Below are 114,894 nucleotides of genomic sequence, written 5' to 3'. Positions count from 1 at the left end.
CTGGAGGATAATCAGGGCGAGGCACAGGTCTTTACGCTCTATCCGCTGCCTCACCCTTCTCCGCTCAATCAGACTTGGTATAGCCGATTCCCTGGTCTGCTCAAGCAGCGACTCGAGCAGTTGGACGTACGTCAACATAATCTGACGCTATAAACACGTGCTATTCCCTGACGTTTAACCATTAACGTTCAGGGGCTACCGTTTAGGACGCGCTTTGATCAAGCGTCATGGGCGGCGCAAGCTCGGTAATCTCGACGATGTCGGTCAGCTTTTGATTCAGTAACGCCTGAGTGTGCGGAGCGCGATAGTGGGCTTCAAGCCCCTCCTTACCTTCCCAGCACTCCCAGAGTAAGAAGTCTCCTGCACACGCCGTATCTTCCAATACCTGAAATTGATAACAGGCGGGCTCGTGTTGCGTCACTGCCTCCAAGTGCATTAGCGCTTCCCGGGTTTCGGGAAGACGTTGAGGATCGGTTGCCCGGATACGCGCGCATAGATAGTAAGCGGCCATGTCGTACTCCTTCTAAGTGGAAGCAGAAGCCTAACAAGTCGCTTTGCGTACCAATAGATCAAGCCTTTCAAACCCGTTTTTCATAACTGGAAAACGTGAAAGCGTCATTCAACCTCAAAGATAACGGGATACTCACCGGCCTCGTTCTGGCAGGTTTCCTGGGCGCGGTATTCAATAAGGCGAAAGCCACCTTCCTGCCACTCCCAGGTACGTTCACCTCCGCAGCCGCCCGCGCCACGATCCTTGTACTGGTCGCTCAGCACGCCGGTGGCGGGGTCAAACGTGGGGTTGAAGAGCAGCTCTGTGCCGGTCCAGCTACCGTTACGCCATTGAGCAAACAATAGCTTGCGTGGTGCGGTGTCCTCGGCCTGATAGATCGCCTCATAGGAAATCTGGTAGGCACCGGCGTTACATGGAGTAAGCCATAGATCACCACCCATCTCTTCGCTCGAGTAGTGCTGTGGTGAAATACCATGTGATTCACCGACCAGAGCGCAGGTATCACTCATTTGCGCAGCCACTTCACTCGGAACCTGGGGATGAGCATCGACATCTGCACTTTTGCCAGTTTGCGCGATGGCAGCCCCTGCCGAGAGACTCATCGTTGCGACAGCCAACCATCCTAGTGAACGTAACATCATTACCATCTCCTTCGTGCGGTTCGCCCCGCTGTAAAAAGCTCAACTTATAAATTTCTTCCTTCATAACCTGCTTTCTAGCGGTCCGCCATCCCCAAGCCACTGCTTGCACTGTCATTTCTCATTTTGAATTTCGATATCAGCCGTTAAAGAAAGGCTTTCTCATTTTAGGTAATAGCGTGTTCTCGGGCTTGCGCTACCATCTCGGTGGCAAGCGCCCCCACCAAGCGCACGGCTTCTTCGATCCTCGGCGTCAAGGTAAAGGCGTAGTTAAGGCGCAGGCACTGGCGAAACTTGCCTGAAGCGGAAAACAGCGAACCTGGCGCCACGTGAACATGGTGCTGGGCCAGTCGCTCGTTAAGGCGTACGCAGTCAACCGCTGCCGGGAGCTCCACCCACAACAGAAAGCTGCCCTGTGGATAGCTGATACCGGCCCCCTCAGGAAAATAGCGCTGTACCCAACTGATCATCAGATCGCGTTGACGCTGATACTGGCGGACCACATAGCGAAGGTGGCGCTCGTAATGGCCTTTGGCGACAAACTCCGCCACAGCCAACTGCGGCAGCGTGGCCGAGGCACCGGTGGAAACATACTTCATGTGCAGCGCCTGATCGCGGTAGCGCCCAGGCGCCATCCACCCCACCCGCAGCCCTGGGCCTACCGTTTTAGAAAAACCGCTGCACAGCAGTACTCGGCCATCGTCGTCGAAAGACTTCACAGTAGGCGGACGTGGCTGAGTAAACGACAAGTCGCCGTAGATATCGTCTTCGATAATCGCCACATCGAAGCGTTGAGCAAGCTGAAACAGTGCCCGCTTGCGTGCTTCGGGCATGGTGTAACCCAACGGATTGTTGAAGGTCGGTGTTACCTGAATGGCGCGGATCGGCCACTGCTCCAGCGCCAGCTCTAGTGCTTCAAGACTGATCCCGGTTTGCGGGTCGGTGGGTATCTCCAGTGCTTTTAAGCCATTGGCTTTGAGAATCTGCATGGTGCCGTAGAAGCTGGGCGAATCGACCGCCACCACATCACCGGGCTGGGTGAGGGTACGCAATGCAATAGAAAGCGCCTCCTGGCAGCCGGTAGTTACCAAGATATCATCGGGATGCAGCAAACAGCCGGAAGCAACCGCAAGCTTGGCCACCTGCTGGCGCAGTTCAGGGCTACCGATTAGCTTGTCGTAATTAAAGCCGTTTAAATCAGTACCACGATGCAGTCCTGCCAGAATTTTCGACAGCGGCCGCAACGTCTCATACTCAAGATTGGGCACACCGCGCCCCAATAGAAGCCGGTTATCGTCGCGCTGAGTCGCCACCAGTTCCAGCACCTGGTCCCACTGAGAAATATCCAGCGGCCGCTGAGCCGGACGAGACACCGACGGCAGTACTGACGGCGCTCGGCTTGGCAGCACGAAGTAACCCGACTTGGGTCGCGACTCGATCAGCGCGACATCCATCAACTGTCGGTAAGCCTCCTGCGCGGTCGATATGCTGACCTCCATCTCCTGGCAAACGGCACGAATGGAGGGCAGGCGATCGCCCTCGCGATAAATACCGTGCTCAATGCGCTCACGCAATACAGTGGCGACTGTCTCATAGCGCGTCATAACGCTTCCTCTATGCAAGCAATACAGTTGGTCGTTTGATGGGCATACAGAGAGATCAATCAGACCATCTGTATCGTTTAAATATATATTCCTATATCTGTATCACAAATAGCGAACTGAGTAACCTAAGTAGGCACTCTACCGGAGGGATCGCCATGCCACGCTTCAGCCTCACTCAGCTTCGCTATCAATTGGGCCACCAACTAAGACAGTACCGCCACTATCGTCGCAGCCGTCGTGATCTAATGACCCTCGATGACAGGTTGCTGAAAGATATCGGCATCAGCCGCGAGCAGGCAAAAAATGAGGGCCGTAAAGCATTTTGGAAACACTCCCCCTCTGAAGGAGGTCCGTATGAAAACCGCTGAATACTATTTACTGGACGTGTTTACCCACCAGCCATTTACCGGCAATCAGTTGGCTGTTTTCCTCAACGCCGATGGGCTTGAAACCAGCACCATGCAGGCGTTGGCTAAGGAATTGAATCTCGCCGAAACGGTATTTTTAGGTGCTGCAAAAGCGCCGCACCACTACCCGATGCGGATATTTACGCCGACTCAAGAACTGCCGTTTGCCGGGCACCCCACCGTGGGTACCGCGCAGCTACTCGCCGAACTCGGCCTGGTTGATAAGCAGCAAACGCTCATTCTGCAACCACCCGTGGGCAAGTTGGCGATAAGCTATGAACAAGAAAGGGCAACGTTTACCACCGCCCAGCCGGTCACATTGACTACTAGAACGCTTGATCACGCCAGCGCAGCGACACTACTCGGCCTCGAGCGCCATCAGGTGATGGGCGACCCGGTGATTGCCTCCTGCGGCCTGCCTTTTCATCTTATTCAGTTGAGCGACCTGGCAGCCCTGCAAAACATACGGATATCCGAAGCCGTGTGGGCAAAAGCCGTGGCATCCAGCAGTGCCGAACAGGTATACCTGTATGTGATTGAGACAACGGATAATGCTGAAACAGTGCTTCGCAGCCGGATGTTCTCAAGAGAGCATGGTTTATGCGAAGACCCGGCTACCGGCAGCGCGGCGGCGGCACTCACCGGCTATTTAGCCGATAAGCAATCCAACGCATTGCATTGTCGGATTCATCAAGGTGTCGAGATGGAGCGGCCAAGCGTGATCTATACCGCCGCCAACGGGCCCATTGCGCCTGGATTGGTGAGGGTGAGTGGCCATGCGGTAATGATGGGAAGGGGCGCACTAACAACACATCAATAGCGTTATGTGTGTTGTTAAACGCCCCTTTTAGCAGCGCTTTTTAGTAGCACTTCTAGCAGCACTTCTAACGACAATAGTGCTCGCTGCTATCAGGCAATCGTTACGTCTTTGGAGAGGTAGACATCCTGAATCGCGTTCAGCAGATCAACGCCTTCCTGCATCGGCTTCTGAAACGCCTTGCGTCCTGAAATCAATCCCATACCACCGGCACGTTTATTGATGACCGCGGTACGCACCGCTTCACCGAGATCGGAGTGGCCTTTGGAACCGCCACCGGAGTTGATTAACCCGGCACGCCCCATAAAGCAGTTGGCGACCTGATAGCGGGCCAGATCAATAGGATGGTCAGTGGTCAGCTCGTTATACACATTATCGTGAGTATGACCAAAACCGACCGCCGTGTAGCCGCCGTTATTCTCAGGCAGCTTCTGTTTGACGATATCCGCCTTGAGGGTGGCGGCCATGTGATTAGCTTGGCTGGTGAGGTCGGCAGACACGTGATAATCGATGCCGTCCTGCTTGAAAGCGGGGTTACGCAGATACGCCCACAATACCGTCACCATGCCTAACTGGTGGGCCCGTTCGAAGGCCTCGCTAATCTCCATGATCTGCCGACGGCTCTCATGGGAGCCAAAGTAAATCGTCGCGCCTACCGCAACGCAGCCCATATCGTGCGCCTGCTCTACTTCGGCAAACATGGTTTGATCGTATATCGCCGGATGGCTCAGCGTTTCGTTGTGATTCAGCTTCAGCATCATCGGAATCTTATGCGCATAGCGACGCGCCACCGACGACAGCACGCCAAGAGTCGAGGCCACGCCGTTACAGCCGCCTTCGAGCGCCAGCTCGACAATATTGGCCGGATCGAAGTAGCGCGGATTAGGTGCAAAAGAAGCGCCCGCCGAGTGCTCAATACCCTGATCTACCGGCAACAGGCTAAGGTAGCCGGTGCCTGCCAAGCGACCATGGTTAAAGAAGTTTTGCATATTACGCAGCACCGCTGGGCTGCGGTCGTTATCGATCATGACCCGGTCGATGAAGTCTGGCCCCGGCAGATGCAGGCTATCGCGGCGAATACCCTGGCATGTGTGGTTTAGCAAACTGTCGGCGTCTTTGCCAAGTAACGCGGCTATATCGGTCATGAAACACTCCTTTGCACTTTATCTGTAAGAAAATGTAAGTGTACGTCAATCACATCTTCTATAAAGCATAGAGGCAAAATATAACCGAAGGAAAGTACCACCCCATGTAACATGGGGAAAAACGAGGGCGATAGAAGCGACACCAGTTTGCTACCTCCGTACTGCTCAGTCGTTGAGCACTACTCACGCCGTGAGCCCAATCCCTCTCAAGATCACTGATGTCACCGACTGCACGGCTTTTTCAAACTGAAGGTCATCCAGGGGCTGATCGTCATTGAGCAGGCAGATTTGGTAGTCGAAGTCGGCGTAATGTTGAGTGGATGCCCAGATCATATAGAGCAGGTAAGAAGGCTCGACGGGGTTGATCTGGCCTGACGCCACCCATTCACGAATTTTCGACTCTTTGAGCTTGGCCCATTCGTAAAGGTTATCGCGCAGGCGCTCCTTGAGAATCGGCGCCCCCTGCATGACTTCGGCGGCCCATACCTTGGAGCCGTGCGCGCGGTTACGCGAGTGGCTCATCTTGGCGCGAATATAGGTGGAGAGCACCACGCGTGGATCATCGTAGAGCTCAAAACAGAGCGCGTCCTGCTTCCACACTTCCAGAAGCTCCAGCAAGACATCCTGATATAGCGTTTTTTTGGTCGAGAAATAATAGTGCACATTGGACTTTGGAAGGTCGGCCAGTTGGGCGATCTCCCCCATGGAGGCGCCAGCATAGCCCTTTTCGGCAAACAGCTGTTCAGCCGCCTGGAGAATCTTTTTGACGTTGGTTTGCCGAATTTCGTCCTGGGTTCTCGCCACGCTATTCTCGTCCCTTCACACCGACCATTAGCCAAAAAAAAGCACCATCGCTTGGCGATGGTGCTGAGAAGATGTCCTAGTTACGCCAGGACGTCAACTTTGATTGGCAGGGAACGAGAACTCGGCCCGCGTGGCTTCACTTGTCGATGGCCAGCGCTGGGAAACGGCTTTGCGGCGGGTATAGAAGCGCACCGAGTCAGGCCCGTAAGCGTGCAGATCGCCAAACAGCGAGCGTTTCCAGCCGCCAAAACTATGGTAGGCAACGGGCACCGGCAACGGCACGTTGACCCCGACCATGCCGACCTCGACACCGTCAGTAAAGCGGCGGGCAGCTTCGCCGTCGCGGGTGAACAGGCAGGTGCCGTTGCCGTACTCGTGGTCATTGATGAGCTGCATGGCATCGTCGAGGCTGCCGACCCGCACCACGCAAAGCACCGGACCAAAAATTTCTTCCTGGTAAATGCGCATCTCGGGGGTAACGTTATCGAACAGACAACCACCCACGAAATACCCCTCTTCATGACCTGCAACGGTCAGCCCACGGCCATCGGCGACCAGCGATGCCCCCGCGTTGACACCGTCTTCGATAAAGCTGAGAACTTTGTCCCGATGCTCGGCTGTCACTAGCGGGCCCATGTCCAGATCCTGTTTAGTGCCGGGCCCCACTTTCAACTGAGCGATTTTCGGCAGCATGGTGTCAACCAAACGATCTGCCGTCTGGTCACCGACACATACGGCTACCGAGATCGCCATGCAGCGTTCGCCACAGCTACCAAATGCCGCCCCCATCAAGGTATTCGCGGCGTTTTCCAGGTCGGCATCCGGCAGCACTACAGCGTGATTCTTGGCCCCACCCAACGCCTGAACGCGCTTGCCCGCCGCAGTCCCCCGGGCATAAATCGCTTCTGCTACAGGCGTTGAGCCAACGAACGAAATGGCTTTAACGGCCTTGGCATCCAACAGCGTTTCCACCGCTTCGCGGCCACCGTGCACCACGTTCATCACGCCGTTAGGCAACCCGGCGTCTTTAAGCAGTTCTGCCACCGCCATGGCTGCCGAGGGGTCTTTTTCGGAGGGTTTGAGGATAAAGGTGTTACCGCAGGCGATCGCCATGGGGTACATCCACAGCGGCACCATGGCAGGAAAATTAAACGGCGTAATGCCCGCGACCACGCCCAGAGGCTGAAAATTGGACCATGCATCAATGCCCGGGCCCACGTTGTGTGAGTACTCACCTTTCAAGAGTTCCGGCACACCGCAGGCGTACTCGACGTTCTCGATGCCACGTTTGAGTTCCCCCATGGCATCTTCCGGGGTTTTACCGTGTTCTTCGCTCACCAGCTGTACCAGGCGATGCGCGTTATCTTCGAGCAGTTGTTTAAAGCGGTACATCACCTGAGCACGTTTGGCGGGTGGCGTATCGCGCCAGGCGGGAAAGGCTGCTTGGGCGGCGGCAATGGCGCTCTCCACGTCGGCGGCATTGGCATTCGCCACCTGTCGGATCACGTTACCTGTGGAGGGATTGGTCACCTCCAGGGTGTGCTGGCTGTCGACTAACTCACCGTTAATCAGGTGGGAAACAATATTCATGATCAGACTCTCTAATGATGTTGTCAGTAGGTTATGCCAACGACGCTTATGCCAATGAATCCAGGGTGCTCGCCACTGCATCGAACAGACGTTCCAGCTCAGCCTCGGTGGTGCCAAAGGGAGGACCAAACTGTAGTGTGTCGCCGCCATAACGCACGTAAAACCCGGCTTCCCAGAGCGCCATGTGGGCATCGCGAGGACGAATCGTCGGATCGCCGTCACGCGGCGTTAACTGAATGGCGCCGGCCAAGCCGTAGTTGCGAATATCGACGATATGCTGGCGACCTTTCAGAGCGTGAAGCTTTTGCTCAAAGGTAGGCGCAATGGCGCTGACCTGGGCCGTGAAGTGTTCACGCTCCATTAAATCAAGCGCGGCGAGCCCGGCAGCACATGCCACGGGATGGGCGCTATAGGTGTAGCCATGGGTGAATTCAACCGCATGCTGTGGGCCACCTGCGTGCATAAAGGTGTCGAAAATTTCGCCGGAGGCGATCACCGCACCCATTGGAATGGCACCGTTGGTGATCTGTTTGGCCACGTTCATGATATCCGGCGTCACGCCAAAGGCCTCCGCACCGGTGGTCGCACCGCTGCGCCCAAAGGCGGTAATCACTTCGTCAAAAATCAACAGAATGTCGTGGGCGGTGCAGATTTCGCGCAGACGGTCTAGATAACCTTTGGGCGGCACGATCACCCCCGCCGAACCGGACATCGGCTCGACAATCACCGCCGCAATGGTGGAAGCATCGTGCAGCGCAATGTGATCCAGCAGCGCATCGGCAAGCTCAGCACCGGTATCGGCTTGGCCTTGGGTATAGACATGGCCAGCCTGTAGGGTATGCGGCAGGTGCGTTACATCCATCAATTGGCCATAGTGCTTACGGTTGCCACCGATTCCCCCCAGGCTGGTGCCGCCGATGTTCACCCCGTGATAGCCCTTGGCGCGACCAATCATGCGGGTCTTTTCGGGTTTACCTTTCAATCGCCAGTAAGCCTTGGCCATTTTGACTGAGGTGTCGGCCGCCTCTGACCCGGAGTTGGTAAAGAACACATGATCCAGGCCGGCAGGCGTGAGGCTGGCAATCTTCTCCGCCAGCTTAAACGCCAGCGGGTGGCCAATCTGAAAACCGGGAGCAAAGTCGAGCGTTCCGAGCTGCGCCGCCACGGCTTTTTGGATTTCGTCACGATTATGCCCCGCACCGCAGGTCCAAAGGCCCGAGAGCGAATCGAACAGTTTGCGGCCCTGATCGTCGATGTAATAGCGCCCTTGTGCCCCGGCAATCACCCGTGGATTGGCGTGAAAGTCACGGTTGGCGCTAAACGGCATCCAGTAGTGCTGGTTAAGGCTAGTGCCTGAGGCACTTTTTTCGTCTTCAGCCACGTGCGCAGCTGATGGTGGAGTTGTCGTGTTGTTTAAACCAAACATGATGTCGCGCTCCATTGCAATTGGGCATTTCCGCAGCATGCGCCAGCGGCCACGTTTGTAAAATCAGACTTTCCTATTGTTCACGTTAGATAATCTATACGTAATACATGGCTGTTTATCTCTACGCTGGCAAGTAGCCACATCATAAAAACAAGCGCTAACCATAAGCAGTAACACCGGGATGCCGCCAGCGTTACCTGTGCTTACTCATAAGGAATGCCCATGAACTCGTTTGCTGAACCGACCATCGACACTGCCGACCTACGTACCGATAGTGATCGCCTTTGGGAATCGCTGATGGAAATGGCCAAGCTCGGCGCCACTGCCAAAGGCGGTGTGAACCGGCAAGCACTCACCGACCTGGATCGCCAGGGGCGGGACCTGTTTATTCAATGGTGTCGTGCCGAAGGCTGTACGATTCGTATCGACAATATGGGCAATATCTTCGCAAGGCGTGAAGGTAGCGATCCTGGTGCAAAAACGGTGATGGCAGGCAGCCATCTGGATAGTCAGCCCACTGGCGGCAAGTATGACGGGTGTGTTGGTGTGCTCTCTGGACTGGAGGTGATTCGCACCCTCAACCAGCACAACATCACCACCCAATCCCCTATCGAAGTGGTGGCCTGGACCAACGAGGAGGGCTGCCGCTTTCCACCTTGCATGATGGGTTCCGGCGTGTTTGCCGGCGAGCTGGAATTTGATGCCATGATGGCGCGCACCGACGCCGAGGGCATCACGGTTAGCGATGCCCTCGATGCTATCCACTACCGCGGCACCGATAGTGTCTCGCCCAATGAGATCAAAGCGTATTTTGAGCCACACATTGAGCAGGGTCCCATTCTGGAAGACACCGACACCACGATTGGTGTGGTGATCGGAGGCTTAGGTCAGAAGTGGTTTGATTTAACCCTGACCGGGCTTGAAGCCCACGCGGGCCCTACCCCGATGCATTTGCGTCGGGACGCCATGATGGGCGCGGCTGAAGTCACCCAAGCGCTTAACCGGATTGCTCATGAGCACCACCCGCATGGGCGTGGCACGGTCGGCTATATGGCGCTCCACCCTGGTTCGCGCAATGTAATCCCTGGTCAGGTAAAGATGACCCTGGATATGCGTCACTGGGAACCAGACGCGCTGGAGACAATGGGGCAGGCAATCAGCGATGCTATTGAGGAGATTTGTCAGCGCCACGGCCTTGAGTACCACTTGGAACCTACGGCTAACTTTGCGCCTGAATACTTCAATAAAGCGTGCGTCGATGCCGTGCGCGAAGGGGCAAAGAAGCTCAACCTATCGCACATGGATATCATCAGTGGGGCGGGCCACGATGCGATGTTTGTTGGGCGTGTTGCCCCCGCTGCCATGATTTTTATTCCCTGTAAGGATGGCATCAGCCACAACGAAATTGAGAGCGCCACCCCTGAGCATGTTCACGCTGGCTGTAATGTCCTGTTCCACGCCATGCTGAATGCTGCGGGCCCGGCAGAATAAGAATAGCAATAGGCAGCGCCGCTACACGTCTCACTGCACTTCCCACTCCTTGGCGGCAAACGCTTGTCGCCAAGGCTTCATTTGGTCGCGGATAAGTATCAGGATAGGAAGGTGTTGCATGCGGCGCAGTTGTTAGAGGGGGTGACGTCGGCTGGTGCCCACACTCTGAGCATCATTGATGACGAAACGCTTATCGGCATTTTAAAGAATACGGTGCGTTCACCGTTGCGATATCACGTACGGAAAGGGAGTTCGATGGCGTTTTTTAAATAGAAGATTGGCAAGCACGGTAAGACAACGTAAAAAAGCGGAAAACAAGGAACAGAATTATACATAAGATACTAACGCCAGCCATAAGCGGCGCCCTGATAAGGACGTCCGGTTGAGGGCCAAAGGCCCGGAACAAACTTAATGGCCTTGTTAAACATCTTCAATTTTGGTCTCTAGAGAAGATCCTATAAACCATACTGGTAATGTTGGGCCGAGCCATATCATTATCACTATAATAGCCTCAGACAAACTACCTGACACAAAGAGCGCACAACCTAATATAAGCTCGCAAAAAATAATAAGAAATGCATTTCCGTGCTCTCTCAAATGCCTGTATGACTCGACAAATTCCTTTCTAGTTTTTTCATCCTTCGCCCTGTCATTAGCTAACTTTTTGTAGAATAAAAATACTCTATCGAATTTTCGGAAAATTGCTGGTACTAACAAAGCAAGCTGGAAAGTGACCACTAACGCATAACCAATGAAAAATACTATTCTCAGATAGTCGCCCCAGTGAATTTTCAAAACAATGCCTACGGAAACTAAAAAAATAATCAAACGCAAACCCCATGCGCCCAGACTCATGTCAGCATTATTTCTAAAGTTAATATGGGCTCGCAAAACGTGCATCACAAGAATCGGCGCGCTAGCTATATAACAGAAAGCGACTCCGAATCCCAAAATAACCCAAAAATGATCACTTTTTAGCTTGAGTAGGCTCGCATCATCGAAATCAAATAAGTTAGATATGACATGGGAGAGCGAAGACTCGGGATGAAAAGCGAGAGCCATAACGACCAAACTTCCCAGCACTGATCCGACAAAGTAACGGATAAAGTAAAACTCCCACCAACGATTCGATTCCATACATCTCTCTTTGTTCTGTGTTTAACGTCCGCAGCATGCGCGGCTTTGGAATGGAGGCGAAGACGCAATGGAGAAGCCGTCGCCGTGCCTGCGATTGTTAGGCATAAATTTTCCAGGCGACTTCGCAGGCCAAATAGTCGGAAATAACAATCCTGATTATTACCCCATTGATATCGTCAATTGCCAGATAGCGATAGTTACTTTCTTGAACTTCGACCCAATCGTTTACCATCACTTGCATTTTCTTTTGGCCATCTGACTCCGACTGCAAAGTTACTTCAACAGCGTACATGCGCTGTATATTTCTGGAGCCAATTTCGCCGAAAAGCTGTTGAATATGTACCGCGTCGAACCCCTCGCGCTGCTCTTCAGGTAGTGTTTCCAGCGCTCCGCACCAATAATGGTCTGGCTCTTGGGTACAGGGTTGACTAAGCTCAAAAGCAGCATGTCCGCGAGCCAGTTTTAACATTACATTTTTTACCCTATCTTCCTCAGGAATAAAAACAGTACGGTTGTGCCAGGTTGTTTTTGCAGATTCAATTCGGGCTCTCAACGCGGGCGATCGTTTCATAGCCCTCGCAACAGATGCTCTTTTGATTTCACCAGGATCTGTAGACCCGGCTAGCGCAGCTTCCAAAAGACACACAAGGTATTGTTCATCCTTGGAGAATCTTTGGTTGCACGTTTTGCACGCACCGACAACCGGTAAGTTCTCTGGGTAAGGAGGATCAAGGAGGATACGTGAAGGAACATGATCACGTGTATCAGCCGCCCCTCCACAATAGATGCAGCCGTTTATCAACCTATCGTCTGCTAAGTTCAGAAGCTGATCCATGTTCAGTGCCTAACGCCAGCCAGCATGCGCGGCTACGGAATGGAGGCGAAGCCGCAATGTAGTAGACGTCTCAGTGCCTGGCCTTGTTAAGTGGCGATGGGCCACTATTTCAGTTTGCTTTTTAAATGATTTAGTAGGTCTTCAGTTTTGACCTTCTCGCCCTTTCGGTACCCCATGATCTTTTTCAGGGTAATCTCGTAGTTCTCGGACTTATGCTCAAGATTGCACTCATCGTAGTACTGGAGGATAAAGTCCCTGATTTCATAACCTTCGCTTCGATTGATGAAAAGACGATCTCGTTTAACTGCCGGAGAGTCCCCGCTAGTGCGCGTCCACGAAAAATTCGTGTGTTCTTTAAGCCATTGAGTTATCTGACTTTCCTTTGACATTTTGCTTCCTCCTTCAATGTTTAATTGCAGCTACGATTAGCCACTTAACGCTTGCAGCATGCGCGCCTACGGAATGGAGCCGTAGGCGCAATGTAGTAGGCGTCGCCGTGCCTGCATTGGTTATATTGATGTTTGGTTCGCATACCGCATCGCAAAGGAAACTAATAGGGCTAAAAAACCGATACCGGCGATGGGGCCTTTCTCTGTGCGAGTAAGGAATGTGGTGAAAATCCGAAAAAGCCCCCCTGCGCCAAAGGGAACCGCCAGCTGTATCAAAACATTCATTAACGTCAAAAACCCGCCCGCGCTAAAAAAGAGAAATACGAGGCCAGAGAAGAACCCTACTTCCGCTGAAAAATGACCAGCGTAAAAACTGCCTAACTTAAGTGAGCCATAACCTAAAAGCAGAAAGATTATCGAAACAAGCACTTTAAATCTGTTTTCGATCAGAAATTGAAAAGCGTCACCTATATCTTTGTCCACATTTCTTTGCACCCCACCAAAATACCGATTAGCACGTTCGTCCAGCCATTGGCGACACCTTTGCGGCATGAAATAGTCCCAGCCCATGAAGGCAGCGGCAAAAACTTGGCAATAAAGGATTTGCATCTCTGTAAAGGGCAACTAATACACCTCATTCAATATAACGCTTTGCTCAACGGCAAATTAGGAGCGCAGCGAGTAATTTATCCGCGTGCAGCAACTTGTTATACCGAAAGCCTACTGAGTGTTGCACGGCGGAAGACACCCGTAAGTGCAAACGTATTCCCAAATGAGCCGACGTTCCAAATACTTAATGTAAGCTGATGTGTACACTTCGCCCATCTCTACAGGGCAAGCGGCTACCCATAGCATAGATGCATCAGTGTCATGAGACATCGTTGCTCTGAAGGTGTTGCCGCCTGAATGTCCAGGCTTCACGTTAAACGCTGACGTGTTGAATTGCCTAAGACGATCCCCGAGTGTTTGGCTGGTTGTTTCACCTATGTAGATAATACTGCCATTGTTAACCCGGAAGTCCTCCGGCTCTTTTTTGCTGCGAGCGATGAAGTAGACTCCAGGCTTCTTTCTCCCAATGACCTCGGCTCTACTCTTCCAATTTACCCATGGCGAAAAGCCAACTTCTCCAAACATTCAGATCTCCGATGGTTCTGTATAACGCCCGCCATAAACGGCGCGAGGTACGAGTGTCCGGCGACCGCAGGGAGCAAACTTAATGGCCTTGTTAGGCAGTTTCTGACTCATCAGTGATTGCAAAGTCAGGCCCTAGCTCTTTGCTTAGCTGCAGTAAAAATTGTTGGCATGCGGCATTGAAGCACTTTTGCTCACTAGCGTCCCAGCGCAATGGGTTTGGCGGATAGCTCCAATCAATACTGGTGTCGTACCATGCGCAAAGGTAGAGAGCATAGCGCCAAGTATTTTCCGGCACCGGAAGAGAACACGACTCTACCGGATAATCCCACCTCTGCTGGGTTACCTCGTTTCCAGCCCAAAGACAGACGTTGCTGCCAGGAGAGAAGAAAAACCTAAGAGAATATTGGTGCATATTGATACTGCCTAACGCCGCGCTCTGCAGCAGGTTTGGAGCGCAGCGGAAAATTTGTCCGGCAGCAGCGCCTTGTTATGCATTTTAGCAATGAAATTAGAAAGTGACGTCATACTGGTTAATATGTTTACCCTTTGCATAGTAATGAATGCTAACTTTACGCTGATCGACATTGAGCTCGTAGTAAACCCCTAAAATATATCGGCATACATGCTCTGGAAAAGTTTTACCATCATAAGACCAAAGGTTGTCATAGCTGTCTCTAGTGAGGCATTTAAGTCGTATTTTGTCTTTGTCTTTTTCTGACTTGGGGTGACTATTACGCTTCATTTCAATAGCAATTAGGTTATCTTGTTCTATGTTCTCCCCTCTGCTGTGAGCGATAAGATCACAAGTTATCGGAATTGGGGTTTCTTTTCCGTTGACGATTGTCTTTAGGCGCCCGCCTTCATTTCGGTTGTACTCTACATCAACGTGATACTTTTCATATGCAGTTCCATCTAAGACTCTGCGCATATGAAGCATCATCGCTCCGCACAGATTGCGCTCCGCTACACCGAGCATGATATTACTCTCTTCACTTTCAAGGAAACGCTTGTTTGTTTCCTTAAATATTTCTGTCATTTCTTCGAGCATATATTCCCTATCTTCAGGCTATCGCATAATAGTGATTATCGTGCCGGCTGCATAACAGTGATTATATGCCCATCCATATAACACAAATAAATGCGCCGGCGCGTTTATCGGTGTTATGCAGCCGCACGCGATCCGTAACTGTCTGATCTATCTAGAGCCGACCACTTTACGGGAAGCCTATCCACTCTTCGTGTACTCGCTCGTTTTGCTCGATTTAATCATACCCTATCCACAAACTTACCTTCGGTCACGCGTAAATTTGATGACAGCCGTCAGTCATAAGCCATAAGTCGTAGCTCTTTGCTCGCCAACTCTTTCGGCTGGCTCAAGCGCCGCCCGCGCCTTGGCGGCAAACTGCTTGCGCGAGGGTTTGAACCCCACGCCCTCAGGCCAGGCAAGCCAAGCATCCGGCACCATGAAGCCGGGTAGTGCGTCGCGTACCCAGGCACCTAGCGTGCGTTCCGATACGGCCTGATTGTGCCAATCGATAAACGCCACTGGTCGCTCGCCCCACTCGCGACTGGGCACTGCGACAACCAATGCCTGAGCAACGCTGGGATGATCGACCAGGCGCTGTTCAATAGCTTCCGGCTGGATATTTTCACCACCGGAAATAAAGGCGTTATCGAGCCGCCCCTCCACTACCAGCGCGCCTTGCGGAGTAAAATGCCCCTTGTCGCGCGTGGCAAACCAGCCTTCGTCGTTGAGGGCCGCATCAACCACGCCCTCATTCAGATAGCCGCTGAACAGGGTGTCACCCCGCACCTGTATCTCTCCGTCGGCCACTCTTACCTCGCGTCCCGGTAGCGGCGCGCCCACAACGCCAGGTGCTGCCGGGATACCGGTGCACACCTGGCTGGCCATCTCGGAGAGCCCATAGCTGACCTTCGGTGTGAGCCCCAGCGAGGTCATCCTGGCCACCAGCGGCGCGGGAATCGCTGCGCCACCCAGCAGCAGTTCGCGCAACTGCGTGCGCTGGGGTGTAAAACCCGCTTGCAACAGCCGCCAAAGCTGGGTGGGCACCAGTGAAAGATGGGTGATCGACTGCTGCTCAAGACGCGCCGCCAATGTAGGCGGCGCATCATCGAGAATCACCCGCCCGCCGGCGAGAAAGACGCGAAACGCGATTGCGTAGCCACCGATATGAAATAACGGCAGCGAAAGCAGCCAGCCACTGTCCTGATCGACGGGGATAAACGACGCCGAGCCACGCGCCGACGCCAGATGATTGCCCACACGATGGAGCACCGCCTTGGGCGTACCGCTGGAGCCGGAGGTAAAGATCGTGTTGCACAGCTGGTTACCATCAAGCACCGACGACGAGCTCACCTCGGCTTCTGAGAGAAAATCGAGAATGACCGGCACAAGCTCCGAGGGATAAGCATGGTCACTCTCCGGCTGGCAGACGCGATCAGCCTGAAGTCGCTTGGCCAGACCCAACTGCTGGGTTACGGGAAACGCGGGATTGAGCGGACAGAAAATCAGCCCTGCGCGTAGGCAAGCCCAGGCGAGCAGCAAGGAATCAAGCGAGCCTTTGGCGGGAACCACTAGCCGATCCCCGGGCACGAACCCTTGCCGCGCCAACTGCTGTGCTAACGACGCTACGCGGCGATCGAGCGTGCGATAATCAAGGCATACAGAGCCAGCCTCTATGGCAATTTTCTCAGGGGTCTCTTTAGCCCAGACGTGTATGGGGCAGGTATCGATCACGCTGAGTGCTCCTGTTGATAGCTATGAGGGTTTTATAACGACGAGGTCCGATAGATACAGCGCAGTGAGTGTGTCATTACTTCGCCCAAGACATGGGTAACACGCGCGGTAAGCCAGTGGCCTGTATCAAGCCCCGGCGGCTCATTGGGCGCCCACTGGCTGGCTAACCGGCCCAGCAGGCCAAGGCCCAGGTCGGATTCAAAGCTCGAGGAAATCACCACGCGCAGGTTGCCTTCGCTTGCTCGCTGAACGAGTGCTTCGCAGGCATTTAGCGAACCGATTAACGTGGGTTTGATGACCAGCGCTTTTAGCTGCGGGTGGCATTGCCACGCGTCTCCGCGGGAAAGCGTTTCATCCAGCGCCACGTTCACCCCGGTGGCTTCCGCGACCGCGATCGTGTCAGCAAAGCTAGCACAAGGCTCTTCCAGGTAGTCGATCTGTTCCAGAGTTAGCTGCTCGCAGAAGCGCTGGGCCTCTTCCTGTGTCCAGCCAGCGTTGGCATCCAGAATCAGTTGGGTGGTGGGGAAGCGCTTGCCAAGCTGTTTAATCAGCGCCAGTTCCTCTGCCATGGCGTAGCGTGCCACCTTGAGCTTGAGTCTTTTCGGCGGCGACGCCTGCCAATGGGGGGCGGAAAGAGACTGCATCAGTGACGCAGGCGTGCCCTGAAGCAGCGGATAGGCTGGCAAAGGGTCAGGAAGATTGGCAGGCCACGCGCGCTGGGCGCAGTCGAACCCAAACTGCACCGACGGTAGCGCCGGGCAGGTGGTGTCGCCGCGCTTTAATGCAGCCAGGCAGGCAAGGCTCTCCGCTTCTGCTTGCGCCAGGGTTTCCATCGAGAAGCCAGGCAGCGGCGCGACCTCGCCCCACTGCCCATTGATGGAAATCAGCAGCCCTTCCCGGCTCTTGAGCCTATGCCCTTTAAACATCAGCGGCTGGCGCAACGGGAGGGAGTAGCGGTAAAGCGCCAACTGCATCAGGGGTTACGCGGGTAGCGGGAAAAGTCCGGGCGGCGTTTTTCGTTGAAGGCGTTACGCCCCTCCTGCCCCTCTTCGGTCATGTAGTAGAGCATGGTGGCGTTGCCGGCCAGTTCCTGCAGCCCCGCCTGGCCGTCGCAGTCGGCATTCAGCGCAGCTTTCAGGCAGCGAAGCGCCATGGGACTGTGCTGGAGCATTTCGCGGCACCAGCGAACACTCTCTTTTTCGAGCTCGGCAAGCGGCACCACATGGTTGACCAGCCCCATGTCGAGGGCCTGGGCGGCGCTATACTGACGGCACAGAAACCAGATTTCCCGAGCCTTTTTCTGACCCACGATACGGGCCAGATAAGAGGCCCCGTAGCCGCCATCAAACGAGCCAACCTTGGGGCCGGTCTGGCCAAATACCGCGTTATCGGCGGCAATGGTCAAGTCGCACATCAGGTGCAGCACGTGGCCACCGCCGATGGCGTAGCCCGCCACCATGGCGACGACTGGCTTGGGGCAGGTACGAATATCACGCTGGAAATCCAGCACGTTGAGGTGATGGGTACCCTCTTCGTCCTGGTAGCCGCCGTAATCGCCACGAATGCGCTGGTCGCCGCCGGAACAGAACGCTTTATCACCGGCGCCCGTCAGTAGAATGGCGCCGATGGCGCTGTCATGACGGGCGCGGTTTAACGCCTGGGCCATTTCATTGACCGTTTGCGGGCGAAAGGCGTTGCGCACCTCGGGGCGGTTGATGGTAATGCGGGCAATGCCTTCCCGCGAGGTGTGATACAGAATGTCCTGATAGTCCGCGGAGTCATCCTGCCACTCAATGGGGGCGTAGAGTTCTGATTCAGTCAGTCCGTCAATCATTCCAGTCTCTTTTAATCGGTTAAGGCGTTTGTTTCAAATAAGCCGGTTAACTCAACATGCCTGCCACCACCAAGCCAAGCGCCAGCACACTCAATAGCGCTGCACCGCCGTACATCAGCGTTTTATTGACCGTGTCGTTACCCACGCTGATATCAAATAACCCATGGCGCAGTCGATGGGCCGCATGGAATAGTGGCAAGCACACCACCGCACCCACAAACATAAAGCCCGGTACGCTGAACAACAACGCTGAGGCTCGCGCGTGGTTCAGTGCCTCGGCGGGCAGTAGACCAAGGGGCAGTAGAATCGCTATAAAGAGAATAACGGCGGGCAACAAGACGGCAAAACAGACGCCGCCTGCGCTAAACAGCCCCCACCAAAGCGGCTCATCAAAAGCTTGTTTGTGCTGTGCGCCAGGCTTGTTCATGGCTTGGTCGTTCATGGCTTGCTTAGTCATGTTCATGCCCTCCCCAATAGCCAGAAAAATAGCAGCGCGACGGCCACCACACCGGCCCACTGCCCCGCCACAATCATATGGTCAGGCAGGCTGTGGCCAGCGATACGCAGCGGCATTACCCGCGGGAACAGTACAAAGAAGGTGGCGGCGTGATAAAGGCTGGCAACAAGCGCCAGCAGGTTGAGCGCAAGCACGATAGGCGAGCCCATAAAGGCGACCCACCCCTGCCAGCTGTCCGCTCCCTGAAGCAGAGCAACCATACCGGCCATTAAACACAGCGTGAAAAACACCAGCGGCAGCACCGTGGCTTCGCGCAGCATATACAGTTTAAAAAAGCGGTGCTTCAGCCACCAGGTGCGTTTCAGTGGCGGCAGACGTTGTGTTGATGACTTATCCATACTTTCTCTCCTAGACCTTTCTAACAGGACTAACTCAGTTGGATATAACTATTTCGACACACAATCCCAGTGCGTGGGGTAGGTTGAAGCGAGGGTCTTTCGCCATGGATGGCGAAAGTAGCGCCCATGGACGGGTTCACAGCGCCCTCGCACAAATCTTCCCCACGGCAGCGAAGCCTAGACCCTCTCTTTTCTACCCTTTAAACAGCGCAATAAGCGTGTGTTTGGCAGCTTCGACCTTGCCCTGATTTACTGCAGCGGCAGGATCGACGTGCTTGGGACACACCTTGGAGCAGAAGCCCACAAAGGTGCAGCTCCACACCCCATCGTGACGATTAAGCTCTGCCATGCGCTGCTTCTTGCCATGGTCGCGGCTGTCCAGGTTGTAACGGTGGGCCAGCGCTATCGCCGCCGGGCCACGAAACTCAGGGTTGAGCCCAAACTGCGGGCAGGCCGAGTAGCACAGCCCGCAGTTGATACAGTTGGCAAACTGCTTGTAGCGGGCAAGCTGCTCTGGCGACTGCTTATAGGTTTCCGGCGCCTGCGGATCAAACGGTTTTACCGGGTTGTCATCAATCAGGTAGGGTTTAACCGCCGCCAGGTGCTCAAGGAATATTTCCATGTCCACAACCAGATCACGCTGCACCGGGAAGTGGGAGAGCGGCTCAATACGGATCTCACCGTCGTAATCGCGCAAAAAAGTTTTGCAGCCGAGCTTGGGAATGCCGTTAACCATGACTCCACAGGAGCCGCAAATCGCCATGCGGCATGACCAGCGGTAGCTCAATGTGCTGTCGAGCTGTTCCTTGATATGGTTGAGGGCATCCAGCAGCGAAGTGCTCTCGTCCACCGGCAGCTCGTACTGCTGCCAATAGGGTTCAGTCGAGTTGTCTGGCAGGTAGCGTTTAACGCTAATGTGCTTGGTGCTAGCACTCTTGGTACTGACCGTTTCGGTACTCATGCCTTACCCTCCTTTCCCGCATCGCCATAAGCCCGCTCGGCCGGAGCGGAAAACCGTACATCGACATCCTGCCAGCGAAGCTCAGCATGAGCGTCGCCCTGGTAAAAGACCTGACTATGCTTGAGGTAGTTAACGTCGTCGCGTTTCTGCATGCCTTCGTCCAGGCGCTGGTGGGCACCACGGGACTCACGGCGCTCAAGCGCGCTCAGGCATGAGGCTTCGGCGATATCCAGGCCGTACCCTAGCTCAATACACTCTAGAAGCTCGGTATTGAATATCTTGCTGGTATCGTTAACGCGAATCTTGTCGTAACGAGCGCGAAGCTGGCGCATGGTCGCAAGCGACTGCTGCATGCCCTCCTCGGTGCGGTAGATACCACAACCGCTCTCCATGGCCTGCACCATGGCATGCTTAAGATCTACCCAGTTCTCATCGCTGTCGGTTCCGTCACACAGACGTAAAAGCTTGGCTTGTTGGCGATCAGCCTGGGCTTCCAGCAGCCGCTCATCGGCCCACTCGGTTTGTGCTGCGCGCTTACTTGCCTGTTCACCGGCCAGACGGCCAAAGACCAGCAGCTCGGTCAACGAATTGGACCCCAGGCGATTAGCGCCATGCAGGCCCACCGACGCGCACTCTCCGGCGGCGTAGAGCCCGGCAATCGAAGTTTCGCACTGAGGATTGGTTTCAATTCCCCCCATGGTGTAATGAACTGCTGGGCGAATGGGGATCGGCTCTTTCACCGGGTCAATATTGATATAGGATTTAGCCAGTTCGCAGATAAACGGCAGGCGTTCCAGAATATACTTTTCCCCCAAGTGGCGCAGATCGAGATAGACCACGTCGCTGTCGCCAAACTTACCGGTGCGGCCCGCCTTTTGCTCTTGCCAAAAAGCCTGGGAAAGTTTGTCCCGTGGCCCCAGCTCCATGTACTTGTTTTCCGGTTTGCCAAGCGGGGTTTCTGGGCCAAGACCGTAATCCTGAAGGTAACGATAGCCATCTTTATTGAGCAGAATGCCGCCTTCACCCCGACACGCTTCGGTAATCAAAATGCCTGAACCGGGCAGGCCGGTGGGGTGGTATTGCACAAACTCCATATCGCGCAGCGCCACGCCGTGTCGGTAGGCCATCGCCATACCGTCGCCGGTGACAATGCCGGCGTTGGTATTGAAGCGAAACAGACGCCCCGCACCGCCAGTGGCCAACACCACTGATTTAGCGCGCAGCATGATCAGTTCGCCGGTAGCCACCTGCAAGGCGATAACCCCGATGACCGCGCCTTCGTGTACCGCCAGGTCGAGCACGAAATATTCATCGAAGCGCTCGATCTCAGGGTATTTGAGCGAGGTCTGAAATAGCGTGTGCAGCATGTGGAAGCCGGTCTTGTCGGCCGCGAACCAGGTGCGGGCGGTTTTCATGCCCCCGAAGCGGCGTACCTGTACCTGGCCATCTTCTTTGCGGCTCCACGGGCAGCCCCAGCGCTCCATCTGCACCAGCTCCCGATAAGCATGATGGACAAAATAATCCACCACGCCCTGCTCAACCAGCCAGTCACCACCGGAGACAGTGTCATCAAAATGCGCCTGATGGGTGTCGTCGCTGCTGGTAACAGCCGCAGCGCCCCCTTCGGCGGCCACGGTATGCGAGCGCATGGGGTATACCTTGGAAAGCAGCGCAATACGCTGGGAGATCCCCTCCTCCTTGGCCGCCTCGGCCGCACCTATCGCTGCGCGTAACCCTGCGCCGCCTCCACCTACAATGACGATATCGAAATCCTGCTGGCGCATGACACCCCCTTCCATTAGTCAGGTCGTTAGGCAGAAATGGCGACACTCTTCGGCGCCCTCTTCTATCAAGCTACCATACCGCCAGCCTGCCGAACTTATTAAACTAAAGAGGTATTGACGTACATCAACACAGCTGAACATTAATCCAATATCACTATGAGTGCAGCCCCGCGCGTTCTACTCTTCTGGTTAATAAATGTAAGGCAAATCCCTGTTCACTAACCAAAAAAAGCAAACACGCCAAATACAGAAGAGAGGTGTCGCATGACTACCAATGCCCAACCCTCACCGCGATGGAAACTGCTGGCGCCATTAGCAGTTGCTATTCTTGTCGCGCTGATCCCTACCCCCACTGGTCTCGCGCCCCATGCGTGGTACTTTCTAGCCATCTTTCTAGGCTGCGTCGTCGGTCTTATTCTTGAACCCTTGCCTGGCGCGGTGGTGGGACTGGTCGGCGTTACACTGGTAGCGCTGCTTTCAAGGTGGGTGCTGTTCTCCCCCGAACAGCTCGCCGTTGACGGTTTCAACCCCGCGGGCCAAGCCTTTTCCTGGGCGGTTTCCGGTTTCACTAATTCTACCGTCTGGCTAATTTTCGGTGCCTTCATGTTTGCCTTGGGATACGAGAAAACCGGCCTGGGCAGACGGATATCTCTCTGGCTGGTTCACGCCATGGGCAAACGTACCCTGACCCTGGGTTATGCGGTAATGATTGCCGATGCCATTCTGGCACCGTTTACGCCCTCCAATACGGCGCGCAGTGGCGGCACCATCTATCCAGTGATTCGTAACCTGCCACCGCTTTACGACTCCCATCCCAATGATCCCAGCATGAAGCGTATGGGCAGTTTTTTGATGTGGACAGCGCTTGCTTCAACATGTGTCACCAGCTCGCTGTTTCTGACCGCGTTGGCACCCAATCTATTGGCTATCGCACTTACCGAGAGCACAACCGGCATTCAAATTAGCTGGGGACAATGGTTCATGGCCGTCGCCCCCGTCGGCATTCTGCTGCTTCTACTGGTACCGCTTTTAAGCTACTGGCTATGCGCCCCCGAAGTGAAGGCAGGTGATGAAATTTCCGACTGGGCAGGCAAGGAACTCACCAAACTGGGCGCCTTGACCCGCCATGAGATATTGCTTGTCATGATGGTCGTCACCGCCCTACTGCTGTGGATTTTTGCGGGCGATATCATTTCTGCGTCCTTGGTGGGACTGGTCGTCATTTGCGGCATGCTGCTTACCGGCATGGTCAGTTGGAACGATATCCTCGATAACCGCGCGGCCTGGAATACCTTTGTGTGGTTTGCCACGCTGGTGGCGCTGGCGGGAGGGCTAAGTCAGGTGGGATTCGTCAGCTGGTTTGGCAATGTCGTCGGCGGACAGATAAGCCATTTCAATCCGCTGATGGCCATGGTGGCACTGGTGGTGATCTTTTATTTACTGCACTACTTCTTTGCCAGCGTGACAGCGCACGTTACCGCCTTGCTGCCGGTCATCCTGGCAGCCGCCTCGGGAATTGCCGGACTGGATATGCAGCTATTTATTCTCCTGCTACTGCCCACCCTCGGCTTTATGGGCATTATCACGCCCTACGGCACTGGCCCAAGCCCGGTCTACTACGGTAGCGGCTACCTGCCTGGCGGATTGTGGTGGCGGTTGGGCGCCATCTTTGGCCTGCTGTTTCTGGTGGCCTGGCTAGCGGTAGGGCTACCCTGGCTCATGATGATCCATTGATTGGCGATTGGCAGGGCTATGTACAGGACTAAGCGCAGGGCTATCGAAGCCCTGCGCTTAGCCAGTTTGAGACTTCCTCGGGAAGTTCAGAATGCAGGTTGTGGCCCCCCGCCAACGCAATATGGCGTAGACGAGGCGCCAGCGTGGCCAAACGGGATGCCAGAGCGTTGAACTTGGCATCCCGCAAGCCAGAAAAATACCCCACCGGTAGCGACGTATTTTCCAGCCACGACCATAGCGATGGTTGCATGCCAAGCGACGTGGCGCGCAGCATCTTGGCAACCGCTGGGCCTCGATTAGCAAGACGACGATGAATCTGCCGATGGCGCTGAGCGTCGGTTAGATCAGCAAACACCGACTGCTGGTACCAATCGGTGAGTACCTCTCTTAATACCTCCTGCTCAAACCGTCTCGCCCAGTGTTCGTCATGAGCGATTCGCGCAGTGCGCTCGCTGTCAGCAAGCCCGGGATGTGCACTTTCCAGCCAGAGCGCTTCAAGGCCGCTGGGTTGACGGCTGGCGTGGTAAAGCGCCAGGCGCCCGCCCAGTGAGTAGCCCAGCAGACAATAGCGGCGAATACCGTGGGCCATCAACGTGTCATTCAGCCAGTGATGAAACCCTTCGAAAGAAGCGACCTGCCGCTGGTGGTTGTCACCGTGCCCTGGCAAGTCCAGGGCGAGGCAATCGACCCCAGCCAGACCACTCATTACGGCGCCCCAGTCGTGGCGATCACCCAGCAGGCCGTGCAGCATCACCAAGGTCGGTTTGGTTTCTTTACTCACGTTCATTCCCTTGAATCGACTTGAATCGCCGTACCGAGCGCTGCCAACTCATCGGCTACCTGCTGATGAGGCACGCTAATCTCGATGAGCGTAACACCCCCCTGTAGCGCTTGACGGTAGGCTGTCACAAAAGCCTGCAAAGTCTCAGGGACTGAATAACCAAGCCCAAACATCATGGCCGCATGCTCAAAGCTCAAGCCGTGAGGTTGGCGGTAATAGCGCTCCAGAAGCTCCCCCTTTTTAGGCACTGGCAGCATCTGAAAGATACTTCCGCCATCATTATTGAGGATAATCACCACCAGCGGCTGCGACGCCTGCTTTAACAACGCCAGGCTATTGAGATCATGAAGCGCGCTGGTATCCCCCAGCAGTAGCGTCGTGGGTTCTGGGTGAGTACAGCTGATGCCGTAAGCGGTGGCAATCAGGCCATCGATACCGGAGGCACCCCGATTGGCAAATACCCGCAGCGGCCTATCTCGATACGTCCCCAGCATATTCATCAGCCGCGCGGGCAGGCTATTGCCTACAAACAGCTGTCCTCTCGCCAGTTGCACCAGTTGGTGACACACGCCCAGTTCTGAAAATGTCGCGCATCGCTCTTCCACCAGCTGGCTGGTGCGGCGCTGAAGGCTCTCCAGTTGATGCCAAGGCGACTGTTGGGCACCCATGGGCAAGGCAGCGATAAAATCGGCAGGCAGGCATATCAGACGGCGTTTAATACTGTAATCGGGATCAAGGCGCTGAGGCATCGGGTCAACCAGCCAAGTATCCTGCCAGGGATGGTGGGCAATAAACTGTGTTAGTCGCTTGGAAATCAGCCGACCGCCAAACTGAAGCAGCACCTCTGACTTGGCAAGCTCTTCACTGAAACGCTCATCATGAAGCGCCAGATCAAAATGGATCAGGTTATGCGGGTCAAAACGAAGCTGACTCTGTAAGTCGGCAAGCAAGGGCCAGCCCAACTGTTTGGATAGCGCCACAACGTGCTGCGCTTGATGGGCGTCATCAATATTCCCGACCACGATAATGCCGCGCTGCTGGGCAAACGCCTCCCACTCGTTGTTAAGCACTGGCGTTACCCTGCTGGTTTGCCAGTCGCTCCATGGCGTTGAGTTCACCAGCCAGTTCCCCAACGGGGCAAGATAGGCGCTTGCATCAAACAAGCGGGTGCCGGGGTAAAGTGGCTCGCGGTAACGGCAGTTAAAGTGGACAGGGCCAGGCGTGCGGCGCTGTTGATCGATGGCTTGATCAATCGTGCTGAGGAGAAACGCGGCTTTGATGTCAGCGTCAGGCGGTGGCAAGTCGTGATGGGCAATGGTGTGGCGCGAGAATATATCTCGCTGGTCAATCGCCTGGTTGCTGCCATTATCCAGCAACTCTATGGGGCGGTCGGCGGACAACACCACCAGCGGCACGCCCAGTAGATTGGCCTCGACCACCGCCGGATAAAGATTGGCCACGGCGGTGCCCGACGTGGTGATTATCGCGACCGGCCGTTGGCTACCCCGGGCGATGCCGAGCGCCATAAACCCTAGCCCGCGCTCGTCAAAATGGCAGCGACAGCAAAGCCCGGCATGCTCACTGGCGGCCATGGTCAACGGTGATGAACGGGAGCCCGGCGCCAGCACCACATCGCGTACACCTAAGCGGAAGAGCTCTTCCAGCATCAGCGCTGCCCACACATGATTGAAGGTGGCGTGCTCTTTAGCAAAACCTCTCTTCGGGAACTTACTCTTTGAAAGCTCGCCCTTTGCAAGCTCGCTCGATGTCAGCGCTGTCATATGTGTTAACCCATCCCTAGCAGCGACATGATGTCAGCAATTTTAGCATCCAATTCACGCCACTCTTCGTCTGGCCGAGAGCCTGCCACGATACCGGCCCCGGCGTAGAGACGAATTTCCGTTGGGCCGATGTAGGCGCAGCGAATAGCCACCGTTAGATCGCTGCTGGCATGGCTAACCCGGCCGAAAGCACCCGCGTACCAGCCGCGTTGATGGGACTCATGCTGGCGAATAAACGCCAATGCCGACTCACGGGGAACACCGGCGACCGCAGGTGTTGGCGGCAACATTTCCAGCAGCTGCTGATCGCTTACGTCTTTGTACAGTTCGGCATGGATCAGACGGCGGATATGCTGCACCGAGCGCAGCTTGACAATATGCGCCTCCCCCATGTCAATTTGAGAAGAAAGCGGCTCAAGCTGAGTCAGTAACTGCTGATATACGCACTGGTTTTCGAGTCTGTTTTTCTTATCGACCAGCAGCTCAGTCGCCAGCGCCTGATCTTGCTGGACATCCCCTCCCCGGTGCGTAGTGCCTGCCAATGCCTCGCTATCCAGATGCTGGCCTTCGCGCTTATAAAGCCGCTCTGGCGGACAGCCGATAAAGGCCGCGTCTGGCGTCAACTGGATGCCGAAGTGAAAACAGTCGGCAGCGCCGGACTGCCATCGCGCCAGCAGCGCCCAGGGGCTAGGAGACTCAGCGGTTGTCAGCGAGGTCTCCCGGGAAAGCACGACCTTGGGGATGTGATGCAAGTGGTCGGAATGGGTAAGCTGCGTGACCAGCGCCCCCCACTGTTGTTGCGTAGGGTGATCTTCACGCTGGTAGGTATCGGGTAGTCGCCGTGGCAACGGCTGTTCTTCTTCCAATGCGGCTAAACAAGCACGGGCTTGGGCTATCTCGCTCTCAGGGTGGCGGTCATCAAAGCGCAGATTAAGCGACAGGGTAGCGCCCTGCTTCCCACGCTTAAGCTCTATGCGCGGAAGAATAAAATGATAAGGATGAAAATCCGCCCATCCCGGCACGCCTGCATCAAACGCCATACCGCCAACATACTCGGGCTGTTCGCCTGGGTAGGCGGCAAGCGCGGCCTGATCAATCTGCAGCGCGGCTAACGAACTAAATACCTTGACCGCACCCACCATCGCATACTCAGTTGCATCGTCCTCCCGGGCTTTCCAGTAAAGGCGCGGCAACACGCTTTGTACATTTAGCCAGCCCAACAAATGCCCCACCCGGCAGGGCGTACTCAGGCGTACAAACCCCCGCTGATCGTCAACGTGCAGCGCATCCAACTGTTGCTTCAGCTCGATGACGGGGGTTACTGATTGGTTCATTTAACGCATTCTTCCTTTGCCCACTGCGCAACACGACGGTGTGATTCAGCGATGATGCGGCTCAGGAGTGCCGGGCACGCGCCGCTTTGCTATTACTATAAAGCTTTTTGCTAATATAGGGCAAAAGCCAGCGGTCTCCCCCAAAGCGACCGGCATTAGCGCCCGCCACCAACAGAAAGAACGTCAGTGCGATCATCCATGGATTGGTGGAGACGGTGCCCGCCATCAAGAAAGACATGTTCATCACAATGGCAAAAAAAGCGGCGAACGAGGTAAGCACCCCCGCGATCAAACCAAGACCTACCAGTATTTCCCCCATCGGAATAACCACATTGATTAAGTCCGCATTGGGTAGTGCTACGTGCTCCAGAAAGGCCACATAGTTAGGGTAGACCATGCTCCCCTCACGCATGACGGGGTTGGCAACCGCGCCACTTAAAAACCCTTGGGCATTAAAGCCGTCGGTGATTTTGCCAATGCCGAGCGTTAACCAGGTAACCCCCAGGTAAAGACGCAATACCAGCCAGACAAAGGCTGCATATTTATTTTTTCTAAATAAGTCGCCGATCATCCCGTAGACTCCACGTTAGAGGGAAGTCAGCAGTGTGGAACAAAACATCTCGATTCTTTTTGACGTGTGTCTATTAGTCACCAGTTAATTATAATTTAGCGGATATTTTAGCCACCGCCTCTTGCATGCTGCGCCCCCTAACCTTTTTCTTGTCGCCTATGTTAAAAGAGATAGCAACACATGATTCACTCCATCAAACGTCCACACTACCAGGCCTGGTTGCTGGCAGCCCGTCCACGCACGTTGCCGCTGGCCTGCGCATCCATCTTGCTTGGCAGTGGGCTTGCCGCTCATGTGGGTAGTTTTAATCCCGGCGTATTCTTGCTGACCCTATTAACGGCGATTTCACTTCAGATACTCTCCAACCTGGCAAATGACTATGGAGATGCGGTGTCCGGGGCCGATGACCAGGCGCGCATTGGGCCGGCACGGGCGGTTTCTTCAGGCTTGTTAAGCCCACAGGCTATGCGCAGAGGAATGATAGTAGCGGCCGCGGTAGCCGTTCTCTTAGGGCTTTCATTACTGCTTACCGCTTTCGGAGACCAGTGGAGGCATATTGTCACCTTCGTGCTGCTAGGCGCCGCCGCTTTATTAGCCGCGGTGACCTATACCGTTGGATTTGGGGGCACGCCCTATGGGTATCGGGGATTGGGTGATATTTCAGTTTTCATTTTTTTCGGGCTGCTCGGCGTTCTGGGCACTTACTACCTTTATACCCAACAACTGAGCTGGTTGCCGCTTCTGCCCGCAGCGACGTGTGGGCTGCTGGCAACCGCCGTACTCAACGTGAACAATGTGCGCGATATCGAAAGCGATGCGCGCAACGGCAAGATCACTCTGGCGGTGCGGCTTGGTCGCGCTAACGCGATCAGCTACCACTGGGTCCTGCTGGGCATGGCGCTGCTGCTAACCGTGATCTATCTGCTGGCACTGCCGGTGCCACTGGTGGGATGGAGCTGCCTACTGGTGACCAAGCCCCTGACAGATGCTGCCAGAACATTACGCCGTAGCCGTGATGGAGACGTTCTGACCGGCATGTTGAAAAAGACAGCCATCTCAACCCTGATTTACAGCATGTTGCTGTCTATAGGCTTGGCGTTGTTTTAAAACACTGCTTTAAATCACTTCTTTAAATTATTGTTTTAACTGGATTTTTTAAATCGGGCTTAACAAAGCGGGGCAACTGCCCCGCTGATCATCGGCCTGGCGCTAACAGCATTGGCGTTAGCAATACTGTCTTTAACAACTCAGCCTTTAACAACATAAGCCTTACAGCACCACCTCATAGCCTTCAAACTTGGGCGGGCCAAGGTAAATGCCTTCCGGCGATTTGGCGTTGGCGTGCGCTTTACGAAATGCCTCTGACTTGGTCCAGTCGCGGAAGGCATCTTCTGACTCCCACACGCTATGGGAGATAAACACGGTGTGATCTTCCTGCTTTTCGCCCTGGAGCATCTTGAACTGTTTGAATCCTGGCACTTCCTCCAGGTGAGAATCACGGTTGCGCCACACCTCTAAAAAGTCCTCTTCGCGGCCTGGGGCAATCCGAAAACGGTTCATCGCGATATACATTATGACGCTCCTGTTGGAAGGGTTCTGCTGAATGGATTACGCAAATGCTGGCTTGATGGTAACGACCTGGAGTGATGACGAATAGGTTTAGCAACGACTATCCCTCAACCGCTAAGTATCAGTATAGCTAAGCCACCCAGCTTAAAAGTGATAGTTGATGAACGCGCCTGTCCGCCACTGCATGTCACTCCCGTGATCATTGACGATCGGGCTGTCGCTGGCGTCGCCGGTAAGCATGGAGGCGCCGACAATACCGGTCACCGACCATTGGCTTGTCAGGTAGTAGCTTAGCGATGCATCAGCGCCAATCGCAAAAAAGCCATCGTCCGGGTCATAGGCATTGATGCCTGAACGTGCGCTCTCAGAGGGCGAGACGCTAAACAGATCGTCTGTCCAGTCGGCGCTGGTATAGGCAACGCTCGGTCCAAAAGTAACCACAGTACGTTCGCCAAAACGTGTGACTTGATTAGCCTTTAAAGCGAAACGGTAGCCATCGACATCGCCGGTGAAGGGCGTTTCTGCTGATGCGCTGTAGCGCCAATCATTGCCCTGATAGCTAATGCGAAGACCAGCTGTTGCGCCACCGTCGACCTTGTCCAGGTCAGCGATGTCGCCGGTGTCATCACGGCCAAAGGTATAACCGAGAAAGGGCGCTACTTGCCAGCCGTTCTGGTTGACAATATTCCAACCAATGCCGTTTCTCATACTGACAAAGAACGTGTTGTCGTAGGTCGCCTCGAAGCCCGGAAAGGCATTCCATTCATAGTCATCACTACCCAGATAATCTGGCGTATAAATCGCCCCGGCACCAATGGTGCCTTCCCACTGTGCTGCCAGCGCTGTCGAGCCGGTCGTAAAGCTAGCGATGGCTAATGCCAACATCAGCCGCCAGCGTCCTGGATGTACATGAGTCATGTGCTTCTTCCTTAAGCGTTCGTGATTAACATGCGCCAGCATGGGTAAAAGAAGAATCGCGTCTTTTGGCTGCGAAGGCCTCTCGTCCAGTGCTATGCCCTGAATCAGCGATTGATCAAAGTCTTAACGACCAAACGGTCGTTAAGGTATAGTAGCACTTTTGTAAGCCTTTTTTGCAGGGTAAGTAATCTCATGACGCAAACACCCAAAGCGGGCACTGCGCCGACCAAGCGTACGCGCTTGAGCGCGACTGTTCGCCGCCAATACATACTGGATGCCGCGCTTGACGAGTTCAGTATTTCAGGCTTTGAAGGGGCAACCGTCGAGCACATTGCCCGTAAAGCAGGCATCACCAAAGCGGGCCTTTATGCGCACTTTACCAGCAAGGAGGCCGTGTTCGAGGCGCTACTCGATACGATCATGCTGCCCACCATGTCCGACGACGGCTGGGCATTAAGCAGCGAAGAGAGCCTTGAATCGGCCGTTGATAGCTTTCTGGGCGTTCTCTATGGCGGCACCAGATCACCGCGCAGGCTCTCCATCATACGGCTTTTACTCATTGAGAGTGGAAGAAACCCGCACAGGATCCAGCAGTGGTATCAGCAGACCTATCAGCCTTATATCCAAAAACGCCAGCAGGTACTGGAGAACTACCTACGTCAGCACACCTCACATACCTCCCTGACATCCGGGCAAATTGCCCTGGCGTTTTCACCGGCGGTACTCGCCATGTTCTGGCAAATGATCATCGGGGGCGAAAGCGCTGCCAGCGAAATTGCCGCGATCAAGAAAAGCCACCGCGACGTCATGCTACGCCTACTTTCACCGGACTGAAGATATGCCGATACCCATCACTGGTTTTAGCCGACTCATTTATTTCTGTGGGCTGGGGATGTTGCTCACCGCCTGTGCGGCAACGCCTTCTCCGAACTCCCCGCCGCCACCGGTCGAGCTCCCCGGCGCTTTTCTGGCAGCGACCGGGCAGCAAGTCTTTGTCGCGGATACCTGGTGGCAGGATTTTCAGGACGAGGAATTAAACATCTTCGTTACCAATGCCTTGGAGCATAACCCGGGGCTTGCCCAGGCCATCGCCCAGGCGCGTATCGCCGAGGCGCAGGCGCGCACCGCGCGGGCGGACCTTTTCCCCCAAGTCAGCGCGGGACTCAACAGTTCCCGCCAACGCCGTCCGGGAGCGCAGGGCGGCGGGGAGAGCATTTCCAATACGCATAACGCTTCGCTGGACGTCAGTTGGGAAGTTGATCTGTGGGGACGGCTGTCATCGCTCTCTGCCGCGGGGCAGGCGGATTTTCTTGCCGCCAGTGAGCAGCTCAGGGGCATGCACCAATCCTTGGCGGCGGATGTCGTGTCGCTTTATCTCGGTGTCGTGCAGGCCCGCGCCCAGGTTGAGCTTTCCGAAAACACGGTCGAGGCGCTCGAGGAGTTCGCCCGTCAGGTCGAGAATCGCGCCAACGCCGGGATCGTCTCGCCGACTGACCTTACCCTCGCCAATGCCAACCTGGGCTCGGCCAGGGCCGGGCTTGCGCAGCGCCGTGAAAACCTGGCCCGCGTGACGCGACAAATGGAAACGCTGATGGGGCAGTACCCGGCCGGGGATTTGATCACTATCAGCGAGCTTCCCGCCGTACCGCCGTTGCCCTCGGCGGGCATTCCTGCCGAGCTTCTGGCGCGCCGGCCCGATGTGCGCAGTGCTGAATGGGCGCTGCAGGCGGCGGACTACCGGCTAACCGCCGCGGAGCGCTCCTTTTTACCTTCGATTTCGCTAAGTGGCAGCGCCGGCTCCACGGGCAGCGAGCTTGCGGATCTGTTCAGCAGCGGCTCGTTCATCTGGACGATCGCGGGCAATCTCGTGCAGCCGGTATTTCAGGGCGGGCGGCTGCGCGCCCAGGCCGATATCGCCGGCGGCCAGCGTGACGAGGCGTTCTACGCGTACGTCGATACCGCGCTCACCGCCCTGTCGGAAGTCGAGACGGCGCTAGCGGTGGACGACCTGCTGGCCCGGCGCGTCGCTGAAAGCGACGAGGCCGCCGAAAGCGCCGAGGCCGCGGTGCGTGTCTCCTTCAACCGCTACATGCAGGGCATCGAGCCCTTTTTGAACGTACTGGAGAGCTATCAGCGCGCGCTGGATAGCCATAGCGCCACCATCACCGCCCAGTACGACCGGCTGGAAAACCGTATTGCGCTGCACCTTGCCCTGGGAGGCGGCTTCGATGCCGTCTCGGCGTTCGACCCGTCCCTTACAGGAACCTCTGCGTTATGAACATGAAAACCATCGCGGCTAGCCTAGCCTTGTTACTGCTGCTCAGCGCCTGCGGGAGTGAAGAAGCGGCACCTACCGAGGACGCCGAGGTCCAGCAGGCCCCCGCGGTCAGCGTGCGCGTCGAACCCGCCGAGGTGGTCGCGCTACAAGGCTGGACCTACAGCCAGGGCACCGCGCGTTCCCTGGGCCGGGAGTATCTGAACTTCACCGAACAGGGCAAGGTGACCTTCGTGGATCAGGACCTGCGCGAGGGCATGCCGGTGTCCGAAGGTCAGCTGATTGCCCACCAGGACCCCCAGCGGCTAGAGGCGGACCTGGCCTCCGCGCGGGCGTCCCTCGAGGAAGCGGAGGCGAGCCTTTCGCTTGCGCGCGTCACCCAGGACCGCTACCAGACACTGGTCAACCAGCGCTCCGCCTCCGCCCAGGAGCTGGATGAGGCGCGGGTCGAGGTCCAGCAGGCGCTGGCCACCCGCGACAGCGCCCGTGCCCAGATCGCCCAGGCCGAGATCATGCTCGAGGAGTCGCGGCTGGTCTCCCCCATCGACGGCGTGCTGGCGCGCCTGAACATCGAGCAGGGCCGCTACTTCATGCCCGCCACGGTGGACACCTCCACCGAGCAGGGCGCGCTTCAAACGGTGCCGGCGCTGGTGATCGACCCCTCGAGCTTCGAAATACGGGTGGACCTGCCGTCGTACAACTTCAACCGCGTCGAGGTGGGCGCGCGCGCCATCATCGGCGGGCGGCTGCCGCAAAACGCGGATAACCTCGACCCCGAAACGCTGGACGGTCAGGAGCTCGGTGAAATCCACGCGATCAGCCCCTCCATCGACCCGCAGTCGCGTACCTTCGGCGTTACCCTTCGCACGACCGAGGACGACCCGCGCCTGCAGGATGGCGCCTTCGTCGCCGTCTGGATGGCCGAGCCTGAAATGACCGATGCGCTGAGCGTGCCGTTCAGCGCCCTGCGTTTTTTGAACAATCAGGCGTTCGTGTTCGTGTTCGATGAACAAAGCGGCCGGGTGGAAGAGCGCAGCGTCCAGCTCGGCCAGCAGGCCGGCGAGCGCCGCGAAGTGCTGGAAGGGCTCTCCCCCGGTGAACAGGTGGTCACCGAAGGGCGCACCCGGCTAAACGACGGCGACCGCGTCACGCTCATCGGGGGTCAGCCATGAGCTCGGATGCCGTAGAGCAAACGCCATCGCCGCGCCGCGAAACCGAGGAGGTGCGCAGCGCCCACCGGCTGATGCGTTTTTTCTTTCTCAAACCGATCTTCGCCGTTCTGCTCACCCTCACCATGCTGCTGGGCGGGCTGTTCGCCTACTCGGCGCTGGTCAAGGAGGCGCTGCCCGCCCTCGATATCCCCCAGGCGAGCATTACCACGGTGTGGTCCGGGGCGGACCCGCGCTCGGTGGAAGAGCAGATCACCGACCTGATCGAGGATGAAATCACCACGCTCAGCGGCGTGAACAAGGTCAACAGCGCCTCCTTCGATTCGCTGTCGGTCATCTCCGTCGAGTTTGATGCCTCGACCGATACCACCGACGCCATGACCCGACTGCGCGCCGCCGTGGCGGATGCGGAGTCCGGCTTTCCCGCCGAGGTCGAAAGCCCCAACATCAGCCAGAGCTCGGTGGACGACCGGCCGATTCTGACCCTGGCGCTGCACGGAAGCGCCGACTCCGCCATGCTCAACCAGACGGCCCGGCAGATGCGCGATGCGCTGGAGCGCGTGCAGGGCATCAACGAGGTCAACATCGGCGGCGAGCGCGAGGATATCGTCCAGATCCTCATCGACCCGGAGCGGCTTCTCGCGCTGGGGCTTTCGCCCACCGCCATCCGCGACGCCGTGCAGCAGGCCAATATCGAGCAGCCGTTTGGCGAAGTGCGTAGCCAGAACATGGGCGCGGTGGTGCGTCTGGAAGGCCGCTTTTCCGATATCGACGACCTGCGCGCGCTGCCCGTCTCCCGCCTGGAGAACAGCCAAAGCTCGCGGGCGCTGACCCTGGGCGAGGTCGCCACGGTCAAGCGTATGCAGGAAACCGAGCAGTCGCGGGCGTTTTTCAGTGAGCTTGGCCGCGACTTCGAGTCATCGCTGGAGATGTCGATCACCAAGACGCCGGGCGCCGATACCGTGCAGGTGGTGGAGCGCATTCGCGCCACGCTTGCCGGTTTGGAAGGGGCCAGCACCTGGCCTTCCCAGGTGAGCTACTCGGTACTTCAGGACGATGCCGTACAGATCTGGGACTCGCTGACGGACGTCTTTACCAGCGCCCTGCAAACCATGCTGGTCGTGTTTGCCATTTTGTTCATCACCATCTCCTGGCGCGAGGCGATCGTGTCGGGGCTCGCCGTGCCCGTCACCTTTGCCGGGGTGCTGCTGGTCATCTGGGCGCTTGGTTACTCGCTTAACGAGCTGGTGATCATCGGCATGGTGATCGCGCTGGTCATGATCATCGATGTGTTCATCATTTTGATGGAGGGCCTGCACGACGAGATCTACCGCAACGGGCGTACCTTCGGCCAGGCCGTGCTGGCCACCGTCAAACGCTACGCGATTCCTGTCTTCGCCGCACAGGTGACCACACTTCTGGCCATGGCACCCTTGATGTCGATTGGCGGCACCATGGGCGCTTTTGTGCGCATTCTGCCGGCTACGATCATCATCTGTCTTGTGCTCTCTTTCGTGGTCGCGATGCTTTGCGCGGTGCCGCTCTCGCGGGCGCTGCTGGGCAAGCAGCGCCGTGCCGAAGGCGATGAAAAACCGGGCCTGGCAGACCGGGTCACCCAGCGCGCCGTCGACAGCGTGGAGCGCTTTAACGGTCGCTATATCGTGGCCAGCCGCGGCCGCGCCTGGCTCTGGGTACTGGGCGCCGTCGCGCTGTTCGTGGTCTCGCTGTTCGCGTTTACCCAAACACGCCTTGAGCTCTTTCCGGCAGCGGACGGCGAGCGCCTCGGGATTAATATCGAGCTTCCGCCCACTGCGCCGCTGGAGACCTCCCAGGTGGTGGCCGACCAAGTCGGCGAGATTCTGCGCGACAAACCCTATTTTGCGAGCATCAGCAAACTGGTGGGGCTCAAGAGCCCGTTCGCCGGCAGCGGTTCGCTGCAGCCCAGCAACGCCGAGAACTTCATCGGCTTTTCGGCGATGTTCAAATCGCGCGAGGCGCGCGAAGCGGACTCCTATGTGCTGGCGGAGGCGCTGCGCGAAGAGCTTTCCGCGTTCTTGAACGACAACGTTGCCGGGGCCGAGCTGCTCGTGGTGCCGGAGAGCAGCGGGCCGTCGCCGGGGGACCCCATCGAGATTCAGCTGCTGGGCGGCAACATGGATACCCTGAAGGAACTGTCGCTTCAGGTGCAGGACGTGCTCGCCTCGACCCAGAACGTGGTGGACGTGCGCGACAACCTGGGCGCGCCACAGCCCCAACTGGCGCTGCGCCCCAACCGCGACGCCTTGAGCTTCTTCGGTATCTCCTACGATGAGCTCGCCTCGCAGATCCGCATCGCCTACAGCTCGGATATCATCGGCACCTTCGCCACCTCCGGGGAAACCGACGACCTCGACATTCGCCTAGGGATGGAGTGGCCAAGCCAGCCCGGCGAGGCGGGCGGGCCGAGCAATGTCGAGGAGTTCTCGCGGGTGCGCGCCTACCTTCCGGACGGCGGCTCCATCGCCATGTTCCAGCTTCTGAGTCCCGTCCAGTCGGAAGGCGCGATTGCCATTTCCCACGTCGGTGGTGAACGCGCGCTGACGGTGCTGGCCAAGAACCAGGGCCGCACGGTGACCGAGATCATGAACGAGATTTCGCCGCGCCTTGATGAGCTGCAGCGCGACTGGCCCGCAGGCTATCGCATCGCGGTGGGCGGCGAGTCCGCCGAGACGGCGGATACGCTGGGCTCGGTGGGGATCGCCATGCTGGTGGCCATCGTGCTGGTGGTCGGCGTGCTGGTCATCGTGTTCAGCAGCTTCCGCCAAGCGCTGATCATCTTCACCACCATGCCGTTGGCGATCATCGGCACGGCGCTTGGTTTCTGGGCATTCGGGATCACGTTCTCGTTTTTCGCCATGATCGGGCTGGTATCGCTGATCGGCATCGCGATCAACAACGGTATCATCATGGTCGATACCATGAACGGCTTCCTCAAGGAGGGCATGAGCGTGGCCGAAGCGGCCTCCGCCGGCGCGGCGCGAAGGCTGCGCCCGCTGCTGACTACCGCGGTGACCACCATCGTCGGGCTGGTACCGCTGGCGATCAGCAGCGAAAGCTATCGGCCGCTGACGCTGGTGATCATCTTCGGGCTGATCTCAGCCACACTGCTCGCCCTGCTGGTGGTGCCCGCGCTTTACTATCTGCTGACCCCGGCGAATGCCAACGAGCCTGAAGTGCTGGACTAGCGCCTCCGCTTCTTGATTCCAGGCAGGCCGTCAGCGAACGGCCTGCCTGGGAATCATGAGCGTGCCAGCGGTTTGCTGCTGGTGCGAATGACTTTCCCCATGGTTAACCCCTGCACGACTATCGAGAAGACCACCACGCAGTAGGTCAGCGTGAGCACCAGATTTCTGAGCTCGCTTTCGGGCAGCGACAGCGCCATGGCTACTGAAATACCGCCGCGCAGCCCGCCCCAGGTAAGAATTCGGATCGCACCTGGAGACTGGCTGGTCACACGGCTGAGCGGGCCCATGATGAGGGAGACACAAAACCCGCGCGCCGCCAACACGATGGGTATCGCCAACGCACCCGCCACCAGCCAGGCGCGTTCAATGGGCAGAACAAGAAGCTCCAGACCGATCAAAAAGAAGAGCACCACGTTCAGAATCTCATCGATCAGTTCCCAAAATGTATCGACGTTGTCGCGCGTCTTCTCCGACATGGCAAACAGGCGCCCGTGATTACCCAGAAACAAACCGGCCACCACGACCGCAATGGGCGCCGATAAGTGCAAACTATCCGCCAGGGCATAAAGCCCCATGGCAAGCGCCAGGGTAAGCAGCACTTCGACCTGATAGTTATCCACGCGCTTGAGCATCTGATAGGTCACATACCCCACGATCGAGGCCAGCAGCAACGCCCCACCCACTTCCTTGAGCAACAACATGCCGATCGCCGCCGCATCAATGGGCGATGACATGTGCGAGCCCTCCGCCGCCGCATCCAGCCCGGAAAGCTGCAGCAGTACCAGAAACACCACCACGCCCAGGCCATCGTTGAACAGCGACTCCCCGGCTATCTGACTCTCGAGCTGCTGGGAAACGCCCACAGACTTCATGATGGCGACCACCGCGATAGGGTCTGTCGGGGAAATCAAGGCGCCGAACAGCAGGGCGTGCAGAAAGGGAATGCCGAGCCCCATCCAGTCAAGCGTAAGCCAGGTCAACGTCCCCACAATGAAGGTGGACATCAGAGTGCCCACGACGGCGAGTAGCGCAATAGGTAGCCACTCTCTTCCCAGGTTATCGAACTTGACGTGAATGGCAGCGGCAAACAGCAAAAAGGCCAGCATCCCATGCAGCACCACCTGATCGAAGTCAATACGCGCCACCAAGCGCGTCGCCTCATCACGCAGCCCTTCATTGTAGGGGCTGATCAAGATCAGGATCAGCGAGGCGACCAGCGCCACCAGCATGACGCCAATCGTGGTCGGCAATTTGATATAGCGGTAGTTGAAGTAACTCGAGACGGCGGCGAGCGTGATCAATATGCTCACCAGAGAAAATACGCTCATTAACGCTCCTGATTGGAACAACAAGAATATAAGAGTAGCGCGGCAATGATGCCGCCCGCTTCATTGAGCGAAGGCTCCGTGCATTTCGAGTAGGTTAATGTGGCCCCAAATTGCAAAACCCGCCAATCGCCAACGGCTTTCGCTGTTTGACGAGGGCGGGCTTAGTACTGCTTAAACGCTATTAGCTAAGCGCTTCCAACGACTCCTCAATAATGCTCAAGCCCTCTTCCAACACCGCAGAAGAGACAGTCAGCGGTACAAGAATACGAATGCTGTTACCGTAAAAGCCACAGGAAAGCAGAATCAGACCTTTCTCGCGGGCCTTGGCACAAAGCTTGCCGGTCATCGCGGCGTCGGGCTTGCCATCGCTATCAAGCAATTCAAATGCGGCCATGGCGCCCAGTTGGCGGCCATGAGCCACGGCGGGGAAGCGCGCTTCCCACACCGCAAAACGCTCAGCCAGCATGTTGCCCATTTGTACGCTGCGTTCAAGGATATCTTCCTCTTCAATCGCCTCGATTACCGCCAGCGCTGCCGCGCAGGAGAGCGGGTTGCCGCTGTAGGTGCCGCCCAGCGAGTTGGGGCCGGAGGCGTCCATCACCTTGGCCGAACCCACGACAGCCGATAACGGCATGCCGTTGGCCAGACTCTTGGCGGTGGTCAGGATGTCCGCTTCGATGCCGCTATGCTCAAGCGCAAACAGCTTTCCGGTACGCGCAAAGCCGGACTGCACTTCGTCGGCGATCAACATAATGCCGTGCTCGTCACACAGCGCCCGCAGCGCCTTCAGGTAATCCGGTGAGGCGATGTAGAAGCCGCCTTCGCCTTGTACCGGCTCGATCACGATGGCCGCGGTACGGTGCGGGGCGATATCGGTCTTGAACAACGTGCGAATGGCATCGAGCGAAGCTTCTTCACTGATACCGTGCAAGGGATTGGGGAACGGCGCGCGGAACACATCACCGGGCATCGGACCGAAATCATTCTTGTAGGGCAACACCTTGCCGGTCATGGCGAGTGTCATCATGGTGCGGCCGTGGAAGGCGCCGTCGAAAGTGATGATGCCGGTGCGACCGGTAGCGGCGCGGGCAATCTTCACGGCGTTTTCCAGCGCTTCGGCACCGGTGTTGACCAGCATGGCTTTACGCTCGGGGCCGCGCACCGGGGTCAGTTCGCAAAGCTTTTGGCACAGCTGAACGTAAGGCGCGTAAGAGATGACCGCGGCGCTGGTGTGCATGACTTTCTTGAGCTGCGCTTCTACTGCTGCGACGATTTTCGGGTGGCGGTGACCCAGATTAAGCACACCGATACCGCCGGCAAAGTCGATCCAGCGATTGCCGTCGGCGTCCCACAATTCGGCGTTTTCCGCGTGCTCAGCAAACTGGGTCGTCGGCGTGGCGGCGCCGTTGGCTACATAACGGTTTTTCAGCTCGTTCAATTCTTGGTTAGTCATTGTCTCTCTCGAAAATTAATAGTCGGGTAAGTGCTGGATAAAGCGCTGAGCAGAATTAAGCGCAAGGCGCACGGAGCACAGGAACCGGAGCATATGGGTTATATGTGAGGATTCTGAGCACCGCGCAACGCAGCGATTTGCCCGCGCAAGCCTTCAGCCAGGATTACCTATAAGCCGCCGACGCAGACGTATTTAAGTTCGGTAAACTCATCGAGGCCGTGATGGGACCCTTCACGGCCTAGACCGGACTCCTTCACGCCGCCAAATGGCGCCAGCTCGGTCGAGATCAGCCCTTCATTGACACCCACCATGCCGTACTCAAGCGCTTCCATGGTGCGCCAGATGCGGCGGTAGTCGGTGGCATAGAAGTAGGCCGCTAAACCAAACGGCGTATCGTTGGCCATCTGGATGGCCTCTTCGTCGTGCTTGAAGCGGAACACGGGCGCGACTGGGCCAAAGGTTTCCTCACCAGCCACCATCATCTGCGTGGTGACATCGGCCAATACCGTGGGGGTGAAAAAACGCTCACCGGCGCCGTGAGTCTCGCCACCGCACATCAGGCGGGCGCCGTGTTGCATGGCGTCGTCTATATGGCGCTGCACTTTATCCACCGCGGCCTGGTTGATCAGCGGACCGATCATGCTGCCGTCCAGCAGGCCGTCACCCACCTTCAGGGCTTTCACCCGCTCGGTGAGCTTACTGATGAACGCATCGTAAATGCCGTCCTGCACCAGAAAGCGGTTGGTGCAAACACAGGTTTGCCCGGCGTTACGGAATTTAGAGGCGATCGCGCCATCAACGGCGGCGTCCACATCGGCATCGTCAAAGACGATGAACGGCGCGTTGCCACCCAGTTCCATGGCGGTTTTCTTAACGGTGCTGGCGCACTGGGCGAGCAGGCGCTTACCGACCGGGGTCGAGCCGGTGAACGACACCTTGCGCACACGGGGATCGGTGGTCAGCACTTCGCCGACCTCCGCCGGTTTGGAGGCAGTCACCACGTTAATGGTGCCGGCGGGCAAACCCGCTTCCAGCGCAAGATACGCCGCCGCCAAGGCAGTGAGCGGCGTGGCTTCGGCGGGCTTGATCACAACGGTACAGCCAGCCGCAAGTGCGGGCGCGCACTTGCGGGTAATCATCGCCAGCGGGAAGTTCCAGGGCGTGATGGCCGCGACCACGCCGACCGGCTCACGCAGCACCATCAGGCGCTTATCGGCGCCGTGGCTGGGCAGAGTTTCCCCGGCCATGCGCTTGGCTTCTTCGGCGAAGAACTCGATAAACGAGGCGCCGTAGGTCACTTCGCCTTTGGCTTCCACCAGCGGCTTGCCCTGCTCTAGCGTCATTAAGCGGGCCAGATCATCGGCGTGCTCATTGATCAGCTCAAACCAACGGCGCAGCAGTGCTGAGCGCTGCTTAACCGGCGTAGCGCGCCAGGCGGGGCCTGCTGCATACGCGGCGGCTACGGCATCCCGGGTGTCATCAGCGGTCAGCTCCGCCACGTGGGCGATGGTCTCGCCGGTCGCAGGGTTATCAACGGCAAAGCTCTGCTGACCTTTGCGCCACTCGCTGCCCACCAGGGCAGGTACTGCATCATGTAACCACTGTTCGATAAAGCTCATACATGGCTCCTAGATAACGAGGTAAAAGGCTTACAGATCCATCTTCATATGCCGGTCGCTGTAATCGCGACCGTAGGTGCGCAGGGCATGTACATACAGGGCTAAGCCGAGTACTGCCCAACCAGCGAAGATGGTCCATTCAGCACTGCTCAGCGCGGCGGGGCTACCCGGCAGGTAGAGGCACGCCATACCGAAAGAGAGTAAGACAGCTAATGTGCCGCACAGCTTGCCGTTGCTGACTTTGAACGGGCGTGGCATGTCCGGCTCACGAACGCGCAGCACTACAAAGGAGATCGCCACAAACAGGTAAGCCAGCACGATGCCCAAGCCACCGGCATTAACGATCCACACCAGCGCTGGGCGGCCAAAGAAGGGCGCCAAGCAAGAGAGAAAGCCCATCATGAAAATGGCGTTGGTCGGGGTTCTATAGCGCGGGTGCAACTTGGCAAACGGCGCTGGCAACATACCCGCCCGGGCCAGGGCATAGATCGCCCGAGATCCGCCAATATAGAAGGCGTTCCAACTGGTAATGATGCCCGCGATGCCCGCCATCACCATCAGGTTACTTGCCCAAGCGGCGTTAAACAGAGAGCCCATGGCATCCGGCACGCTGAGCGAGCTTGCCGCCAACTCAGTACTATTCAGCGCTAGGCTGGTCGCTAAAATGATGAGCGCGTACCACACTACCGCCAGAATCACCGACATCATCAGCACTTTGCCGATGGCCTTATAAGGTAGGTTGATTTCTTCTGCCGCTTGGGGAATGACGTCAAAGCCGACAAACAGGAACGGCACCATAACCAGTACGGCCACAATGCCCGCAAATACGCCCGTATCGGCCTGGGTGAACAGTGGCATCATGTTGATGGTTTCGCCTTCAAACAGCGAACCAGTGACAAACATGACGCCTACCAGCAAGATTAATCCGGTAACGACCTTTTGCAGTAATGCAGCAGTGGTCACGCCGAAGTAGTTGATAGCCATCATGATCAGCGAGCCGCCAACCCCCACAGCGACCCAGGTAGCTTTCACTTCCCACCCGGCAATCGTCCATAGGTGGCCCACCGCATAGTTGGGGGCTAAATGCTCAATGACCGTGGGCAACGCAACGGCTTCAAACGCAACCACGCTTAAGTAGCCTAGAATAATCGCCCAGGTACATAAAAAGGAGGGTAAATGGCCCAAAGCACGGTAGCTATAAACGTGCTCGCCTCCCACCTTCGGCATGGCGGCGGCAAGTTCGGCGTAGGTCAGGCCCACCAATACAATCGCTAAACCACCGATAATAAAGGCTATAATAGCGCCTAGACTACCGGCTGACTGAATGGCGGTACCGGTGAGTACAATCCAGCCCCAACCGATCATGGCGCCGAAAGCCAGTGCTAATACATCACCCCGGGCGAGTACTCGTACGAGCCCTTCTTGCTCTGATGAAGGTGTGTTCATTATAAAGTGTCCTGCAAGTTATTGGATGTTGTCATGGGCGCTCAGGGGCGCAGTTGCCTGACCTGCTTTTTTCATTGATTCGCCTTTAACAAAAGCGTTTTAAACAGGCTGATTAGGCAGGGTGGCAACACGCTATCAGGCAATAGCTAAAAGGCGAATGCACCACTTTTTTTTTCGACTAGACCATTTTTGTAGCGCACCAAAAAGGGGCAGACTTCACATACTGCTTTCGTCTAACCATTGACCAATGTCGGGCTCACAGCAGCCATTCACAAAGACAAAAGAGGCATTAAATGGATCGCAAGGAGGTCGTGCACCAACTTGAAGAACTTTATGCACATCAACCTGAGCGTTTAAGCAAGCAGGTGCGTATTGAGCTGGCATTGCGTCAAGCGATTACTCAATATTGGCCATCCGGGATGAGACTGCCTTCCCACCGCCAGCTAGCGGAGGCATTAGGGGTGGCTCGGCAAACCCTGGCGATGGCAATTCAACCACTACTCGAAGATGCGCTGCTCAAAACGGCCCATGGGCATGGAACCTGGACCAGCAAGCCCACGACCACAAACCCGCCGCTGCATGTTAATGCACAGCTCTCTTCACGTGCTCAACGAGTGTTGGAGGGCCCTGGCGCCAGCTTGATCCAAAGCGGCGCGTTTGTTCCGGGCATTCCCGATATCGCTCAGTTCCCAATGCGTAAATGGCGCCAGCTATATGCCAGTGTGACGGTGCCGCAGAATGCGCTGCTACTCTCCTATTCGACCGGTGGCTATGGGCCGTTAAAGCGCGCGATACGTGATTTTCTTGAGCGCTGGCGCAATATTCGTTGCGATATCGAGCAGATTATCATTACCGATGGTACCCATAACGGTATTGAGCTTTGCGCCATGGCGCTGGCCGACGTGGGCGATACGGTGACCATGGAGTCGCCCTGCTACTGGGGAGCGCGCAATGTCTTTACCGCTACAGGGCTGAATGTCGAGATGCTGGCGTGGCAGCCTGGGGTCGGCCATACCCTGCCCGAGGCGCCAGACCCCGTTCAGTTGGTCTATCTCACCGGCTCCCACCACTATCCGCTCAGCGTGCCCACCAGCGTTCAAGATAAGCAGCGCCTGTGCGATGTACTGACACCCACCTATATTCTTGAGGATGACTACGAGTTCAGCCGTGACGACCACCCTAACCTGCTCTTTGACCCGCATTCGGAGCGCCACTTGCTGGTCGGCTCATTTTCCAAGATGATGTTTCCAGGACTACGGCTGGGCTATTTAGTGGTACCCCATCATTTATCGGGACCGATGAATCGTCTACGCAGTGAGCTTTTCCGCGAAGGCCGCATGCTTGATCAGGCGGTACTGGCGCAGTTCATGTTCGATGGCGACTTGGATGCCTGGTGTCGGCGTATTCAACGCGACTACTTAGGCCGCCAACAGGTTCTGCATGACCAGCTACATATGCTGCCACAGGTACGCCGCATTTCGCCGCCGAGCAGCGCGATCAGCCTCTGCGTTGAGTTCGCACCACATATTAACGACGTGCACATTGCTAAAGCGCTCTTGAAAGAGCATTTAATTGTGCGCCCACTAAGCCCGGTGTGTGCGAGCCACGATCCCCGCTCGGGTCTGGTGATGGGGGTCGGCATGCTGTCTGGTGAAACCTTGGTGCGAGAAGCCCAGCGGCTGCGACGCTCACTTGAATTTCTGTTATCTTAAAGCGCTTTTATTAACCATAGCTAATCTAACGCTTAGACATGCTTATCACTGACTTACCCACAGGTTCTCACCTATTTATCCACACGTGTTTGTGAAGGAAATTAATCTAAGGACGCTACTATGCCTCGCTCCCTTGATGGCTTTATGACGTTTTCCCCGGCTCAGCTGACGTCCAGTTTCAATACGCTACGCCTGTGGCTATCGCTGAGTTTGGTGCTGGTTCTCTCTGGCTGCGCCACCTTCGCTCCCAATCCTCCTCAGGATCAAAGCAACCTGTGCGAGATATTCCGTGAGCAGCCCAGTTGGTACGACTACGCACAATCATCAGAGCAGAAGTGGGGCACGCCCATTGCGACCCAAATGTCATTTATTCAGCAGGAGTCTTCGTTTCGTAGCCATATCCGCCCTGACCGCAAATACTATCTAGGCTTTATACCCGGACCACGCCCCTCCTCTGCCAAAGGCTATGCCCAGGCCCAGGATCCGGTGTGGGGAGAATACGAGGATCAAGCCGGCAGCCTTTTTGCCCGGCGTACGCATATGAAGCACGCCACGGACTTCATCGGCTGGTACAACCGTCGCTCTCAGCAGCAGGCGGGCATATCACTCAATAATCCAGAACACCTTTATTATGCCTATCACGAAGGCGCGGGAGGCTACCAACGAGGCACTTACCGCTCCAAGCCACAAGTAGTGAGTGCAGGTCGTCAAGTGGCCTCCCGCGCTAACCGCTACCAGGCTCAACTCAACGCCTGCGAAGCCGAATTTCAATGTCGCAAGTTTTACCAGGTCTGGCCGTTCTGTCGTAGTTAAAACAATCAAGAGCGTTAAGGGATTCAATAATGTCACTATGGATTGGGGCAGCCCTGGTTATCGTGGTGTTTTTCACCTCGATGCTTTCTGGGGTGTTCGGGATGGCAGGCGGTTTAGTACTACTGTGGTTTCTGCTGGTGATTTTCCCTGCTGGCACCGCGATGGCGGTACATGGTGTGATACAGCTCACCGCAAACGGGTCGCGTGCATGGTTATCGCGGCAGTTTATTGTCTGGCGTATCGTTGCGTTCATGACGCTTGGCGTGCTGAGTGCGGCAGGGTTGTTATTGCTGTTCAATTACAGTCCTAACGCCGCTACTGTCTCGCTATTGATTGGTTTGATGCCGATTTTAGTGTGGATGCCCAAGCGCTGGTTTCACCTTGACGCTAACCGCGCCAGCCATGCGCTGTGCTGCGGCATGGCCTCTGGCGGGTTGACTATCGCCGCGGGGGTTTCCGGACCGCTAATCGATATTTTCTTTGTACGCTCACACATGGATCGCCGTCAGGTCGTGGCCACCAAGGCGATGATCCAGGTAGTCGCGCATAGCATTAAAATCATTTTCTATCTGGGCGCTGCCATGGCGCTTAGTGCGGGCGAATGGGGCATTGTGCTATTAGCAGCGCCGTTTGCAATCGTTGGCACCCACACCGGCAACCGCATCTTGCATCGCCTTACCGATGCCAACTTTCGTACCTGGACCCGCTGGATCGTGACCGGCATTGGGGTTTTCTATTTCTGTCAGGGGTTATTCCTTCTCACCCGCTAGCGTTGAGGGAGATAAAAGCGAGCTTCAGGCAGGCACCTATACTGACCTTACCTGATGCTGGAGGTCGCTATGGATTATCACCACTACCGCGAAGCCCTTGCGGAAACGCTCGCCCAGAGTGAACTACCTTTTCCCACTGCCGAATACCAGGCGCGCCTGGAGAAGGTGCGCAATGCCATGGAGCAGCGTGGGCTAGAGGCGCTGCTATTGACCGATCCCGCCGACATTAACTACCTCACGGGTTATCACACCTTTGAAGTCTCCGTTCATGCCTGCCTGATCTGCACCCAAACGCGGCTAGTGTTGCAAGTCGCCTCGATAGAAACTGGAGCGGCAGTGGTGACCGCCAGGGTCGACCAGATTATTGGCTACCGCTGGGAAAATCTGGATGAAATCATCACCCCGCTGGTGGATTTGCTTTCGTCCTGCCAGCACATTGGTATTGATGGCTGGAGCAGCGGGCTACGGGTCGGCGTCATGAACGCACTGGCCCAGGCGGTAGGTAAAGAGCGTTTTTATGAAGCGGGCGATCTGTTGGATGCGATCAAGATTGTGAAGAGCAGTGCCGAGCTTGAGATGCTCCAAGAGAGCGCGCGCATCACCGCCGCCGGTTTAGACATGGCGATCGCCGCCATTCGACCCGGCATGACCGACAACGACATTGCCGCCATCGGTGCAAAGGCACTACTCGAAAACGGCAGCGAGTTTATGAGCTTGCAACCCATTGTCACCAGCGGCCACCGCATTGGGGTGATTCACGTTAACCATAAACGGAGTGTCATACAGCCTAATGAACCGGTCTTCTTGGAGTTCGGCGCCGCCTATCAACGCTATACAGCCCCCATGATGCGCACTGCCGTTACCGGCACACCCAGCGCAGAACTTAACGACACTCGAGACCTGTGCCGCTCAATCTTTGCAACACTGTGCGACGCCATGCGACCGGGCACTACCTTTGACGCCGCTGCCCAGGCGGCCAACAAACTGCTTGCTCCCCAGCGTGACCAGCTGTTCTTCTCTGGCGTCTTTGGCTATGCCGTTGGGGCGCAGTTCCCGCCTAGCTGGGTGGAGGGTACGGGCTACATCGCCGAAGGCCAGACCCGCACCTTTGAAACCAATATGGTGTTTCATCTGCCACTCTGCCTACGCGTGCCCGGCCAGTGGGGGGTTGGTTTAAGCGACACCGTCGTGGTGACCGAACAAGGTGCCAAGCCACTAACCGACAATGATTGGCAGCTGTTTGAGGCGTGTTAATAGGCATCGGCTCCCATAGCCAAAGCATTGACACGGTTATGAACTAACGCTATCGTCAGCAAAGATGCAAATGAGAAACACTATCTTTTTAGCCAGCACTATCGTCAATGAAAAGCCGATGAGGTAAAGGAAAGTAACATGACCAGTGAGCAGCGCCAGCTTCGTCAAACATTGCTGTTTTTACGCACGTCGTTTGAAGCGGTTCAGCACTCTATTGCCGGCCGTCTGGAAGACCCACTGCCGTGTTGGCTGGATACCCGCATGCTTTCAATGCTATCGCGGGAACTCACTCGCTGCTGCCAACAGGCAAAGCCGCTGTTCGTTCCCGCAGTGGTAGAGCAGCTTTTTATCGCCTCGCAACAATGCGATCTGCTGCTTAAGCAGTGCCCCGGCGTACTGAGTAGCGCCGTCTGCCACCGTCAACTGAGCGCGATTATGCTGCCGCTAACCAGCGCGCTTCAACAAATCGACACCCCTTCCAAACGGCGTTGGCCGTGGGCGAAGTGGAGTTGAGCGATCATTGGGACATCCCGAGGCAAGAAGCGGTATCTATTAGCAGCGATTGTCAGCGTGGTAGCAGGTAATAGAGAAGCTCCAGACCTTGAAATTGATAGGGGTGGTGTTTATGGATGCGCATGCTTGGTAACAAGCACTTGCTTACCTAGATCTGTTAATCGATATTTTTGAGTGGGGCTACGTGGTGAGTCAGGTTGCGTCATTTCGATCAATGCCAGTGCCAGTGCCGGTTGTAGATAATTTTGTAAAAACGTGGGGCGATGTGTGAGTGATAACGCCTCAAGAAGTGCTTTAGTGCTCATTGGCTCTTCAAGCAGAGCGTGCAATAACCGCGTTACTTGTTCGGTTACTTGTTCGGTTACTTGTTCGGTTACTTGCTTAGTTGCTGGAGGGGCAATGCCCTCGCCAACCCAAAACCCTTTATGAACAGGTAAGCGAATTAGAAAGTAGCTGCGTTCATTGTCGGTTTCAAACACTGGTTCTGGAGAACCGTTCCCCTTCATTACCCGAAGAATTTTGGGCACCCCCGTTGAACGACCTTCCGTTAAATCCAGCTCTTTTAGAAACTCGCCGATACGCCGGTTGCGGTAGCGGCGGCTGACCGCTTTACCTGCCTGCAAGTCTTGCAAGCGGATAGAGCGATCTGGCCCTGGAAAGCTTAGTACTACCAGCTCGTGTCCATCGATACGTATTTCAATGGGTTCACGAACTTCATAGGAACGATGGTAAACCGCATTCACCACCGCCTCTTCAATGGCAGCTAGCGGAAAATTCCAGAAACGCTCGGCCTGTGGGCGATCAGCATGTTTTGTTACGCCTTCTTTCAGATAGTTGCGATTAATGTAGTCTAATGCATCCCGCGTGATACGCCCCAGCGGCCCCTGAAACACCTTCTCTTCAAAATGGTCGCCACTGGCACCATCTGGGAAATACACCACATCTATCTGAGTCGCGGGAAAAAATTGCTCGGGTTGCTCGTTAAAGAACAACAGGCCTACATTTTTAGGAAAAGCCATTTCGCTTGGCCCACCAACCACATTCATTCGGCGGCCCAAGGTTTCAATATCCAGCTCGCGGGCTTCGCCCACTAACTCGCTGCCAATGTCGTGCAAAAAATCACGCATCAAATAGGGAGAAAGATCGCTTAAATTCGCAGTTTGGCGATAGCGATCATCAAAGGGTACGGTTGCCGCCAAACTTAGCAGCTCGCGCTCATCCTGCCCTGATGCTTTAACCGTGCTGGTATGTTTGCGCAGGTAATAGCCCCATTCACTCTTCTTACTCAAGCTGGTTTTAGCTTTATAGGGACGTGTTTCACCGCCCGGAGCCCATAGCACCAGAATGGTTTTATCCTGAACTTCATAGGTTGCTGTTAACGGATGATAGTTCGGCGCAATCGCCGAATGCCCGAGATTTAACAGCTCTTTTTGAATAGCATCGATTTGCTCCGGTAGTAAACCGGTAGGCGGTAGCTGCGGTTGGCCATTCTTTTCAGCAACACCCACCAGTACATAACCACCACCCAAATTGTGAAAGTCGTTAGCGAAGGCACACAAGGTATGCAGGATGGAGTCAGGGTTCCAACCTTCCTTGTATTCAATGCGCTCGTTTTCCACCGTGCGGTGATGGAGTAAGTCATCAATATTGATGGGGAGTTTAGGTGTCATGCCGCCTGCTTAAGCGTTTGGTTGACGTCATTCAGCACGTGCAAAGCCTTATAACATTTAAGTTAACCTAATAATGTAGAGCGGTGCCTGTAAATGCAATATTAACTCCGAGTCGCTAGGTAGCCGATCACCTGGCTTTAACTGCCTATCCACAATCCAGCTTTTGATGGTTTCCGCCACCTGATAAGGACGGCGCTGAGATGCATTCTTTAACATGCTAACGAAGACTTCCTGACTAATAAGCTGCAAGGGTACCAGCGAGATTGCTCAATAAGCCTCCCATGCCCTACCAATAGGTGTTGTATTATTCGGTTGGCGTTAACTAGTAAACTGGTCTATTCTGGACATACTACTTCATCGAAGCATTCAAAAGGAGCTTAATTGATGGCTTTCGAAACACTGTTTACCCCCATTCAGATGGGCGGTGTATCACTCCCGAACCGCGTGATTATGGCACCGCTGACCCGTGCGCGCACACCCGACAGCGTGCCGGGCAAGATGCAGCAAGCCTATTACGGTCAGCGTGCTGGCTCCGGGCTGATTATCAGCGAAGCCACCAATATTTCACCCACCGCTCGCGGTTATGTGTATACGCCCGGCATCTGGACCGATGAGCAGGAAGCTGGCTGGAAAGATGTCGTGAATACCGTTCATGCCAAAGGTGGGCGGATAGCGCTGCAACTGTGGCACGTTGGGCGCGTTTCTCATGAAATGGTTCAACCTGATGGCCAGCAGCCGGTCGCCCCCAGTGCGCTGAAAGGGGAAGGCGCTCAGTGTTTCGTGGAGTTTGAAGACGGCACTGCGGGCCAGCACCCCACCAGTACTCCTCGTGCGCTCGAAACCGAGGAGATTCCAGGCATCGTCGATGACTATCGCAAGGCAGCTGTTCGTGCCAAGCGGGCTGGTTTCGATATGGTCGAAGTCCACGCCGCTAACGCTTACCTGCTCAATCAGTTCCTGGCGACCGGCACCAACAAGCGTACCGACCAGTATGGGGGTTCTGTTGAAAATCGTGCCCGCTTCCCGCTGGAAGTCATTGATGCAGTCATTGAGGTCTATGGTGCTGATCGAGTCGGTATCCGCATGACGCCGTTTATCGAGCTATTCGGGTTAACCGATGATGAGCCTAAGGAAATGGCCTTTTACATGGCTGAGCAGCTTTCCAAGCGTGGCCTCGCTTACCTGCACTTGAACGAACCCAACTGGGCGGGTGGCGATATCCATTTCCCTGACGGTTTCCGTGAGCAAATGCGTGAACGGTTCTCCGGCAGTCTTATCTACTGCGGCAACTACGACGCTGAGCACGCAGAAGCCCGTATCAAGGATAAAACGGCTGACGTTATCGCCTTTGGCCGCCCATATATCGCCAACCCTGATCTGCCCGAGCGCTTCCGCGTGAATGCACCTCTGACAGAGCCGAACCACGACACGTTCTACGGTGGCGATGAAAAAGGCTATACCGACTATCCTTTTATGGATAACGGCTATGATCGTATTGGCTAAGCAGCCGTTATTCTAAGAAGCCTTCTTTCTAAAACAGTACTTAACACAGAAAAGCATCACTTAGGTGGTGCTTTTTTATTATCTAAAAAGAGTTAAATACTGGTAGGCTACTGATTACTTCGTATTAACAGGTAGGTAATACATGCTTGGTTCGATGTTGGCGCTGCTGGTGTCCCTTCTGCTGGTAGGCCTTACCGCCAGCACAGGCGCACGATTTAGGCCCGACAGCTGGTACCGTGAATTGCGTAAACCCACCTGGACTCCCCCAGATATCGCCTTTCCCATTGCGTGGGGCATTTTGTATGTCTTGATGGCTATCGCGGCGTGGCGAATTTATATGGCCGAAGACTCTGCGTGGCGCACGGCGAGTTTAGTGATTTACGCTTTGCAGCTTATCGTCAATGCGGCCTGGTCATGGCTGTTCTTTGGCCGAAAGCAGATCGCTGGTGCGCTGATGGATATCGTGGCATTACTGATATTAATTACCGTTGCCATCGTGCTGTTTTCCCAGACGAGTGCGCTAGCGGCATGGCTGATGGTGCCCTATTGGCTTTGGGTGTTACTGGCATTGAGCCTAAATGCCACTATTTATCGGTTAAATAAAGTTTAGCCTCTAACAAACAACAACATAGGGTGTTGAGAATATGGATCGTACGACCACCATCATATTACTCTCCTTCGTATCGCTGCTATTCGGCGCACTGGCAACCGCGTTATTTATCTACGTTATTGTTCCCTGGCGGCGGAGACGTCGTGCAGCGAAAGAGGCTGCCGCTAACCCTCCCTCTTTTCAAACCGAAAGCCCGCCGGAGCAGCCTGAAACCGCCTCCTCCGCGAAGCGCGATAGCAGTCTGAAGCAGCACTCGCTTTTTGTTATTTTTGATCAGCCTAGTGAGCAGTCAGACGAGCGCCTTACCGAATGGTTGCGAGAAAAAGGCGCCCGTTACGACCCCATCAAAAAGATCTTTTTGATTGCCGGGCAACAACCCGCCAACCCGATTACCATTACCAACGCCTTTCCGCCCGGCGAGATGCCCGACTTACTCTATGGCGAAAAGCATGCCCCTATTAAAGGCATCAGCCTGTTGGTAAAACCGCCGCTGCATAAGCGGCGCAATCAACAAATGTACGTATACGTAGAGCTCGCCAAAGAAATGCAAACGCACTTTAGCGGTACCATGCTGAATGCGGAGCGCGAGCCCACCACCGACGATACGTTTGAACGCATTATCGGCTAGTGGTTTTTATTGGTTACACAACCCCCTGGCTGCGCAGGTAGTCATCGTAGCTACCGCTGAAATCGACAATGCCCTCCGGCTGCATATCAATAATGCGCGTGGCGAGAGACGAGACGAACTCGCGGTCATGGCTCACAAACAGCAGCGTGCCGGGGTAGTTCTCAAGTGCCAAGTTCAGCGCCTCGATAGACTCCATATCAAGGTGGTTGGTCGGCTCATCCATCAGCATGACGTTGGGCTGAGTAAGGATTAACTTACCGAACAACATGCGCCCCTGCTCACCACCGGATATGACCTTCACCGATTTACCAATGTCATCACTGGAAAACAGCATGCGCCCCAAGGCGCCGCGAACGACCTGCTCGCCCCCCGTGGTCCAGCTAGACATCCACTCAAACAGCGTCGCGTCGACGGCGAAATCATCGCCATGATCCTGGGCGAAAACACCTACTTCTGCCGCTTCTGTCCACTTTACTTCACCTGCATCCGGGTGCAGCTCGCCTGCCAGGGTTTTCAGCAGCGTGGTTTTACCAATGCCGTTGGGGCCGATAATGGCGATCCGCTCACCAGCCTCCACCGTCATGGATAACCGATTAAACAGCGGAGCACTGCCATCGTAGCCTTTGGAAATCGCATCGACGCTCACGGCATTGCGATGGATTTTCTTGTTTTGGTCGAAGCGGATAAAGGGGCTAACCCGACTGGAGGGTTTGATATCCTCCAGCTTGATTTTATCAATTTGACGCGCTCGCGAGGTGGCTTGCTTGGCCTTGGAAGCGTTGGCGGAGAAGCGGCTCACGAACTGCTGCAGTTCGGCGATCTGAGCTTTCTTTTTCGCGTTGTCTGAGTGCTGACGCTCGCGCGCAGCGGTGGCGGCGGTCATATAGTCATCATAATTACCGGGGAACAGGGTAATTTCCCCGTAATCCAGATCCGCCATATGCGTGCAGACGCTATTCAGGAAGTGCCGGTCGTGAGAAATGATGATCATGGTGCTGCTACGCGCCTTGAGAATATCTTCCAGCCAGCGGATGGTATTGATATCCAGATGGTTGGTCGGCTCATCCAGCAGCAATACATCAGGATCAGAAAAGAGCGCCTGGGCCAATAGTACACGCAGCTTCCAGCCGGGCGAGACTTCGCTCATCGGGCCGGTATGTTGCTCAATGGGAATGCCCAAGCCCAGCAGCAGCTCACCCGCCCGCGGCTCAGCGGTGTAACCATCCAGCTCGGCAAAACGTACCTCAAGGTCTGCAACGGCCATGCCGTCTTCTTCGCTCATTTCCGCCAGCGAGTAGATACGCTCGCGCTCGGCGGCGACCGACCAGAGTTCGGCGTTACCCATGATCACGGTATCGATTACCCGCTCATTTTCGAACGCGAACTGATCCTGACGCAGTTTACCCAGCCGTGTACTGCTATCCAGCATCACCTGGCCGGAAGAGGGTTCCAGATCGCCACCGAGAATCTTCATGAAGGTGGATTTGCCACAGCCGTTAGCGCCAATCAGGCCATAGCGATTGCCGTTGTTGAATTTGACGGAGACATTTTCAAACAGGGGCTTGGCCCCAAACTGCATGGTGATATTGGCGGTTGCGATCACAAAAAAAGAGCCCCGGTTAGCATATCTGTAATGACAGCTTTACAGTAAATAGAAAGGCTCGCGATTCTACGCGCTATTGGTCGTGTATTCACCCATCAAACCCTAGTGGCATCAGGCGATTGTCGGAATATCAAGAAGAAAGCGTTCATCATCAAGTGCTTGGCGTAAGCGTGTGGCAAGAATATCGACAACTCCCGGGTGCTCACCCACTAAGGCGGTAGTCGCCACGCTCAGGGTTGGGTGGCGCTGTTCGGCCTCTGCGCAAATCTCGGCAATATCGCCGCCCTCTCCGGCATGGCGTCCTGGCGACAGAAACAGCATGGCCAAGATAACCGGCCCGGTGTGAAATTCGGTCGTTGTCAGCAGGTTTTCCAGCAGCGGTTCGTTAAAGCGGTACTCATCACCCTCACGACGCTCCATGGAAGCGGCGGCGACACAGGTCACTTCATCGGCCAACAGCACACTTAGCTGTCCCGCCAAGCGGTTACGCACCGCGGTCACCTCAGGGATGGGGCTACCGTGATCTACCAGCGCCACATGCGGCTTAGTACCTGGCTGAAGCTTATCGCGCACGTTGGCGGCCAACAGCTGGGCCAAACGCAGGTCGTTATCGCCTAACTCATCCACCAGGGGTTGAGCCACCCGCACCTTAACGTGGGGAAAGCGCGCTTGCATTGTGGCCATGCGTTCAGGCAAATAGCCGGTTAATGCTTTGCTGGGCCCGAAAAAAAACGGCAGGATAATGATCTCGGTCGCCCCCTGTTCGGCACTGAGCTCCGCGGCGGGGCCAAGAGTCGTGGCGGGAATGCCCCCCACCTCATCCGCAGGAATCTTGTTGGAGTGAAGCAACGAGGCCGCCTGTACGCTTTCACCCATCAGCTCGCTAAGCGAAGCCGCCACGTGGCGTAAATTCAGCGTTGCCTGCGCCCGAAGCGAGCCGTTATCCACCAGAAAAATCGCGCGCATGCTTTGCCTCCACCCGTCGTGGCTATGTGAGCGGTGAGAGCTGCCCGTTAGGTGCTCACCAATGACATGTTAAGATAATGGTTTTAGACCGTAGACTCTCATTATGTTGCTTGATAACGATGCTTGATACCACTGCGCTTAACCAGCAAAGAAACTTCTTCGAGGGCCAGGCCGCCATATGGCTATTTGGCTATGGCTCACTGATTTGGAAGGCAGACTTTACCTACCTGGAGCGCCGCCCTGCGTATATACACCACTGGGAGCGGCGTTTTTGGCAAGGTTCCCACGACCACCGCGGCACGCCGGAGGCTCCTGGGCGCGTTGCCACCCTGATCCGCTCCCCTGGGGCAGTCTGCCATGGTATGGCTTACCGGATTACGCCCGAGGTGCTGGCTCCGCTGGATGTGCGTGAGAAAAATGGCTACCTGCGGGAAAAAGTAACGCTGACGTTTGTTGATGAGAAAGGCAGCGAGCCTGAACAGAGCGAAGGATTAATCTACCTGGCAAGCGATGATAATCCAGCCTTTCTGGGAGAGGCGCCACTTGCCGATATCGCGCAGCAAATTGCCAATGCACATGGCCCCAGCGGCCCCAACAAAGAGTACTTGCTCAATCTTGCTACTGCGCTACGTGAACTGGATGCGAAAGATGCCCATATCTTTGCTCTGGAACAACACCTGAGCCGTCTCTAATGTCACTTACCAGTAGCGTGGATAACGACGGTGTCGAGCAAGGTTATTGACCAGTATGGCAACTATTAGCATCACGACACTGCCCGCACCGATTGGCAAAATAGGATACCACCACCCCAGTTGGTGAACGCTGGCACCGCCGCCTACCGCAATGAGTGCCGCTGCCGCTCCTGGTGGGTGAACCGTGTGCGTCAACTGCATCACAAGTATCGACAACGATACCGCCAACGCCATTGACATGGGGGTGGCGCCCAGCCACTGGTAGCAGGCGACGCCAATACCTGCCGACAGCACACTGCCGAACAGCACGTGGCTGGGCTGGGCAAACGGACTTTCAGGGGCGGCATAGATCAGCACTGACGTTGCCCCGAACGACCCAACGATAAGTAATTGTTGCGACAGCCACTCCGCGCTTAACCAGCAAATGACCGCCATACCGGTAAACGCGCCTACCCATGACCAAAAAGCATCCTGCCAGCCTACCCGGGCGCGCTTAATGGGCTGCCCGCGCATTTTCCCTAGATACGTTTTCATGACACTCGCTTTGCACAAAATAAGTGCAAATAATGACAAAACGCACCAAATAAGCAAATGACAATCTGTCATGAGCCTGATGAAGCTGACTCAAGGACAAAAGATAAATCATGGTCAGCGCCTATATGTGCTAATCGAGATTAGCAACTGGAAGGGCATTATCTAACGATCTGTTTATAAATAATGTCAGGTCCGATCGCCACCCTATGCAGTGGGATCAAACAGTTTAACTTCGCGTATATCGACCTTCTCCCAGACATGCTCAGTCATGTAAGGCTCTTGCGCCAGCCAAGCCTGTAAATCCTCTGGAGAGGCAAATCTGAAATGAGCATTAGAGCCGATCATGTTGCCTTCATCGTTAAGTATCACACCTCCACTAATAAAATTCCCCGATCGGTAGAGGCTACGAATGCCGTCAAGGTGCGACTCGCGACAAGCCAAACGTCGGTTTAAGGCGCCCTCATCCTTGTAGTCGTAAGCGACCAATGCATATTGCTTCATTTACTACTCCTCGCCGTGTGTTTACATCATCATCCAAGACAGAATAAACAGCCCCAGTAAGGTACGTAGTACTCCGCCTATCAAAGAGCCGCGCAGAAACGCTCGCAAACCACCCCATAGGATCAGCAGCCCGATCACAAGAACGGCAATACTGAAAAACGAGTCATTGATTCCTAACGACCGTGTTAAGCCGTCAATGAAATCATCGAACGCGCCAAAGAAGTTAGTGAAAATCCCTAACAAAAACTCCACCACCACACGAATCGCTTCGCCAATGGTCTCGCCTATTTCGTCAAAAAAGCCGTTTGTCTGCATGGGTCGTTTCCAAACCTTACAAGGATAAGCATGGCATTGTCTGTTAAATAGGCTGGCCGAGCAAAGCAGAAACGCTCTCTGCTAATTCAAGAGCCCTGCTCGTGGAATAAGCGTTCACGACCTTGGTCGACTTTTCTACTGAAACTAATCACGCTTAAACTATCCATATTAAAACAATAAGCAGCATCCTATGTAGCAGCAGCAACATCGTAATAGCGGGAGAGCTTGGCGCATCCACAACGACGCCAACGCCGAAGGAGCAACTGCCCCGGAAACTCTCAGGCCACCGGACCGCTATTACCAACGCTTTCCGAAGAGCGGCTGATGACTGCGTCACTCAGCCCACCGAAGGAGCAAGCGCACCCACTGTGGTACGCGAATCTCTCAGGTTCCATGACGGAAGGGGTACGCCCAGCAGCGCTTACGCCGTTAGGTGGTATTCCCGACGCTCATACAATCTGGAGAGAATTATGCAACGCATTGCCGTTATCGGTGGTGGTATCACCGGCATTACCAGTGCTTATGCCCTGGCCAAACGTGGCTATGACGTCACCGTGTTTGAAAAGCATCGCTACGCCGCGATGGAAACCTCCTTTGCCAATGGTGGTCAGCTGTCCGCCTCCAACGCCGAAGTCTGGAACCACTGGCCGACGGTGATCAAAGGCCTTCGCTGGATGCTAAGAAACGACGCGCCGCTGTTGGTCAACCCCCGCCCGAGCTGGCACAAGCTCAGTTGGTTTGGTGAGTTTATAGCCTCGATTCCCAAGTATGCCAACAACACCACCGAAACCACTCGGCTGGCCATTGCGGCCCGCGAGCACCTGTTTCAGTGGGCCAAAGATGAGCATATTGATTTCGATTTAAAGCAGAAGGGTATTCTGCACATCTACCGTGATAAAACCGGCTATGACCACGCCGCCAAGGTATCGCAACTGCTCAGTAAAGGTGGCCTGGAACGGCGCGCCGTTACCCCTAATGAAATGCGTACCATTGAGCCCACGTTGGCAGGCAACTACTACGGTGGTTTCTACACCGAAAGCGATGCCACCGGCGATATTCACAAGTTCACCCATGGACTGGCACAAGCGGCCGAAAAACGCGGGGTACAACTTAAATATGGCCATAGCGTGCAGGATATCGGCGCGGATGAGCAGCACACCTGGATCACCGCTGATGTGGATGGCGAGCCGGTGCGCGAGACCTTTGATAGTGTGGTGATCTGTGCAGGCGTAGGTAGTCGTGCGCTAGCCGCCAAACTAGGCGATCGTGTGAATATCTACCCGGTGAAAGGCTACTCAATTACCGTGCAACTCGATGACGTCGCCTCCCAACAAGCAGCGCCCACCGTTAGCCTGCTGGATGATGAAACCAAGTTGGTGACCAGCCGCCTGGGCGATGATCGTTTTCGGATTGCCGGCACCGCCGAATTCAACGGCTATAACCGCGATATCCGTGACAACCGTATCCGCCCACTGATCCGCTGGGTAGAAGAGTGCTTCCCCGGTGTCAGCACCCGCCGCGTAGTGCCTTGGGCTGGCCTGCGCCCGATGCTCCCCAACATGCTGCCCAACGTCGGCCGCGGCAAATTATCTACCGTGTTCTACAACACCGGCCACGGCCACTTGGGCTGGACGCTTTCCGCGATCACCGCCGAAATGCTTGCGGAGGCGGTGGAAAATAAAAGTGTGGGCAATCACCAACATTCCAGTCACATACCTAGCCCAAACAATGACAAGCCTGGGCAGGCTTCCGTTAAGATATAAAACACTCCATAAAAGGCGTGTTTTATGCTTAATCAGCGTGCGTTAACTTATCTCAACGAAGTCATCCGCCGCGGCTCGCTTAGGCGCGCCGCGGCCAACCTGAATATCGACGCCTCCGCCGTTAGCCGCCAATTGAAAGCACTAGAGGAACAGCTGGGTACCCAGCTATGTGAACGGCACGGCCGCGGCATGCGCGCAACCAAAGCGGGTCAGTTGCTTGTTCACCATTTCCACGCCCAGCGGGCATCAGAAGAGGCGATACTATCCCAGATCATGGCGCTCCAGAGCCTGACTAAAGGGGAAGTTCGCATTGCCGTGGGAGAAGGGTTTATCGCTGATCTGATCGCCGCACCGTTAGGCACGTTCATGTCATCGTTTTCAGGTATTAATGTCGAAATCCGCATGGCGGGTGTTAACGAAGCGATGTCGTTACTCAAAGATCGTGAAGTGGATATAGCGCTCCTTTATGCACCGCCGGTAGACCCACAGTTTTTTTGCCATGTGGAAACGCGCCAGCCACTCGATGTGATTGTGCCTCCCGATCACCCACTCAGTGAGTTAAACCGGCCTGTGACGCTCCATGACTTAAAGGATTGGCCCTTGGCGCTGATGGATAATCCATTCGGCATGCGGCAGATGGTCAATATGGTGGCTCATCAGGAGCGCATTCATCTTGAATCACGCCTGCATACCAACTCTGTTTCGGTTTTAAAGAATTTCGTCCGCTCAGGCATCGGCGTTACATTTATGCCCGAACTCACCGTCGCGGATGAGATTGAGCGTGGCGAGATTTTTACGCTGCCCATGCAGTACCCGGTGATGAACGGTACACGCGCTCAAATTGTCAGCCTGAAAGGGCACGAGCTTCCAGTCGCTTCGACTACGTGTATTGAACACCTGCACAAAGGCATGCGCTTTTTCTCAGCCGATGCGCCTAGACTGTTGCAATAAAAGCCACAGCTTAGGTATTGCATAGTCAACACATCCCTACATAGTCTTCTAGTAGGTACTTCTTATAAATCCAATAATGCGTCCTTAGCGCCGTATAGCTCACGACAATAAACCAGGAGACTTATATGCTTACTCAACCAAGGTTGTTCTCACGCTTTTCAGCTAAACGACTCTTATCAGCGTGCCTGATTGGCTCCGCATTAATGGCGGGAAACACCCTCGCGGCCACTACGATTAACCTGAGCTACAACGGCGCCCCTGATGCGGAAAAGAATGCTGTCCATGTATTTGCAGAGAATCTTAAGACGTTGGTAGATGAAAAAACTGACGGTGAGATAAAGCTTAAGCTCTACCCAAATAGCATGCTAGGCGAGGAACAGGAGAGGATGGAGCAGACCATGAATACGCCGATGCTCAATGTAGCGTCGTTTGCGGGCGTCTCTCCTCTCGTTGATGAAATATTTGTCAGCGCTATTCCCTTTTTGTTCGACGATTTCACGGCGGCACGTAGCTTCTTCGATGAGGGTCAATATTGGCAGGAAGTGAGTGGTGCTCTAAAGGAGCGTGCTGGTATTGATATGTTGGCGGTCGTGGAAGAGGGTGGCTTTTTGGCCTTTACCAACAACGAAAGGCCTATCAGCCATCCTGATGACTTTGAAGGATTGCGTTTCCGGGCCATGGACCCTAGCCAGGTAGCGCTCTATGAGTCATTCGGAGCCTCCGGCACTCCCATTCCTTGGACAGAAACCTACATGGCACTGCGCACCGGCGTGGCGAATGGTCAGATGAACCCGCCGATGTATATCATCCTTGGCAGCCTTTACGAAGTGCAGGACTACCTAACGCTTGCCAACATCCAGTATTCCGATCAGTTTCTGGTGGGCAATAGCGAGATGATCGAAGGTTGGGATGATGAGCTGCGTGGTGCCTTTATGGAAGCCGTCACCGAAGCTAATCACAATGCTCGTGAGCACAACGAGGAGCAGGTTGAGACGCGTATCGCTTATCTAGAAGAGCAAGGTATGGAGGTGATCCGCCCTTCCGAAGAGGAACTCACCGCTTTTCGCGAGATTGGTCAGCCCGCTTACCTTGAGTGGCTTAAAGAGCGTGATATCGAGCAACGCTGGATCGATCTGGCGCTAGAAGATGCAGGCATGAGCGGTTTGCTCGACTAACGACTGACAACTCCACTGCAATACCAGGGGCCGGTATCTAATCGACCCCTGTTTCCTGCGCTTAATGTTCCTGTACTCAATGTGCCAGTGCTTCATGGAAAGGCAGTCATGTTAAATACATTACGATGTCGTCTCTTGGCGATTAGCCGCCCTGTTACCCTAACCGTGGCAGGCGCACTGCTATTTCTCAACGTTTCAGCCATCCTGTTTGGGGTATTTGCTCGCTACATCGCTGGCGGCGCCCCCATCTGGACGGATGAACTATCCCGTTTCTTGATCATTGCTACGGTCATGCTTGCGGCTGGCGCCGTCTGGTCGGAAGGAGGACATATGCGTGTCGGCTTGCTGGAGAAGCTGCTACCAGTCCCCTTCGCTCGCTTGCTGAATATGTACCAATGGCTACTAACGCTCCTGTTGGCTATAGGCGGTGCATGGATAAGTTATCGCTATGCACTCTCGGTCAGCATGTTTACCACGTCTGGGCTAGGTATTAGTCGCACGGTGCCCCTCCTCTCACTTCCCGTTGGCTTTATGCTACTGGCTTGGCATGTACTGCTCTATGGCCCTGCGCCGCTCAAGACCGTCGAGGATAACTTATGACGCTCACTATGTTGGCAGTCTTTCTCGGCCACGTATTGCTTGGACTACCACTGTTCATCGCACTACTTGCCACGGCATTAGTTGGCTTTCTGTTTGTAGACCTGTCAATGATTCCCCGTATGCTGCCCCAGCAATTCTTTGGTGGTATCAACGTGTTCTCATTGATGGCCATTCCGCTTTTCATCTTCGCTGGCAACCTGATGAACGTCAGCGGCTTAACGGAGCGCTTAATGGGGTTGGCGCGCCTGATGGTGGGCCACTTGCGGGGAGGTATGGGCCACGTTAACGTTGTGTCGAGCGTTTTTTTTGCTGGCGTCAATGGCTCAGCGGTAGCTGACACCTCAGCATTAGGGTCACTGTTAGTACCTGCGATGGAGAAAGAGGGCTACTCGAGAGCCTTTGCCGCTGGGTTGACTGCTGGCAGTTCGCTTATCGGTCCGATAATTCCCCCCAGTATCTTTATGATCCTCTATGCCTCCCTGACCAATACCTCGGTAGGCGATCTATTTCTGGCAGGCGTTGTGCCGGGGCTATTACTGGGGATTGCCTTTATGGGCATGAATGCCTGGTACGCTAGACGTCATGGGTTAGCCAAGAGTGGCCAGTTGCCCTCCATCAGCCAGCTAGGCATAGCCTTCATCGCCGCCCTGCCAGCGCTTATTGCTCCCTTTATTATTGTTGCCGGTATCGTACTTGGCTTTGTTACACCTACAGAGTCCGGCGCGTTAACTGCACTTTATATCGCGTTGTGTGGCTTTGTGTTGGGAGGGTTACGTTTTAAAGAGTGCTGGCAAGCTATTGTCGATACAGCACGGTTAACCTCGGCGATTTTTTTGATCATGGCAGCCTCGTCCACAATCAGCTGGCTGCTTTCCTATGCCCAGGTCCCTGATCAATTTGTATCGCTTCTAGCGCCCTACATGGACAGCGCCGTCATCATATTACTTCTACTCAGTGCGATTACCTTCGTGACCGGCATGTTCATGGAAGAGGTATCAGCTCTGATGCTGCTGACGCCCATCTTTGCACCAGTCGCCATGATGGCAGGTATCGACCCGGTCCACTTAGGAATTATCATCACACTTAATATTACTATTGCCTTAATCACGCCGCCGCTGGGCGCTTGTGTGTTTGTGGCTGCCGCCGTCAGTCGGATTGAGATTGTGTCACTGTTCAAAACTATTTGGCCCTTTGTACTGACAGCAATTGCGGTGCTTATTCTATTAATCCTTTTTCCACCACTGACGTTGTGGCTACCTACACTGCTGGGATAAGACAATGCCTTTAAACACGCTATTTAAGGCTTTGCCGCCTATACCCCACCACCCATCCCCCCGCTGGGAAAAACTACGCCGTGCGCCTATTAAAGATAATGGTGAACGTCTCGTACCAATGAGCCTTGCCCCAGCACCCATCAAGGTGTTCCCCGCCTATGCACGCCTGGGCATTCCAGGTGCGGTACCGGAGTGTTTTGTACGTGAGGGGGTTTATCGAGCGCTACTCGCTGCGGCACGCAGCTTACCCAACGACATCGGTCTCATCGTACTGGATGGCTGGCGGCCATGGCGGGTACAACAGTATTTGTTTGATACCTTGCATGAAGCCATCCACCATCACCAACCAGACCTTAGCGAAGAGGAGCTCTTAGATCGTACAAGGGAATTCGTTTCGGTACCCAGCCGCGATCCTTTCGCTCCCAGTCCGCACCTCACTGGAGGCGCCGTCGATGTCACACTTTGTGATGCCGATGGCCTACCGCTGGATATGGGTACGTTATTTGACGAAGCGCTTCCGGCCTCTCACAGCGACTATTACGAGCATCTGCAAATGCTGACGCCACAGCAACAGAACGCGCGGGATAATCGACGCCTGCTGTATTACACAATGCAGCAACATGGCTTCACCAACCTACCCAGCGAGTGGTGGCATTTCGATTACGGTGATCAATTATGGGCCTACTACGGCCCACATGAGCATGCCCATTACGGCCCAGCAGAGTTGGATACCATTGAGAATCGCTGGCGCCGACAATTAAGTTAATCATCGGGCCAGCACTTGCTTCAACGTGTTCACACATCAGGCGTTTCCAGTTCCAGGAAGCGCCTGACCCGTTCGGTTTTAGGGTTTTCAAAGAACTCACTGGGGTGAGATTTTTCGATAATGATACCTTTGTCGAGAAAAACCACCTGATCGGAAACGGCCCGAGCGAATTCCATTTCATGGGTTACCAGCACCATGGTGTAGCCTTCTTTCGAGAGGTCTTTAATAACCCCCAGCACTTCTCCCACTAGCTCAGGGTCTAACGCAGACGTAGGCTCATCAAAGAGCATCACCTTGGGCTGCATGGCCAGTGCCCGGGCAATTGCGACCCGCTGCTTCTGCCCGCCTGAAAGCGTGTAAGGGTAGTGCTCGCGTTTGTCGGCCATGCCGACTTTTTCCAGCAGCGCCATCGCCCGCTCTTCGGCCTCGGCTTTACTTAGCCCCTGCACATGGATAGGCGCTTCGGTAACATTGCGAAGGACGCTCAGGTGGGGCCATAGATTAAACCCCTGGAACACCATACCTAGCCGTGCACGCATGCCTGCTAGCTCGCGGCGTGTCATGGATTTTCCGTTATCACTTAAGCCGATCCGGTCCCCGTCGATACGAATATCGCCATGGTCGGGCTCCTCAAGCCAGTTAATGCAGCGCAACAGGGTGGACTTACCTGAGCCTGATGAGCCCAGAATACTAACGACCTCCCCTGTTTGTACTTCCAGCGAGACATCGCGGAGCACCTCGGTGCCATCAAAACTTTTCGAGAGTTTACGAATACTGACAGCAGCAGTCTCATGCATTTTCAAATCCTCGCTTGGCGCCAAAAAGACCGATCGCTTTAATAAACAGCTCTAAGCCAATACTGATCAGCCAATAGAAGCCGATCACTACGATGAACGCCTCCATGGGAATGAAATAAGTGCTCGACAGGCTGCTTGCCGCGGCGGTGAGTTCACGCACGGTGATAATCACCAGGAAAGCCGTGTCTTTGAGCAAGATAATGAGTTGATTACCCAATAAGCCACGGGTTTTTAAAATCAGCTGAGGCAAAATAATGCGTAAAAACATGGAAGGCTGCGAAAACCCTTGAGCAATAGCCGCCTCTACTTGCCCTTGAGCAAACGTGGCCCGGCAGCCGCGCAGTATTTCTGCAAAATAAGCGCCGTGATACGCCACTAAGGCAATAATCCCAGCCGTCCAGGCGCTCATGCGAATCCCTGCGCTCGGTAAGCCGTAGTAGAGCAGGTAGGCCAGAATTAAAAATGGCAGCATTCTCATGGCATCGATGAAGATACGCAGCGGAATCTTTAACCTGGGGCGGGAGCCTTCGAGCAAAAACACAATGCCGCTCCCCACTAGAAATGCCAGTAACGCCGATACCCCGAACAGTTTTAAGGTGTTGTAGAACCCGCTCAAAAAAACCTCATGCGAGGACCAGAGAATATCCCAATTGCTCATAAAGGCTCCTTAAATAGCTAAGCGACTGGCTTTGCGCTCAGCCAAACGTTGAAGCCATATCAGCAGACTGATGATCAACATATATAGGGCTGCCGCTGCTAGAATGGGCGGTAGGGGATCGTAGGTAACCGCTGAGATGCGGTTGGTCACCCGCGTCAAATCGACTACACCGATGACGGCAATGGCAGGACTACCTTTAATCAGAAACGACATTTCGTTTACCAGACCTGGCAGGCTGGTAATGGTGATTTGCGGCAGCATAATGCGGCGGAAGTAGACCCACGGCGTCATGCCAATCGCCAACGCAGCTTCGCGCTGCTCCTTGGAGAAATTGTTAAACGCAGAGCGCCAGATTTCAGCATTAAAGGCAGTGGTATTAAGCGTTAGCGCAATAATGCCAGCCACATTTCGGTTGAGATTAATCCCCATGGTGGGTGCGGTTAGAAATATAAACAGCACTAACGTCACCAGCGGCGTGGCGCGTGCCAGGCTAATATAAATACCCAGCAACTGGTGCAGGACGGGGATTTTTGCCACCCGGAGCAATGCAATCAGCAGCCCCATTACCACACCAATGGCAATGGAGATCCCGGATATCCAAAGCGTTGTCCAGGCGCCCTGGATGAGAAGTCCCCATGCGCTACTATCCATGCTTACTTCCCCCTGATTCGCTCGATAGAATAACCGCTGCCCAGGTTGCGCACCTGGGCCTATGGCGAACGTGTGGCTTACATACCGGCCATGTCGTGAAACTCTTCCACCGAGGTGATCGAGGTTACCGGCAACTCATCGAATGATTCACCAAACCACTTTTCTTGCAGCTCAGCCAGTCGACCGTTGTCACGCAAGTGACTCATAAAATCGGTGATATAGGTCAGCAGTTCAGGGCTGTCTTTAGGCATTGGCCAGGCCACGTAGCCTGGGCCAGACACAGCTTGGCCTGCTTCAAATACATCGGAACGCTCACGAATTAAATCGTTGACCGGTACAATGGAGTTAATAACGTAATCCACGCGCCCATTCGCCAGATCAGCATAGATTTCGGGGTAGGCTTCATACTGCTGCACGTCACCTAGCTCGCCACCGCTTTCTGCCAACATGGCTTCCAGCTCAGGCAGTCGGGATAGCAAAGCGCTGCCCGCCTGCACGCCTAGTGTCATTCCACTTAAATCTTCAACACTGTTGATGCGATCATCGCCTGCCCGCTTGATATAAAAGTGTTGAGCGGAGGCGAAGGGTGGCGCGTAGTTAAATACTCTCAGGCGTTCATCTGTCACAGAAGCACCGGTTAGAGCCATGTCGTACTGACCCGATGAGACCGAAGCCAAAAGCCCTGTCCACGGCAAAATATCCTGACGGATTTCGAAGTCAGCGTACTCTTCCAGCTCAATCATGATGTCTTTGATAAAACCATCGGGGTCACTGCCACTCATAAAGTTAAATGGGGCGTAATTATCTTCAGTTGCCACACTCATATAACCCCGGCTCTGTATTTCAGATAGATCTGCGGCGTAGGTAGTCAATGACATACTTAGAGTAAGTGCGCCCACGCTCAAGGCGGAGGCTAAAGACGCTATTTTTTTCATCGTTTACTGCTCCTAGAGTGAACAAAACATCACCTGCCGCTATGCATCTACTTAGTATCAGTAAATGTTTCGGCAATAGATTGAAGGTGACTTCACCCTAGTTTTTTTATCATCTCAGCGATTAGAGCCAGTTAGTGCAAATTAAAAGGACAGTTAACAATAGATAAACTGGCACGAAAGATGCTTTGCATAGGTTGAATGGAAAGTATCCAACCGCAGCCAGACGAGCGGGACTTGCCTAAAGAGGAGAGTATGTGACTACGCTTTGTCTAGAGGTCGACCCTAACGCCGCCACCTGTCTGCAAGAACAACTTCGCGAAACGCTATTAGAAGCGATTCGGCTAGGAAGCCTTCCCAGCGAGGATGCACTTCCCTCCTGTCGTAAACTTTCCCAACAGCTGGGTATTTCACGTAACACGGTAGCGATTGTTTACGAAACCCTGGTCGAAGACGGCTATTTAATTAGTCGCCCTCGAAGCGGCTACTACCTACATCCTGATTATAACGAACCAAGCGCTGGCTGTTCTGACCCTTTAAGCCGCTTAAAAGATCACGATAACGACTTAATTTCTGCACCAAACTGGCACAGCCGCATAGCTCAGCGCCCTACTAACTACCAAGGAATTCTTAAGCCGGGTAACTGGTCTGAGTATGACTACCCGTTTATTTATGGGCAGTTGGATACTCGGCTGTTCCCGTTAGCTCAATGGCGAGATGTTTCTCGACGTTTATTAGGTTCACAGCGAGATAAACCATGGCTGCGTGACCGTATTGATCAAGACGATCCGCTGTTGATTGAACAATTGCGTAAACGTATTTTGCCGCGTCGAGGCATTTTCGCTCGATCAGAGGAAATTCTGATCACCATGGGAACTCAAAATGCGCTGTATTTGATAGCGCAACTCCTCTGCCATCGTGGCACCCGCGTGGCGCTGGAGTCACCCGGCTACCGTGAAGCAATGAACGTGTTTGCCCATTGTGGAGCGAGCATGCAGTTTCAGCCGCTGGATACAGGCGGCATGTGCCTGGAAAGTTCTCAGCAGTGTGACTATCTGTATGTCATGCCCAGCCATCAAGTACCCACTGGGGTCACCATGAGTCGCCAACGACGAGAGGCGCTATTGGCACAACTCACTCAGCGCGATCAAATTGTCATCGAGGATGATTATGATGCTGAGATCCATGGCGACCAGTTCGCCCTGCCTGCCCTCAAAGCAAGTGCGCAGAGCTCGCGCATTATCTATATGGGAAGCTTGTCTAAAGCGCTCTCACCGGGACTACGTATGGGTTATGTAGTGGCTGATGCCGACCTAATTGATGAGCTGCGCGCACTGCGTCGAATGATGTATCGCCATCCACCAGCAGCCTTGCAGCACCAGTTGGCGCAGTTTATTTCTCAAGGCTATTACGAGCGATACCTCAAGCTTCACGTAGAGGAAATCGATCGACGGCGCGATGCCATGCGGCTCGCCATCGACCAAGCGCTACCAGGCTGCATTAGCCATAGTAGCGTTCGCTCTAGTGCTTTCTGGATGGAGTCAGATGCCAGCATCGATACTCAACGCCTTGCTTGGCATGCTGCTCAGCGCGGAGTACTGATTGAACCGGGCTTCCAGCACTTTTTCGATGCTGCCCCACCGCGCCGCTTTTTTAGACTTGGCTTTGGCGCCATCGAACAAGCGCGTATCGGCCCAGGCATTCATCGCCTGGGCCAAGCTTACGAGAGTGCCTTGGGCACATAACATGCCTGATAAGCATTATACGGCGTACGCTGTTAGCACCTGCTCCAGAATGGCCAGCCCTTCTTCTACCTCTTCTTCTGTCACAATACTCGGGGGTACGACATGGATGCGGTTTTCAACAGTAAATACCAGTAATCCATGCTCCATCAGCTGTTGCTTGAGTTTCAGCACCTCCGCTCCTGGCAGCGGAGTTTTACGCACGGGGTCACTGACTAACTCCAAGGCGTGAAACACACCGACGCCACGCCAGTCGCCGACAATAGCGTGGCGTTCGGCAAGCCTCTTAAGACCTTCCGTCAATGGCCCATTACCGACCTTATCGGCATTCTCTACAATCCCCTCTTCTTCCATGGCATCCAGGGTGGCAACAATCGCCGCCATCGCGAGGGGATGGCCGGAGTACGTTAGACCACCAACAAAAAAGTGGTCGTCGAAATACGCCGAAATGGGTGCCGAAATAATCACACCTCCGGCCGGGACATAACCTGAATTGACCCCTTTGGCGAATACGATGAGATCCGGCACCATGTCGTAATGCTCAAACGCAAACCAACGCCCGGTGCGTCCAAAGCCCGCCATCACTTCGTCAAGAATTAGCACAATGCCGAACTCATCCGCCAGCTTTCTGACCCCCTGTAGGTACGCCTTGGGAGGCAGTAAAACGCCCGCGGTGCCCGGTATGGTTTCCAGTAAAATAGCCGCGATCGCGTTAGTACCTTCACATTCAATTACCCTGCGCAGGTGCTGTAGGGCGCGCTCACACTCCTCCTCTTCATCACGCGCCCAAAACTCACTACGATAAAGATAGGGATTGAAGAAATGCACATGTCCACTGGCATACTCGTTGGGTACACGCCGCCAATCACCTGTAGCTGCAATGGCTGAACCGGTATTGCCGTGATAGGAACGGTAAGCGGAAAGTATCTTGGTTCTTCCGGTGTAGAGGCGCGCCATGCGAATGGCGTTCTCATTGGCATCGGCACCCGCATTAGTAAAAAACACTTTCTTAAAGCCCGCCGGTGCTTTGGCAATAATTCGCTTGGCCGCCTCACCTCGGGCCAAGTTGGCATGAGCGGGAGCAATGGTACATAGGGTAGCTGCCTGGGCTTGAATGGCGCTCACTACCTTAGGATGCTGATGACCAATATTGGTATTGACTAGCTGGCTACTAAAATCCAAATATGAATGGCCTGCATAATCCCATACCCGGCAGCCTTCGGCACCCGCGATCACCATGGGGTCTAAACTGCCCTGCTGAGCCCAGGAGTGAAATACATACTGGCGATCAAGGCCGTGTACATAGCGGTCATCCACTTCATTACTAGTGGAATATGCAGTGGCTACATTGGCATTCATGACAAGCACCTTGTTTAATACAGGAAGAAACATAGTGCATGCTAGACTAATGACATCAGACGGCGAGGCTATAGTGCCAGTCGTTACGTGCCGGAGGGACAGATGTTATCGGCCAGTAGTCAATGTCACACAGGTGAATGCTAACTGGCTCTAAAGTGATGGTCAGCGTTACTTTACAGTGACCTCAGAATGCCCACCTTCGCCTCTAACTACTTTTAATAACGTGGAGATATTGCAATGCCTAGCGTACTTATCACCGGTGCTACTTCAGGATTTGGTAAAGCAGCCGCCCAGCGCTTTGCCAGCGCAGGCTGGTCGTTGATACTCACTGGTCGACGCCAGGAACGCTTAGAGGCACTGGAAAAAGAGCTGAGCCAGCAAGTGCCTGTGCTAACGCTTGCATTGGATGTTCGCGACAGTGAGGCGGTGACAGAGGCTATTGGCAACTTACCGGAAAGCTTCCTGCCGCTGACCTGTCTGATCAATAATGCAGGATTAGCGTTGGCGCCGGAGCCAGCGCAAAAAGTGGCACTGCAAGATTGGCACACCATGATCGACACCAATATCACCGGGTTGGTCAACGTGACCCACGCGGCTATGCCGTTGTTGCTTAAAACCGGCAAAGGCGCCAGCATTCTCAATCTTGGCTCCGTAGCGGGTCAGTGGCCGTATCCGGGCGGGCACGTCTATGGTGCGTCTAAAGCCTTTGTGCAACAGTTCAGCTATAACCTGCGCTGCGATTTATTAGGCACTGGGGTACGGGTAACGGATCTGGCGCCGGGTATGGCCGAAACCGAGTTTACACTGGTAAGAACGAAAGGCGACCAGGCGGCGTCTGACGCCCTCTATCGCGGCACGACGCCTCTCCAAGCGGAAGATATTGCCGAGCAGCTTTACTACTTGGCAACGCTACCTGCTCATATCAATATCAATCGATTGGAAATTATGTCGGTTAGACAAGCGTGGTCACCATTTGCGATTGATCGCGATTAAGACGATGTCTCGTTAACGACTATGCTTGTTTAGCTGATCGTAGGAGGCCTCCCGTTGAGACACGATCACGCCCTTTTTCCTTTGCTTGATAAAGGGCGTTATCCGCGCGTTTCATAACGCTTTTCCCCGACTCTTTAGCGTGTACTTCCACCACTCCAAAGCTTGCCGTCACGCACCCTTCAATGGGAAATACAGCATGCTTAATCGCGTTACGGATTTTGTCCGCTAAGCGAACCGCCTGGTCCAGCGTGGTTTCAGGCGCTAATAACATGAACTCTTCGCCACCCCAGCGTGCGCAGCTATCCGCTTTACGTAAATTACTCTTGAGTAAGTGGGCAAGTTTTACCAGCACTTGGTCACCCACATCGTGACCATAGCTATCGTTAATATTTTTAAAATAATCCAGATCCAGCATAATCAACGACAGCGGTCGGGCATAGCGCTCATGTCGATTGAGTTCGCTTTTTAGCAAGGCGTCAAAGTGAGAACGGTTGACTAGCCCCGTTAGCATATCGGTCGTTGCCAAGCGTTCGAGCTGTGCCTCTTTCTCCATCTTTTCGGTCACGTCTAGCTGGGTCAACACTAACGTGATGGCATTGTCTTGACACGCGCCCATTGCGGTAATGCGCCATTCAATATGCCGATGCGAGCCGTCATTGCGGCGTGAGACTTCAAGCCCACTAATACCTTCAAAAGCGCTATTGGGGCTATGCCTTAGCGGATTCAGCGCCTCGTGTAACTGAGCAAAAATCTGCTGATTGGCAGCTTCTTGTTCAACGACAATCGGTGTAGCCCCCAACCACTCATCGCGGCTACCACCCCATAAACGCTGATAGTCACTATTCACATCCACGATGCGGATGTCGGACGAACCTTCCGAAATGCTGAGAATTGCCACCGCATGGCCAGGCTGCTCACCCTGAGCTTCCGACCCTGGTCGCACATAGTGCTGATACATTCTATTTACTCATCCCTGTAAAATAGTCATAGGAGCATATGGCTAGACGTAATAAACCATGGCGTTAAAAAGCAACACCATTAGCAATCAAACCAGAAATTCCCGTTTATCCAATCGGAATTTTACTCAGAGCCAATGCCAAACTTACCTTAACACTATCATTGTTTACAATTCTTTAACATAAAGTAGGCTATGTCGTTTAAAAAAACAAATGACAACTACTAAATACGACTGATACACGACGGGCAGAAGTCATCTATTGAGGAAGAGTGTTAATAGGTTCGCGTTGTACCGCACGAGGATAGCGATACCTCTTGGTTTTATGACAAGACTTATCCCTCCCGAAAGGCGTCTACCACCTGCTCGGCCAATACCTCGCTGGCGTCGCCGCTGCCCGCACGCTTCACCAGTGTCACTTGGTAATCCCCTAATGGGGGCAAAGATTCATTATTGAGACGTTTGAGCGGAGGACGTATCAGGCTCTTGGGGAAGGCCGTCACCGCTAAATCGGCCAGCATGGCGGCCTCCTGCCCGGCACAGTGGTCGCAGGAGTAAGCGATTCGATAAGCAATCCCCGCTTGATCAAGGGCATTGAGAGTAATTCGACGCCACGCGCATCCCTGTTGAGCCAGGGTTACCGGCAGTGGCGTTCTCTGTACGGCAACCCCATCCTCTCGACCCGCCCACACCAGCGGTTCGCTGTGGACAATCTCTCCTCGCGCCGCCTGACCAGGCCCTCCAGCCATCACCAGGGCTAGGTCAAGCTCGCCCTCATCCAACCTGGCAAGCAGGTCTTTGCTGCGCCCTACCTCGACATCGACCTGCACCGCTGGGTGCGAGCGGGCAAACTGGGCGAGTACCGTCGGTAGGATACGCCCGACCACATCATCCGTTATCCCCAGCCCCACGCGCCCTTCTATGGTAGGCGCTAAAAACTGGGTGACGGCTTCCGCATTGAGCTTAAGCAGTCGCCGTCCATAGCCCAGCAACACCTCACCCTCGGCAGTCAGGCGTACGTGCCGCGCCTCACGCACAAACAGCGTCTGGCCAAGGATCTCTTCCAGACGTTTGATCTGCATACTCAGCGCGGAAGGGGTACGAAACAGCTGCTGGGCGGCGCGGGTGAAGCTGCCGCTCTCGGCAATGGTCACAAAGGTGCGCAACACCTCGCTATCCAGTAGCGGTAAGGCAGCCCGGCTGGGAGCTATGGTCGATAATTGATTCATCACGACAACCCTTCAGAAAAACTTAACACTCAGTGTAGATCTTTTTGTTTGATTGATCCAAAGCAAAGCGCCAAGCTGATAACCAGAGGTCGCGACCCTCCTACTTACTAATCACAGACCACAGCTGTCCAGTTAGCGCCCTGGCGCCATTGACTGCATCGCTGTTGTGACAATGGAGGTGCGTGATGAAATATGAAGAAATTATCCACCATGCCCATACCGCCTGGGAAAAAGCGAGCCAATTAGCTCCGCCACCCAAACCGCCACAATTGCATTTTTACTTGCCTGCCATGCCATCAATGCGGCTAATTCACGCGCTCGATATGGGCTGGTGGCATTACCGTCGGCGTAGGCTTTTCCGTCGTCATATCCTGCCGCTACTAGCCTATGACGACCAACTTCTGCGAGATATTGGCCATTGCTGCGACGATATTCGCTGGGCCAGTCAACTCCCTCTAAAAGTCGATGCCATTCAGGCTTTAAAAGAACGGAGCAATAATTTGCGATGAACTTAACCTATATATATTTATCAATCACACTTTCCTTGCTAGCTTTAAATAATCGCATGGAGCTGCGACCGCTATTGTTCACTAATCAGCATGGAGCAAAACATGGTTATTAAAAACGCTAATGAGCTTTTCGTTCGACTTCTTTCTGAAACAAATAGTGCAGAAAAGCAAATAATACGCGCGCTCCCAAAGATGGCGCGCGAAGCGGATGATTCTAAACTGGCTGACGCTTTCAAGCATCACCTTGATGAAACCCAAGGACAGGTAGAAAGACTTGAGAAAGTAGCAGATAGTGTGCCGGATATCCGTATCAAGCGGCTAAAATGCTACGCGATGGAGAGCCTTATAGAGGAAGCTCAGGAGTTGATTGATGCTACCGAAAAAGGTGCTGTGCGCGATGCAGGCCTGATTGGGGCTGCCCAAAAAGTGGAGCATTATGAAATCGCCACTTACGGTACGTTATGTTCGCTCGCAGAACAGTTAGGGTACACCGAAGCGAAAAATATTTTGGCCGAGACTCTCAAGGAAGAAAAATCTACCGATGACAAGCTAAATACGTTAGCCAAACAAAACGTCAACAAGAAGGCTGGTTAAACTGCACTGAAGAATCAAGCTTAAATACCAGCCACATTAAGGGAGGGCTTAGTCAACTAGCCCTCCCTTATTAATTAAAAACTTATTCATCTAACTTATAGACTTAACTTGCTAGCATTTTCAATGCTAGCTTTAAATAATCGCAGATAGGCAAGGCGTTATCGTTGCCCTCCTCTTTTTTCTGTCATTTATTTTACTCCCCCCTTATCGGTTCGCCGCCACACTACAGCTAATAATAGTAGTCACCCGTGCCATACCCGACCGCGAACAGTAACAGTGCCGCTTGTATGAATCCATCATCGACTGGGCAGTTATTTGAACGCTGAGCATTAATGTGGCCGGGGGCGTCCCTTTTCACTGCCTTCATCCTATTGAGGAATGCTTGCAACTCTGTTAGATTAACGCTAATAGTTATCATTAACATAGGAGTTATTCTCTCATGCAGTCACCCGCTAAGGGCATTGCCCAGGGAGATAAACCAGACTCAGCGCCCCAGGAAGTGGATAGCAGGGAGTTACTTGGCACCACAGGCCAACTGATTATTCATCATGAACAGCGCCGATATGTGTTACGTCGCACCAAAAGCGGCAAGTTAATTTTAAACGCCTAACGTTTTAAAAATATAAGACCGCTACTTCTCTTAACGGTTTATAAAGCAAAGCCAGCCAGGTAGCTCATCGCGCCAAGCCAGCGTCATATTCCACTTACCCTTGTTGGAACTCACTGGCTTATGAAACACACACGCACTGTTGGCAGCCTTTTTCTAACGCTGCTCCCACTACTTGCTGCCCAAGCAGATGACGCTGAACTTAACCCGGTGACAGTCACCGGCACCCGAGCGCCTACGGACCTTTCTCGTGCGCCATTGATTATCGACATTATTGATCGCGACGATGCGGTACTGGCTACTGCTAGCCGGGTGGAAGACGTGCTTAGCCGCCAGCCCGGCCTACACGTCGCGGGACAAGGGCGTCGTAATGGCCAAGCGTTAAGTATGCGAGGGTTTGGCAGTAAAGGGGTGTTGGTGCGTTTGGATGGCGTTCGCCAGGATATCTCCACGGGCCATATTGGCAATTTCTTCCTCGACCCGGCACTCATTCAAGAAGTCCAGATAGCGCGAGGTGCACTCTCAAGCCTGTATGGAAGCAACGCCATGGGCGGAGTGGTCAGTTTTACCAGTGTGGATGCCGATGACCTGCTTGCCCCTGGCGAAGATAGCGGCGTGCGCCTTTCCATCGGCGGCGCAACTGCCAACGATGAGCTGCGGGGCAGCCTTACCGCCTTTGGCCGCCGCGACACCACCAACGGCGAAGTAGACGGCCTATTCTCAGTGGGCCGCAGTGAATCTGGCGATATCCGCCGCGCCGGAGGCAATGAAGCGGAAGAGGATGCTGCCCTTAATAGCCTGCTGCTAAAAGGTGGCTGGGAGCCAAGCGACAAGCAACGGGTATTTATGAGCTGGCAGCATTACGACGAACGCGCCACCCAGCCCGCCAATCCGCAGCAATTGACCACAGATGCCAGCAACTCGCTGCGCAATCGTGATGTTGAAAGCAATAACGTTCAGCTCGGCCACCGCTGGCAGCCCAGCAGGGCAACCGACATCACGTCACGGCTTACCTTTAGCCAGCAGGAGATCGACGAGTCACAGGCCAATCGCACACTGGAGCGGATCGGGCTTCAGAGTGACGGTTACCACAGCATGGATTATGGCTGGCTCTCGCAAACACTGGTGTTCGGTGCCGAACTGGAGCAGGCACGCCAACGGCCAGATGGCGACGCGAATGGCTTCCCCAAGGCCGATATCGACACCCAGGCGGCCTATCTCGACACCACGCTTACCGCTGGTCGCTATTTAGCCAATGGCGGTGCCGGGCAGTTTGATGTTGGCTTGGGAGCCCGCTACGACCGCTACGACGCCAACGGCCAAAACGAGGCCGATAGCGTCCACGACCAGATATCGCCGCGTTTTCGTCTCGCCTGGCGGCCCGATGACGCTTGGATGCTATTTTCCGGCTACGCTGAAGCCTTCCGCGCCCCCAGCCTGTCCGAGCTTTACGCCAACGAGCGCCACTTCGCCGGCTTCTGTGCAGGGCCTTTCTTCTGTACACCGGATAACTATTGGATTCCCAACCCCAACCTCTCGCCTGAATCCAGCCACACCTGGGAAAGCGGTGTTGTGTGGCATCAGAACGATTGGCAGTTGCGCGCAAGCTACTTCGATACCCGCGCGGATGACTTTATTGATACACAAGTCGACATTATGGCAGGCACCACCCAAGCAGTGAATGTACAGCGTGCTCAGCTTTGGGGCTATGACGCCAGGGTTACCTGGCAACCCACCACCTTCCCATTCCTGACAAGCTTTGCAGGCCTCTCGGAAGTTACCGGTAAAGATCGCGACTCTGGCGAACCGCTGGGTAGCCAGACGCCATTGGAAGCGACCCTGGGCAGTGAATTAACGCTCAATAACGGCAATGTCCGCGTGGGGTGGCAAGGCCGCTTTGCCCGCTCTTTCGATAAACAGGGCGATGATGAACAACTACCCGGCTATGGCCTTCACGACATTCACTTAGCCTGGCGCCTCACACCAGCTATCGATACCTCACTGCGCCTCGCCAATCTTGGCGACAAGGAGTCGTACCGCCCCGATGGTAGCCTGGGCGATGGGCGCAGCCTACTCGCCACTCTTAACTGGCAGTGGTAAATCCAAACAGCAATAACGTTAAGCAGTTAAACCGAGAGGTGCGTCATGATTCCATCCCAGCAGATCGCCATTATTGAAGCTTTTGAGGCGGCGCGCACCGCCCAACCGCGTCTCCCCGCAGTTGAGATTGCTGAGCGATTATCTATTAGTGAGGGTGAGCTTCAGGCCGCCCGCTTAGGGCACGATGTATGGACGTTGCCGCTCTCGCCCAGCGAGATCGCCGCGTACCTGCCGCAGTTGGGACGGGTTAAAGCATTGACCCGCTCGCGACTGGCTGTACTAGAACAAACCGGCGATTACCCTGAACTCCGCGGCGGGGCACAAACAGGTTTGTTGCTCGATCCCGGTGGCCTGGATCTACGGCTACTCTACACACACTGGCACTGGGCCTGTTTGATTCGTGATCCTATGCCTTCCAGCAATGACACAAAGACGACTTGGCGCTGGAGCCTGCAGGTATTCAATCAGCATGGCTGTGCCGTGCATAAATGCTTCGCTATGGAGAACCCGCTGCCGCGTCCCTGGGGGACCTTAGCAGCCTTGGGGACCCGGGACACGCCGGCATTTACCCAGAGCATGCCCCGCCTCAAGCGTCCGCTGCCTGAAGCGCCGACCCTCGCTAGCGAATGGGGTGAGATGCGTGATGTACACCAATTTTTTGCGCTGCTCCAGCGCCATCACCTCGAGCGCATTGAGGCCAACCAGTTAATGGAGGGTCGCTTTACCCATGCGCTGCCTTCCCACTCACTGGAAACGGTGCTTCAGCAGGCCAACCAACGCGCGCTGCCATTGATGCTGTTTGTCGCCAGCCCCGGCTGTGTACAGATACGCACCGGCACACTGCCCGCGCCTCAACGCGCACATGGTTGGCTGAATGTGTTTGGCGAGCAGTTCACGCTGCACCTTGACGACACCGCGATCGATCAAGTGTGGCAAGTCAGCAAACCCAACCGCGACGGTGGCGTGACCAGCATTGAAGCCTTCGATGCCAATGGCTCGCTAGTGCTGCAACTTTATGCCGAGCGTCAGGAAGGCCGCGCGGAGCGCCGGGAATGGCGGCAATTGCTGGATGAACTCGGTCGTCAAGAGGCCGTGGCATGAGCTCACCATGCTTGATAAGCCGCTTACTCACAGTACTGTTGATTGGGTGGCTGAGCACCGGGGCCGCCTTGGCCAGCGAGCGCTGGGTGGTGCTGGGTGGCGATATTGCCGAAACCCTGGCCGCTCTGGATGCCGATATCAACGTTATCGCTCGGGATGACACGGTAATGCATCCGCCCGCCATGGCAGAGCTGCCCTCGGTCGGTTACCTGCGCCAGCTCGCCGCCGAAAGCCTCCTATCGGTTAAACCTGACCATGTATTAGCCGCTGGGCACGCAGGCCCAGAGGAAGTGCTGGAGCAGCTAGCAGCCGTCGGTGTCAGGGTAGAAACCATCAACGCCCAGCCCACCCTCAACGCCATTGCCGATAAAGTCCGCGCCGTCGGCCAACTAGTCGATCGCAGCCAGGAAGCAGAGGCCTTGGCAGGTGACTTGAGCGAGAAACTTGATCAGCTAGCCAACCTGCCCGCCCTCCCCCCGACTCGCGCCATGTTTATCATGCAGCATAGCGGCTTGACACCTCGGGCGGCGGGCACCAACACGGCAGCGCATAGCGCACTCGAAGCGGTGGGTCTGACAAATGCCTTTGCCGAAATGCAGGGCTACCACAGCGTCGGTGCCGAAGCCTTGGCTAGGCAAGCGCCGGACATGGTGATTGTCTCTCAGCGCGGCTTGGCGGCAATGGGCGGAGAAGCCGCGTTATGGCAGTTACATGGAATGACGTTAACGCCCGCAGGCCGGGAGCAACAGTTGATTGTCATTGATGAACAAGCCCTGCTCGGCTTTGGCCCGCGCACTCCCGATCAGCTATTCACCTTGCGTCAGGACGTTGAAACGCTATTGGGGGCATCGGCGCGCGTTCAGACCAGTATTCACACCAGTACTCATACCAGTACTAGGCAAACAACAACCGCCCAGCGACGCCCATGATAGCCATCCTTAACAGTTATCTTTTTCTGCTGCGGCTGCCGGTTAGCCGCACGACCCGCGTTCTCGTCGGCTTAACGGCTGCGTTGTTGTTAGCCCTGGGGTGGGCGGCAACCTCTGGGGCGCTGGGCATCACCCCATGGGGAGCGCTCCGTGGCCAAGCCGACCCGCTCAGTGTTCAGGTGTGGTGGCAACTACGTCTCCCCCGCTTGCTCCTTGGCGTGGCGGTGGGGGCGATGCTTGCCGGTAGTGGAGCCGCCATGCAGGGGCTATTTCGTAACCCGCTGGCAGACCCGACCCTACTCGGCCTTGCCAGTGGTGCGGGACTGTTTGTGGCGCTGTGGATTGTCCTCCTTCAAGGCCACGGTGCAGGTAGCCTGTACGGACAGTTTGCGGCCGGTTTTCTCGGTGCTCTCTGCGTTTGTTTAATAGTGTTTGGCTTAGCCAAACGCCAAGGTGGCAGCAGTGCCGCAGTGATGACATTGCTGCTGGCAGGCTTAGCCATCAATACCCTGGCTGGCGCTGGCGGCGGTGTCTTAGCCTTTATCGCCAGCGATGAGCAACTGCGTCAGCTTAGTTTATGGGGCATGGGCACGCTGACAAATGCCCTGTGGCGCACCACAGCGCTTGCCTTGGTACTCATTACCGTTGCTCTGTGGCTATTAATGCGCAGCGCTTACGAGCTCGACCTGCTCCAGCTAGGCGAAGCGACCGCTCACGCGGCGGGCCTGGATGCGAGCCGTCTAAAACGTCGAGTGGTGGTCGCGACCTCATTGGGAGTCGGGATCTGTGTGGCACTGACAGGGGTAATTGGTTTTTTGGGCCTTCTGGTGCCCCATTGCCTGCGGCTTTGGCTAGGGCCCGGCCACCGACTGCTGCTGCCCGCCTCAATGATCGGAGGCGCACTGCTGCTCGTGGTGGCCGATACCTTGGCCCGCACCGTCGCTGCCCCAGCAGAATTCCCCGTCGGGCTACTTACCAGTCTGCTGGGCGGCCCCTACTTTCTGTACCTACTGATACGCAGGAACCGAGCATGCTAACGCTCCATCAGGCTGGTTTAACCACCCTACCTGCTATCGCTTCATTGGATGGCACGATCCGCCCCGGCGAGCTGCTTGCCATTGCCGGCCCTAACGGCGCGGGCAAGAGCACACTACTCAGCCTACTGTCGGGGTTTCGCCCATGCGAGCGAGGCGAACTACATCTGGATGGCAAACCCTTGCACGAATGGCCCATCGTCGAACTTGCCAGCCGCCGGGCACTAGTCGCCCAGCAAGACACTGTCGGGTTCGATTGGCAGGTGGAGGAGCTGCTGAGTCTAGGCAGTAATCCGGCCAAATCACTGGTCGCTGAGTTACTGGACGACTTGGATCTAGCCCATCTAGCCAGGCGCAGCGTGCTCTCGCTTTCCGGGGGTGAACGTCAGCGAGTGATGATCGCCCGAGGCGCCTGCCAGCTTCTTTCAAGGCGTTCTCCCACCACCAAGGATGGCGGTATTTTATTGCTGGACGAGCCGACTAGCGCTTTGGATATCGGTCAGCAGCAGCGTCTGATGCGCCAACTGCGTCATTGGGCGTCAAGACACCTGATGGCGATTGTCTGTGTCCTTCACGACCTTAATTTAGCGGGCACGTTCGCGGACCGCGTATGGCTGCTTCATCAAGGGCAACGTATTAGTCATGGGCTACCCCATCAAGTACTCACTCCCACGACCATCTCAGCCATTTACGCGGCCGAGCTTCAGCCTTTAAAAAACACCGTCAACGGTCAGCCCCTGCTCGCGCTAGCACCTTAAAACAGAGTGCCTCTTGTATCGAAAACTAGCCTACGACGTGGCAAAGCCATAACATAAGTCCATACTTATCCATCAGTAATGAATCATTCAGGCATCACTGTATGCCAATTTGGGAGTAAGGATGAGACTGATCAGCCTCATGTGGGTCGTGCTGGCAGGGATAAGTTTTAGTATCGGCGTACTGGGTATTTTTCTCCCCCTACTGCCCACCACCGTGTTTATGCTAATGGCTGTTTACTGCGCCTCAAGGGGCTCCCCGCGTTTTGAAGCCTGGATCCGCTCACGCCATTATGTCGGCCCATTGCTGGTGACCTGGGAACAAGAGCGCGCCATCCCCCGGCGCGCCAAGCTAGCAGCGGTGAGCTTGATAGCCTTGAGTGCGATCATCAGCGCCTGGTCACTCGGCCCTGGCTGGATACGCTGGGGGGTGGTCGCATTACTATTTATAATCGCTCTTTGGTTGGTCACCCGGCCAGAGCCCTCTTCTTCACCTTGATACTGTTTAGGAAGCATCACTCTAAAATTCAACTAGAGAACAACTAAACCACTACTTTGTGAGTAGAGACCACTTCACGCAGCCCCATGAATGAGCGGATCTGACGCACACCGGGTAGATAAAGGAGCTGTTCGGCATGTAGCTTGTTGAAGCTCTGGCTATCCCGTGTGCGCACTAGCATGAAGTAATCAAACTCTCCTGTGACCACATGACACTCCATGCAGCCTGATACTTTCTGAGCCGCTGCTTCAAAGGCGGCAAAGGATTCAGGCGTCGAGCGATCCAGCACCACCCCGATCAACACCACCATACCCGCTTGAAGCTGTTCAGGATCCAAATGGGCCACAATCCGACTGATCACGCCGTCTTGTTTGAGCCTTTCCACTCGTCGTAAACAGGCCGCAGGGCTTAAATTGACCCGCTCGGCCAACGCCACATTGGAAAGCGTAGCGTCATCCTGCAGCAGTTTAAGAATTCGCTTGTCGATACGATCGAGCTCACCTACTGGTTGCTCGGCAGTTGGGCGCGTAAGCGATCGCTTTGCACACACAAATAGTGTCCTTATTGGCTATTTAACAAAATTAAACTCTATATTAATTAATCTACCTATTTTTTTATTGCTTATAAAGCAATTACTTTGCAACACATTTAATAGCATCTCCGCTTACTATAAAACGATGCTTTATATAAAAATTAGCGAGCACGCCTACGGTTCACACCAAGCTTTCAAACAACACCTCGCCTCGCGACTTTTAAATCGCACTCAAACATTGCCAAGCAGGAGCTCGTTATGAACTTAAAACGCTTTCCACGTTACCCCCTCACCTTTGGCCCCTCCCCCATTACTCCCCTCAAGCGGCTAAGTGAGCATTTAGGCGGTGAAGTGGAGCTCTACGCTAAGCGCGAAGACTGCAACAGCGGCCTGGCCTTTGGGGGCAATAAGACCCGCAAGTTGGAGTACTTGATTCCAGAAGCGCTAGAAAAAGGCTGCGATACGCTGGTATCCATTGGCGGTATTCAATCCAACCAGACCCGCCAGGTGGCCGCAGTTGCCGCCCACTTGGGCATGGAGTGTGTACTGGTACAGGAAAATTGGGTCAATTACGCCGATGCAGTATATGACCGCGTGGGCAATATCGAGATGTCGCGCATTATGGGCGCCGATGTGCGACTAGACGATGCGGGATTTGATATTGGCATTCGCCCAAGTTGGGAACAGGCAATGGAGGATGTTCGCCAGCGAGGTGGCAACCCCTTCCCGATCCCCGCAGGCTGTTCCGAGCATCCTTATGGCGGCCTAGGCTTTGTAGGCTTTGCCGAAGAAGTGCGCCAGCAGGAAAAAGAGCTGGGCTTTAGCTTCGATTACATCGTGGTGTGTTCGGTTACTGGCAGTACCCAGGCGGGGATGGTGGTAGGTTTTGCCGCGGATGGCCGCGCCCAGCGAGTGATTGGTATTGATGCATCCGCAAAGCCTGAACAAACCCGCGAACAGATTCTACGTATTGCGCGCAATACGGCTGAACTGGTGGAGCTTGAAGGTGGCATTGCTGACGACGATGTGGTGCTGGATACCCGCTACGGCGGCCCAGAGTATGGTCTGCCCAACGAGGGAACGCTGGACGCTATCCGTCTGTGTGCTCGCCTGGAAGGCGTACTCACCGACCCGGTTTATGAGGGCAAATCGATGCACGGCATGATCGATATGGTGCGCAACGGGGAATTCCCGGCAGGCTCCAAAGTGCTTTACGCGCATCTGGGCGGTGTGCCTGCACTCAATGCCTATAGCTTCCTGTTTCGTAATGGCTAAACGCTAGATTTTATTCTTCTGCTCGCCTGGTCTGGTGTCTTCATCACCAGGCGAGCGATTAACATTCATTATAAAATAGCTGTACAAATGTAGAACAGAATTTAGACTCGGTGTATCAATGTCTCACTTATGAGGATACGCCATGTCTTCATCGCTTCCCGCCCATATTACGCTCGATGAGATTAAGCAACTGTCAGTTCCCCTGCCTGAGATAGAGCTACACGGCCTCGATATGGGATGGTATATCGTGCGGCTGCACTGCAGCGATTCAACGCGTTTATGGGTAGATGAGCAAGGTGAAGCCAAGCGTTTCAGCGGTACGCAATGGGTCAGTCGTACCCTGGCACCGCTGGGGTTTACGCATGGTACTGTGACATGGGGCGAGGTCACTGATGAGATGATCGGTAACGACACACCACCTGTTTCCAATCAGCAACGAATGAAGCACGGTGTTCGCGTTGCGTTTGTTACCCAACCCTAAACGGGCCACGCCAACAGCGATCATCTTGCTTACCACCACACCTGCATGGCTTTCCAGCCAGCGTGTCGATAAGATTCATCGTGAGCCATCAAGCGCTTTCAAGTAGTTGTATCAAACATTAATGTCTCAAAGGATGGACTCTATGCGCGATGACGAAAAATATACCAACACCGAGGAGCAGCTGCTGTATCTTCAAAAGCTGCTGGATGACGAAGATACCGACGCGTTAAAAGAGCTCTTCAGTGAACTCGATATCTTGGCAATTGCTCGCACGCTTGAGTCTTTTCCTGCTAAAACACGCGACCTGCTGTGGACCTACATTCCCGACGATGCCATCGGTGAAGTACTCGCTGAAGTCGATGAAGAGATCCGCGCAGACTATATCGAAGATCTGTCCGCAAGCGATGTAGAACAGATCGTAAAGGGTCTGGATGCGCAGGAAGTCGCTGAAGTATTAGATGTTGCTGACGAGGCCATCAAAACCAGCGTTTATGCCAGCCTGGATCAGGAAATTCGCGCTCAGGTTGAAAATCTTCACGCCTATGAAGAGGATGTGGTGGGTCGTTACATGGACCCCGAGACGGTTAATGTTAAACAAGGCGTTTCTTTAGAAGCGGTACAGCGCTATATCCGCATCCATCACCTGCTCGACGATGAGTCGCAGCAAATCATGATTACCGATAAGGACAAGCGGTTACTCGGCACATTGACACTCATTGATTTAATCAAGCAGCCACAGGATGCCGTGGTTGATGATTACATGGATGATTTTTTTACACTCAATGATCAGATGAAAGTCAGTGATGCCGCCGCCCTGCTGCGCTCGAAGGAACTTCACTTTGTGCCAGTGTGTGACAGCGACGGCTTACTGGTTGGGCAACTAAACGCCGCGGATGTCTTGGAAATCACCCAGGACGATGCCGACATGACCCTGAAACACATGTCAGGCGTGAGCGATGAAGAAGAAGTATTCACCCCTATTGCGCGCAGCGCTAAAAGCCGCGGCATTTGGCTGGGAATCAACTTATTGACTGCATTTCTTGCCGCTTTCGTCATTGGGCAATTTGAAGTGGTACTAGACCAGATTGTGGCATTAGCCATCTTAATGCCGGTAGTGGCAAGCATGGGCGGGATTGCGGGAAGCCAAACGCTCACCGTAGTCATACGCGGTTTAGCGCTAGGCCAACTCGCCGGTAACAATAAGCGCTGGCTATATAATAAAGAAATGTGGGTGGGCATGAGTAATGGTTTGGTGTGGGCGCTGGTGGTCGGCGCTATCTCTTACCTGTGGTTTAGCGACCCGTTGATTACGCTAGTGATAACACTCGCCATCTTTATTAACATGAGCCTCGCTAATCTTTCAGGCGTACTGATTCCCTTGGTACTGAAACGGCTTCAGATTGACCCTGCCCTGTCGGGAGCGGTGATTCTCACCACCGTCACCGACGTGGTCGGCTTTCTATCGTTCCTGGGCCTCGCCACGCTGATTATTTTGTGATGACGGCTTAAAAGGTAGTTGGGACAATACTCCTTTTGCCTGCTAACATTTATCTCGCACTAACCGCCAGCGTTGCGTCAAACCCCGTCTTATGCGGGGTTTTTCACGTTAAGCTTTTACTTTTCTGGCTGACAAGGACATTCCATGCTACCCGATTATTCCGTCATCGCCTGGCTGTTGATCGTATTTTCCGTTTATCTGACTGGGGTTTCAAAAGGCGGCTTTGCCGGTGGCTTCGGTACGCTTTCCGTACCGCTGATGGCGCTAGTGATTAGCCCTGCCCAAGCGGCTGGCCTGCTGCTACCGCTACTGCTGGTGATGGATGTGTTCGCAGTCAAAGCATGGTGGGGTAAGCACGATATGGCCGAAGTATGGCGCTTTGTACCGGGTTTATTCATTGGTGTTGCCATCGGCACGCTACTGTTTGACAGCATGAGTGAGCAGGGATTACGCATAGTACTCGGCATTATCACCTTATTGTTCGCCACGTATATGCTGCTCAAGCCCGTCGCCAAGAAGCCCATTTCCACCCGCTGGGCGCTGCCGGCAGCGAGTGTCTGCGGGTTTACCAGTTTCATGGCCCATGCAGGCGCGCCACCACTGAATGTTTATCTTTTGCCGCGCAAACTACCTAAAGAGACCTTTATCGCTACCTGCGCGGTGTCGTTTGCAGTGGTCAATGTCATCAAACTAGGCCCGTATATGTGGCTGGGCGAAGTAAATGTGACCAGCGCCTGGGCGTCGCTGTTGCTGGTACCCATCGCCTGGATCGGCGTTCGCAATGGGCTCTGGCTACAAAGCCGCGTCAACGAAATATTGTTTTACCGCTTGGTGATTTTGGCGATGTTTTTAGTCGGCTTTAACTTGATTTGGCAAGCGCTTGGCTAACGTGAAGAAAAGATGCTTGCTACCGCGTCACCCTCAACATCGGCCAGCACAATAAGCGACCCAAGGTGTTAGCGGTGACAACCGGCTCTTTTAGCCATAGCACGACCACCCGTTCGCCAATCCAAGCGCCGCCAGCCCTCAACGCTAGCCACCTCCGCCAATACTGGGTCGGGGTTAACCACCACGGGGCAGTCGACATATTGCAGTAAGGGTAGGTCATTACGGGAGTCAGAGTAGAACGTGGTGTAGCTCGGAGTAACGTGGCGTTCAGCCAGCCACTGCTTCAAACGCTGCACCTTCCCGCCACGATACGAGAAAATACCTTCACTCCCCCCGGTATAGCGTGCGTCTTCATTAATGCCGTCGTCTACACTCAACTCTACCGCCAACACATGTTCAATACCCAGGACAGTCGCAATCGGCTGGACTAAATGATGCGAGGAGGAGGAAATCAGCACCAGCGTATCGCCTGCCTGTCGATGCTCTTCCAGGCAGGCCCATGCCTGTTCAAAAATACGCGGCTGCAGGTGCGTCGCCACAAAACGCTCAACCTCTTTTTGCACATCAGCGACACGGCGCCCGCGCAGCGGTGCCAGCGTCATAGCGAGATACTCTTCAAGCTTTAACTTGCCAGCATGATAGGCCTGCTGCATCTGCTCCGCCCGCGCCATAAAAAGCGCAGCATCGCTGACCCAGCCTTGTTCAATCATCCATAAATTCCAGCGGTCGCTGCAGTCTCCATCCAGAAGAGTATCGTCAAGATCAAACAGGGCCAGACGCATGGTGGCACTCCTTTCATCGCGGGTTGGCGGCGCGTAGGGTATGCCACGGGTGATGACAAGACGATGACGCTGTTAGTGCGTTGCTTTTTTCTCCTCGCGATCAAAGTCAATAAAGGTCGGTTGAAAGAGGCTTAGGTGTCCGCTAGTGCTGCCTAAAAGCACGCGATCACCGGGTCATGGCCTCAGGTAAATAGAGCGCGATGCCGGGGAATAGATGCATTAATGCGATCGCCAGTAGCATTAATAAAAAGAAGGGCAGTGTGGCTTTGGTGATGGTCAGAATATCTTTACCGGTTAACCCCTGGATCACGAACAGGTTGAACCCCACCGGCGGCGTAATTTGCGACATTTCGACGACAACGACCAGATAAATACCAAACCAGATAAGGTCAAATCCTGCCGCACTGATCACTGGCATAATAATAGAGGTCACCAGCAAAATCAGTGAGATACCATCGAGAAAGCACCCCATCACCAGTAACAGTAACGTGAGTGCAATCAGCAACATGGTGGGTGAAAGCCCCATCTCACCAATCGCCTGAGCCAGCTTCATGGGCACTTGGGTAAAGCCCATCGCCGACGTCAAAAATGAGGCGCCCGCAATAATGAAGGCAATCATGCACGCCGTCCTGACCGCAGCAAACAACGAGCTTTTAAAGATATGAGTGTCAAAATGACCGTTAAAGCGTGCAATCACTATTGATAGCACCACACCCACCGCGGCCGCCTCCGTAGGTGACGCCAAGCCACCGTAAATGGAAAAAATAATTCCCCCAATCAACAGCAGAATCGGCAGCAGTGACCAGGTATTACGCAGTTTTTCAGCAAAGCTCATGTCCGATTCATCTTCGCCGTTCAGCCCTTCGCGTTTGCCTTTGAGCAGCGACCACAAAATAAGGTAGGTCATGAACATCGCTAAAATCATCAGGCCTGGACCAATACCGGCCATAAACAGCCGAGAGATTGATTGCTCGGTCACCACGCCATAAACGATCAGCACAATAGAGGGAGGAATCAATAGCCCTAATGTGGAAGCACTTGCCAGGGTACCAATCGCCATATTGCTATCATAGCCGCGTCGTTCAAGCTCCGGCAGCGTCATCTTCCCAACCGTGGCACAGGTAGCTGCCGATGAACCGCACACCGCGGCAAACATGCCGCTGCCAATAATATTGGTATGCAGCAGTCGCCCTGGCAGACGGTTTAGCCACGGCGAAAGGCCACGAAACATATTGTCGGCAAGCCCAGAGCGAAACAAAATCTCGCCCATCCAGATAAACATAGGCAGCGCGGTAAGATCCCAGCCGTAGCTTGCTCCCCAAAAATCCGAAGCCAGAATAGAGCCAGGTGAAAACGAGCTGAAGAACTCAAGTGCTACCCAGGCCGTGCCGATCAGTGCGAAGGCAATCCATACCCCGCCCCCCAGCAGCACTCCAAGGGTAAATATAGTGGCAAGACTTAGTAGCAGCACGAGGATCTCTCCCGTCTAGAAATCAGCAACAGTGGTAACGAGGGCATGGCTGGCAACGCGATCAATGACAACGACCCAGTGAGTAAAGCGATAGCGAACAGAGACATCGTTATCGGCACCATCTAATACTCCTCGCTGTCATCAGGAGCGGTGGCTTCACGAAAACTAGACGGGTCGCGGATGGCAATGCGAAGCGCCATGAACAGTGCTTCCGCCAGTGCCAAACAGAGCAGGCCTACACTGCTCGCCAGCACAAGCTGGGGGATCCAAAGCGGAATCGACACAAATCCTGACGACACATCGTTGTATTGCAGGCTTTCTCTAGCCAACCCTACCAGTCCGTAACTCAATAATAGACTGATCGTCAGCGCGATCAGCAGCGCCACTACCTCAAACCACACACGGATGGCCGCTGGCAGGCGGGTAATCAACAGCGTGACTCGGATATGGGCGTGATGAACAAAGGTATATGCCAGCCCCAGAAAGGTGGCACCGACCAGTAGATACGACGCGATTTCCGATACCCCGGTAATACTTATGCCCAGTCGGCTCATGCCCACCAGTACCAGCAGCGCATCGACCAGGCGGAACGTCACTTGCAATGCAATCAGGGCACAAATCGCGATCATGCACGCCGCCGCACCCCACGCACCCAAACGATAAAGCTTATCGAATTTAAACGTCATGTTCGCAGCCTCATTATATGCATGGGAAACACACGGGCAGTGCCTTGGGCACTGCCCCTGCAATCGTTATTACCATAGGGCTTAGCGGTTGGTCTGCTCGCGATAGTTTTCCAGTGCCTGCTTGGCTTCGTCATCGGCACGTGACTGCCAGTCGTTAAACAGCTCATCACCGGCGGTTTGTAGCGCTTCCGAAATAGCCTCATTAGGCTCAGAGACCGTGAGGCCGTTCTCTTCTAGGGCTGCCAAACTAGCCTGATTATCTTCGCGACTCATTTCCCAGCCACGCTCTTCAGCACGGGCAGCCGCTTCCATCAATGCTTCCTGGGTTTCCGCATCCAGGCGGTCAAAGCTTTTCTGGCTGATAAACACGATGTTTTTCGGCAGCCATAGGTTAGCGTCGGTGTAGTGGTTCACATAATCCCACGCCGCCATGGAATTTCCCGTCGAGCTTGAGGTAATCATGGCATCCACACGACCAGTGCTGAAGGCGGTGGGAATATCAGACTCTTCGGTTTCAGTGGGGCTACCACCCAAGTTATCAACGAAACGCTGGGTATTGATATTGGGTGCGCGCACGCGCAGTCCTTCAAACTGTGCGGGGTCGGTAAGCGGCTCGGCGGTGTAGATTCCCTGTGCAGGCCAAGCGACCGCGTAAAGCGGTATCAAGCCTTCATAGGCAAACAGTTCGGTGATCATCGGCTTGGTGGCTTCCCACAACGCGTAGGCATCATCATAGCTACCTGCCACACCGGGCAGCGTATCCACTTCAAAGATAGGGTCATCATTGGAGAGAACCGAGAGGAAGACTTCTCCCGCATCAATGGTGCCACGACGAACCGATGGCTTAATTTCCCCATGTGACACCAATGCGCCACCACTATGCACAGTAATGGTTAACTCACCGTCGGTGGCTTCAGCGACATCTTCGGCAAACTGCTTGTTGTTTTGGGTATGGAAGCTCGCATCGCCATAAGGAGTCGCCATCGTCCACTCCGCCGCGTGAGCCGTCACCGTTAAACTGCAGGCCGTTGCCAGTAGCAGGGTGGAAGTTAATGTTTTGCGCATGGTAAGTACCCTCTTATTTCTATTAGTTGGATGTATGTTGCGTCTAGGGAAGTGTTGCTTTGGTGGTAGTAGAAGGGACCTGGGCGGGTACCCAGCGTCCGGAGAAACAGGCTGCCGCCATATCACCGCGGCGATCTTGCGCGTAACGACAGGCGCATTGCTGAGCCAAGCGTGCAATGCTGCGGCAAAAGCGTGGATGATTCGCGGTACGCCATATCGCATCATAGTGCATCGCCGGTAATGGTACCGGTAAGGAGAGACGGTGCAGCGACCCTCGCTGCCATTCTTCCAATACGGTAGCCACCGGCAAGGCGCCGATCCCTAACCCCTCAGTGGTCATGCATACAATCGTCATTAGCGTACTGACACTGTGAATACGTGGGCTAGCCAAGCCCTGTTCAGCCAAATAGTCGACCAGTTCCACATAGGGTCGGGCCTGTTTACCAAAGGAAATGAACGGTAGTTGTTTACCCCAACTGGCAATATCGCCACTCACGATTGTGGCGTGCCGGGGAGAGACAAACATCCCCATTTCATAAGGGCTCAGCGATTCGAACTCAATTTGCTTTTGCGGAGCATAGCCATTCATTGCCAATACAATATCCAGCTCATTGCTCAGCAGCCGCTCGTTAAGCACTGGCGAGTAATCGACCGTCAATTCGATGGTCAGGCGTGGATACCGCTCAGTGAGCCGACGCATAAACTCGGGAAACCAGCTATGGGCAATAGTTTCAATCGTGCCAAGACGCAGAGGCGCCGAAAATGCCTCTTCGTTATCGAACAGCTGCATCGCCTCATCACGTTGGTGCAACATACGCTCAGCGTGCACAAAAAACTCGCGGCCACGCATAGTGGGCTGGATGGGCCGGGCGGAGCGTTCAAGGAGCAATTGTCCCACCGTGGTTTCCAAGCGCGAAATACGCTCAGAAACAGAAGGCTGAGTAAGGTGCAAACGGGACGCTGCCTTACGGAAGGAGCCAAGCCTTACCGCCCAGACAAACGCCTCAAGTTCCTTAAAATCGAGCATAGTGGCATGCCTAAAAATGACTTTTTGAGGTAAATAAGCGCCGTATTGCCGACATGTAAAGCCTGCTGTTGCCTACGCAATGCTCGTTATCACCGGATAACTATGCAACTTCGAGACCATCTCCGGCAGCGTCATTTCACCAACGTTATTATCACGCCTAGCCCTACTGTGATAAGCGTATCGTGCCCAAGCGTCAACCATTTTTCCACCAAATAACAATATGATAGAAGAGCCCGATAATTAGTATCGTTAAAAACGATTGGCACTAAGCATGCCGTGTTCATATATTGTTGCTGGATGACACTGCCGCTTCAGCCTAGTAAAAGTACCCCTTGCATCAACGACAGGAGTCGCCATGGACATCCCCCTGCTCAACTGCGATATGGGCGAAAGCTTTGGCAATTGGTCTATTGGCCTAGATGCCGAGGTAATGCCTTATGTCGATTGCGCCAATATCGCTTGTGGTTTTCATGCTTCCGACCCGCATGTCATGCGACGTACCGTTAAGCTAGCGGCTCAGCATAACGTGCGTATTGGCGCTCACCCTGGCTACCCGGACTTGATGGGCTTTGGCCGTCGCTCAATGGCGTGTTCGCCTCAAGAAGCGGAAGACATGGTGCTTTATCAGGTCGGTGCGCTGGCAGGCATTTGCCAAGCGGAAGGCACCCAGCTGAGCTATATAAAGCCACACGGTGCGCTGTATAACGACATGGCCGCCAACCCGGCGCTCCTGGAAGGCGTGATGCGTGCCGTACGTGCTTATGACTCCAGCTTACCGCTGATGATGATGTCCACCGCGGACCCTGAACCGCACCGCGAATTAGCCGCCAAGCTGGGCATTACGTTGTGGTTCGAGACGTTTGCCGATCGCGCTTATGACGCCAACGGTCACTTGGCCTCACGGCGTTTACCCAACGCCGTACACCATGACCAGGACACCATCGTTAACCAGGCGATCATGCTGGCCAAAGGAGAGCCGCTTACCGCACTCGATGGTACCCCGCTACCGTTAGCCTGCGACACGCTCTGCGTGCATGGCGACAATCCTGAGTCCGTGGCCGCCGTGCGCGCTATTCGCAAGGCTTTTCAAAGCCTGGAGCAGGCGTGAAAAAAGATACTGAAATGCGCATTGAAATTGCTGCCATGGATGCGCTGATGGTGCGCCTGTTCGACACCATCGACGAAACTAATATGGCCTGGGTGATAGCTGCCGACCAAGCGCTACGTAGTGCTTTTGGGGCGGTATTGATTGATCTCGTGCCCTCTTACACCACGCTTCTACTTCAATACGACTGCCAGCAGTTAAACCACACCGAGGCCCTCGGCCTGATCAACAAAGCGCTTGCCGACCTCGCCCCTGCGAATACTCAAGCAGGTGAATTGCATGACATTCCTGTGTGGTATGACGAAAGCGTGGGACCTGAGCTGCCTCTGGTCGCCAAGCGTGCCGGTTTAAGTGTTGATGAGCTGGTTAAGCAGCACTGCAACCATGACTACTGCGTCTTCGCGCTGGGCTTCGCGCCCGGCTACGGCTTTATGGGCTTGGTGGATGACGCTCTCGCCACGCCGCGCCTTAAAACCCCGCGCCGCAAGGTGGCCGCTGGCAGCGTCGGCATTGCCGACCGGCAAACCGCGATTTATCCGCTGCTCTCGCCGGGGGGCTGGAACATTCTGGGCCGTACCAACGTCCCCTTATTCGAGTACGCTAAGCGCGGCGAACCGCTTTTTCTTCCCGGCGACAAAGTGCGCTTTAGAGCGATCTCCCGCGCTGAGTTTGAAGCGGACGGCGGCGATACCACGCCGCTGGAGGAGCGCCCATGAGCCTGACCACCACGCATGAAGCACAACAGGGGATGGTCGTTAAACAGGCTGGGCCGCTGGCGTTAATTCAGGATGCTGGGCGCTTTGGTGTTCGCCATTTAGGGGTCACCCAAGGGGGGGCCGCCGACTGGATTTCATTTCGCTGGGCTAACTGGCTACTGGGTAACACGTTAAACAGCGCCGCTCTCGAGATTGTGATGGGTGGTGGCTTAAGCTTTGAAACCGAACGCGAGGTTCAGTTAGCGCTAACCGGGGCGGATCTAGACGCCCAGGTGGATGGCAAGCCTCTCGCGCCTAATACAAGCTTCAAGTTCCTACCCGGCCAGCGTCTAGTGTTTCGCCAGCCACGCCAAGGCTTGCGCGCGTATCTTGCCTTTCCCGGCGGACTGAATGCGCCAGAAGTGTTGGGCAGTCGCGCCTGTACCGCCCGTGAACAGTTGGGCGGTTTGCACGAAGATGGCAAGCCGCTTCAAGTAGGCGACCGATTAACCTGGCAAGGCGTCGCACCGGCGGTTAGGCAGATGACGGAGGGGCAAGGCCCATACATGCCGGTGTCAGGCTGCCGCTTACCTATCGTCCTTGGCTCCCAGATCGCCTCTTTCAGTGGACGTGCCCTGTTTCAGGCCTTTAACCAGCCTTGGGAAGTAGATACCCGCGCCGACCGCATGGGTGTGCGGCTCACCGGCCCGGCCCTGCACAGCTCACTGACGGGCATTATTTCTGAAGGTATTCCGCTAGGAGCCGTACAGATACCGCCGGATGGTCAACCCATTGTGCTGATGAATGACCGCCAAACAATTGGCGGCTACCCACGGTTAGGCGCTCTTACTCCCATCGCCTGCGCCACCCTGGCCCAGTGCCTGCCTGGCACCAAGGTCTGGCTAGCGCCCGTTAGCGCCAGCCAAGCCCAGGCCGATTATCGACAACAGCTAACGGTTTGGTGCTAAACCTGAAAAGCCCCTTAGGGGGCTTTGAGGTAGGTGATTGACCGTAACGATTGCCGCTTCCGATCATTGTTTTGAGCCACTACCGACCTAAACCGCGGCGTTTTTTAGTCAGTTCTTCAGTGATAGCGGTAAAAAAGTCGTCCCTGGAGGCGTGGTGGGGCCGAGTGACAACACTCACACCGATAAAGAGAACACTTGAGACCACGATCCCCCAGACGCCAGCAGGCAGGCCCAGCAGAGAATTTCCCGTCGCATACATCACCAGTACAAAGGCGCTGGCCCCCACCACACTGACCAGCGCGCCAGCCGCGGTGCCACGCTTCCAATAGAAAGCGCCGATAAGGGCGGGAACCATCGCAACCAGGCCAGAGGAGGCGGCCACAGACAATACCGCAATCAGGTCCAGCTGTAGCTCGGCAAAAGCCAGCGCCATCAGCGCAATCACGGGTACCACCAATTTACCCACCAGCAGTTGGCGTTTTTCGCTAACGTTCGGTTTAACGTTGGCATAAACATCACGGGATACCATGGAGGCCAGCGTCAACATGATCGAATCGATGGTAGAAACAGCCGCAGCCAATATGCCGATCATCACAATAACGCCTAACGCTGGCGGTACCAACGTCGACCCCAGCAGGGTCGGAGTCGCCAAATCAGCGCTTTCCAGGTCTGGAAAGGCAACCAAGGCTGAGAACCCCCACAGCACGGATACCATCGTGTAGATAAAACCAAACACTAGAAACCCAATCAGCATGTGCCGCATCGAGCGCAACGAAGAAGGCATGAACAATCGTTGGCTGACCTGAGGATTGGAAAGGCTAAAGAAGAACCATGGAATGGTAAGCCCTAAGAAGGTGACGAAGCTGAATAATCCAGGCCCTGGTACGGTAAGCGCTTGAGGATGATCCGTGGCGAGCGTATCGAACAATACTCCAAAACCGCCCAGCCCTTGAATGACCAGAAAGGCCACTAGCGTCGAGGCCACAATCATCATGATAGCTTGAAGCGAGTCGGTCCACATGACCGAGCGTATTCCCGCAATATAAGAGAAAAAGATGGCGATGATGGTGGCCAACACGACACCGGTGGTAAAGGTAATCGCCCCATCGGTGACGCCCTGCAGTAAATACCCCACGCCCGCCAACTGTACCGCAGAGTAAGGCACCAGAAAGATGCAACTGGCAAGAGAGACCGCCATCGCCACATACTTGCTGTTGTAACGGTGGCCCAGCATCTCGCTAGGTGTTACAAAGCCAAATTTTTTGCCTACCGCCCAAAACCGGGGCCCAAAAATAGCCACCAGGGAAACACCGGCAAAATAGACAATTTCGAAGCCAAGCGCGCCGACACCACCTGCATAGGTAAGACCGGCCAAGCCCACCATCATGAACGCGCTATAAGTAGTGGCACTGTAGCTCAACGCCGAGACAAAGCCGTTCATGCGCCGATTACCCAGAAAGTAGCCGGACATGCTGTCTGAAACGCCTTCTGCCGGGCTTTGACGCGACATGATCGCAATCCCTACCGCGATCAATATATAAATGGAAATGGACCACCATATGAGCGCCTCAGTCATTGTCATGCTCCTCAAAGTCCATGGTAATAAACACATTGAGAGCAATCACAACGAGCCCTGCACAGCCCCAAAACAAGAAGCTGCCATACCACGTAGCAATATGGGCTAGCAGGGTATAAGGCACTAGATAGCACATTAAAACCACGCCCCATACTAGCCATATCCATCGACTGCGTTTCATAGATCCTCACGTTTTATTGTCTTAGCAAGAGAAGTATCTGGTGGCGGTACGGTTGGTGTAAATCAGCGATAGGCTATCCCAACGAAAAAGACACCCTGGTGAACTGTATCCCAAATGTTTGGGGTCAGTTCACATGGGGTGCCTTAGTTCACTAACGATGTTAATTACCGAGCGTCGCTAGTAACGACCCCTCACTCCATATGCAATAGCGTATAAAGCGCTTCGCTGGCATGGCGCTCATCACGTTCATCGATACTGCCAACACCCATTTCGCGGTCATTATCGTACACCACAAATAGGCGCTCATGATCCAGCACCGCTAGCCCTTCTGCCTTGTGCTCAAATTCAAGTGGCCTGTCATCCACTCCATGTATCAAGGCTGGGGGCTCACCGGTGGTGAGGTTATCTAGCGCCATTAACCATAGATAACCACCTATACGCTCAACGCCATCCACCTCTGTTTCAAAGCTGGTCATCAGGTAAAGCCGGTGGTGATAGGGGTCGTACTCCAGGCTCGATAGCCCGCACGCTATTGTCACCTCTTTATGATCGGTGGGAGTAAACGCGTAGAGCTCACGCATTTCATCAAGGAATTCGAGGTTGCCGGAGGCGTTCACCACGTAGTGGGCGCCGATGACTCGACACACATAGGAAAAGTTGTCGTGCCGCTGCCCCTGCTCGCGCACGCCAAACAGCAGCAGGCCATCACCGAGCTCGCCCGGCACGGCAGCTAGGCCTTCTATCTTATAGTAGGGAAAGCCAATCGCATGGTTTAGCTTATTGCGTAACTCAAGCGACCCTTCAACGCCATCACGTGGATCAGGGTCGACCGCCTGCACCTTATCCGGCTCTCCTAGCGGCCAGATTAATAAATGATTGTAGGCATTCAGGTCATGGGTCACGTCATCGATGCGATCAAACCCAGTCGTTGCCAATACATGCTTACCGTCGGCGGTTAACGCGAAGTCTTCATACTTCACCGCTCGCTTGATCAGCGGGGTAGTAAAATATTCAAGCGCCGTGTCATCGGGGCCATTCTCCCTCATCGGCAAGGCAAAGACCGCAGAACGATGCTCTCCGGGAATTGGCTTGTCGCTGGCCAGCAACAGCCGCTCACCGTCGTACATCACCGCCGACACCTCGGCATTAACGAGGTTGCCCTGCTCATCGCGAAGGCCGACGGGGAAACAGTGAATACTGCCTTGCTGCACAATTCTGGCTTGCTGCCTATCGTTCTGCATCGTGTGACTCCTTTGGAATATCCTAACGATGGACAACGCCCATGCTGGAAAACTCCTGTATTCAGGCTGTTATGTTTTCAATGAAGCGTGGGGGAAGTCAATGCCAAGAAAAAACCCGCACCTTTCGATGCGGGTTGAGCAAGGGAAGTAACGCTTCGTGATGGTTAGGCGACGTCGAAGCGATCCGCGTTCATCACTTTGGTCCAGGCAGCGATAAAGTCTTTTACGAACTTCTCAGCATTATCGTCCTGGGCATACACCTCTGCGTAGGAGCGCAGGACAGAATTGGAGCCAAACACCAGATCAACGCGCGTGGCTGTCCATTTCACAGTGTCGGTTTGACGGTCGCGAATCTCGTACGTGTTTCTACCTACCGGCTTCCAGGTATTGCCCATGTCCGTCAGGTTGACGAAGAAGTCATTGGTCAGTTGGCCTTCACGGTCAGTGAATACGCCATGCTTGGTGCCACCATGGTTGGTGCCTAGCACGCGCATACCGCCGAGTAATACGACCATTTCCGGCCCTGTCAGCCCCATCAGTTGAGCGCGGTCCAGCAATAGCTCTTCTGGTTTTACCACATACTCTTTCTTCTGCCAGTTACGGAAACCATCCGCCAGCGGTTCCAGAGGCTCAAAAGAGGCGTCGTCGGTCATCTCTGCCGTAGCATCGCCACGCCCTTTCAGGAAAGGCACGCGAACGTCATAGCCTGCTGCTTTGGCCGCTTTCTCAATCGCTACGCTACCCGCCAGCACGATCACATCGGCGACACTAGCGCCGGTATCAGCGGCAATCTGCTCGTATACTGCCAATACGTCGGCGAGGCGTGCCGGTTCGTTACCTTCCCATTGCTGCTGGGGCGCCAGGCGAATACGGGCTCCGTTGGCCCCACCGCGCATATCAGAACCACGGTAAGTGCGGGCGCTGTCCCACGCCGTGCTGACCATGTCGCTGATGCTAAGCCCGCTTGCAGCAATCTTCTGCTTAACGACTTCTTCGCTATAGTCGGTGCTGCCCGCCGGAATAGGATCCTGCCAGATCAGATCTTCAGCGGGTACTTCCGGGCCGATATAACGTGATTTAGGCCCTAGGTCACGGTGAGTCAGCTTGAACCATGCTTTAGCGAACGTGGTTTTGAAGTACTCCGGGTCCGCCATGAATTTTTCGCAGATTGCCCGGTAGGTCGGGTCCATCTTCATCGCCATATCCGCATCGGTCATGATCGGATTGTGGCGAATAGACGGGTCGCTGGCGTCGACCGGCTTGTCTTCTTCTTTGATATTGACAGGCTCCCACTGGAAAGCACCTGCCGGACTCTTTGTCAGTTCCCACTCATAGCCGAAGAGCAGATCAAAGTAGCCCATATCAAATTGGGTCGGGTTAGTGGTCCAGGCACCTTCAATGCCGGAGGTAATGGCATTGCTTGCCTTGCCATTCATGGTCGGGTTCCCCCAACCAAAGCCCTGGTTTTCAACGTCAGAGGCTTCTGGCTCTGCACTCAGCGCTGCCGCGTCACCGTTACCGTGGCACTTACCAACGGTGTGACCACCCGCCGTGAGCGCCGCGGTTTCTTCGTCGTTCATCGCCATACGGGCAAAGGTTTCGCGCACTTGCTGGCCGGTTTTCAGCGGATCAGGCTGGCCGTTAACGCCTTCGGGGTTAACGTAGATAAGCCCCATCTGCACGGAAGCGAGTGGGTTTTCCATGGTTTCCGGCTTTTCGACGTCGCCATAACGCTCGTCGGAAGGCGCCAGCCACACTTTTTCGTCGCCCCAGTAAATATCCTTTTCCGGGTGCCAAACGTCGATACGGCCAAATGAGAAACCATAAGAAGGTAGCCCCATGGATTCGTAAGCGACGGTGCCCGCCAGAATCATAAGGTCGGCCCAGCTAATCTTGTTGCCATATTTTTTCTTGATCGGCCACAGCAAGCGTCGCGCTTTATCAAGGCTGACGTTATCAGGCCAGGAGTTGAGCGGGGCAAACCGCTGACTGCCGGTACCGCCGCCGCCACGGCCGTCAGCAAGACGGTAGGTGCCCGCCGAGTGCCATGCCATGCGAATCATCAAGCCGCCGTAGTGGCCCCAGTCAGCCGGCCACCACGACTGGCTGTCGGTCATCAGGGCATGAACGTCTTGCTTGAGGGCGGCAAAGTCGAGCTTTCTGACCTCTTCGCGGTAGTTAAAATCAGGATCCATCGGGCTGGATTTGCGATCATGCTGATGCAAGATATCCAGATCGATTCCTTCAGGCCACCAATCCTTGTTTGTGGTACCCGTAGACGTGTTGCCACCATGCATGACAGGACATTTACCGCTCATTACGCTTTCCCCTTATTGCTTTTTTATCGGTAGCGATGAGTGAATCGCGACCAAATCAACTGACGTTGAGCATCCGGTACGTTGTCGTTCGTACTAATACCGACGCATCATTAACTTGGTACTTTTTAAAGCAGAACGGTAATAGTCACAATTTGCTTTTTGCGACTAGGCTAATAGCTTTTAACCATCAGCATTAAACGCTGAACTCCTCAGTATCTATATCAGCCTGCTGCGCGTCGCTGTAGCGAGCACCGGCGACCTGGTCGGGTGTCATCATGGTGTCAAGTTGCGTCATGGTGGCAGCATCCAGCACGAGCGTTTCAGCCGCTAGGTTTTCGCGCATATGATCAACGGAGCGGGTACCCGGAATGGGAGCAATATCGCCGCCTTTTGCCTTAAGCCACGCCAGTGCCAGTTGTCCAGGCGTTACGCTCAAGGCCTGCGCCAACGCTGCTAAGTGGCCAAATAGCGCTTGATTGTGGGGGTAGTTCTCGGCGCTGAAACGCGGCATATTACGGCGCATATCGCCCTCTTCCAGGCGCTCTGGATCGTTAACCGCACCCGCTAGGAAACCGCGCCCCAAGGGGCTAAACGCCACCAGGGTGGTGCCCGCTTCGCGGCACGCATTTAGCAGCGCAATTTCGGGGTTACGCGTCCACAGCGAGTATTCTGACTGCACGGCGGCGATCGGGTATTCGGCTACCGCCCGGCGCAGCGTGGCGGCGGAAATTTCTGAAAGCCCCACGCCGCCAATTTTACCCTCTTCGACCAGCCGCCCAAGCGCCCCGACACTCTCTTCAATCGGCACTTGCCGATCCATCCGGTGCAGGTAATAAAGATCCAAATGGTCGGTGCGCAGCCTTTCAAGGCTCGCTTCACACTGTTTACGTAGCGTATCCGGACGACCATCAATCACCCGCTTGCCCGACTCGGGGTCTATGGCCAAGCCGCATTTACTGGCCAGCAAGAGCTGATCTCGCTTATCTTCAAGCGCACGCCCTACCACACGCTCATTGACGGTCGCGCCATACAGTGTGGCGGTATCAAAGTGGCGATAGCCCAGCTCAAACGCTTCATCCAGCACCCGCAGTGCTCTGTTTTCCGGCACCATACTGCCGTAGCCGTGAGAGAGGTTCATACAGCCAAGCCCTATCGAAGGGGCGTTAACGGCTTGAAGACGCTGAAGAAAACTCGACATTGAAATCCCCATCTTTGAAAAATCAGTTTAGAACGTGTCACCACCGAACTGTAGCGCGGCTAAATGACGATACAGCGGACTGCTGTGCAAGAGTTCAGCGTGCGTGCCCACGGCCACCAGATGTCCTCCTTCAAGTACCAACAGACGGTCCGCGGCAATCACTGTCGCGAGCCGATGGGCAATCACGATACTGGTGCGCCCCACCATCAACCGATCCAGCGCCTGCTGAACCAGTCTCTCACTTTCTGCATCCAGCGCACTGGTGGCCTCATCCAGCAATAACACTGCCGGATTTTTAAGCAGCGCCCGGGCAATAGCGAGCCGCTGGCGTTGGCCACCGGAAAGCTGGACACCGCCAGGGCCCAGCGGCGTATCAAAGCCTTGAGGCAGCGCCTCAATAAAATCCAGCGCGCTGGCATCCTGGCTGACGACACGCAATCGATCCTCATCAGCAAGCGGGTCGCCATAGCGCAGATTATCAGCCACTGAACCGCTAAACAGCACCGGTTCTTGGGCGACGAGACCCATCGCCTCGCGCAAGGCGGTCAGGTCTAGCGTGCGGATATCACTGCCATCAAGGGTAATGCGGCCTTGGCTTGGGTCATAAAAGCGCAGCAGTAGTGACAAAAGAGTGCTTTTCCCCGCCCCCGACGGTCCCACGATCGCCACCCGCTCCCCTGGTTGAATATGCAGATCAAACCCGGCAAGCGCCAGCGTTTCCCGGCCTGGGTAGGTAAAGCTAACGTTTTCTAGCTTAATGTCTCCTCGCAGAGGATGAGGTAGGGTGTGGGGCGTGGAGGGCGATTGGATGGCGGGCTGAGTGTCGAGCAGTTCCAACAACCGTTCTGCCGCTCCCGCAGCGCGCTGCACATCGCCTGCCACTTCAGCCAGCGTGGCGATCGCCCCGGCTGCCAATACGGCATAGAAAATAAACGCAGAGAGTTCACCCGCGCTCATGGTTCCGGCCAGCACCGCCTGACCGCCCTGCCACAGCATTAGCCCAACGGCGGTAAACACCACCAGCATGGCGATGCCGGTCAACCAGGCACGCTGCTGGGTACGCTCCACGGCGCTGCCAAACGCCTGCTCCACACGCTGTCCATAGTGGTCTTTATTGACACTTTCGTGGGTAAACGCCTGGAGAGTTTGAATACCGCTAAGGGCCTCTTCGGCATAGCGCCCAAGCTCGGCCACACGGTCTTGGCTGGTACGCGACAACCGCCGCACCCGACGGCCATACCAGACGATCGGCAAAAGCGTGGCGGGAATGCCGATCAATACCATGGCCGATAGCCACGGTTGTGTCACCAGCATCAGCACCACAGCACCCGTCAGCATGACCAGGTTGCGCAGCGCCAGCGACACCGACGAGCCAAAAAGGCTCTGCAGTACGCTGGTATCCGCTGTCAGCCGTGAGGCGATCTCACCCGCGGCGCGGCCGTCACTGGCACTCTCAAAAAAACTCGGCTCAAGCGTGAGCAAATGGTCAAACACGCGCTGACGAAGGTCGGCGGCCAGACGTTCGCCAATCCAGCTCACCAGGTAATAGCGTAGCGCTGAGGCTATCGCCAACACCGCCACTACCCCGAGCATCATCACCAGCGTTTGTGCTAACGCCTGTTTGTCTGTATCGAGGAAACCATGGTCGATCACCAGACGCAGTCCATTACCCAGCAACAGCACGCTTCCTGATGCCAATAACAGCGCTAAGCCAGCGAGGACTAACCGGAGCCGATACGGACGCAGCAGCCCCAGCAGGCGCAACAGCACGCGGGGATTAGGGCGTTGATTCATAGTAAGGAGTGCTCAACACGATAGTGGGACTTCGACCATAGCAGGAGTGGTGAGTGCATGCAGCCTACGCGTGAGAAGGCGGTTAACCATAACTAAAAAAGCCCACGATCTCTCGCGGGCTTTAGTCTGAATTACGCAGTCGTTAATGGCTAACGACGCGTAAACCTAATCAATCATAGGCAACAGCGTATTCAGGCTTTCTCGGGCATCGCCATAAAACATGCGGGTGTTCTCTTTAAAGAACAACGGGTTTTCGATACCTGAGTAACCAGTGCCCTGACCGCGCTTGCTGACAAATACCTGCTTGGCTTCCCATACTTTCAAGACCGGCATACCGGCGATCGGGCTATTGGGGTCTTCCTGGGCCGCCGGGTTAACAATGTCGTTGGAGCCGATGACGATCACCACGTCGGTAGTGGCAAAATCATCATTGATTTCATCCATCTCCAATACAATGTCGTAAGGCACTTTGGCTTCCGCCAGCAGTACGTTCATATGCCCAGGCAAACGCCCCGCGACCGGGTGAATACCAAAGCGCACCTCTTTGCCTGCTGCGCGCAGCTTACGCACCAAGTCGCTGACCGCACTTTGCGCCTGCGCAACGGCCATGCCGTACCCCGGCACGATGATCACACTGTCCGCATCGTTTAGCGCACTCGCTACGCCGCCAGCATCAATGGCTACCTGCTCGCCTTCGATCTCGGCCGCAGGCCCAGTGCTTCCGCCAAAGCCGCCTAGAATGACATTAACGAAGTTGCGGTTCATCGCCTTACACATGATGTAAGAGAGGATGGCACCCGATGACCCTACCAGCGCACCGGTCACAATCAGCAGGTCATTGGAGAGCGTAAAGCCAATGGCGGCGGCCGCCCAGCCAGAGTAGCTATTCAGCATCGACACCACCACCGGCATATCGGCACCGCCAATGCCCATGATCAGGTGATAACCGATAAAGAAGGCAAGCAGAGCAAGCACCAGCAGCGTCCAGAAACCAGCACCGTTGATGTACAAAATCGCCAGTAGCAGCGACAGCACCGCCGCCCCCGCGTTAAGCATATGCCCACCGGGCAGTTGACGCGGTTTGCCATCGACCTTGCCCGCCAGCTTGCCAAAGGCAATCACCGAGCCCGTAAAGGTGACGGCACCGATAAAGATGCCCAGTACCACCTCAACTTGTAGAAACATCAGCTCGTCGGGGGCTTTGGTCGCCACCAGCGCCGCAAACGCGGAGAACTGATCCAACGATGCCTCTGCGGCCCGCGCGGCCATGACCCGGCGACGCTCCAAATCAGCGCTCCAGGCAACAAATACGGCCGCCAAGCCGACAAAGCTATGTAGCGCTGCCACTAGCTGGGGCATTTCGGTCATTTCGACCTTGCCCGCCACATAGGCGCCGATACCCGCGCCGATCAGCATCATCGGGATCAGCCACCAGTAGCCACCGATACCGGGGCCAAAAGCAGTGAACAACACGGCTACCGCCATGCCGATAATGCCGTACCACACGGCCCGTTTGGCTTTCTCCTGATTACTCAAGCCGCCCAGCGACAGAATAAACAGTACGCTCGCCGCGATTGCCGCGGCAGATACGAATCCTTGACTCAACATATCGTCTCTCCGCCGCTTAGGATTTTTGGAACATGGCCAGCATCCGGCGTGTCACCAGGAAGCCACCCACGATATTGATTGACGCAATAAGTACCGAGATCGACGCCAGCACACCGACCACGAAGCTGCCGGAGCCAATCTGTAGGATCGCCCCCAAAATAATGATGCCCGAGATCGCATTGGTGACCGCCATCAACGGCGTATGCAGCGAATGGCTCACTTTCCAAATCACCTGGAAGCCGATAAAGCAGGCCAACACAAACACGATGAAGTGTTGCATAAAGGAGGCTGGCGCCACCTGGCCCAGTAACAGCATGACCACACCACCAATGGCGAGCATGCTTACCTGGCGTTTGGTTTGTGCTTTAAAGGTGGCTAGTTCAGCCGCTTTTTTCTCTTCTGGCGTGGGCTCTTTTTCTTTCTTCTTCGGTTTGGAGGCCCCAATGGCTTTTACTTTGGGCGGCGGTGGCGGGAAGGTGATCTCGCCCTGGTGGGTCACCGTGGCGCCACGGATAACATCATCGTCCATATTGTGATCGATCACACCCTCTTTCTCAGGCGTTAGATCGGTCAGCATATGCCGAATATTGGTGGCATAGAGCAGCGACGATTGGGTGGCCATACGCGAAGGGAAATCGGTGTAACCGACCACCACCACGCCGTTATCGCTCACCACGCGCTCATCAGGCTTGGTCAAATCGCAGTTGCCGCCCTTTTCAGCGGCCAGGTCGATGATCACTGAGCCTGGCTTCATGGCCGCGACCATATCCTCAAGCCATAGCTTCGGCGCCGGTTTGCCTGGGATCAATGCCGTGGTGATGACGATATCCACATCGGCGGCCTGTTCGCGGAAACATTCAAGCTGCTTCTCACGGAACTCTGGGCTTGATGGCGACGCGTAGCCACCACTTTCAGAGCCATCCTGGCTATCTTCAAAGTCAAGGAACAGAAACTCTGCCCCCATGGACTCGATCTGCTCTGACACCTCAGGGCGCACGTCAAAAGCACGCACTACCGCGCCCAGGCTGGTGGCGGTACCAATCGCGGCCAACCCCGCCACGCCAGCGCCAATCACCAGCACTTTAGCTGGGGGCACTTTGCCCGCTGCCGTTACCTGGCCGGTGAAAAAGCGACCAAAGTTATTGCCCGCCTCGATGACCGCGCGGTAGCCGGCAATATTGGCCATGGAAGAGAGCGCATCCATCTTCTGGGCACGCGAGATACGTGGCACCATGTCCATCGCAATAACGGTGGCACCCTGGGCTTTACATTTTTCCAACAGCGCTTCGTTTTGCGCAGGCCAGAAGAAGGCAATCAGCGTTTGCCCTTCACGCAGCCGCTCGGCCTCTTCTTCAGAGGGCTCGCGGACTTTAATGACCACCTCAGCGTCGCGCCAGAGCACATCGGTACTCTCGACTACGGTTACGCCAGCATCACGATAAGTGTCGTCATTAAAGCCCGCCGCCAGGCCAGCGCCAGTCTCCACCAGGCATTCGTGACCTAGCTTCTGAATCTGTTTTGCGCTCTCAGGGGTTAGCGCGACACGCGCTTCCCCCCGGGCACTCTCTTTCGGGGCACCTATTTTCACTCGCGTTCTCCCTTATTAATTGTCCTGCAGCGTCGCTGCTAAGTTATTGAACACTGCCTACTTTTTGACGCGACACACACGCCTGCCAGCAGTCTAGGATCTAACGCCATACCTGCTTGATACTATTCAACCTTTGATTCAATTGGGTTGTTTAACTACAACACAGCTTAATCGAGATGTCAGCTAACCTGATGCCTAAACCCTTGAGCAAAATCAATAAGCGCCTTATTGAGCCAGGCATTATCGGGATCGTTAGCATATAGCTCATGCTGAATCAGCGTCATTTTCAATGTTGGTAGCTCCTTGGGCGGCTCTACCAAACGCACCGGTAGCATAGCGACGAACCGTTCAGCCATTTGCCGTGGGAGCGTCATGATCGCTTCTGTTAGCGCCACCACCCTGGCTGCAGCAATATAGTTGAGGTTTTTTGATATTACCCTACGTGTTAAGCCTTGTTGAGCTAAGCCACTATCGATATTGCTCGACCGCAGACCGCTAATATCGGCCAGTTCTACATGGAGCTCGCGGGCAAACTGTCCAATATCCAGCGCGTCACCCACGCGATCATTATGGGTAGCAGCCAAGCAGACCAGTTCCTCCTCCATCCAGGGCATCTGCATCACACCGCTGGGAAGCACGCGCTGATGATCCAGGCCTACCACCATATCGATTTGGCGCTGTTCAAGCCCCTCACTCAGTACGTCGGGAGTAATCAGCTCGATTGAAAAGCTGATGTCTGGTGCATAAGCCAGCAACTGACTAAGAAAAGGGGGATACATCACTTCTTCAAAGTAATCGGTCGTTGCCAGTGTAAAACGCCGTTTGCTGGTGGCGGGTGAGAAAGCCGCTGGCGGCGCCAGGCCTTGCCGCAGTAGCTCCAGGGCCTGTTGCACAATAGGCTGTAGCTCTAACGCTCGAGGGGTGGGTTGCATACCGCTTTCAGTGCGCACAAGCAACGGGTCTTCCAGTGATTCTCGCAGCCGTTTGAGCGCATGACTCAGCGCAGGCTGGCTTAAATAGAGAGTTTCCGCCGCTCTTGTCACGTGACGTTCACGCATCAGCGCTTCAAATACCAGCAGCAGATTCAAGTCGAAATAGCGTAGTGATCGCATAGCCACCCATCATTCATATCATGAATGCTCAAATTCTAAACATTCATTTAATTTATCACCAAACATTCTTTATTGTCTGCGCTCATTAGTGATTCACTACCCGATCAGGAGACACACACCGGTGACCCACCCACTAAACGCCACACCAACGATGCCTAGCCTTTATGGCGATGTAATCTCTACCTTTATGAACGTAGCGAAAGCAACTGATCCCAAGGCAACCGATGCTGAGGTAGTGGTAAGTGGTGTGCCGTTTGATCTGGCTTGCTCCGGCCGCTCAGGCACTCGTATGGGGCCCAATGCCATTCGCCAAAGCACTGCCAATTTAATTTGGGAAGGCAAGCGTTGGCCCTGGGACTTCGCGTTAGAAGAGCGGCTTCAGGTGTGTGATGCAGGCAACGTTGATTATGCCTATGGCGAACCCGAAAGCCTGGTCGACAATCTGGAAAATCATGCCAACCGCTGGTTGAGCGCGGGTAAAAAGATGCTGACGCTGGGCGGTGATCACTACATCAGCCTACCGCTGCTGCGCGCTCACGCCCGCGAGCACGGCCCGCTGGCACTGATTCATTTTGACGCTCACACCGACACCTATGAGCAAGGCACGCGTTTTGATCACGGCACCATTTTTCACCACGCCTTAAAAGAAGGTTTGGTCGTGCCCGAACACTCCCTGCAAATTGGCATTCGCACCAGCTACGACCGCCACAACCATCCCTATGAAGTGCTGGATGCCGACTGGGTAAACGATAACGGCCCCAAAGCGGTGCTCGAAAAGATTCGCGCCCGGGTGGGCCATCACCCCGCCTACGTCACGCTGGATATCGACGGCCTTGACCCCGCTTACGCCCCCGGCACAGGCACCCCGGTCTGCGGCGGTATGTCCACCGACCTAATGCTGAAAGTCATTCGTGGCATGGTGGGCATGGATCTCATTGGCATGGATGTCGTGGAAGTGAATCCCGCCTACGATCACGGCGACATCACCTCGCTTGCCGCTGCCACCTTAGCGTTGGAGTTCTTGTATACGCTGGCAGCATCTAAAAAGGCGTGATGGCTCCTCGTTCAGTGCGCCATTAGCAGCTCGGCCATCTCAAGGCTTACGGTATTGAGATGGCCGAGGCGAAACAGGCTACCCTTGAGAGGCCGCTAGCGCTTGATCGATATCCGCCAGCAGATCGTCGATATGCTCAATGCCGATCGACAGGCGCACCATATCCGGCGTGACCCCAGCGGCCTTTAACTCCTGCTCGTTGAGCTGGCGGTGTGTGGTAGAGGCGGGAATGGAAGAGCAGCTTTTAGCATCGCCGATATTCACGAGGCGCAGGATCAGCGCCAGCGCGTCGTAGAAGCGCTCTCCAGCAGCCTGACCGCCTTCAATACCAAAGCTAAGGATTCCCGAGGCATGGCCGTTCATATAGCGTCGCGCCAGGCCATGATCGGGATGACTCTCCAAACCTGCATAGTGCACCCAGGTGACTAACGGATGACGCTGCAAATGATTGGCAACGGCTAAAGCGTTAGCGCAGATCCGTTCGATACGCAGCGAGAGTGTCTCCAGGCCCTGGAGCAGGTTCCAGGCCGCTTGGGCAGAGAGCGCTGCCCCCATGTTACGTAATGGCACCACTCGGGCACGGGCAATAAAGGCCGCATCGCCCACATCACGGGTATAACTAACGCCATGATAGGAGATGTCAGGCTCGTTAAGTAACGGGAAGCGGTTGGCATGCTCAGCCCAGGGAAAGGTGCCCGAATCAACAATCACACCACCCACCGTGGTGCCGTGGCCGCCGATATATTTAGTCGCGGAGTGAGCGACAACATCCGCTCCATGCTCAATGGGACGGCATAAGAATGGCGTAGCTGTGGTGTTATCGACCATCACCGGAACCCCATGGCGATGCGCCACCTCGGCGAGTCTTGCCAGGTCGACGACCCCACCCGATGGGTTACCAATACTTTCACAGAAAACCGCTTTGGTACGCTCATCAATCAGTGCTTCTAGGCCGTCAATATCGTCTTTATCCGCAAAGCGCACCTGAATGCCTTGGCGCGGCAAAGTGTGGGCAAACAGGTTATAGGTACCGCCATACAGCTCACTGATCGAGACAATATTATCGCCCGCTTCAGCAATGGTCTGGATCGCATAGGTAATTGCCGCCATCCCAGAAGCGACAGCCAATCCGGCAATGCCTCCCTCCAGCGCGGCTACCCGCTGCTCAAGCACGGCGCAGGTCGGGTTCATAATGCGCGAGTAAATGTTTCCTTCGACTTTAAGGTCAAAGAGATCCGCCGCATGCTGCGCATTATCGAATGAAAAAGATGTGGTTTGGTGAATGGGTACGGCAACCGCGTTTTGTGAATCTGGTGAATAACCATGGTGGAGGGCAATGGTTTCTGGCCTCATGGGAATGACTCGCTATTTTTGTTGAGATTCGCTATTGATCCTAAACAAGCGCTGCCCTGAAGGCCAACTATCTTCAGCCTTCCGAGCCAACGTCATGTTTAACAGTGAAGACTCTCACCCATGCCACTCGCTGCGCGCCACTGCATCATGGTCATGGAGCTTTTGGCGTGCACGCTTTTAACGAGGCACCATAGCCATGCTTAAGGGTATTTCATGGTTGTACATTATGTGTTTAGTTTAGGATTAAAAGTATCGTGGCTCGCTGGGTTGATCTGCAATACGGGAAGCGACGGGAGGACTTTGTTATTTCTAGTTAGGTAGATATCACCATGATTAATCGTGAAGGCATTCATCAGCGACCAGACCAAGTAATTGATATCACGGGTTGGGATGTTCACCAAGATTATGAAGTTTTCCCAGTAGGCGCTCGCGATAAATCACTCCGGGTCTGTCCTGACCCAGCTCCTTATGATTTTTGTATGCCTGGGCACCGCTATTTATTTAAAGAAGCTATCAAAAGCGCGAGAAACTCTGATGAGCCTCGCTACCCTGACCAATACTGGTCTGAGGTGATCGCCTTTCATATTGGCCGTTTAATGGGGCTTACGCTTCCTCCCGTTTTTGTTGCCATTGATTCCTCTCGAAACGAACCAGGTACAGTCAACGAATGGTTCATTGGTTATGCTGATAGTAGAGAAGATCGCTATGTTGCTGGCGTAGATTACTTGCAACGGCTGATACCAGCGTTTGATGTAGATAAAGGTAGGCAGCATAATTTAACATCCATTATCGAATTAAGCCGTGTGCTAGAGAGAGGCGGATGGCTTGCTCATGATTGGCAACAATACTGGGGGCTTTGCCTATGTTTTGATGCATTAATTGGCAATACTGATCGCCACCAAGAGAATTGGGGATTGATTTGGGGAGAAATAGGCCCAACTGCTCGTTACACGCCCTACTTTGATAATGGCACCAGCCTCGGGCACGAGTTGCAGCCCCAGAAAATGCAGCGCATGATGCGCGACCATAACGAATTCAATGCCTACCTTAAAAGAGGGCAGCACCACATGCGCTGGGCCAAAGGCGACAAAAAGCGCCTGCCGCTTATTCAGGGCGTTACTCAGTATTGTCAGCAATTCCCTGCTATTCGACCAATACTGATAGAGCGCTTACAACGTTGGTGCGATGATGACCTTAGAGACACCCTGAATAACTTAACTTACTTTGACATTCCACATCCCATTACCCAACAACGTGCTGACTTCATAGCGTTTTTGACTCTGACAAGGAGAGAGCGCCTGTTACAGGCTCTGGAGAACTGATATGACCCGCTTAATCGAACACTTGGTGGAACCACACCGGCTGCTGCTTTATTGGCAGGCACGCGAGAGCAAAATGCGCTCTCGCCACCTAGTGGGTGAGCTGGTCAAGCGGGACGAGAAAGTGGTTCTGGTGTATGACCTAGACAGTCCAGAGCTTGAAGAAGCCAAGCGCTTAGGCTTTCGAGGCTACCCGGCGTTTCCTATGAAGCAAGCAGTGCACAACCATCAGGTACTGGAAGCTTTCACTCGCCGCTTGCCGCCACGCAGTCGTCGTGACTTTGGGCGTTATCTTGAACTGCGCGCTATCCCAGTGGATGCCAATATTAGCGACTTCGCCTTACTGGGCTACAGTGGCGCCAAGCTACCCAATGACGGGTTTGAACTTGTTCACCCTTTCGACAATCCACCTGAAGCCTTCGAGGTGTTAGTCGAAATAGCAGGCTTCCGACATGAATCACAGCTTGATATAACAGATTTACAGGTAGGCTGCGGCGTTCAATTTGTACCCGAACCTGAGAACCCTGTGGATGCTGCTGCCATCTGCATCGAAAGTGCAGGGCGCAAACTGGGCTATGTACCGAGAGGGCACCTCGACATGCTGCACCGCATGTTAGAAGAAGGCGCTATCCTCGAAGGGGAAGTATTCCGCACCAACGGCACCTCAGAACGCCCGCTCGTCTATATTCTGACGCGTATTTTAAATGGCGACCTCCCATTTCATGCACTGAAAATGCGGGCCTAGCCTTGGTCATGCCATAAATCTCCTCACCATTCCCAACGTTTAGCGTTGGGATAGTAGAGACTAAACGTATCACGCGTCACCGCATTGCAAACGCGTCCCATCTTGTGCAGGGTGCGAGTAAACCTGATGATTACGTACATTGATGATTGAGACCACTGTCGTCCAAAACGCGGTGTCTCATTAATTTACCAAGTTGGTGGAGGTCGTGAAGGTACATGTCGAGTCTTGCCATCACGTATGACGTAAAGATGAAGGCATAAATAACCACCATGACGGCAAACGGGTCGTTGAGCCAAACAAGCCCTGTCATCGATACCTCATAGTTGAGGGTATAAATACTCATGCCCCCTAATAGCTGGACCAAAAAACAGTTGGTAATGATCAATGTGATCAGAATCCCCCTCACATCAATCGTTGGTAACCTTGTTGAAAAACCAGGCATATGACGTACGCGGGTATTAGCTTTATCGCGTTCGAACATCAACCTCTGCCGACGCCGTAACAACGGGATCGCATAGGTACTTTCCTGCTCTTGTGAAAACGCTGTCCGCGCGATTTCGAGATCAATGTCGGTGCCCAGTAAGCGTGACACCGACTGGTCAAATGTTGACCAGTCGTTGGTTTCAACAGCAAGGCGGGCGTCGTTGGATAGAGTAGTTAAATGGCTTTTATCGGCATTCGATAACTTCTTGTCATTGCCGAAATTTATATTGTAGTGCGTTTCATATACCTGATAGAGCGCCGCGGTCACCCCGACAATAATCAATAAAAAGACTATATATACCAACATTTTGAAACCTCTCAGCGGAAAAAGCCATGTGGCGGGCAGGACACGGCGATGGCTATCTATACCTAGCGTTTTCTCACTAATGGTGAGTACAGGCACTGGCAATGCCATCAAACAGAATAATTAGCCTTAAAACTAATAGGGTGACTATGCCTGCTCATCGCGTATCTGTACAGGCTCAGGAAGCTCCGGAAGAAGCGTATCAGCTTCACTGACGTTAAATATTTAATAAGTGTAGGACATTAAAAGAAGAGAGGGTTGTGCATAAATAGCAAACGCCGGACTCCCGCCTTTGCGGGCGTCCGGCGTTTGCTTATATTTTCTCAGGTGCTTCTCAGCACTCAATGGCATTAACGGCCAAGCCGCCTTTGGAGGTTTCTTTATATTTATCCAGCATATCTCTGCCAGTATCGCGCATGGTACGGATGACCTTGTCCAACGAAATGAAGTGGGTCCCATCACCACGCAACGCCATTTGCGCTGCATTGATCGCTTTAACCGTGGCAATGGCGTTGCGCTCAATACAGGGAATCTGCACTAATCCACCGACAGGGTCACAGGTTAATCCTAAATTGTGCTCCAGCCCGATTTCCGCCGCATGCTCTACCTGTTCAGGGGTGCCTCCCATCACATCAGCCAAACCAGCGGCGGCCATGGCACACGCCGACCCGACCTCGCCTTGGCAACCTACTTCAGCGCCGGAAATCGAGGCATTTTTCTTGCAGAGGATGCCAATGGCGCCTGCTGCCAGTAAAAAATCCACCACGTTTTTCTCACAGGCATTCGGCTGAAATTTCATGTAATAGTGCAAGACAGCAGGAATAATGCCCGCGGCGCCGTTGGTAGGTGCCGTTACCATCCGCCCCCCTGCAGCGTTTTCTTCGTTAACGGCGAGCGCAAAAATATTTACCCACTCCATCGCTGAAAACGTCGTGGCAATTAGGCAGTCATTCTGTTCCGCCGCTTGAAGACGCTGATGAAGCAGCTTGGCCCGCCGTTTGACGTTCAGTCCGCCAGGCAGAATCCCCTCGTGGGAAAGTCCATTGTCAATGCATTCGCACATGACCTGCCAGATACGCCACAGCTCGTTTCTGACCTCTTCTTCTGTGCGCCAGACTTTTTCGTTTTCCAACATCAGACGGCTGACACTCAGCTGCTCCTGTTTACACAACGCCAAGAGCTCTGCAGCAGTGTCAAAGTTGTACGGAAGTCTCACGCCCGCCAAATCATCCAGGGGCATATCGACCTGAGCTTGTTCCACCACAAAACCACCACCGACCGAATAATAGGTGTTTTCATACAGCAACTGGCCTTGAGAAGTAAAAGCAGCCAGCCTCATGGCATTAGGGTGGTGGGGTAAACTCTCTTCATGAAAATAAAGATCGCGTTGCCAATCGAACACCACTTCTTTTTGTTGGCCCAGCTGTAATGTTTGGCTCTCTTTAAGCGACTGGATAGCGGGTTCAATAATCACCGGGTCTATCGTGTCAGGACGCTCGCCCAATAGCCCCATGATAATCGCGTGATCGGTAGCGTGCCCGACCCCGGTCGCAGAAAGCGAACCGTAAAGATGAATTTCAATGTGCCCCACGTCATTAAGCAGGCGGTTTTCTCGCAGTGTAGTGACATACTTAAAGGCCGCCTGCATGGGCCCAACAGTATGGGAACTGGAGGGGCCTACGCCAATCTTGAAAAGGTCGAAGACACTGATAGGCATTGGAACACCTCTTGACGTTTAAATAGGGGAAAATCAGGCGACGCCTGAGACTTTGAAAATTATTTATTAATGTAATCTTAAATACGTTTAACCATCCTTATCGATGGCCTTTTTTATTTTAGTTATAACATTTATCAACACGCTTTATCGCACTTAATAAAGGGCTAGCTGTTGCGCCCGCAAACGCCTGTTCGCCGCAACAGTAACCCAATAATAAAAGCGCATTCTAAATGTTCACTTTTTAATAAAAGAGCTATTAAAAAAGCGTTAGTTACCAAACACCACCGTACGCCCTGAATAAAAAAACACACGGCGTTCCAAGTGATAGCCAATTGCCCTGGCCAGCGTTAAGCACTCGATATCACGCCCCTTGGCAACCAGATCTTCGGGATAATGGGTGTGATCCACAGGCTCGACCCCTTGGGCAATAATCGGCCCTTCATCAAGATCATTATTGATGTAGTGCGCCGTTGCACCGACAAGCTTAACCCCTTTCTCATACGCCTGATGATAAGGCTTTGCGCCTTTAAAACCGGGCAACAGCGAGTGATGGATATTGATGGCCCGCCCGGCCAACAGCTCACACATGGGGGGCGAAAGCACCTGCATGTACCTTGCCAGCACGACTAGTTCAGCGTTCGTTTCCGCGATGATGTCGCGCACCTGAGCTTCCTGCTGCAATTTAGTCTCAGGAGTAATGGGTAAATAGTGATACGGCAAGCCGTGCCATGCCGCTAATGGCTCCAGATCCGGATGGTTGGAAATCACCGCCCTGATATCGAGGGGCAACTGCCCGGTACGATAACGATAGAGAAGATCGTTCAGGCAGTGGTCCGCTTTTGAGACCAGAATCACGGTGCCGGTACGCTTATCCGGCGCAGTGAGTTCAAACTGCATGTCGAATTCGCCTGCCCGCGCCGCAAAATCGGCGTGAAAGCTATCTTCATGGAACGAGTCCAGCTCGGGACGGAACTCGGCGCGAATGAAAAAGCGCCCGCCGAGCCGATCATCGAACGAGTTGAGTTCGGTGATATAACACGCTTGTTCTTTTAAAAAGCGCGTAACGACGTCCACCGTTCCCAAGCGACTAGGGCATTGGGCAGCCAGTATCCAGGTATCACTCATTCGGCTCATTGTGTATCTCGTTTAGCGGCAGGTGATAAAGACCGGAACACTGTTCCGGCCTGACTGCTTATTGTTGTACGTCGACACCATATTCTGCCGCTGCATCCAGTAGCCAGCGGTAGCAGTAGTCGGCAAAGCTGCGTCGTATCACTAGCTCCCAGCGATCTTCACTGGGGCGGCGCAGGATGGTGGTCGCCTTGGCAAACACCGTCGTAACCCCTTTGCCCACCGGAAAATTGCTGGGATGCACGTCATAGATGACCGTCTTCATCAACAGCTCTTGCGCCGCTTCGCCGGACACTTCTATCACGGTCTGGCCGCCGCTA

At 54.8% G+C, this 114,894-nt stretch carries 106 protein-coding genes, 1 pseudogene and 1 riboswitch (2 of these 108 cut by a window edge); of the genes and pseudogenes, 46 read left to right on the top strand and 61 right to left on the bottom strand.

Annotated features, from left to right (window positions below):
- Positions 1-153, top strand: the 3' end of a protein-coding gene (locus tag ACFFLD_RS17240; RefSeq protein WP_386042603.1) for a uracil-DNA glycosylase family protein. It extends 540 nt beyond the left edge of the window; the window shows 153 of its 693 coding nt (coding positions 541-693); the start codon falls outside the window, past its left edge; the stop codon is at positions 151-153.
- A gap of 49 nt (positions 154-202) precedes the next feature.
- Here ACFFLD_RS17240 and ACFFLD_RS17235 read toward each other — a convergent pair whose 3' ends face one another.
- The 3 genes from ACFFLD_RS17235 to ACFFLD_RS17225 all read right to left on the bottom strand — a co-directional run bounded on the left by ACFFLD_RS17235 (position 203) and on the right by ACFFLD_RS17225 (position 2,753).
- Positions 203-511 (bottom strand): putative quinol monooxygenase, encoded by a 309-nt coding sequence (locus ACFFLD_RS17235; protein WP_386042601.1) that lies wholly within the window; start codon positions 509-511, stop codon positions 203-205.
- A 104-nt stretch (positions 512-615) separates the two neighbouring features.
- Complete coding sequence (locus ACFFLD_RS17230) at positions 616-1,152, bottom strand: DUF1176 domain-containing protein (protein WP_386042599.1); 537 nt, start codon at positions 1,150-1,152, stop codon at positions 616-618.
- Positions 1,153-1,316: 164 nt separating this feature from the next.
- Positions 1,317-2,753, bottom strand: a complete 1,437-nt coding sequence (locus ACFFLD_RS17225; RefSeq protein ID WP_386042597.1) for an aminotransferase-like domain-containing protein — start codon at positions 2,751-2,753, stop codon at positions 1,317-1,319.
- A 155-nt stretch (positions 2,754-2,908) separates the two neighbouring features.
- On the opposite strand from ACFFLD_RS17225, the gene ACFFLD_RS17220 reads away from it, so the two are divergent.
- Together ACFFLD_RS17220 and ACFFLD_RS17215 are read left to right on the top strand one after the other, a co-directional pair.
- A complete protein-coding gene (locus ACFFLD_RS17220) occupies positions 2,909-3,121 on the top strand; it encodes a DUF1127 domain-containing protein (RefSeq protein WP_386042595.1) in 213 nt (70 codons plus the stop codon).
- Complete coding sequence (locus tag ACFFLD_RS17215) at positions 3,108-3,980, top strand: PhzF family phenazine biosynthesis protein (protein ID WP_386042593.1); 873 nt, start codon at positions 3,108-3,110, stop codon at positions 3,978-3,980. The genes ACFFLD_RS17220 and ACFFLD_RS17215 overlap by 14 nt, the downstream gene beginning before the upstream one ends.
- 89 nt (positions 3,981-4,069) lie before the next feature.
- Here ACFFLD_RS17215 and ACFFLD_RS17210 read toward each other — a convergent pair whose 3' ends face one another.
- From ACFFLD_RS17210 to ACFFLD_RS17195, 4 genes are all read right to left on the bottom strand, one after another.
- Positions 4,070-5,122, bottom strand: a complete 1,053-nt coding sequence (locus tag ACFFLD_RS17210) for a class I fructose-bisphosphate aldolase (protein WP_386042591.1) — start codon at positions 5,120-5,122, stop codon at positions 4,070-4,072.
- 183 nt (positions 5,123-5,305) lie between these two features.
- Positions 5,306-5,926, bottom strand: a complete 621-nt coding sequence (locus ACFFLD_RS17205; protein WP_386042589.1) for a TetR/AcrR family transcriptional regulator — start codon at positions 5,924-5,926, stop codon at positions 5,306-5,308.
- 93 nt (positions 5,927-6,019) lie between these two features.
- Positions 6,020-7,516 (bottom strand): CoA-acylating methylmalonate-semialdehyde dehydrogenase, encoded by a 1,497-nt coding sequence (locus tag ACFFLD_RS17200; protein ID WP_386042587.1) that lies wholly within the window; start codon positions 7,514-7,516, stop codon positions 6,020-6,022.
- A 46-nt stretch (positions 7,517-7,562) separates the two neighbouring features.
- Positions 7,563-8,942, bottom strand: a complete 1,380-nt coding sequence (locus ACFFLD_RS17195; protein ID WP_386042585.1) for an aspartate aminotransferase family protein — start codon at positions 8,940-8,942, stop codon at positions 7,563-7,565.
- A 222-nt stretch (positions 8,943-9,164) separates the two neighbouring features.
- On the opposite strand from ACFFLD_RS17195, the gene ACFFLD_RS17190 reads away from it, so the two are divergent.
- A complete protein-coding gene (locus tag ACFFLD_RS17190) occupies positions 9,165-10,433 on the top strand; it encodes a Zn-dependent hydrolase (protein ID WP_386042583.1) in 1,269 nt (422 codons plus the stop codon).
- A gap of 420 nt (positions 10,434-10,853) precedes the next feature.
- On the opposite strand, the gene ACFFLD_RS17185 is transcribed toward ACFFLD_RS17190, so the two are convergent.
- The 11 genes from ACFFLD_RS17185 to frdA form a co-directional block, all read right to left on the bottom strand.
- Positions 10,854-11,570: a hypothetical protein gene (locus ACFFLD_RS17185; RefSeq protein WP_386042581.1), complete on the bottom strand. Its 717-nt coding sequence runs from the start codon at positions 11,568-11,570 to the stop codon at positions 10,854-10,856.
- Positions 11,571-11,667: 97 nt separating this feature from the next.
- Positions 11,668-12,405: a hypothetical protein gene (locus ACFFLD_RS17180; RefSeq protein ID WP_386042579.1), complete on the bottom strand. Its 738-nt coding sequence runs from the start codon at positions 12,403-12,405 to the stop codon at positions 11,668-11,670.
- Between the two features lie 509 nt (positions 12,406-12,914).
- A complete protein-coding gene (locus ACFFLD_RS17175) occupies positions 12,915-13,418 on the bottom strand; it encodes a hypothetical protein (protein WP_386042577.1) in 504 nt (167 codons plus the stop codon).
- A 1,018-nt stretch (positions 13,419-14,436) separates the two neighbouring features.
- Positions 14,437-14,976: a hypothetical protein gene (locus ACFFLD_RS17170; RefSeq protein ID WP_386042575.1), complete on the bottom strand. Its 540-nt coding sequence runs from the start codon at positions 14,974-14,976 to the stop codon at positions 14,437-14,439.
- 276 nt (positions 14,977-15,252) lie between these two features.
- The gene (locus ACFFLD_RS17165; protein ID WP_386042573.1) at positions 15,253-16,686 is read right to left on the bottom strand and encodes an AMP-binding protein; all 1,434 of its coding nucleotides are present in this window, start codon (positions 16,684-16,686) and stop codon (positions 15,253-15,255) included.
- Positions 16,687-16,718: 32 nt separating this feature from the next.
- Positions 16,719-17,660, bottom strand: a complete 942-nt coding sequence (menC, locus tag ACFFLD_RS17160) for an o-succinylbenzoate synthase (protein ID WP_386042571.1) — start codon at positions 17,658-17,660, stop codon at positions 16,719-16,721.
- Positions 17,660-18,520, bottom strand: coding sequence for a 1,4-dihydroxy-2-naphthoyl-CoA synthase (gene menB / locus ACFFLD_RS17155; protein WP_386042569.1), 861 nt, complete (start codon positions 18,518-18,520; stop codon positions 17,660-17,662). The genes menC and menB overlap by 1 nt, the downstream gene beginning before the upstream one ends.
- A 46-nt stretch (positions 18,521-18,566) precedes the next feature.
- Positions 18,567-18,977: a fumarate reductase subunit FrdD gene (frdD, locus tag ACFFLD_RS17150; RefSeq protein ID WP_386042567.1), complete on the bottom strand. Its 411-nt coding sequence runs from the start codon at positions 18,975-18,977 to the stop codon at positions 18,567-18,569.
- Positions 18,978-18,979: 2 nt separating this feature from the next.
- On the bottom strand, positions 18,980-19,375 hold the full coding sequence (locus ACFFLD_RS17145) for a fumarate reductase subunit C (RefSeq protein WP_386042565.1): 396 nt from the start codon (positions 19,373-19,375) through the stop codon (positions 18,980-18,982).
- A 193-nt stretch (positions 19,376-19,568) separates the two neighbouring features.
- Positions 19,569-20,336 (bottom strand): succinate dehydrogenase/fumarate reductase iron-sulfur subunit, encoded by a 768-nt coding sequence (locus tag ACFFLD_RS17140; RefSeq protein WP_386042563.1) that lies wholly within the window; start codon positions 20,334-20,336, stop codon positions 19,569-19,571.
- Positions 20,333-22,120, bottom strand: a complete 1,788-nt coding sequence (gene frdA, locus ACFFLD_RS17135) for a fumarate reductase (quinol) flavoprotein subunit (protein ID WP_386042562.1) — start codon at positions 22,118-22,120, stop codon at positions 20,333-20,335. Before frdA ends, ACFFLD_RS17140 begins: the two co-directional genes overlap by 4 nt.
- Positions 22,121-22,384: 264 nt before the next feature.
- Here frdA and ACFFLD_RS17130 point away from each other — a divergent pair, with 264 nt between their 5' ends.
- Positions 22,385-23,854 (top strand): anion permease, encoded by a 1,470-nt coding sequence (locus ACFFLD_RS17130; RefSeq protein WP_386042560.1) that lies wholly within the window; start codon positions 22,385-22,387, stop codon positions 23,852-23,854.
- Positions 23,855-23,894: 40 nt separating this feature from the next.
- Here ACFFLD_RS17130 and menH read toward each other — a convergent pair whose 3' ends face one another.
- The 4 genes from menH to ACFFLD_RS17110 form a co-directional block, all read right to left on the bottom strand.
- Positions 23,895-24,635: a 2-succinyl-6-hydroxy-2,4-cyclohexadiene-1-carboxylate synthase gene (gene menH / locus ACFFLD_RS17125; RefSeq protein WP_386042558.1), complete on the bottom strand. Its 741-nt coding sequence runs from the start codon at positions 24,633-24,635 to the stop codon at positions 23,895-23,897.
- Between the two features lie 2 nt (positions 24,636-24,637).
- Entirely contained in the window at positions 24,638-26,416 is a 1,779-nt protein-coding gene (menD, locus tag ACFFLD_RS17120) for a 2-succinyl-5-enolpyruvyl-6-hydroxy-3-cyclohexene-1-carboxylic-acid synthase (protein ID WP_386042556.1), read from the bottom strand.
- A 5-nt stretch (positions 26,417-26,421) separates the two neighbouring features.
- Positions 26,422-27,750: an isochorismate synthase gene (locus ACFFLD_RS17115; RefSeq protein ID WP_386042554.1), complete on the bottom strand. Its 1,329-nt coding sequence runs from the start codon at positions 27,748-27,750 to the stop codon at positions 26,422-26,424.
- 61 nt (positions 27,751-27,811) lie between these two features.
- Positions 27,812-28,321, bottom strand: a complete 510-nt coding sequence (locus ACFFLD_RS17110) for a DoxX family protein (RefSeq protein ID WP_386042552.1) — start codon at positions 28,319-28,321, stop codon at positions 27,812-27,814.
- A gap of 180 nt (positions 28,322-28,501) precedes the next feature.
- Here ACFFLD_RS17110 and ACFFLD_RS17105 point away from each other — a divergent pair, with 180 nt between their 5' ends.
- Complete coding sequence (locus ACFFLD_RS17105) at positions 28,502-29,428, top strand: 1,4-dihydroxy-2-naphthoate polyprenyltransferase (RefSeq protein ID WP_386042550.1); 927 nt, start codon at positions 28,502-28,504, stop codon at positions 29,426-29,428.
- Positions 29,429-29,590: 162 nt separating this feature from the next.
- Here ACFFLD_RS17105 and ACFFLD_RS17100 read toward each other — a convergent pair whose 3' ends face one another.
- Both ACFFLD_RS17100 and ACFFLD_RS17095 read right to left on the bottom strand, forming a co-directional pair.
- A complete protein-coding gene (locus tag ACFFLD_RS17100) occupies positions 29,591-29,893 on the bottom strand; it encodes an antibiotic biosynthesis monooxygenase family protein (protein ID WP_386042548.1) in 303 nt (100 codons plus the stop codon).
- A gap of 141 nt (positions 29,894-30,034) precedes the next feature.
- Positions 30,035-30,808, bottom strand: a complete 774-nt coding sequence (locus ACFFLD_RS17095) for a MipA/OmpV family protein (protein ID WP_386042546.1) — start codon at positions 30,806-30,808, stop codon at positions 30,035-30,037.
- Positions 30,809-31,000: 192 nt separating this feature from the next.
- Between ACFFLD_RS17095 and ACFFLD_RS17090 the strand changes: the two genes are divergently transcribed.
- The 4 genes from ACFFLD_RS17090 to ACFFLD_RS17075 are packed head-to-tail and all read left to right on the top strand — an operon-like array spanning position 31,001 to position 37,476.
- Positions 31,001-31,642, top strand: coding sequence for a TetR/AcrR family transcriptional regulator (locus ACFFLD_RS17090; protein ID WP_386042544.1), 642 nt, complete (start codon positions 31,001-31,003; stop codon positions 31,640-31,642).
- A 4-nt stretch (positions 31,643-31,646) separates the two neighbouring features.
- Positions 31,647-33,086 carry an efflux transporter outer membrane subunit gene (locus tag ACFFLD_RS17085; RefSeq protein ID WP_386042542.1) on the top strand — a complete coding sequence of 480 codons (1,440 nt, stop codon included), beginning with the start codon at positions 31,647-31,649 and terminating at the stop codon, positions 33,084-33,086.
- Positions 33,083-34,255 (top strand): efflux RND transporter periplasmic adaptor subunit, encoded by a 1,173-nt coding sequence (locus tag ACFFLD_RS17080; RefSeq protein WP_386042540.1) that lies wholly within the window; start codon positions 33,083-33,085, stop codon positions 34,253-34,255. Before ACFFLD_RS17085 ends, ACFFLD_RS17080 begins: the two co-directional genes overlap by 4 nt.
- The gene (locus ACFFLD_RS17075) at positions 34,252-37,476 is read left to right on the top strand and encodes an efflux RND transporter permease subunit (RefSeq protein ID WP_386042538.1); all 3,225 of its coding nucleotides are present in this window, start codon (positions 34,252-34,254) and stop codon (positions 37,474-37,476) included. Before ACFFLD_RS17080 ends, ACFFLD_RS17075 begins: the two co-directional genes overlap by 4 nt.
- Positions 37,477-37,529: 53 nt before the next feature.
- On the opposite strand, the gene ACFFLD_RS17070 is transcribed toward ACFFLD_RS17075, so the two are convergent.
- From ACFFLD_RS17070 to ACFFLD_RS17055, 4 genes are all read right to left on the bottom strand, one after another.
- Positions 37,530-38,804, bottom strand: a complete 1,275-nt coding sequence (locus tag ACFFLD_RS17070; RefSeq protein ID WP_386042536.1) for a cation:proton antiporter — start codon at positions 38,802-38,804, stop codon at positions 37,530-37,532.
- A gap of 181 nt (positions 38,805-38,985) precedes the next feature.
- Positions 38,986-40,257: a 4-aminobutyrate--2-oxoglutarate transaminase gene (gene gabT / locus ACFFLD_RS17065; protein WP_386042534.1), complete on the bottom strand. Its 1,272-nt coding sequence runs from the start codon at positions 40,255-40,257 to the stop codon at positions 38,986-38,988.
- Positions 40,258-40,424: 167 nt separating this feature from the next.
- Positions 40,425-41,876: an NAD-dependent succinate-semialdehyde dehydrogenase gene (locus ACFFLD_RS17060; protein WP_386042532.1), complete on the bottom strand. Its 1,452-nt coding sequence runs from the start codon at positions 41,874-41,876 to the stop codon at positions 40,425-40,427.
- 30 nt (positions 41,877-41,906) lie between these two features.
- Complete coding sequence (locus ACFFLD_RS17055) at positions 41,907-43,322, bottom strand: APC family permease (protein WP_386042530.1); 1,416 nt, start codon at positions 43,320-43,322, stop codon at positions 41,907-41,909.
- Positions 43,323-43,615: 293 nt separating this feature from the next.
- Here ACFFLD_RS17055 and ACFFLD_RS17050 point away from each other — a divergent pair, with 293 nt between their 5' ends.
- The 5 genes from ACFFLD_RS17050 to ACFFLD_RS17030 all read left to right on the top strand — a co-directional run bounded on the left by ACFFLD_RS17050 (position 43,616) and on the right by ACFFLD_RS17030 (position 48,384).
- Entirely contained in the window at positions 43,616-45,034 is a 1,419-nt protein-coding gene (locus ACFFLD_RS17050) for an aminotransferase-like domain-containing protein (RefSeq protein ID WP_386042528.1), read from the top strand.
- 120 nt (positions 45,035-45,154) lie between these two features.
- Positions 45,155-45,847 carry a transglycosylase SLT domain-containing protein gene (locus ACFFLD_RS17045; RefSeq protein WP_386042526.1) on the top strand — a complete coding sequence of 231 codons (693 nt, stop codon included), beginning with the start codon at positions 45,155-45,157 and terminating at the stop codon, positions 45,845-45,847.
- 29 nt (positions 45,848-45,876) lie between these two features.
- Positions 45,877-46,617 (top strand): TSUP family transporter, encoded by a 741-nt coding sequence (locus ACFFLD_RS17040; RefSeq protein ID WP_386042524.1) that lies wholly within the window; start codon positions 45,877-45,879, stop codon positions 46,615-46,617.
- A gap of 69 nt (positions 46,618-46,686) precedes the next feature.
- The gene (locus ACFFLD_RS17035) at positions 46,687-47,871 is read left to right on the top strand and encodes a M24 family metallopeptidase (protein ID WP_386042522.1); all 1,185 of its coding nucleotides are present in this window, start codon (positions 46,687-46,689) and stop codon (positions 47,869-47,871) included.
- Between the two features lie 138 nt (positions 47,872-48,009).
- The gene (locus ACFFLD_RS17030; protein WP_386042520.1) at positions 48,010-48,384 is read left to right on the top strand and encodes a hypothetical protein; all 375 of its coding nucleotides are present in this window, start codon (positions 48,010-48,012) and stop codon (positions 48,382-48,384) included.
- Positions 48,385-48,494: 110 nt separating this feature from the next.
- On the opposite strand, the gene ACFFLD_RS17025 is transcribed toward ACFFLD_RS17030, so the two are convergent.
- On the bottom strand, positions 48,495-50,054 hold the full coding sequence (locus ACFFLD_RS17025; protein ID WP_386042518.1) for a Fic family protein: 1,560 nt from the start codon (positions 50,052-50,054) through the stop codon (positions 48,495-48,497).
- A 384-nt stretch (positions 50,055-50,438) separates the two neighbouring features.
- Here ACFFLD_RS17025 and ACFFLD_RS17020 point away from each other — a divergent pair, with 384 nt between their 5' ends.
- The 3 genes from ACFFLD_RS17020 (at position 50,439) to ACFFLD_RS17010 (ending at position 52,795) form a co-directional block, all read left to right on the top strand.
- Complete coding sequence (locus tag ACFFLD_RS17020) at positions 50,439-51,557, top strand: alkene reductase (protein WP_386042516.1); 1,119 nt, start codon at positions 50,439-50,441, stop codon at positions 51,555-51,557.
- A gap of 142 nt (positions 51,558-51,699) precedes the next feature.
- Positions 51,700-52,167 carry a TspO/MBR family protein gene (locus ACFFLD_RS17015; protein ID WP_386042514.1) on the top strand — a complete coding sequence of 156 codons (468 nt, stop codon included), beginning with the start codon at positions 51,700-51,702 and terminating at the stop codon, positions 52,165-52,167.
- 34 nt (positions 52,168-52,201) lie between these two features.
- Positions 52,202-52,795, top strand: a complete 594-nt coding sequence (locus ACFFLD_RS17010; RefSeq protein ID WP_386042512.1) for a hypothetical protein — start codon at positions 52,202-52,204, stop codon at positions 52,793-52,795.
- Between the two features lie 13 nt (positions 52,796-52,808).
- Here ACFFLD_RS17010 and ACFFLD_RS17005 read toward each other — a convergent pair whose 3' ends face one another.
- Both ACFFLD_RS17005 and ACFFLD_RS17000 read right to left on the bottom strand, forming a co-directional pair.
- Positions 52,809-54,398 carry an ABC-F family ATPase gene (locus ACFFLD_RS17005; RefSeq protein ID WP_386042510.1) on the bottom strand — a complete coding sequence of 530 codons (1,590 nt, stop codon included), beginning with the start codon at positions 54,396-54,398 and terminating at the stop codon, positions 52,809-52,811.
- 111 nt (positions 54,399-54,509) lie between these two features.
- Positions 54,510-55,364: a sirohydrochlorin chelatase gene (locus tag ACFFLD_RS17000; RefSeq protein ID WP_386042508.1), complete on the bottom strand. Its 855-nt coding sequence runs from the start codon at positions 55,362-55,364 to the stop codon at positions 54,510-54,512.
- A gap of 119 nt (positions 55,365-55,483) precedes the next feature.
- On the opposite strand from ACFFLD_RS17000, the gene ACFFLD_RS16995 reads away from it, so the two are divergent.
- Positions 55,484-56,056: a gamma-glutamylcyclotransferase gene (locus tag ACFFLD_RS16995; RefSeq protein ID WP_386042506.1), complete on the top strand. Its 573-nt coding sequence runs from the start codon at positions 55,484-55,486 to the stop codon at positions 56,054-56,056.
- A gap of 6 nt (positions 56,057-56,062) precedes the next feature.
- On the opposite strand, the gene ACFFLD_RS16990 is transcribed toward ACFFLD_RS16995, so the two are convergent.
- The 3 genes from ACFFLD_RS16990 to ACFFLD_RS16980 all read right to left on the bottom strand — a co-directional run bounded on the left by ACFFLD_RS16990 (position 56,063) and on the right by ACFFLD_RS16980 (position 57,406).
- Positions 56,063-56,590: an HPP family protein gene (locus ACFFLD_RS16990; protein ID WP_386042504.1), complete on the bottom strand. Its 528-nt coding sequence runs from the start codon at positions 56,588-56,590 to the stop codon at positions 56,063-56,065.
- A gap of 204 nt (positions 56,591-56,794) precedes the next feature.
- Positions 56,795-57,091 carry a YciI family protein gene (locus tag ACFFLD_RS16985; protein WP_386042502.1) on the bottom strand — a complete coding sequence of 99 codons (297 nt, stop codon included), beginning with the start codon at positions 57,089-57,091 and terminating at the stop codon, positions 56,795-56,797.
- A 21-nt stretch (positions 57,092-57,112) separates the two neighbouring features.
- Positions 57,113-57,406: a hypothetical protein gene (locus ACFFLD_RS16980; RefSeq protein ID WP_386042500.1), complete on the bottom strand. Its 294-nt coding sequence runs from the start codon at positions 57,404-57,406 to the stop codon at positions 57,113-57,115.
- Positions 57,407-57,612: 206 nt separating this feature from the next.
- Positions 57,613-57,710: riboswitch (glycine riboswitch) on the top strand.
- A 166-nt stretch (positions 57,711-57,876) separates the two neighbouring features.
- Here ACFFLD_RS16980 and ACFFLD_RS16975 point away from each other — a divergent pair.
- From ACFFLD_RS16975 to ACFFLD_RS16950, 6 genes are all read left to right on the top strand, one after another.
- Positions 57,877-59,169 (top strand): D-amino acid dehydrogenase, encoded by a 1,293-nt coding sequence (locus ACFFLD_RS16975; protein ID WP_386042498.1) that lies wholly within the window; start codon positions 57,877-57,879, stop codon positions 59,167-59,169.
- A 24-nt stretch (positions 59,170-59,193) separates the two neighbouring features.
- Positions 59,194-60,120 carry a LysR family transcriptional regulator gene (locus ACFFLD_RS16970; protein ID WP_386042496.1) on the top strand — a complete coding sequence of 309 codons (927 nt, stop codon included), beginning with the start codon at positions 59,194-59,196 and terminating at the stop codon, positions 60,118-60,120.
- A gap of 125 nt (positions 60,121-60,245) precedes the next feature.
- Positions 60,246-61,295 (top strand): TRAP transporter substrate-binding protein DctP, encoded by a 1,050-nt coding sequence (gene dctP / locus ACFFLD_RS16965; protein ID WP_386042494.1) that lies wholly within the window; start codon positions 60,246-60,248, stop codon positions 61,293-61,295.
- Between the two features lie 108 nt (positions 61,296-61,403).
- On the top strand, positions 61,404-61,895 hold the full coding sequence (locus ACFFLD_RS16960; protein WP_386042492.1) for a TRAP transporter small permease: 492 nt from the start codon (positions 61,404-61,406) through the stop codon (positions 61,893-61,895).
- Complete coding sequence (locus tag ACFFLD_RS16955; protein ID WP_386042490.1) at positions 61,892-63,169, top strand: TRAP transporter large permease; 1,278 nt, start codon at positions 61,892-61,894, stop codon at positions 63,167-63,169. Before ACFFLD_RS16960 ends, ACFFLD_RS16955 begins: the two co-directional genes overlap by 4 nt.
- Positions 63,170-63,173: 4 nt before the next feature.
- On the top strand, positions 63,174-63,935 hold the full coding sequence (locus ACFFLD_RS16950) for a M15 family metallopeptidase (RefSeq protein WP_386042488.1): 762 nt from the start codon (positions 63,174-63,176) through the stop codon (positions 63,933-63,935).
- A gap of 29 nt (positions 63,936-63,964) precedes the next feature.
- Here the strand turns inward: ACFFLD_RS16950 and ACFFLD_RS16945 are convergent, their stop codons facing one another.
- From ACFFLD_RS16945 to ACFFLD_RS16930, 4 genes are all read right to left on the bottom strand, one after another.
- Positions 63,965-64,732, bottom strand: coding sequence for an amino acid ABC transporter ATP-binding protein (locus tag ACFFLD_RS16945; RefSeq protein WP_386042486.1), 768 nt, complete (start codon positions 64,730-64,732; stop codon positions 63,965-63,967).
- Positions 64,725-65,390 (bottom strand): amino acid ABC transporter permease, encoded by a 666-nt coding sequence (locus ACFFLD_RS16940; RefSeq protein ID WP_386042484.1) that lies wholly within the window; start codon positions 65,388-65,390, stop codon positions 64,725-64,727. Before ACFFLD_RS16940 ends, ACFFLD_RS16945 begins: the two co-directional genes overlap by 8 nt.
- Before the next feature lie 9 nt (positions 65,391-65,399).
- Positions 65,400-66,041 (bottom strand): amino acid ABC transporter permease, encoded by a 642-nt coding sequence (locus tag ACFFLD_RS16935; protein WP_386042482.1) that lies wholly within the window; start codon positions 66,039-66,041, stop codon positions 65,400-65,402.
- 77 nt (positions 66,042-66,118) lie between these two features.
- Positions 66,119-66,976: a transporter substrate-binding domain-containing protein gene (locus ACFFLD_RS16930; RefSeq protein ID WP_386042480.1), complete on the bottom strand. Its 858-nt coding sequence runs from the start codon at positions 66,974-66,976 to the stop codon at positions 66,119-66,121.
- A 254-nt stretch (positions 66,977-67,230) separates the two neighbouring features.
- Here ACFFLD_RS16930 and pdxR point away from each other — a divergent pair, with 254 nt between their 5' ends.
- Complete coding sequence (gene pdxR, locus ACFFLD_RS16925) at positions 67,231-68,718, top strand: MocR-like pyridoxine biosynthesis transcription factor PdxR (protein WP_386042478.1); 1,488 nt, start codon at positions 67,231-67,233, stop codon at positions 68,716-68,718.
- 15 nt (positions 68,719-68,733) lie between these two features.
- On the opposite strand, the gene ACFFLD_RS16920 is transcribed toward pdxR, so the two are convergent.
- Positions 68,734-70,074, bottom strand: a complete 1,341-nt coding sequence (locus ACFFLD_RS16920) for an aspartate aminotransferase family protein (RefSeq protein ID WP_386042476.1) — start codon at positions 70,072-70,074, stop codon at positions 68,734-68,736.
- A gap of 237 nt (positions 70,075-70,311) precedes the next feature.
- Here ACFFLD_RS16920 and ACFFLD_RS16915 point away from each other — a divergent pair, with 237 nt between their 5' ends.
- On the top strand, positions 70,312-71,067 hold the full coding sequence (locus ACFFLD_RS16915; protein WP_386042474.1) for an SDR family NAD(P)-dependent oxidoreductase: 756 nt from the start codon (positions 70,312-70,314) through the stop codon (positions 71,065-71,067).
- 19 nt (positions 71,068-71,086) lie between these two features.
- Here ACFFLD_RS16915 and ACFFLD_RS16910 read toward each other — a convergent pair whose 3' ends face one another.
- Together ACFFLD_RS16910 and ACFFLD_RS16905 are read right to left on the bottom strand one after the other, a co-directional pair.
- A complete protein-coding gene (locus ACFFLD_RS16910; RefSeq protein WP_386042472.1) occupies positions 71,087-72,025 on the bottom strand; it encodes a GGDEF domain-containing protein in 939 nt (312 codons plus the stop codon).
- Positions 72,026-72,357: 332 nt separating this feature from the next.
- Complete coding sequence (locus ACFFLD_RS16905) at positions 72,358-73,251, bottom strand: LysR substrate-binding domain-containing protein (protein ID WP_386042470.1); 894 nt, start codon at positions 73,249-73,251, stop codon at positions 72,358-72,360.
- A 185-nt stretch (positions 73,252-73,436) separates the two neighbouring features.
- Here ACFFLD_RS16905 and ACFFLD_RS16900 point away from each other — a divergent pair, with 185 nt between their 5' ends.
- The 9 genes and pseudogenes from ACFFLD_RS16900 to ACFFLD_RS16860 all read left to right on the top strand — a co-directional run bounded on the left by ACFFLD_RS16900 (position 73,437) and on the right by ACFFLD_RS16860 (position 81,379).
- Positions 73,437-73,760 carry a hypothetical protein gene (locus ACFFLD_RS16900; RefSeq protein ID WP_386042468.1) on the top strand — a complete coding sequence of 108 codons (324 nt, stop codon included), beginning with the start codon at positions 73,437-73,439 and terminating at the stop codon, positions 73,758-73,760.
- Positions 73,761-73,862: 102 nt separating this feature from the next.
- The gene (locus ACFFLD_RS16895) at positions 73,863-74,354 is read left to right on the top strand and encodes a YciE/YciF ferroxidase family protein (RefSeq protein ID WP_386042466.1); all 492 of its coding nucleotides are present in this window, start codon (positions 73,863-73,865) and stop codon (positions 74,352-74,354) included.
- A gap of 439 nt (positions 74,355-74,793) precedes the next feature.
- Positions 74,794-74,964 (top strand): hemin uptake protein HemP, encoded by a 171-nt coding sequence (gene hemP, locus ACFFLD_RS16890; protein ID WP_386042464.1) that lies wholly within the window; start codon positions 74,794-74,796, stop codon positions 74,962-74,964.
- 120 nt (positions 74,965-75,084) lie between these two features.
- Positions 75,085-77,061 (top strand): TonB-dependent receptor domain-containing protein, encoded by a 1,977-nt coding sequence (locus ACFFLD_RS16885; RefSeq protein ID WP_386042462.1) that lies wholly within the window; start codon positions 75,085-75,087, stop codon positions 77,059-77,061.
- Between the two features lie 45 nt (positions 77,062-77,106).
- The gene (locus ACFFLD_RS16880; RefSeq protein ID WP_386042460.1) at positions 77,107-78,162 is read left to right on the top strand and encodes a ChuX/HutX family heme-like substrate-binding protein; all 1,056 of its coding nucleotides are present in this window, start codon (positions 77,107-77,109) and stop codon (positions 78,160-78,162) included.
- Complete coding sequence (locus ACFFLD_RS16875; RefSeq protein WP_386042458.1) at positions 78,159-79,091, top strand: heme/hemin ABC transporter substrate-binding protein; 933 nt, start codon at positions 78,159-78,161, stop codon at positions 79,089-79,091. The genes ACFFLD_RS16880 and ACFFLD_RS16875 overlap by 4 nt, the downstream gene beginning before the upstream one ends.
- Positions 79,088-80,128, top strand: coding sequence for a FecCD family ABC transporter permease (locus tag ACFFLD_RS16870; RefSeq protein ID WP_386042456.1), 1,041 nt, complete (start codon positions 79,088-79,090; stop codon positions 80,126-80,128). Before ACFFLD_RS16875 ends, ACFFLD_RS16870 begins: the two co-directional genes overlap by 4 nt.
- A 53-nt stretch (positions 80,129-80,181) precedes the next feature.
- Positions 80,182-80,883 (top strand): annotated as a pseudogene (locus ACFFLD_RS16865) (ATP-binding cassette domain-containing protein); the annotation flags it as partial.
- Positions 80,884-81,004: 121 nt separating this feature from the next.
- Positions 81,005-81,379 (top strand): YbaN family protein, encoded by a 375-nt coding sequence (locus tag ACFFLD_RS16860; RefSeq protein WP_386042452.1) that lies wholly within the window; start codon positions 81,005-81,007, stop codon positions 81,377-81,379.
- Between the two features lie 43 nt (positions 81,380-81,422).
- Here ACFFLD_RS16860 and ACFFLD_RS16855 read toward each other — a convergent pair whose 3' ends face one another.
- On the bottom strand, positions 81,423-81,929 hold the full coding sequence (locus ACFFLD_RS16855; RefSeq protein WP_386042450.1) for an Lrp/AsnC family transcriptional regulator: 507 nt from the start codon (positions 81,927-81,929) through the stop codon (positions 81,423-81,425).
- Between the two features lie 240 nt (positions 81,930-82,169).
- Here ACFFLD_RS16855 and ACFFLD_RS16850 point away from each other — a divergent pair, with 240 nt between their 5' ends.
- From ACFFLD_RS16850 to ACFFLD_RS16835, 4 genes are all read left to right on the top strand, one after another.
- The gene (locus ACFFLD_RS16850; protein ID WP_386042448.1) at positions 82,170-83,186 is read left to right on the top strand and encodes a 1-aminocyclopropane-1-carboxylate deaminase; all 1,017 of its coding nucleotides are present in this window, start codon (positions 82,170-82,172) and stop codon (positions 83,184-83,186) included.
- A 142-nt stretch (positions 83,187-83,328) separates the two neighbouring features.
- Positions 83,329-83,667, top strand: a complete 339-nt coding sequence (locus tag ACFFLD_RS16845; RefSeq protein WP_386042446.1) for a DUF6482 family protein — start codon at positions 83,329-83,331, stop codon at positions 83,665-83,667.
- 142 nt (positions 83,668-83,809) lie between these two features.
- Positions 83,810-85,165: a magnesium transporter gene (gene mgtE, locus ACFFLD_RS16840; RefSeq protein WP_386042444.1), complete on the top strand. Its 1,356-nt coding sequence runs from the start codon at positions 83,810-83,812 to the stop codon at positions 85,163-85,165.
- Between the two features lie 144 nt (positions 85,166-85,309).
- Positions 85,310-86,053 carry a sulfite exporter TauE/SafE family protein gene (locus ACFFLD_RS16835; RefSeq protein ID WP_386042442.1) on the top strand — a complete coding sequence of 248 codons (744 nt, stop codon included), beginning with the start codon at positions 85,310-85,312 and terminating at the stop codon, positions 86,051-86,053.
- A 68-nt stretch (positions 86,054-86,121) separates the two neighbouring features.
- On the opposite strand, the gene ACFFLD_RS16830 is transcribed toward ACFFLD_RS16835, so the two are convergent.
- The 5 genes from ACFFLD_RS16830 to ACFFLD_RS16810 form a co-directional block, all read right to left on the bottom strand.
- Complete coding sequence (locus tag ACFFLD_RS16830; RefSeq protein WP_386042440.1) at positions 86,122-86,835, bottom strand: HAD family hydrolase; 714 nt, start codon at positions 86,833-86,835, stop codon at positions 86,122-86,124.
- Positions 86,836-87,001: 166 nt separating this feature from the next.
- Positions 87,002-88,306: a TRAP transporter large permease gene (locus ACFFLD_RS16825; protein WP_386042438.1), complete on the bottom strand. Its 1,305-nt coding sequence runs from the start codon at positions 88,304-88,306 to the stop codon at positions 87,002-87,004.
- A 122-nt stretch (positions 88,307-88,428) separates the two neighbouring features.
- Positions 88,429-88,992 (bottom strand): TRAP transporter small permease, encoded by a 564-nt coding sequence (locus ACFFLD_RS16820; protein WP_386042436.1) that lies wholly within the window; start codon positions 88,990-88,992, stop codon positions 88,429-88,431.
- Between the two features lie 81 nt (positions 88,993-89,073).
- The gene (locus ACFFLD_RS16815; RefSeq protein ID WP_386042434.1) at positions 89,074-90,057 is read right to left on the bottom strand and encodes a TRAP transporter substrate-binding protein; all 984 of its coding nucleotides are present in this window, start codon (positions 90,055-90,057) and stop codon (positions 89,074-89,076) included.
- 43 nt (positions 90,058-90,100) lie between these two features.
- On the bottom strand, positions 90,101-91,084 hold the full coding sequence (locus ACFFLD_RS16810; RefSeq protein ID WP_386042432.1) for a LysR family transcriptional regulator: 984 nt from the start codon (positions 91,082-91,084) through the stop codon (positions 90,101-90,103).
- Between the two features lie 355 nt (positions 91,085-91,439).
- On the opposite strand from ACFFLD_RS16810, the gene ACFFLD_RS16805 reads away from it, so the two are divergent.
- The 3 genes from ACFFLD_RS16805 to ACFFLD_RS16795 are packed head-to-tail and all read left to right on the top strand — an operon-like array spanning position 91,440 to position 93,852.
- Positions 91,440-92,192 (top strand): 5-oxoprolinase subunit PxpA, encoded by a 753-nt coding sequence (locus tag ACFFLD_RS16805; protein WP_386042430.1) that lies wholly within the window; start codon positions 91,440-91,442, stop codon positions 92,190-92,192.
- 14 nt (positions 92,193-92,206) lie between these two features.
- Complete coding sequence (locus tag ACFFLD_RS16800; protein WP_386042873.1) at positions 92,207-92,905, top strand: 5-oxoprolinase subunit B family protein; 699 nt, start codon at positions 92,207-92,209, stop codon at positions 92,903-92,905.
- Positions 92,902-93,852 carry a 5-oxoprolinase subunit C family protein gene (locus tag ACFFLD_RS16795; RefSeq protein WP_386042428.1) on the top strand — a complete coding sequence of 317 codons (951 nt, stop codon included), beginning with the start codon at positions 92,902-92,904 and terminating at the stop codon, positions 93,850-93,852. Before ACFFLD_RS16800 ends, ACFFLD_RS16795 begins: the two co-directional genes overlap by 4 nt.
- A gap of 79 nt (positions 93,853-93,931) precedes the next feature.
- Here ACFFLD_RS16795 and ACFFLD_RS16790 read toward each other — a convergent pair whose 3' ends face one another.
- The 9 genes from ACFFLD_RS16790 to ACFFLD_RS16750 form a co-directional block, all read right to left on the bottom strand.
- Positions 93,932-95,428: a sodium:solute symporter family protein gene (locus ACFFLD_RS16790; RefSeq protein WP_386042426.1), complete on the bottom strand. Its 1,497-nt coding sequence runs from the start codon at positions 95,426-95,428 to the stop codon at positions 93,932-93,934.
- A complete protein-coding gene (locus tag ACFFLD_RS16785) occupies positions 95,421-95,609 on the bottom strand; it encodes a hypothetical protein (protein WP_386042424.1) in 189 nt (62 codons plus the stop codon). Before ACFFLD_RS16785 ends, ACFFLD_RS16790 begins: the two co-directional genes overlap by 8 nt.
- Before the next feature lie 191 nt (positions 95,610-95,800).
- Positions 95,801-96,850: a hypothetical protein gene (locus ACFFLD_RS16780; protein ID WP_386042422.1), complete on the bottom strand. Its 1,050-nt coding sequence runs from the start codon at positions 96,848-96,850 to the stop codon at positions 95,801-95,803.
- Positions 96,851-97,014: 164 nt separating this feature from the next.
- The gene (gene katG, locus ACFFLD_RS16775; protein WP_386042420.1) at positions 97,015-99,168 is read right to left on the bottom strand and encodes a catalase/peroxidase HPI; all 2,154 of its coding nucleotides are present in this window, start codon (positions 99,166-99,168) and stop codon (positions 97,015-97,017) included.
- Between the two features lie 193 nt (positions 99,169-99,361).
- On the bottom strand, positions 99,362-100,366 hold the full coding sequence (locus ACFFLD_RS16770; RefSeq protein WP_386042417.1) for an aldo/keto reductase: 1,005 nt from the start codon (positions 100,364-100,366) through the stop codon (positions 99,362-99,364).
- Positions 100,367-100,393: 27 nt separating this feature from the next.
- A complete protein-coding gene (locus ACFFLD_RS16765) occupies positions 100,394-102,160 on the bottom strand; it encodes an ABC transporter transmembrane domain-containing protein (protein WP_386042415.1) in 1,767 nt (588 codons plus the stop codon).
- A gap of 165 nt (positions 102,161-102,325) precedes the next feature.
- Positions 102,326-103,768: an NAD(P)(+) transhydrogenase (Re/Si-specific) subunit beta gene (locus ACFFLD_RS16760; RefSeq protein ID WP_386042413.1), complete on the bottom strand. Its 1,443-nt coding sequence runs from the start codon at positions 103,766-103,768 to the stop codon at positions 102,326-102,328.
- A gap of 16 nt (positions 103,769-103,784) precedes the next feature.
- Entirely contained in the window at positions 103,785-105,356 is a 1,572-nt protein-coding gene (locus ACFFLD_RS16755; protein ID WP_386042411.1) for a Re/Si-specific NAD(P)(+) transhydrogenase subunit alpha, read from the bottom strand.
- A gap of 179 nt (positions 105,357-105,535) precedes the next feature.
- Positions 105,536-106,468 carry a LysR family transcriptional regulator gene (locus ACFFLD_RS16750; RefSeq protein WP_386042409.1) on the bottom strand — a complete coding sequence of 311 codons (933 nt, stop codon included), beginning with the start codon at positions 106,466-106,468 and terminating at the stop codon, positions 105,536-105,538.
- A gap of 151 nt (positions 106,469-106,619) precedes the next feature.
- Here ACFFLD_RS16750 and speB point away from each other — a divergent pair, with 151 nt between their 5' ends.
- Positions 106,620-107,522: an agmatinase gene (speB, locus tag ACFFLD_RS16745; protein ID WP_386042872.1), complete on the top strand. Its 903-nt coding sequence runs from the start codon at positions 106,620-106,622 to the stop codon at positions 107,520-107,522.
- A gap of 78 nt (positions 107,523-107,600) precedes the next feature.
- On the opposite strand, the gene ACFFLD_RS16740 is transcribed toward speB, so the two are convergent.
- Complete coding sequence (locus ACFFLD_RS16740) at positions 107,601-108,875, bottom strand: O-acetylhomoserine aminocarboxypropyltransferase/cysteine synthase family protein (RefSeq protein ID WP_386042407.1); 1,275 nt, start codon at positions 108,873-108,875, stop codon at positions 107,601-107,603.
- A 329-nt stretch (positions 108,876-109,204) separates the two neighbouring features.
- Between ACFFLD_RS16740 and ACFFLD_RS16735 the strand changes: the two genes are divergently transcribed.
- Positions 109,205-110,197: a hypothetical protein gene (locus tag ACFFLD_RS16735; RefSeq protein WP_386042405.1), complete on the top strand. Its 993-nt coding sequence runs from the start codon at positions 109,205-109,207 to the stop codon at positions 110,195-110,197.
- A 1-nt stretch (position 110,198) separates the two neighbouring features.
- Positions 110,199-110,939, top strand: coding sequence for an HIRAN domain-containing protein (locus ACFFLD_RS16730; protein WP_386042403.1), 741 nt, complete (start codon positions 110,199-110,201; stop codon positions 110,937-110,939).
- A 130-nt stretch (positions 110,940-111,069) separates the two neighbouring features.
- Here the strand turns inward: ACFFLD_RS16730 and ACFFLD_RS16725 are convergent, their stop codons facing one another.
- From ACFFLD_RS16725 to ACFFLD_RS16710, 4 genes are all read right to left on the bottom strand, one after another.
- The gene (locus ACFFLD_RS16725; RefSeq protein WP_386042401.1) at positions 111,070-111,837 is read right to left on the bottom strand and encodes a hypothetical protein; all 768 of its coding nucleotides are present in this window, start codon (positions 111,835-111,837) and stop codon (positions 111,070-111,072) included.
- Positions 111,838-112,060: 223 nt separating this feature from the next.
- Positions 112,061-113,443, bottom strand: a complete 1,383-nt coding sequence (locus tag ACFFLD_RS16720) for an L-serine ammonia-lyase (protein ID WP_386042399.1) — start codon at positions 113,441-113,443, stop codon at positions 112,061-112,063.
- Positions 113,444-113,710: 267 nt separating this feature from the next.
- Positions 113,711-114,577: a formyltetrahydrofolate deformylase gene (gene purU / locus ACFFLD_RS16715; RefSeq protein WP_386042397.1), complete on the bottom strand. Its 867-nt coding sequence runs from the start codon at positions 114,575-114,577 to the stop codon at positions 113,711-113,713.
- Positions 114,578-114,635: 58 nt separating this feature from the next.
- On the bottom strand, positions 114,636-114,894 hold the 3' portion of the coding sequence (locus ACFFLD_RS16710) for a sarcosine oxidase subunit gamma (protein ID WP_386042395.1). The gene runs 377 nt beyond the window's last position; 259 of the gene's 636 nt are visible here — the last part of the coding sequence; its start codon lies beyond the right edge, outside the window; it ends in the stop codon at positions 114,636-114,638.

It is taken from the genome of Vreelandella sulfidaeris, from assembly GCF_042429665.1.
In the GTDB taxonomy this organism is placed as follows: domain Bacteria; phylum Pseudomonadota; class Gammaproteobacteria; order Pseudomonadales; family Halomonadaceae; genus Vreelandella.
Note: the sequence above shows the minus strand (reverse complement) of the source record. Positions and strands in the feature narration are given on the sequence as shown.

Bases quoted from the DNA above. Each gene is read 5' to 3' on its own strand.
- ACFFLD_RS17235 (WP_386042601.1), bottom strand. From the start codon at position 511: ATGGCCGCTTACTATCTATGCGCGCGTATCCGGGCAACCGATCCTCAA.
- ACFFLD_RS17230 (WP_386042599.1), bottom strand. From the start codon at position 1,152: ATGATGTTACGTTCACTAGGATGGTTGGCTGTCGCAACGATGAGTCTC.
- ACFFLD_RS17225 (WP_386042597.1), bottom strand. From the start codon at position 2,753: ATGACGCGCTATGAGACAGTCGCCACTGTATTGCGTGAGCGCATTGAG.
- ACFFLD_RS17220 (WP_386042595.1), top strand. From the start codon at position 2,909: ATGCCACGCTTCAGCCTCACTCAGCTTCGCTATCAATTGGGCCACCAA.
- ACFFLD_RS17215 (WP_386042593.1), top strand. From the start codon at position 3,108: ATGAAAACCGCTGAATACTATTTACTGGACGTGTTTACCCACCAGCCA.
- ACFFLD_RS17210 (WP_386042591.1), bottom strand. From the start codon at position 5,122: ATGACCGATATAGCCGCGTTACTTGGCAAAGACGCCGACAGTTTGCTA.
- ACFFLD_RS17200 (WP_386042587.1), bottom strand. From the start codon at position 7,516: ATGAATATTGTTTCCCACCTGATTAACGGTGAGTTAGTCGACAGCCAG.
- ACFFLD_RS17195 (WP_386042585.1), bottom strand. From the start codon at position 8,942: ATGTTTGGTTTAAACAACACGACAACTCCACCATCAGCTGCGCACGTG.
- ACFFLD_RS17190 (WP_386042583.1), top strand. From the start codon at position 9,165: ATGAACTCGTTTGCTGAACCGACCATCGACACTGCCGACCTACGTACC.
- ACFFLD_RS17185 (WP_386042581.1), bottom strand. From the start codon at position 11,570: ATGGAATCGAATCGTTGGTGGGAGTTTTACTTTATCCGTTACTTTGTC.
- ACFFLD_RS17180 (WP_386042579.1), bottom strand. From the start codon at position 12,405: ATGGATCAGCTTCTGAACTTAGCAGACGATAGGTTGATAAACGGCTGC.
- ACFFLD_RS17170 (WP_386042575.1), bottom strand. From the start codon at position 14,976: ATGCTCGAAGAAATGACAGAAATATTTAAGGAAACAAACAAGCGTTTC.
- menC (WP_386042571.1), bottom strand. From the start codon at position 17,660: ATGCAGTTGGCGCTTTACCGCTACTCCCTCCCGTTGCGCCAGCCGCTG.
- menB (WP_386042569.1), bottom strand. From the start codon at position 18,520: ATGATTGACGGACTGACTGAATCAGAACTCTACGCCCCCATTGAGTGG.
- frdD (WP_386042567.1), bottom strand. From the start codon at position 18,977: ATGACTAAGCAAGCCATGAACGACCAAGCCATGAACAAGCCTGGCGCA.
- ACFFLD_RS17145 (WP_386042565.1), bottom strand. From the start codon at position 19,375: ATGGATAAGTCATCAACACAACGTCTGCCGCCACTGAAACGCACCTGG.
- ACFFLD_RS17140 (WP_386042563.1), bottom strand. From the start codon at position 20,336: ATGAGTACCGAAACGGTCAGTACCAAGAGTGCTAGCACCAAGCACATT.
- frdA (WP_386042562.1), bottom strand. From the start codon at position 22,120: ATGCGCCAGCAGGATTTCGATATCGTCATTGTAGGTGGAGGCGGCGCA.
- ACFFLD_RS17130 (WP_386042560.1), top strand. From the start codon at position 22,385: ATGACTACCAATGCCCAACCCTCACCGCGATGGAAACTGCTGGCGCCA.
- menD (WP_386042556.1), bottom strand. From the start codon at position 26,416: ATGACAGCGCTGACATCGAGCGAGCTTGCAAAGGGCGAGCTTTCAAAG.
- ACFFLD_RS17115 (WP_386042554.1), bottom strand. From the start codon at position 27,750: ATGAACCAATCAGTAACCCCCGTCATCGAGCTGAAGCAACAGTTGGAT.
- ACFFLD_RS17110 (WP_386042552.1), bottom strand. From the start codon at position 28,321: ATGATCGGCGACTTATTTAGAAAAAATAAATATGCAGCCTTTGTCTGG.
- ACFFLD_RS17105 (WP_386042550.1), top strand. From the start codon at position 28,502: ATGATTCACTCCATCAAACGTCCACACTACCAGGCCTGGTTGCTGGCA.
- ACFFLD_RS17100 (WP_386042548.1), bottom strand. From the start codon at position 29,893: ATGTATATCGCGATGAACCGTTTTCGGATTGCCCCAGGCCGCGAAGAG.
- ACFFLD_RS17095 (WP_386042546.1), bottom strand. From the start codon at position 30,808: ATGACTCATGTACATCCAGGACGCTGGCGGCTGATGTTGGCATTAGCC.
- ACFFLD_RS17090 (WP_386042544.1), top strand. From the start codon at position 31,001: ATGACGCAAACACCCAAAGCGGGCACTGCGCCGACCAAGCGTACGCGC.
- ACFFLD_RS17085 (WP_386042542.1), top strand. From the start codon at position 31,647: ATGCCGATACCCATCACTGGTTTTAGCCGACTCATTTATTTCTGTGGG.
- ACFFLD_RS17080 (WP_386042540.1), top strand. From the start codon at position 33,083: ATGAACATGAAAACCATCGCGGCTAGCCTAGCCTTGTTACTGCTGCTC.
- ACFFLD_RS17075 (WP_386042538.1), top strand. From the start codon at position 34,252: ATGAGCTCGGATGCCGTAGAGCAAACGCCATCGCCGCGCCGCGAAACC.
- ACFFLD_RS17070 (WP_386042536.1), bottom strand. From the start codon at position 38,804: ATGAGCGTATTTTCTCTGGTGAGCATATTGATCACGCTCGCCGCCGTC.
- gabT (WP_386042534.1), bottom strand. From the start codon at position 40,257: ATGACTAACCAAGAATTGAACGAGCTGAAAAACCGTTATGTAGCCAAC.
- ACFFLD_RS17060 (WP_386042532.1), bottom strand. From the start codon at position 41,876: ATGAGCTTTATCGAACAGTGGTTACATGATGCAGTACCTGCCCTGGTG.
- ACFFLD_RS17055 (WP_386042530.1), bottom strand. From the start codon at position 43,322: ATGAACACACCTTCATCAGAGCAAGAAGGGCTCGTACGAGTACTCGCC.
- ACFFLD_RS17050 (WP_386042528.1), top strand. From the start codon at position 43,616: ATGGATCGCAAGGAGGTCGTGCACCAACTTGAAGAACTTTATGCACAT.
- ACFFLD_RS17045 (WP_386042526.1), top strand. From the start codon at position 45,155: ATGCCTCGCTCCCTTGATGGCTTTATGACGTTTTCCCCGGCTCAGCTG.
- ACFFLD_RS17040 (WP_386042524.1), top strand. From the start codon at position 45,877: ATGTCACTATGGATTGGGGCAGCCCTGGTTATCGTGGTGTTTTTCACC.
- ACFFLD_RS17035 (WP_386042522.1), top strand. From the start codon at position 46,687: ATGGATTATCACCACTACCGCGAAGCCCTTGCGGAAACGCTCGCCCAG.
- ACFFLD_RS17030 (WP_386042520.1), top strand. From the start codon at position 48,010: ATGACCAGTGAGCAGCGCCAGCTTCGTCAAACATTGCTGTTTTTACGC.
- ACFFLD_RS17025 (WP_386042518.1), bottom strand. From the start codon at position 50,054: ATGACACCTAAACTCCCCATCAATATTGATGACTTACTCCATCACCGC.
- ACFFLD_RS17020 (WP_386042516.1), top strand. From the start codon at position 50,439: ATGGCTTTCGAAACACTGTTTACCCCCATTCAGATGGGCGGTGTATCA.
- ACFFLD_RS17015 (WP_386042514.1), top strand. From the start codon at position 51,700: ATGCTTGGTTCGATGTTGGCGCTGCTGGTGTCCCTTCTGCTGGTAGGC.
- ACFFLD_RS17010 (WP_386042512.1), top strand. From the start codon at position 52,202: ATGGATCGTACGACCACCATCATATTACTCTCCTTCGTATCGCTGCTA.
- ACFFLD_RS17000 (WP_386042508.1), bottom strand. From the start codon at position 55,364: ATGCGCGCGATTTTTCTGGTGGATAACGGCTCGCTTCGGGCGCAGGCA.
- ACFFLD_RS16995 (WP_386042506.1), top strand. From the start codon at position 55,484: ATGCTTGATACCACTGCGCTTAACCAGCAAAGAAACTTCTTCGAGGGC.
- ACFFLD_RS16990 (WP_386042504.1), bottom strand. From the start codon at position 56,590: ATGAAAACGTATCTAGGGAAAATGCGCGGGCAGCCCATTAAGCGCGCC.
- ACFFLD_RS16985 (WP_386042502.1), bottom strand. From the start codon at position 57,091: ATGAAGCAATATGCATTGGTCGCTTACGACTACAAGGATGAGGGCGCC.
- ACFFLD_RS16980 (WP_386042500.1), bottom strand. From the start codon at position 57,406: ATGCAGACAAACGGCTTTTTTGACGAAATAGGCGAGACCATTGGCGAA.
- ACFFLD_RS16975 (WP_386042498.1), top strand. From the start codon at position 57,877: ATGCAACGCATTGCCGTTATCGGTGGTGGTATCACCGGCATTACCAGT.
- ACFFLD_RS16970 (WP_386042496.1), top strand. From the start codon at position 59,194: ATGCTTAATCAGCGTGCGTTAACTTATCTCAACGAAGTCATCCGCCGC.
- dctP (WP_386042494.1), top strand. From the start codon at position 60,246: ATGCTTACTCAACCAAGGTTGTTCTCACGCTTTTCAGCTAAACGACTC.
- ACFFLD_RS16960 (WP_386042492.1), top strand. From the start codon at position 61,404: ATGTTAAATACATTACGATGTCGTCTCTTGGCGATTAGCCGCCCTGTT.
- ACFFLD_RS16955 (WP_386042490.1), top strand. From the start codon at position 61,892: ATGACGCTCACTATGTTGGCAGTCTTTCTCGGCCACGTATTGCTTGGA.
- ACFFLD_RS16950 (WP_386042488.1), top strand. From the start codon at position 63,174: ATGCCTTTAAACACGCTATTTAAGGCTTTGCCGCCTATACCCCACCAC.
- ACFFLD_RS16945 (WP_386042486.1), bottom strand. From the start codon at position 64,732: ATGCATGAGACTGCTGCTGTCAGTATTCGTAAACTCTCGAAAAGTTTT.
- ACFFLD_RS16940 (WP_386042484.1), bottom strand. From the start codon at position 65,390: ATGAGCAATTGGGATATTCTCTGGTCCTCGCATGAGGTTTTTTTGAGC.
- ACFFLD_RS16935 (WP_386042482.1), bottom strand. From the start codon at position 66,041: ATGGATAGTAGCGCATGGGGACTTCTCATCCAGGGCGCCTGGACAACG.
- ACFFLD_RS16930 (WP_386042480.1), bottom strand. From the start codon at position 66,976: ATGAAAAAAATAGCGTCTTTAGCCTCCGCCTTGAGCGTGGGCGCACTT.
- ACFFLD_RS16920 (WP_386042476.1), bottom strand. From the start codon at position 70,074: ATGAATGCCAATGTAGCCACTGCATATTCCACTAGTAATGAAGTGGAT.
- ACFFLD_RS16915 (WP_386042474.1), top strand. From the start codon at position 70,312: ATGCCTAGCGTACTTATCACCGGTGCTACTTCAGGATTTGGTAAAGCA.
- ACFFLD_RS16910 (WP_386042472.1), bottom strand. From the start codon at position 72,025: ATGTATCAGCACTATGTGCGACCAGGGTCGGAAGCTCAGGGTGAGCAG.
- ACFFLD_RS16905 (WP_386042470.1), bottom strand. From the start codon at position 73,251: ATGAATCAATTATCGACCATAGCTCCCAGCCGGGCTGCCTTACCGCTA.
- ACFFLD_RS16900 (WP_386042468.1), top strand. From the start codon at position 73,437: ATGAAATATGAAGAAATTATCCACCATGCCCATACCGCCTGGGAAAAA.
- ACFFLD_RS16895 (WP_386042466.1), top strand. From the start codon at position 73,863: ATGGTTATTAAAAACGCTAATGAGCTTTTCGTTCGACTTCTTTCTGAA.
- hemP (WP_386042464.1), top strand. From the start codon at position 74,794: ATGCAGTCACCCGCTAAGGGCATTGCCCAGGGAGATAAACCAGACTCA.
- ACFFLD_RS16885 (WP_386042462.1), top strand. From the start codon at position 75,085: ATGAAACACACACGCACTGTTGGCAGCCTTTTTCTAACGCTGCTCCCA.
- ACFFLD_RS16880 (WP_386042460.1), top strand. From the start codon at position 77,107: ATGATTCCATCCCAGCAGATCGCCATTATTGAAGCTTTTGAGGCGGCG.
- ACFFLD_RS16875 (WP_386042458.1), top strand. From the start codon at position 78,159: ATGAGCTCACCATGCTTGATAAGCCGCTTACTCACAGTACTGTTGATT.
- ACFFLD_RS16870 (WP_386042456.1), top strand. From the start codon at position 79,088: ATGATAGCCATCCTTAACAGTTATCTTTTTCTGCTGCGGCTGCCGGTT.
- ACFFLD_RS16860 (WP_386042452.1), top strand. From the start codon at position 81,005: ATGAGACTGATCAGCCTCATGTGGGTCGTGCTGGCAGGGATAAGTTTT.
- ACFFLD_RS16850 (WP_386042448.1), top strand. From the start codon at position 82,170: ATGAACTTAAAACGCTTTCCACGTTACCCCCTCACCTTTGGCCCCTCC.
- ACFFLD_RS16845 (WP_386042446.1), top strand. From the start codon at position 83,329: ATGTCTTCATCGCTTCCCGCCCATATTACGCTCGATGAGATTAAGCAA.
- mgtE (WP_386042444.1), top strand. From the start codon at position 83,810: ATGCGCGATGACGAAAAATATACCAACACCGAGGAGCAGCTGCTGTAT.
- ACFFLD_RS16835 (WP_386042442.1), top strand. From the start codon at position 85,310: ATGCTACCCGATTATTCCGTCATCGCCTGGCTGTTGATCGTATTTTCC.
- ACFFLD_RS16830 (WP_386042440.1), bottom strand. From the start codon at position 86,835: ATGCGTCTGGCCCTGTTTGATCTTGACGATACTCTTCTGGATGGAGAC.
- ACFFLD_RS16820 (WP_386042436.1), bottom strand. From the start codon at position 88,992: ATGACGTTTAAATTCGATAAGCTTTATCGTTTGGGTGCGTGGGGTGCG.
- ACFFLD_RS16815 (WP_386042434.1), bottom strand. From the start codon at position 90,057: ATGCGCAAAACATTAACTTCCACCCTGCTACTGGCAACGGCCTGCAGT.
- ACFFLD_RS16810 (WP_386042432.1), bottom strand. From the start codon at position 91,084: ATGCTCGATTTTAAGGAACTTGAGGCGTTTGTCTGGGCGGTAAGGCTT.
- ACFFLD_RS16805 (WP_386042430.1), top strand. From the start codon at position 91,440: ATGGACATCCCCCTGCTCAACTGCGATATGGGCGAAAGCTTTGGCAAT.
- ACFFLD_RS16800 (WP_386042873.1), top strand. From the start codon at position 92,207: ATGCGCATTGAAATTGCTGCCATGGATGCGCTGATGGTGCGCCTGTTC.
- ACFFLD_RS16795 (WP_386042428.1), top strand. From the start codon at position 92,902: ATGAGCCTGACCACCACGCATGAAGCACAACAGGGGATGGTCGTTAAA.
- ACFFLD_RS16790 (WP_386042426.1), bottom strand. From the start codon at position 95,428: ATGACTGAGGCGCTCATATGGTGGTCCATTTCCATTTATATATTGATC.
- ACFFLD_RS16785 (WP_386042424.1), bottom strand. From the start codon at position 95,609: ATGAAACGCAGTCGATGGATATGGCTAGTATGGGGCGTGGTTTTAATG.
- ACFFLD_RS16780 (WP_386042422.1), bottom strand. From the start codon at position 96,850: ATGCAGAACGATAGGCAGCAAGCCAGAATTGTGCAGCAAGGCAGTATT.
- katG (WP_386042420.1), bottom strand. From the start codon at position 99,168: ATGAGCGGTAAATGTCCTGTCATGCATGGTGGCAACACGTCTACGGGT.
- ACFFLD_RS16770 (WP_386042417.1), bottom strand. From the start codon at position 100,366: ATGTCGAGTTTTCTTCAGCGTCTTCAAGCCGTTAACGCCCCTTCGATA.
- ACFFLD_RS16765 (WP_386042415.1), bottom strand. From the start codon at position 102,160: ATGAATCAACGCCCTAATCCCCGCGTGCTGTTGCGCCTGCTGGGGCTG.
- ACFFLD_RS16760 (WP_386042413.1), bottom strand. From the start codon at position 103,768: ATGTTGAGTCAAGGATTCGTATCTGCCGCGGCAATCGCGGCGAGCGTA.
- ACFFLD_RS16750 (WP_386042409.1), bottom strand. From the start codon at position 106,468: ATGCGATCACTACGCTATTTCGACTTGAATCTGCTGCTGGTATTTGAA.
- speB (WP_386042872.1), top strand. From the start codon at position 106,620: ATGCCTAGCCTTTATGGCGATGTAATCTCTACCTTTATGAACGTAGCG.
- ACFFLD_RS16740 (WP_386042407.1), bottom strand. From the start codon at position 108,875: ATGAGGCCAGAAACCATTGCCCTCCACCATGGTTATTCACCAGATTCA.
- ACFFLD_RS16735 (WP_386042405.1), top strand. From the start codon at position 109,205: ATGATTAATCGTGAAGGCATTCATCAGCGACCAGACCAAGTAATTGAT.
- ACFFLD_RS16730 (WP_386042403.1), top strand. From the start codon at position 110,199: ATGACCCGCTTAATCGAACACTTGGTGGAACCACACCGGCTGCTGCTT.
- ACFFLD_RS16725 (WP_386042401.1), bottom strand. From the start codon at position 111,837: ATGGCATTGCCAGTGCCTGTACTCACCATTAGTGAGAAAACGCTAGGT.
- ACFFLD_RS16720 (WP_386042399.1), bottom strand. From the start codon at position 113,443: ATGCCTATCAGTGTCTTCGACCTTTTCAAGATTGGCGTAGGCCCCTCC.
- purU (WP_386042397.1), bottom strand. From the start codon at position 114,577: ATGAGCCGAATGAGTGATACCTGGATACTGGCTGCCCAATGCCCTAGT.